The 114,548-nt window shown below is 59.2% G+C and carries 97 protein-coding genes, 4 tRNA genes and 6 pseudogenes (2 of these 107 only partly in view); 54 read left to right on the top strand and 53 right to left on the bottom strand.

Translation table 11 applies throughout. From position 1 onward, the window contains the following. The 4 genes in view from ACA069_RS18700 to ACA069_RS18685 are tightly spaced (at most 3 nt apart) and all read left to right on the top strand, a layout consistent with a single transcriptional unit that may run on beyond the window. On the top strand, positions 1-252 hold the 3' portion of the coding sequence (locus tag ACA069_RS18700) for a PepSY domain-containing protein (RefSeq protein ID WP_187677596.1). The gene continues 57 nt to the left of window position 1, outside the view; only the last 252 of its 309 coding nucleotides appear in the window; the start codon falls outside the window, past its left edge; it ends in the stop codon at positions 250-252. Next, the gene (locus tag ACA069_RS18695; protein WP_187677597.1) at positions 252-563 is read left to right on the top strand and encodes a PepSY domain-containing protein; all 312 of its coding nucleotides are present in this window, start codon (positions 252-254) and stop codon (positions 561-563) included. The genes ACA069_RS18700 and ACA069_RS18695 overlap by 1 nt, the downstream gene beginning before the upstream one ends. A 3-nt stretch (positions 564-566) precedes the next feature. Then, positions 567-1,235, top strand: a complete 669-nt coding sequence (locus ACA069_RS18690; protein ID WP_187677598.1) for a response regulator transcription factor — start codon at positions 567-569, stop codon at positions 1,233-1,235. After that, on the top strand, positions 1,232-2,545 hold the full coding sequence (locus tag ACA069_RS18685) for a sensor histidine kinase (RefSeq protein WP_497614849.1): 1,314 nt from the start codon (positions 1,232-1,234) through the stop codon (positions 2,543-2,545). Before ACA069_RS18690 ends, ACA069_RS18685 begins: the two co-directional genes overlap by 4 nt. A 132-nt stretch (positions 2,546-2,677) precedes the next feature. On the opposite strand, the gene ACA069_RS18680 is transcribed toward ACA069_RS18685, so the two are convergent. Together ACA069_RS18680 and ACA069_RS18675 are read right to left on the bottom strand one after the other, a co-directional pair. After that, the gene (locus ACA069_RS18680) at positions 2,678-3,433 is read right to left on the bottom strand and encodes a methyl-accepting chemotaxis protein (RefSeq protein ID WP_497618266.1); all 756 of its coding nucleotides are present in this window, start codon (positions 3,431-3,433) and stop codon (positions 2,678-2,680) included. Positions 3,434-3,535: 102 nt separating this feature from the next. After that, a pseudogene (locus tag ACA069_RS18675) lies at positions 3,536-3,682 on the bottom strand (HAMP domain-containing protein); the annotation flags it as partial. Between the two features lie 1,576 nt (positions 3,683-5,258). On the opposite strand from ACA069_RS18675, the gene ACA069_RS18670 reads away from it, so the two are divergent. Both ACA069_RS18670 and ctpM read left to right on the top strand, forming a co-directional pair. Further along, positions 5,259-6,575, top strand: a complete 1,317-nt coding sequence (locus tag ACA069_RS18670) for a Na+/H+ antiporter family protein (protein WP_497614847.1) — start codon at positions 5,259-5,261, stop codon at positions 6,573-6,575. Between the two features lie 101 nt (positions 6,576-6,676). After that, positions 6,677-8,359 carry a methyl-accepting chemotaxis protein CtpM gene (ctpM, locus tag ACA069_RS18665; RefSeq protein ID WP_497614845.1) on the top strand — a complete coding sequence of 561 codons (1,683 nt, stop codon included), beginning with the start codon at positions 6,677-6,679 and terminating at the stop codon, positions 8,357-8,359. A gap of 209 nt (positions 8,360-8,568) precedes the next feature. Here ctpM and ACA069_RS18660 read toward each other — a convergent pair whose 3' ends face one another. After that, the gene (locus tag ACA069_RS18660) at positions 8,569-9,504 is read right to left on the bottom strand and encodes a LysR family transcriptional regulator (protein ID WP_497614843.1); all 936 of its coding nucleotides are present in this window, start codon (positions 9,502-9,504) and stop codon (positions 8,569-8,571) included. Positions 9,505-9,616: 112 nt separating this feature from the next. On the opposite strand from ACA069_RS18660, the gene ACA069_RS18655 reads away from it, so the two are divergent. The 3 genes from ACA069_RS18655 (at position 9,617) to ACA069_RS18645 (ending at position 11,646) form a co-directional block, all read left to right on the top strand. Further along, complete coding sequence (locus tag ACA069_RS18655; protein WP_497614841.1) at positions 9,617-10,102, top strand: DMT family transporter; 486 nt, start codon at positions 9,617-9,619, stop codon at positions 10,100-10,102. After that, complete coding sequence (locus ACA069_RS18650) at positions 10,102-10,560, top strand: DMT family transporter (protein ID WP_095191284.1); 459 nt, start codon at positions 10,102-10,104, stop codon at positions 10,558-10,560. Before ACA069_RS18655 ends, ACA069_RS18650 begins: the two co-directional genes overlap by 1 nt. Positions 10,561-11,478: 918 nt before the next feature. Continuing rightward, positions 11,479-11,646 carry a metallothionein gene (locus ACA069_RS18645; protein ID WP_497614839.1) on the top strand — a complete coding sequence of 56 codons (168 nt, stop codon included), beginning with the start codon at positions 11,479-11,481 and terminating at the stop codon, positions 11,644-11,646. A gap of 24 nt (positions 11,647-11,670) precedes the next feature. Here ACA069_RS18645 and ACA069_RS18640 read toward each other — a convergent pair whose 3' ends face one another. Beyond that, a complete protein-coding gene (locus ACA069_RS18640) occupies positions 11,671-11,943 on the bottom strand; it encodes a hypothetical protein (protein ID WP_401268419.1) in 273 nt (90 codons plus the stop codon). Positions 11,944-11,982: 39 nt separating this feature from the next. Beyond that, entirely contained in the window at positions 11,983-12,210 is a 228-nt protein-coding gene (locus ACA069_RS18635) for a DUF6555 family protein (protein WP_008081484.1), read from the bottom strand. Positions 12,211-12,355: 145 nt separating this feature from the next. On the opposite strand from ACA069_RS18635, the pseudogene ACA069_RS18630 reads away from it, so the two are divergent. Then, positions 12,356-12,451, top strand: a pseudogene (locus ACA069_RS18630) (AraC family transcriptional regulator); the annotation flags it as partial. Positions 12,452-12,464: 13 nt separating this feature from the next. After that, a pseudogene (locus ACA069_RS18625) lies at positions 12,465-12,710 on the top strand (quinone oxidoreductase family protein); the annotation flags it as partial. A gap of 80 nt (positions 12,711-12,790) precedes the next feature. On the opposite strand, the gene ACA069_RS18620 reads toward ACA069_RS18625, so the two are convergent. Continuing rightward, complete coding sequence (locus ACA069_RS18620; protein WP_497614836.1) at positions 12,791-13,813, bottom strand: purine-nucleoside phosphorylase; 1,023 nt, start codon at positions 13,811-13,813, stop codon at positions 12,791-12,793. A 15-nt stretch (positions 13,814-13,828) separates the two neighbouring features. Continuing rightward, entirely contained in the window at positions 13,829-14,788 is a 960-nt protein-coding gene (locus ACA069_RS18615; protein ID WP_489881060.1) for a nucleoside-specific channel-forming protein Tsx, read from the bottom strand. A 383-nt stretch (positions 14,789-15,171) separates the two neighbouring features. On the opposite strand from ACA069_RS18615, the gene ACA069_RS18610 reads away from it, so the two are divergent. After that, positions 15,172-25,695, top strand: coding sequence for an autotransporter-associated beta strand repeat-containing protein (locus ACA069_RS18610; RefSeq protein ID WP_497614834.1), 10,524 nt, complete (start codon positions 15,172-15,174; stop codon positions 25,693-25,695). A gap of 138 nt (positions 25,696-25,833) precedes the next feature. On the opposite strand, the gene ACA069_RS18605 is transcribed toward ACA069_RS18610, so the two are convergent. Further along, positions 25,834-26,073, bottom strand: a complete 240-nt coding sequence (locus ACA069_RS18605) for a DUF6124 family protein (RefSeq protein WP_401268411.1) — start codon at positions 26,071-26,073, stop codon at positions 25,834-25,836. A gap of 507 nt (positions 26,074-26,580) precedes the next feature. Here ACA069_RS18605 and selD point away from each other — a divergent pair. Together selD and mnmH are read left to right on the top strand one after the other, a co-directional pair. Then, the gene (gene selD, locus ACA069_RS18600; RefSeq protein WP_497614832.1) at positions 26,581-27,615 is read left to right on the top strand and encodes a selenide, water dikinase SelD; all 1,035 of its coding nucleotides are present in this window, start codon (positions 26,581-26,583) and stop codon (positions 27,613-27,615) included. Beyond that, the gene (gene mnmH / locus ACA069_RS18595) at positions 27,615-28,718 is read left to right on the top strand and encodes a tRNA 2-selenouridine(34) synthase MnmH (RefSeq protein ID WP_401268407.1); all 1,104 of its coding nucleotides are present in this window, start codon (positions 27,615-27,617) and stop codon (positions 28,716-28,718) included. Before selD ends, mnmH begins: the two co-directional genes overlap by 1 nt. A gap of 135 nt (positions 28,719-28,853) precedes the next feature. Here the strand turns inward: mnmH and ACA069_RS18590 are convergent, their stop codons facing one another. Then, entirely contained in the window at positions 28,854-29,528 is a 675-nt protein-coding gene (locus tag ACA069_RS18590) for a histidine phosphatase family protein (RefSeq protein WP_187677614.1), read from the bottom strand. 313 nt (positions 29,529-29,841) lie between these two features. On the opposite strand from ACA069_RS18590, the gene ACA069_RS18585 reads away from it, so the two are divergent. The 3 genes from ACA069_RS18585 to hemB all read left to right on the top strand — a co-directional run bounded on the left by ACA069_RS18585 (position 29,842) and on the right by hemB (position 32,515). Next, positions 29,842-30,540: a glutathione binding-like protein gene (locus tag ACA069_RS18585; protein WP_497614829.1), complete on the top strand. Its 699-nt coding sequence runs from the start codon at positions 29,842-29,844 to the stop codon at positions 30,538-30,540. A 10-nt stretch (positions 30,541-30,550) separates the two neighbouring features. Further along, the gene (locus ACA069_RS18580; RefSeq protein WP_497614827.1) at positions 30,551-31,393 is read left to right on the top strand and encodes a PhzF family phenazine biosynthesis protein; all 843 of its coding nucleotides are present in this window, start codon (positions 30,551-30,553) and stop codon (positions 31,391-31,393) included. A gap of 147 nt (positions 31,394-31,540) precedes the next feature. Continuing rightward, a complete protein-coding gene (gene hemB, locus ACA069_RS18575; RefSeq protein WP_187677617.1) occupies positions 31,541-32,515 on the top strand; it encodes a porphobilinogen synthase in 975 nt (324 codons plus the stop codon). A gap of 34 nt (positions 32,516-32,549) precedes the next feature. Here hemB and ACA069_RS18570 read toward each other — a convergent pair whose 3' ends face one another. Next, positions 32,550-34,079: an FAD-dependent oxidoreductase gene (locus ACA069_RS18570; protein ID WP_497614825.1), complete on the bottom strand. Its 1,530-nt coding sequence runs from the start codon at positions 34,077-34,079 to the stop codon at positions 32,550-32,552. Positions 34,080-34,165: 86 nt separating this feature from the next. Further along, positions 34,166-35,041, bottom strand: coding sequence for a LysR family transcriptional regulator (locus tag ACA069_RS18565; RefSeq protein ID WP_497614823.1), 876 nt, complete (start codon positions 35,039-35,041; stop codon positions 34,166-34,168). Positions 35,042-35,239: 198 nt separating this feature from the next. Between ACA069_RS18565 and ACA069_RS18560 the strand changes: the two genes are divergently transcribed. The 3 genes from ACA069_RS18560 to ACA069_RS18550 all read left to right on the top strand — a co-directional run bounded on the left by ACA069_RS18560 (position 35,240) and on the right by ACA069_RS18550 (position 38,161). Next, entirely contained in the window at positions 35,240-36,157 is a 918-nt protein-coding gene (locus tag ACA069_RS18560; RefSeq protein WP_497614821.1) for an NAD-dependent epimerase/dehydratase family protein, read from the top strand. A gap of 8 nt (positions 36,158-36,165) precedes the next feature. After that, a complete protein-coding gene (locus ACA069_RS18555; protein WP_497614819.1) occupies positions 36,166-37,374 on the top strand; it encodes an MFS transporter in 1,209 nt (402 codons plus the stop codon). Between the two features lie 163 nt (positions 37,375-37,537). Continuing rightward, positions 37,538-38,161 (top strand): NUDIX hydrolase, encoded by a 624-nt coding sequence (locus ACA069_RS18550; protein ID WP_497614817.1) that lies wholly within the window; start codon positions 37,538-37,540, stop codon positions 38,159-38,161. 49 nt (positions 38,162-38,210) lie between these two features. Here the strand turns inward: ACA069_RS18550 and ACA069_RS18545 are convergent, their stop codons facing one another. From ACA069_RS18545 to ACA069_RS18535, 3 genes are all read right to left on the bottom strand, one after another. Further along, a complete protein-coding gene (locus ACA069_RS18545; protein WP_497614815.1) occupies positions 38,211-38,978 on the bottom strand; it encodes an iron-containing alcohol dehydrogenase in 768 nt (255 codons plus the stop codon). A 42-nt stretch (positions 38,979-39,020) separates the two neighbouring features. After that, entirely contained in the window at positions 39,021-40,202 is a 1,182-nt protein-coding gene (locus tag ACA069_RS18540; protein ID WP_497614814.1) for a Gfo/Idh/MocA family protein, read from the bottom strand. Positions 40,203-40,511: 309 nt separating this feature from the next. Then, the gene (locus ACA069_RS18535; protein ID WP_497614812.1) at positions 40,512-42,716 is read right to left on the bottom strand and encodes a TonB-dependent receptor; all 2,205 of its coding nucleotides are present in this window, start codon (positions 42,714-42,716) and stop codon (positions 40,512-40,514) included. Between the two features lie 344 nt (positions 42,717-43,060). Here ACA069_RS18535 and ACA069_RS18530 point away from each other — a divergent pair, with 344 nt between their 5' ends. Next, a complete protein-coding gene (locus ACA069_RS18530; RefSeq protein ID WP_497614810.1) occupies positions 43,061-44,152 on the top strand; it encodes a DUF1615 domain-containing protein in 1,092 nt (363 codons plus the stop codon). A gap of 71 nt (positions 44,153-44,223) precedes the next feature. On the opposite strand, the gene ACA069_RS18525 is transcribed toward ACA069_RS18530, so the two are convergent. The 12 genes from ACA069_RS18525 to ACA069_RS18470 form a co-directional block, all read right to left on the bottom strand. Continuing rightward, positions 44,224-44,742 (bottom strand): hypothetical protein, encoded by a 519-nt coding sequence (locus ACA069_RS18525; protein WP_150694894.1) that lies wholly within the window; start codon positions 44,740-44,742, stop codon positions 44,224-44,226. A 132-nt stretch (positions 44,743-44,874) separates the two neighbouring features. Beyond that, a complete protein-coding gene (locus ACA069_RS18520; protein ID WP_187677622.1) occupies positions 44,875-45,570 on the bottom strand; it encodes an anti-sigma factor in 696 nt (231 codons plus the stop codon). Then, complete coding sequence (locus tag ACA069_RS18515) at positions 45,567-46,103, bottom strand: sigma-70 family RNA polymerase sigma factor (RefSeq protein ID WP_497614808.1); 537 nt, start codon at positions 46,101-46,103, stop codon at positions 45,567-45,569. The genes ACA069_RS18520 and ACA069_RS18515 overlap by 4 nt, the downstream gene beginning before the upstream one ends. 95 nt (positions 46,104-46,198) lie before the next feature. Continuing rightward, entirely contained in the window at positions 46,199-46,720 is a 522-nt protein-coding gene (locus tag ACA069_RS18510; RefSeq protein ID WP_489880335.1) for a DUF3455 domain-containing protein, read from the bottom strand. Between the two features lie 204 nt (positions 46,721-46,924). Next, positions 46,925-48,529: an ABC transporter ATP-binding protein gene (locus ACA069_RS18505; protein WP_497614806.1), complete on the bottom strand. Its 1,605-nt coding sequence runs from the start codon at positions 48,527-48,529 to the stop codon at positions 46,925-46,927. A 14-nt stretch (positions 48,530-48,543) separates the two neighbouring features. Next, positions 48,544-49,566, bottom strand: a complete 1,023-nt coding sequence (locus ACA069_RS18500) for an ABC transporter permease (RefSeq protein WP_187677626.1) — start codon at positions 49,564-49,566, stop codon at positions 48,544-48,546. Beyond that, positions 49,566-50,630, bottom strand: coding sequence for a microcin C ABC transporter permease YejB (locus ACA069_RS18495; protein ID WP_497614804.1), 1,065 nt, complete (start codon positions 50,628-50,630; stop codon positions 49,566-49,568). Before ACA069_RS18495 ends, ACA069_RS18500 begins: the two co-directional genes overlap by 1 nt. Position 50,631: 1 nt before the next feature. Beyond that, the gene (locus ACA069_RS18490) at positions 50,632-52,497 is read right to left on the bottom strand and encodes an extracellular solute-binding protein (RefSeq protein WP_497614802.1); all 1,866 of its coding nucleotides are present in this window, start codon (positions 52,495-52,497) and stop codon (positions 50,632-50,634) included. A gap of 227 nt (positions 52,498-52,724) precedes the next feature. Continuing rightward, positions 52,725-55,436 carry a TonB-dependent receptor gene (locus ACA069_RS18485; protein ID WP_497614801.1) on the bottom strand — a complete coding sequence of 904 codons (2,712 nt, stop codon included), beginning with the start codon at positions 55,434-55,436 and terminating at the stop codon, positions 52,725-52,727. A gap of 207 nt (positions 55,437-55,643) precedes the next feature. Then, entirely contained in the window at positions 55,644-56,045 is a 402-nt protein-coding gene (locus ACA069_RS18480; RefSeq protein ID WP_007918272.1) for an ExbD/TolR family protein, read from the bottom strand. Then, a complete protein-coding gene (locus ACA069_RS18475) occupies positions 56,045-56,752 on the bottom strand; it encodes a MotA/TolQ/ExbB proton channel family protein (RefSeq protein ID WP_401268383.1) in 708 nt (235 codons plus the stop codon). The genes ACA069_RS18480 and ACA069_RS18475 overlap by 1 nt, the downstream gene beginning before the upstream one ends. Before the next feature lie 50 nt (positions 56,753-56,802). Beyond that, a complete protein-coding gene (locus ACA069_RS18470) occupies positions 56,803-57,627 on the bottom strand; it encodes an energy transducer TonB (protein ID WP_497614798.1) in 825 nt (274 codons plus the stop codon). A 1,087-nt stretch (positions 57,628-58,714) separates the two neighbouring features. Between ACA069_RS18470 and ACA069_RS18465 the strand changes: the two genes are divergently transcribed. Continuing rightward, on the top strand, positions 58,715-59,338 hold the full coding sequence (locus ACA069_RS18465) for a glutathione S-transferase N-terminal domain-containing protein (RefSeq protein WP_497614796.1): 624 nt from the start codon (positions 58,715-58,717) through the stop codon (positions 59,336-59,338). Between the two features lie 51 nt (positions 59,339-59,389). On the opposite strand, the gene ACA069_RS18460 is transcribed toward ACA069_RS18465, so the two are convergent. Continuing rightward, entirely contained in the window at positions 59,390-59,830 is a 441-nt protein-coding gene (locus ACA069_RS18460; protein WP_187677632.1) for a CBS domain-containing protein, read from the bottom strand. Positions 59,831-60,204: 374 nt separating this feature from the next. On the opposite strand from ACA069_RS18460, the gene ACA069_RS18455 reads away from it, so the two are divergent. Beyond that, a complete protein-coding gene (locus tag ACA069_RS18455; RefSeq protein WP_497614795.1) occupies positions 60,205-62,565 on the top strand; it encodes a DNA polymerase II in 2,361 nt (786 codons plus the stop codon). Here the strand turns inward: ACA069_RS18455 and ACA069_RS18450 are convergent. The 3 genes from ACA069_RS18450 to ACA069_RS18440 form a co-directional block, all read right to left on the bottom strand. After that, the gene (locus ACA069_RS18450) at positions 62,530-63,000 is read right to left on the bottom strand and encodes a DUF1810 domain-containing protein (RefSeq protein WP_489880327.1); all 471 of its coding nucleotides are present in this window, start codon (positions 62,998-63,000) and stop codon (positions 62,530-62,532) included. The genes ACA069_RS18455 and ACA069_RS18450 overlap by 36 nt on opposite strands. Before the next feature lie 29 nt (positions 63,001-63,029). Continuing rightward, positions 63,030-63,851, bottom strand: coding sequence for an aldo/keto reductase (locus ACA069_RS18445; protein ID WP_489880326.1), 822 nt, complete (start codon positions 63,849-63,851; stop codon positions 63,030-63,032). 159 nt (positions 63,852-64,010) lie between these two features. After that, a complete protein-coding gene (locus ACA069_RS18440) occupies positions 64,011-65,159 on the bottom strand; it encodes an aldose epimerase family protein (RefSeq protein WP_401268370.1) in 1,149 nt (382 codons plus the stop codon). Between the two features lie 234 nt (positions 65,160-65,393). On the opposite strand from ACA069_RS18440, the gene ACA069_RS18435 reads away from it, so the two are divergent. From ACA069_RS18435 to ACA069_RS18425, 3 genes are all read left to right on the top strand, one after another. After that, positions 65,394-66,143 (top strand): hypothetical protein, encoded by a 750-nt coding sequence (locus ACA069_RS18435; protein WP_497614792.1) that lies wholly within the window; start codon positions 65,394-65,396, stop codon positions 66,141-66,143. Between the two features lie 124 nt (positions 66,144-66,267). Further along, the gene (locus ACA069_RS18430; protein ID WP_497614790.1) at positions 66,268-67,482 is read left to right on the top strand and encodes an MFS transporter; all 1,215 of its coding nucleotides are present in this window, start codon (positions 66,268-66,270) and stop codon (positions 67,480-67,482) included. Between the two features lie 228 nt (positions 67,483-67,710). Continuing rightward, on the top strand, positions 67,711-68,496 hold the full coding sequence (locus ACA069_RS18425) for a sulfite exporter TauE/SafE family protein (protein ID WP_034154648.1): 786 nt from the start codon (positions 67,711-67,713) through the stop codon (positions 68,494-68,496). A gap of 45 nt (positions 68,497-68,541) precedes the next feature. Here the strand turns inward: ACA069_RS18425 and ACA069_RS18420 are convergent, their stop codons facing one another. Further along, positions 68,542-69,006 (bottom strand): GNAT family N-acetyltransferase, encoded by a 465-nt coding sequence (locus ACA069_RS18420; protein ID WP_497614788.1) that lies wholly within the window; start codon positions 69,004-69,006, stop codon positions 68,542-68,544. Between the two features lie 207 nt (positions 69,007-69,213). On the opposite strand from ACA069_RS18420, the gene ACA069_RS18415 reads away from it, so the two are divergent. Both ACA069_RS18415 and ACA069_RS18410 read left to right on the top strand, forming a co-directional pair. Continuing rightward, the gene (locus ACA069_RS18415; protein ID WP_497614786.1) at positions 69,214-69,783 is read left to right on the top strand and encodes a DUF4174 domain-containing protein; all 570 of its coding nucleotides are present in this window, start codon (positions 69,214-69,216) and stop codon (positions 69,781-69,783) included. Between the two features lie 446 nt (positions 69,784-70,229). Continuing rightward, on the top strand, positions 70,230-70,559 hold the full coding sequence (locus tag ACA069_RS18410; RefSeq protein ID WP_497614784.1) for a DUF6124 family protein: 330 nt from the start codon (positions 70,230-70,232) through the stop codon (positions 70,557-70,559). Positions 70,560-70,623: 64 nt separating this feature from the next. Here ACA069_RS18410 and ampC read toward each other — a convergent pair whose 3' ends face one another. Continuing rightward, positions 70,624-71,790: a class C beta-lactamase gene (ampC, locus tag ACA069_RS18405; RefSeq protein WP_497614782.1), complete on the bottom strand. Its 1,167-nt coding sequence runs from the start codon at positions 71,788-71,790 to the stop codon at positions 70,624-70,626. A gap of 160 nt (positions 71,791-71,950) precedes the next feature. Between ampC and ACA069_RS18400 the strand changes: the two genes are divergently transcribed. Beyond that, positions 71,951-72,823 carry a LysR family transcriptional regulator gene (locus ACA069_RS18400; protein WP_497614780.1) on the top strand — a complete coding sequence of 291 codons (873 nt, stop codon included), beginning with the start codon at positions 71,951-71,953 and terminating at the stop codon, positions 72,821-72,823. A gap of 128 nt (positions 72,824-72,951) precedes the next feature. On the opposite strand, the gene gudD is transcribed toward ACA069_RS18400, so the two are convergent. Then, positions 72,952-74,295, bottom strand: coding sequence for a glucarate dehydratase (gene gudD / locus ACA069_RS18395; RefSeq protein ID WP_497614778.1), 1,344 nt, complete (start codon positions 74,293-74,295; stop codon positions 72,952-72,954). A 25-nt stretch (positions 74,296-74,320) separates the two neighbouring features. Next, positions 74,321-75,667, bottom strand: coding sequence for an MFS transporter (locus tag ACA069_RS18390; protein ID WP_497614776.1), 1,347 nt, complete (start codon positions 75,665-75,667; stop codon positions 74,321-74,323). Between the two features lie 368 nt (positions 75,668-76,035). Here ACA069_RS18390 and ACA069_RS18385 point away from each other — a divergent pair, with 368 nt between their 5' ends. Continuing rightward, positions 76,036-76,749, top strand: a complete 714-nt coding sequence (locus ACA069_RS18385) for a FadR/GntR family transcriptional regulator (protein WP_497614775.1) — start codon at positions 76,036-76,038, stop codon at positions 76,747-76,749. Positions 76,750-76,884: 135 nt separating this feature from the next. Here the strand turns inward: ACA069_RS18385 and trhP are convergent, their stop codons facing one another. Beyond that, positions 76,885-78,222, bottom strand: a complete 1,338-nt coding sequence (gene trhP / locus ACA069_RS18380) for a prephenate-dependent tRNA uridine(34) hydroxylase TrhP (protein WP_497614773.1) — start codon at positions 78,220-78,222, stop codon at positions 76,885-76,887. Between the two features lie 261 nt (positions 78,223-78,483). On the opposite strand from trhP, the gene ACA069_RS18375 reads away from it, so the two are divergent. Next, a complete protein-coding gene (locus tag ACA069_RS18375) occupies positions 78,484-79,545 on the top strand; it encodes an AI-2E family transporter (RefSeq protein WP_187677650.1) in 1,062 nt (353 codons plus the stop codon). Here ACA069_RS18375 and ACA069_RS18370 read toward each other — a convergent pair. The 3 genes from ACA069_RS18370 to ACA069_RS18360 all read right to left on the bottom strand — a co-directional run bounded on the left by ACA069_RS18370 (position 79,542) and on the right by ACA069_RS18360 (position 80,611). Next, positions 79,542-79,724 (bottom strand): hypothetical protein, encoded by a 183-nt coding sequence (locus ACA069_RS18370; RefSeq protein WP_095190737.1) that lies wholly within the window; start codon positions 79,722-79,724, stop codon positions 79,542-79,544. The two genes, ACA069_RS18375 and ACA069_RS18370, sit on opposite strands and share 4 nt — an antisense overlap. Positions 79,725-79,826: 102 nt before the next feature. Further along, positions 79,827-80,021: a hypothetical protein gene (locus ACA069_RS18365; protein ID WP_497614771.1), complete on the bottom strand. Its 195-nt coding sequence runs from the start codon at positions 80,019-80,021 to the stop codon at positions 79,827-79,829. Positions 80,022-80,251: 230 nt separating this feature from the next. Beyond that, positions 80,252-80,611 carry a hypothetical protein gene (locus ACA069_RS18360; protein WP_187677652.1) on the bottom strand — a complete coding sequence of 120 codons (360 nt, stop codon included), beginning with the start codon at positions 80,609-80,611 and terminating at the stop codon, positions 80,252-80,254. A gap of 245 nt (positions 80,612-80,856) precedes the next feature. On the opposite strand from ACA069_RS18360, the gene ACA069_RS18355 reads away from it, so the two are divergent. Both ACA069_RS18355 and ACA069_RS18350 read left to right on the top strand, forming a co-directional pair. Continuing rightward, positions 80,857-81,675: a shikimate 5-dehydrogenase gene (locus ACA069_RS18355; RefSeq protein ID WP_497614769.1), complete on the top strand. Its 819-nt coding sequence runs from the start codon at positions 80,857-80,859 to the stop codon at positions 81,673-81,675. Positions 81,676-81,786: 111 nt separating this feature from the next. Next, the gene (locus ACA069_RS18350) at positions 81,787-82,305 is read left to right on the top strand and encodes a cupin domain-containing protein (protein WP_401268318.1); all 519 of its coding nucleotides are present in this window, start codon (positions 81,787-81,789) and stop codon (positions 82,303-82,305) included. Between the two features lie 72 nt (positions 82,306-82,377). Here ACA069_RS18350 and ACA069_RS18345 read toward each other — a convergent pair whose 3' ends face one another. Then, a complete protein-coding gene (locus tag ACA069_RS18345; protein ID WP_187677655.1) occupies positions 82,378-83,022 on the bottom strand; it encodes a YceH family protein in 645 nt (214 codons plus the stop codon). A gap of 126 nt (positions 83,023-83,148) precedes the next feature. Here ACA069_RS18345 and ACA069_RS18340 point away from each other — a divergent pair, with 126 nt between their 5' ends. Next, positions 83,149-83,658 (top strand): DUF1993 domain-containing protein, encoded by a 510-nt coding sequence (locus ACA069_RS18340; RefSeq protein WP_497614767.1) that lies wholly within the window; start codon positions 83,149-83,151, stop codon positions 83,656-83,658. A gap of 241 nt (positions 83,659-83,899) precedes the next feature. Here ACA069_RS18340 and sstT read toward each other — a convergent pair whose 3' ends face one another. After that, on the bottom strand, positions 83,900-85,132 hold the full coding sequence (gene sstT / locus ACA069_RS18335; protein ID WP_497614765.1) for a serine/threonine transporter SstT: 1,233 nt from the start codon (positions 85,130-85,132) through the stop codon (positions 83,900-83,902). Between the two features lie 337 nt (positions 85,133-85,469). Between sstT and ACA069_RS18330 the strand changes: the two genes are divergently transcribed. Continuing rightward, a complete protein-coding gene (locus tag ACA069_RS18330) occupies positions 85,470-86,633 on the top strand; it encodes an MFS transporter (protein ID WP_187677658.1) in 1,164 nt (387 codons plus the stop codon). Here ACA069_RS18330 and nhaR read toward each other — a convergent pair. Further along, complete coding sequence (nhaR, locus tag ACA069_RS18325) at positions 86,628-87,527, bottom strand: transcriptional activator NhaR (protein ID WP_401272096.1); 900 nt, start codon at positions 87,525-87,527, stop codon at positions 86,628-86,630. The genes ACA069_RS18330 and nhaR overlap by 6 nt on opposite strands. Positions 87,528-87,660: 133 nt before the next feature. Here nhaR and ACA069_RS18320 point away from each other — a divergent pair, with 133 nt between their 5' ends. Together ACA069_RS18320 and ACA069_RS18315 are read left to right on the top strand one after the other, a co-directional pair. After that, positions 87,661-87,903 carry a hypothetical protein gene (locus ACA069_RS18320; RefSeq protein WP_187677660.1) on the top strand — a complete coding sequence of 81 codons (243 nt, stop codon included), beginning with the start codon at positions 87,661-87,663 and terminating at the stop codon, positions 87,901-87,903. A 29-nt stretch (positions 87,904-87,932) separates the two neighbouring features. After that, positions 87,933-88,682, top strand: coding sequence for a TerC family protein (locus ACA069_RS18315; RefSeq protein ID WP_187677661.1), 750 nt, complete (start codon positions 87,933-87,935; stop codon positions 88,680-88,682). Positions 88,683-88,756: 74 nt separating this feature from the next. Here the strand turns inward: ACA069_RS18315 and ACA069_RS18310 are convergent, their stop codons facing one another. Continuing rightward, positions 88,757-88,948: a hypothetical protein gene (locus ACA069_RS18310; RefSeq protein ID WP_489880310.1), complete on the bottom strand. Its 192-nt coding sequence runs from the start codon at positions 88,946-88,948 to the stop codon at positions 88,757-88,759. A gap of 210 nt (positions 88,949-89,158) precedes the next feature. On the opposite strand from ACA069_RS18310, the gene ACA069_RS18305 reads away from it, so the two are divergent. The 3 genes from ACA069_RS18305 (at position 89,159) to ACA069_RS18295 (ending at position 90,341) form a co-directional block, all read left to right on the top strand. Then, on the top strand, positions 89,159-89,830 hold the full coding sequence (locus tag ACA069_RS18305; protein WP_401272094.1) for a C39 family peptidase: 672 nt from the start codon (positions 89,159-89,161) through the stop codon (positions 89,828-89,830). A gap of 88 nt (positions 89,831-89,918) precedes the next feature. Continuing rightward, on the top strand, positions 89,919-90,125 hold the full coding sequence (locus tag ACA069_RS18300) for a DUF6021 family protein (protein ID WP_305438703.1): 207 nt from the start codon (positions 89,919-89,921) through the stop codon (positions 90,123-90,125). A 12-nt stretch (positions 90,126-90,137) separates the two neighbouring features. After that, positions 90,138-90,341, top strand: a complete 204-nt coding sequence (locus ACA069_RS18295; RefSeq protein WP_305438702.1) for a hypothetical protein — start codon at positions 90,138-90,140, stop codon at positions 90,339-90,341. A 52-nt stretch (positions 90,342-90,393) separates the two neighbouring features. Here ACA069_RS18295 and pbpG read toward each other — a convergent pair whose 3' ends face one another. Continuing rightward, complete coding sequence (pbpG, locus tag ACA069_RS18290; protein WP_187680487.1) at positions 90,394-91,332, bottom strand: D-alanyl-D-alanine endopeptidase; 939 nt, start codon at positions 91,330-91,332, stop codon at positions 90,394-90,396. Between the two features lie 230 nt (positions 91,333-91,562). Continuing rightward, entirely contained in the window at positions 91,563-92,417 is an 855-nt protein-coding gene (folD, locus tag ACA069_RS18285) for a bifunctional methylenetetrahydrofolate dehydrogenase/methenyltetrahydrofolate cyclohydrolase FolD (RefSeq protein ID WP_401272093.1), read from the bottom strand. 275 nt (positions 92,418-92,692) lie between these two features. Between folD and ACA069_RS18280 the strand changes: the two genes are divergently transcribed. The 10 genes from ACA069_RS18280 to ACA069_RS18235 all read left to right on the top strand — a co-directional run bounded on the left by ACA069_RS18280 (position 92,693) and on the right by ACA069_RS18235 (position 102,008). Next, a tRNA-Arg gene (locus ACA069_RS18280) sits at positions 92,693-92,769 on the top strand. 32 nt (positions 92,770-92,801) lie between these two features. Next, a tRNA-His gene (locus tag ACA069_RS18275) sits at positions 92,802-92,877 on the top strand. A 57-nt stretch (positions 92,878-92,934) separates the two neighbouring features. Then, positions 92,935-93,019: transfer RNA gene (locus ACA069_RS18270), tRNA-Leu, on the top strand. A 76-nt stretch (positions 93,020-93,095) separates the two neighbouring features. Next, a tRNA-His gene (locus ACA069_RS18265) sits at positions 93,096-93,171 on the top strand. Positions 93,172-93,494: 323 nt separating this feature from the next. Then, complete coding sequence (gene tig, locus ACA069_RS18260) at positions 93,495-94,805, top strand: trigger factor (RefSeq protein ID WP_187680485.1); 1,311 nt, start codon at positions 93,495-93,497, stop codon at positions 94,803-94,805. Positions 94,806-94,897: 92 nt separating this feature from the next. Then, entirely contained in the window at positions 94,898-95,533 is a 636-nt protein-coding gene (clpP, locus tag ACA069_RS18255) for an ATP-dependent Clp endopeptidase proteolytic subunit ClpP (protein ID WP_007951559.1), read from the top strand. A gap of 112 nt (positions 95,534-95,645) precedes the next feature. Next, positions 95,646-96,929 (top strand): ATP-dependent Clp protease ATP-binding subunit ClpX, encoded by a 1,284-nt coding sequence (clpX, locus tag ACA069_RS18250; RefSeq protein WP_016775335.1) that lies wholly within the window; start codon positions 95,646-95,648, stop codon positions 96,927-96,929. 163 nt (positions 96,930-97,092) lie between these two features. After that, positions 97,093-99,489 carry an endopeptidase La gene (lon, locus tag ACA069_RS18245; protein WP_007917325.1) on the top strand — a complete coding sequence of 799 codons (2,397 nt, stop codon included), beginning with the start codon at positions 97,093-97,095 and terminating at the stop codon, positions 99,487-99,489. A 148-nt stretch (positions 99,490-99,637) separates the two neighbouring features. Continuing rightward, a complete protein-coding gene (locus tag ACA069_RS18240) occupies positions 99,638-99,910 on the top strand; it encodes an HU family DNA-binding protein (protein ID WP_003183171.1) in 273 nt (90 codons plus the stop codon). 226 nt (positions 99,911-100,136) lie between these two features. Continuing rightward, positions 100,137-102,008 carry a SurA N-terminal domain-containing protein gene (locus ACA069_RS18235; protein ID WP_401268517.1) on the top strand — a complete coding sequence of 624 codons (1,872 nt, stop codon included), beginning with the start codon at positions 100,137-100,139 and terminating at the stop codon, positions 102,006-102,008. 166 nt (positions 102,009-102,174) lie between these two features. Here ACA069_RS18235 and ACA069_RS18230 read toward each other — a convergent pair. After that, positions 102,175-102,615: pseudogene (locus ACA069_RS18230) on the bottom strand (MFS transporter); the annotation flags it as partial. 3 nt (positions 102,616-102,618) lie between these two features. Here ACA069_RS18230 and ACA069_RS18225 point away from each other — a divergent pair. Together ACA069_RS18225 and ACA069_RS18220 are read left to right on the top strand one after the other, a co-directional pair. Then, positions 102,619-102,978, top strand: a pseudogene (locus ACA069_RS18225) (LysR substrate-binding domain-containing protein); the annotation flags it as partial. A gap of 92 nt (positions 102,979-103,070) precedes the next feature. Then, on the top strand, positions 103,071-103,913 hold the full coding sequence (locus ACA069_RS18220) for a DUF2242 domain-containing protein (RefSeq protein ID WP_497614759.1): 843 nt from the start codon (positions 103,071-103,073) through the stop codon (positions 103,911-103,913). A gap of 338 nt (positions 103,914-104,251) precedes the next feature. Here the strand turns inward: ACA069_RS18220 and ACA069_RS18215 are convergent, their stop codons facing one another. The 5 genes and pseudogenes from ACA069_RS18215 to ACA069_RS18195 form a co-directional block, all read right to left on the bottom strand. Then, positions 104,252-105,292: an AraC family transcriptional regulator gene (locus tag ACA069_RS18215; protein WP_497614757.1), complete on the bottom strand. Its 1,041-nt coding sequence runs from the start codon at positions 105,290-105,292 to the stop codon at positions 104,252-104,254. Between the two features lie 3 nt (positions 105,293-105,295). After that, positions 105,296-106,423: a carbon-nitrogen hydrolase family protein gene (locus ACA069_RS18210; RefSeq protein ID WP_187680478.1), complete on the bottom strand. Its 1,128-nt coding sequence runs from the start codon at positions 106,421-106,423 to the stop codon at positions 105,296-105,298. A gap of 160 nt (positions 106,424-106,583) precedes the next feature. Next, on the bottom strand, positions 106,584-107,009 hold the full coding sequence (locus ACA069_RS18205; RefSeq protein ID WP_497614755.1) for an HAD family hydrolase: 426 nt from the start codon (positions 107,007-107,009) through the stop codon (positions 106,584-106,586). Positions 107,010-107,453: 444 nt separating this feature from the next. Continuing rightward, a pseudogene (locus ACA069_RS18200) lies at positions 107,454-107,630 on the bottom strand (transporter associated domain-containing protein); the annotation flags it as partial. 17 nt (positions 107,631-107,647) lie between these two features. Continuing rightward, the gene (locus tag ACA069_RS18195) at positions 107,648-108,970 is read right to left on the bottom strand and encodes a lytic murein transglycosylase (RefSeq protein WP_497614753.1); all 1,323 of its coding nucleotides are present in this window, start codon (positions 108,968-108,970) and stop codon (positions 107,648-107,650) included. Between the two features lie 675 nt (positions 108,971-109,645). Between ACA069_RS18195 and ACA069_RS18190 the strand changes: the two genes are divergently transcribed. After that, the gene (locus ACA069_RS18190) at positions 109,646-110,269 is read left to right on the top strand and encodes a response regulator (RefSeq protein ID WP_497614752.1); all 624 of its coding nucleotides are present in this window, start codon (positions 109,646-109,648) and stop codon (positions 110,267-110,269) included. 15 nt (positions 110,270-110,284) lie between these two features. Here ACA069_RS18190 and ACA069_RS18185 read toward each other — a convergent pair whose 3' ends face one another. From ACA069_RS18185 to ACA069_RS18175, 3 genes are all read right to left on the bottom strand, one after another. Next, on the bottom strand, positions 110,285-110,974 hold the full coding sequence (locus ACA069_RS18185; protein ID WP_497614751.1) for a response regulator transcription factor: 690 nt from the start codon (positions 110,972-110,974) through the stop codon (positions 110,285-110,287). A gap of 755 nt (positions 110,975-111,729) precedes the next feature. Further along, positions 111,730-111,957: a helix-turn-helix domain-containing protein gene (locus ACA069_RS18180; RefSeq protein WP_497614749.1), complete on the bottom strand. Its 228-nt coding sequence runs from the start codon at positions 111,955-111,957 to the stop codon at positions 111,730-111,732. Positions 111,958-111,966: 9 nt separating this feature from the next. Continuing rightward, positions 111,967-112,524 (bottom strand): DUF2975 domain-containing protein, encoded by a 558-nt coding sequence (locus tag ACA069_RS18175; protein WP_497614747.1) that lies wholly within the window; start codon positions 112,522-112,524, stop codon positions 111,967-111,969. 425 nt (positions 112,525-112,949) lie between these two features. Between ACA069_RS18175 and ACA069_RS18170 the strand changes: the two genes are divergently transcribed. After that, a protein-coding gene (locus ACA069_RS18170; RefSeq protein WP_497614745.1) for an Ig-like domain-containing protein crosses the window boundary here: on the top strand, positions 112,950-114,548 show its 5' portion. 1,071 nt of this gene lie beyond the right edge of the window; 1,599 of the gene's 2,670 nt are visible here — the first part of the coding sequence; it begins with the start codon at positions 112,950-112,952; the stop codon falls past the right edge of the window.

Genomic DNA, 114,548 nt, shown 5'->3' with positions numbered 1-114,548 from the left:
GCTCACGCTCGCGATCTGGGACCCGATGAAGCCCTGCGTCTGCGCGACGCTGGTACTATCGTCTCCTTCGAGAAGCTCAATGCCACGGCACTGGCCAAACACCCGGGTTCAACGATCACCGAAACCGAGCTGGAAGAAGAGTACGGCAAGTACATCTACCAGGTCGAAATGCGTGATCCGCAGGGGCTGGAGTGGGATCTGGAATTAGACGCGGTCAGCGGGCAGGTTCTCAAGGATCATCAGGATACGTAATGAAGGTGAATGTTCGCGCCACCAGTCGCACTGCGTTGGCGCTTGTGATTTTCTGCTCGGCTGCGATGGCTCGCGACCTCGATCAGGACGAAGCCCTGAAGCTGCGTGAGCGCGGGGTGATTCTGCCGCTGGAGCAAGTGCTGCAGCAGGCCATGGATCGCTATCCCGGGGCGAAACTGCTGGAAGTCGAGCTGGAAGAGAAACACGACGTCTACATTTATGAAGTCGAGTTGCTGACGGCCGAGGGTGTTGCGCGTGAGCTGCACCTGAAAGCCGATACCGGTGAACTCGTGAAAGACAAGGAAGATTGATCGATGCGTTTGCTTCTGGTGGAAGACCACGTACCGCTGGCCGACGAATTGATCGCGGGCCTGCAACGCCAAGGCTATGCGGTGGATTGGCTGGCGGACGGCCGCGATGCGGTGTATCAGGGCAGCAGCGAGCCCTATGACCTGATCATCCTCGACCTCGGCCTGCCCGGTGTACCGGGGCTTGAAGTGCTGGCGCAATGGCGCGCGGGCGGTCTGGCGATTCCGGTGTTGATCCTGACGGCGCGCGATTCCTGGGCCGAACGTATCGAAGGCCTCAAGGCTGGCGCCGACGATTACCTGACCAAACCGTTTCACCCCGAAGAGCTGCACCTGCGCGTTCAGTCGTTGCTGCGTCGCTCCAAGGGCCAGGCCAATCAAAGCACGCTAAAGGCTGCCGGCCTTCATCTGGACGAGGGCCGCCAATGCGTGACCCGCGACGGTGCGGACATTCTGCTGACCGCCGCCGAATTTCGCCTGCTGCGCTATTTCATGCTGCATCCGGAACAGATCCTCTCCAAAAGCCACCTCGCCGAACACCTCTACGACGGTGAGACCGAGCGCGACTCCAACGTCCTCGAAGTCCACGTCAATCACCTGCGCCGTAAACTCGGCAAAAGCGTGATCGAAACCCGTCGCGGCCAGGGTTACCTGTTCGGCGGGCAAGCTTCGTGAGATCAATCCAGCGCCGCTTGAGCCTGGGGTTGATCAGCGTGATGGTGGTCGTCGGCCTGGTGCTGGCGCAAACCAGTCTGTGGTTGTTTGAAATGGGTTTGCAGCGCTACCTCGAAGCCGGGTTGCGTAACGACAGCGAGAGCCTGCTGGTGGCGCTGGTGCGCGGGCCGCAGGGTTTGCAACTGGATGAGCGACACTTGTCGCCGGCCTATCAGCGGCCGTTTTCCGGGCATTATTTCCGCATCGACTTTGCCGAGAGCCATTGGCGCTCGCGCTCGTTGTGGGATCAGGATCTGCCGCTGCTTGAACGCCCTGGCCTGCACAGCAACCTGCAATTGGGGCCGGACGGTCAGCAGTTGCTGGTGCTGCGTTCGGACTATCGGCGGCTGGGGCAATCGATATCGATCAGCGTCGCCCAGGATTACACCCCCGTGCGCGAGAGTTTCCAGCGTATGCGCCAGATCGGCCTTGGCTTGGGATTGGCCGGGTTGTTGCTGATTCTGTTTTTGCAACGGCTGACCGTGCGCCGCGCCCTGAAGCCGCTGGAAAAGGCCCGCGAACAAATCGCCCAGCTGCAACAGGGCCAGCGTTCGCAACTCGACGATCAGGTGCCGGTGGAGCTGGAGCCGCTGGTGGCGCAGATCAACCATTTGCTCGCGCACACCGAAGACAGCCTCAAGCGTTCGCGCAATGCCTTGGGCAATCTGGGCCATGCGCTGAAGACACCGTTGGCGGTGCTGTTGAGTCTGGCATCGAGCGAAAAACTCGATGGCCATCCCGAGCTACGCAATATCCTCAAGGAACAACTGGAACAAGTGCAGCAGCGACTTAACCGCGAGCTCAATCGCGCACGGCTGTCCGGCGATGCGCTGCCGGGTGCGCTGTTTGATTGCGACGCGGAACTGCCGGGGTTGTTGGCGACGTTGAACATGATCCACGGCGAACATCTGGCGTTGAGCTATGTGGCGCCGCCGGGGCTGCAATTGCCGTGGGATCGTGAGGATTTGCTCGAGTTGCTCGGCAACCTGCTGGACAACGCCTGCAAGTGGGCGGATGCCGAAGTGCGCTTGAGTGTGATTGAACGAACCGACGGCTTTGCCCTGAGCGTGGAAGATGACGGGCCGGGGATTCCCGAAGAGCAGCGCGCTCAGGTATTCAGCCGAGGGACACGGCTAGATGAACAGACCCATGGGCATGGTCTGGGATTGGGGATCGTGCGCGATATCGTCGATACGTGGGGTGGGTTGTTGGTGTTGGGCGAGAGCGAGTGGGGCGGGTTGAAGGTGGTGATCGAGTTGCCTAAACGCTGATCACCCAAACACCACCAATCCCTTGTGGGAGCGAGCCTGCTCGCGAATGCGGTGGGTCAGACACATCATCGTTTACTGACACACCGCTTTCGCGAGCAGGCTCGCTCCCACATTGGGTTTTGCAATGGGCCGTCAGACCCGGAACTGATCCATCAAACTCTGCTGCTGATTCGCCAGGCTGTTCAGCGACTGGCTCACCCGCGCCGACTCATTCGCCTGCTCCGACAACGACTCCGTCACATCGCGAATCGTCGCCACGTTGTTGTTGATCTCCTCAGCCACCGCGCTTTGCTCTTCGGCGGCACTGGCGATCTGCAGGTTCATGTCGCTGATCACCGTCACTGCATCACCAATCTGTCGCAATGCGGTCACCGCTTGGCCAACCTGCTCGACGCTGCCCTGGGCCTGACGATGGCTGTTGCCCATCGAACCGACCACATCCTGCGTGCCGCTTTGCAGTTGCTCAATCACCTGACGGGTTTCTTCCACCGACTCCTGCGTGCGGCGGGCGAGGTTGCGGACTTCGTCGGCGACCACGGCGAAACCACGTCCGGCCTCACCGGCACGCGCCGCTTCGATGGCTGCGTTGAGTGCCAACAGGTTGGTCTGCTCGGCGATGGCGCGGATGGTTTCCAGCACGGCGCCGATCTTTTCGCTGTTGGCGGCCAGACCTTCGACCTGAGCCATCGCCGCGCTCATGTCGGCGGCGAGGGTGTCGATGCTGGCGGTGGTGCGGTCGATCACAGTCAGGCCCTGGCGGGTGGCGCGATCGGCATCCTTGGCCGCTTCCGCTGCTTGCGCGGCGCTGCGGGCGACGTCCTGTGCCGTGGCGCTCATTTCGTGGGAGGCGGTCGCAACCTGATCGACCTGACGGTATTGCTGTTCCATGCCGGCGCTGGTCTGAGTGGCGATCGCCGAAGACTGGTCGGCGGTGTTGCGCGCGTCCTGCACCGAGCGTTTCACCTCGGCGATGATCGGCTGCAACTTGTCGAGGAACTTGTTGAACCAACCGGCCAGTTGACCCAGTTCATCCTTCTTGTCATAGGTCAGACGTCGGGTCAGATCACCTTCGCCGCTGGCGATGTCTTCGAGCATGTGCGCGACGCCGAGGATCGGTTTGGTCACGCTGCGCGCCATCAGCCACACCAACAGCAGGCCGACCAGCGCGGCGAGTACACCGAGGCTCAATTCGATCAGCGTGCCCGAGGTGTTGCTCGCATCCAGTTGCTGCTTGAGTGCTTCGGCGCGCTCCACCAGCACTTTTTCCGGCACATCCAGCAACACCGCCCACGACGGCCCGCCGGGAATCGGCTGGAACGGCGACAGTACTTTCAACTGGCCGTTGCTGTGCAGGCTGCTGACGCTGGCGCTCGACGACAGCATACGCAACAGCTCGGCGCCGCTGGTCTTGTCCACGGCATCCAGGCGCTGGCTGAGTTTGCCGGCGTCCGGGCTGTAACCGGCGAGCAGGCCGACCGGGCTGATGATGCTCACGGCGGTCTGACCGTCGTAGAGCTTTTTGCTCGCGCCCTGACTGATCGCTTGCAGGCTGTTGAGGTTGATGTCCACCGACAGCGAGGCGATGACTTTGCCGTTGACCATCAGCGGGAAGACGATGCTGGTCATCAGCACGTTCTGGCCATCGATCACATAAAAGTACGGTTCAATCACGCACGGTTTGAGCGTGGTACGCGGGCAGGTAAACCAGGCGTTGGCCGCCTGACCGCTGGGGCCGGTGCTGGTGTCGGCCATGTCGCTTTCCGGCAGGGCCATCGAGGTGACTTTGCCCGGGGTCGGTTGCGACCAGTACAGGGCGAAGCGGCCCTTGTCGTTGCTGCCCAGTTCGGCCTGGCCGGCGAACAATTCGTCCTTGCCGTCCAGTGCGTTGGCTTCGAACACCAGCGACAGGCCGAGCAAGTCAGGGTTGGCTTGCAGGGCTGACTTGACCTGACGGGTCATGTCTTCGCGCAGGTCGAAGGCATCGAGGAAGCGTTTCTCGGCCTGTTCACGCAGGAACAGCACCTGACGCGAAAAACCGTGGCCGTACTGATAAGCGTCCATGAACTGCTGGCGAATGCCCGCCGCTTGCACCTCGCCCTGAGACTCGATGCGCGCCTGCGCCGATTCAGTGAGCATCTCCATGCTCGAAGCTTTCACCAGTTCGGAACTGTGCTCCATGCGATACAGCGAAAGACCCACCAACAGGGTCACGATACCGGCCAGGCAAAGCCCGGCAAGCAGGGTGATTTTCCATTGGATGGAAAGTTGTCTGAGCGACATGGAAACATCCTTATTCGATAAATATCTGAGACTTTGCACTGTAACGGCCGCGTTTCGGCTTTCTTTATGCTGGAAACACAATAGGGCCGATTGCCGCATGCGGAGGCTGGAAACCCTGTTTGGGGTAAACACAAAACCTGTGGTGAGGGGATTTATCCCCGACCGGCTGCGCAGCAGTCGCAAAACCCGCAAATGCGGTGTGCCTGTAAGAATGCAGGGGGGCGGCTTCGCCACCCATCGGGGATAAATCCCCTCACCACAAAGATTGTGCCTGGCCCTGGATAATGGGCAGTTGTTTTGACACCGCCGCCACTCTGCGGCACAGTGCGCGCCCTTCTAATAAGACCCTCTTTGCAAATCCGCCGGTGCTTCAAGGGCGGACTCATCCTGTCTGGCGGTGAATTGTCCACCGCAGTGTTTTTGAGGTAGTGAAATGAATGCAGTGATTGCTGCGGTCGGCGTCATGCTGATCCTCAGCCTGTCCCGCGTGCACGTGGTGATCGCCTTGATCGTCGGTGCATTGGTCGGCGGCCTTACCGGTGGTCTGGGCATCGACGCCACGCTCAAGGCGTTCAACAGCGGTCTGGGCGGCGGGGCGACGGTGGCGTTGTCCTACGCGTTGCTCGGCGCTTTCGCTGTGGCGATTGCCAAGTCCGGCCTGGCCCACGCGCTGGCCGACAAGGCACTGGCCATGGTCGACCGTCAGCACTCGACCGGTGGTGGCAGCGTCAAATGGCTGCTGATCGGCCTGTTGTGGGTGGTGGCGATTGCCTCGCAGAACATCTTGCCGATCCACATCGCGTTCATTCCGCTGCTGGTGCCGCCGCTTTTATATGTGCTGACCAAGCTGCAACTGGATCGTCGGTTGATCGCTTGCGTCATGACGTTCGGCCTGATCACGCCGTACATGTTCCTGCCGGTGGGTTTTGGCAACATTTTCCTCAATGAAATCCTGTTGGCCAACGTCGCCCGCAGTGGTGTCGACATCAGCGGCGTCAACGTCACTCACGCCATGTGCATTCCGGCGCTGGGCATGGTGTTCGGCCTGGCGATGGCGTTCATCAGCTACCGCAAAAAGCGTGTTTACGACCTGACGAAGATCGAGCAGGTCGAGCAGGTGGTCGTGCAGTACAACCCGATGAGTCTGATGATTGCCGGTGTGGCCATCGCGGCGGCGTTCATCGTTCAACTGCTGCTGGACTCGATGATTATCGGCGCGCTGGCCGGCTTCCTGATCTTCTCGGTATCGGGCATCGTCAAGTGGCGCGAGACCGATGATCTGTTCACCGAAGGCATGAAAATGATGGCAATGATCGGCTTTATCATGATCGCCGCCTCCGGGTTTGCCGAAGTGATGAAGGCCACCGGACAGGTGCAGACACTGGTCGAGTCGTCGGCGTCGTGGATCAATCACAACAAGGGTGTTGGCGCGTTGCTGATGCTGCTGGTGGGGCTGCTGGTGACCATGGGCATCGGTTCGTCGTTCTCCACCGTACCGATTCTGGCTGCGATTTTCGTGCCGTTGTGCGTGCAATTAGGCTTTAGTCCGCTGGCCATCGTCTGCATTGTCGGCACCGCCGGCGCGCTGGGCGACGCCGGTTCGCCCGCCTCGGATTCGACCCTTGGCCCGACCTCCGGCCTGAACATCGACGGCCAGCATCACCACATCTGGGATACCGTGGTGCCGACCTTCCTGCATTACAACTTGCCATTGCTGGCATTCGGCTGGGTGGCCGCGATGGTTCTCTGAACCCACAGGGGATTGGGGGGAATTGCTGACTCAACTTTTGATCTGGCGTGCCGTTAAAGCCTTTAATCACGCCAATAAAATCAAAAGAGTGAGCTTCCCCCATGCGCTTGAGTCTCAAGGCCAAAGTCCTGTCCCTTGCCGTTCTCCCGGTATTGCTCTTTGCGCTGGTCATCAGCCTGACCACGCTGTTCATCCTCCAGGAACAGGCGCACAAAGAGGTCGAACAGACCCGCGAACGCCTGCTCGGCGACGCCAAGGCCACTCTGCAAAGTTACGTCGCCGTGGCCATGACCACGATCAAACCGCTATATGACGCTGCCGCCCCCGGTGATGCCGAGTCGCGCGCGCAGGCGATCAAACTGCTGTCGGGCATTCGCTACGGCAAGGACGGCTACTTCTTCGGCTACGACTCCGAGACCGTGCGCCTGTTCAAGGCCAACGACCCGGAAGGCGTGGGTAAAAGCTTCAAGGACAACCGCGACCCGAACGGGATTTACGTCAACCTCGGTCTGGTGAAAGTGGCGAAGGACGGCACCCACTATCTGCAATACAGCTCGCCGTTGCCGGGCAACGCCAAGGTGCTGGTGCCGAAACTCGGTTACACCGAATACCTGGCGAAATGGGACATGGCGGTCGGTACCTCGGTCAACCTTGACGGCATCGAAGCGCAGGTGGCGCAGGTTGAAGCGCAGGTGCAGGAACGTATGCAGGGCGTGATCTTCAGCATCGTCGGCGTGGCGGTGGTGGTGCTGTTGGTGATCGCGGCGGCGGGGATGCTGCTGGCCAACACTATTCTGCGTCCACTGACTCTGATGAAAGCCAACCTCGACGACATTGCGGCGGGCGAGGGCGATTTGACCCGTCGTTTGAACATCACCAGCCAGGACGAACTCGGTGAACTGGCCGGCTCGTTCAACCGTTTCGTCGACAAGATCCACGGCCTGGTGCGGCAGATCACCGAGATGACCACGCAACTGACCGGGCTGGTGACGCAGGTGTCGGATCAGGCCCAGCGTTCGGATCAAGCCATGGAGCGCCAGCGCCACGAGACTGATCAGGTGGCCACGGCGATCAACGAAATGTCTGCCGCCGCCCAGGAAGTCGCCAAGAGCGCGCAAAACGCTGCGGTCGCGGCCCAACAGACCGACGAAGAAGGGCAGAGCGCCAAACGCGTGGTGGCCGGCAGCATCAAACAGATTCATGCGCTGGTGGATGACATCCGCAGCAGCGGTGTGTCGCTGGACAGTTTGCAGCAGGACGTGAGTTCGATTGTCGGCGTGCTGGGGGTGATTCGTTCGATTGCCGAACAGACCAACCTGCTGGCCTTGAACGCCGCCATTGAAGCCGCGCGGGCCGGTGAGGCCGGGCGCGGATTTGCCGTGGTGGCCGATGAAGTGCGGGCGCTGGCCAGTCGCACGCAGATCAGTACTCAGGAAATTCAGGGGATGATTGATCGCTTGCAGGCGGGCACGCAGTCGGCGGTGGAAGCGATGCGCCGTTCCAGCGAGGCGGGTGATGGCACCTCGCAGCAGGCCAATCAGGCGGGGGCGTCGCTGGATGCGATGGCGGAATTGATCGCGACGATCAACTCGATGAACGCGCAGATTGCCAGTGCGGCGGAAGAGCAGACGGCGGTGGCCGAAGAGATCAACCGCAGCGTGCATCAGATTGCGGTGGCGGTGGACAGCGTGGCGGATGAGACTCAGTTGGGGGCGCAGACTTCGCGCAGTCTGGCGGATCTGGGGCAGCGACTGGGCAAACTGGTTGGGCAGTTCCGTATCTGAGTGTCAGGGAAAGCCCCTCACCCTAACCCTCTCCCGAAGGGAGAGGGGACTGATCGGGGGATATTGAGGATGTACGGCGACTTGAACCTGCTATACCGAATCCATAATCGACTCAATCTTTCAGGTCGATGCATGACGCAAGACACCTCGGTCAGTCCCCTCTCCCTCCGGGAGAGGGCCAGGGTGAGGGGCTCTTGATCTTCAACCTCTCAAGGCCTGTCCCAATAAGGCACTTCACCGAAACATTCGATGAAGAAATCAATCACCGTCCGCACCTTCACCGACAACCGACGACTCCCCGGCCACAGCACCGCAATCTGCTGCGGCTCCAGACTGTTCGATACCTGATATTCCCTCAGCACCGGCACCAGCGTGCCTTCGCGCACCGCTTCGCCAATCAGCCACGACGGAAACATCACCAGCCCCAGACCTTGCTCGGCGGCTTGGGTGAGGGTATCGGCGTGGTTGCCGGTGATCGGGCCCTTGACCGAGTAGGGCGTCCAGTCCTGCCCGTCACGACGGAAAAACCAGCGCTGCTGACCGGTCGCGCCTTTGTAGGCCAGGCATTGATGCTGCGCGAGTTCGTCGGGGTGTTGCGGTGTGCCGTGACGTTTGAGGTAAGCGGGGCTGGCCGCGACTTGAAAGCGATGTGGCGCCAGAATCCGCGCCTGCATGCTCGAATCATGCAACGGGCCGATGCGGAACAGCAGGTCCGCACCTTCCTGCAACGGGTCGACGTAGTGGTCAGTCTGCTGGATATCCAGTTGCAACTTCGGATAACGCGCGCACAACTGGCCCAGCCACGGCGTCAGATGGCGCTGGCCGAACACCACTGGGGCGTTGATTCGTACAAGGCCGGTGGGTTCGCTTTGCTGCTCCTGCAACGCCTGTTCGGCTTCTTCCAGTTGCACCAGCACCAACCGCGCATGATGGCCGAGCATGCGCCCGGCCTCGGTCGGTGTGACCGCGCGGGTGTGGCGGTAGAGCAATTGCTGGTTGAGCGCCTGCTCCATCAACTGAATCTGCCGGGAAATCGACGAGGGCGCCACGCCTTCGCGGCGGGCGACTTCGGAGAAACTGCCGTGGTCTAGCACCGCCACAAATAGCCTGAGTGCCTTGAATCCGAGTTCGTTGAGCCCGTGCATGAATCATCCTGCTGTGCGAGTTACGCAAAAGTGTTGTCCGGATGCTCCCATTTATCGCAAAGCGCCGCCAGTCGATAATCCGCGCCATCGATTATTTGCGTGGGTTTTAGTTATGCAGACGTTGGATGAGGTGAGTGTTGCGCCGCCGGTGGCGAAACCGGGGTTGCGATTGTTGTTACTGCCGCTGGTGATTCTGGCGGGCATGGGGCTGTCGGTAGAGGCCGGGTTGCTCGGGCCGCTGGGGGTGCAGGTCGGACATTTGTGGGCGACCTTGAGCATTTTCGGCGTTGGGGCGGCGATTCTGTTTTTGCTGCTGTTGTTCAGCGGCCCGCAACAAGGACCGGCGCTGAACACATTGCCGCGCTGGCAGTTGATCGGCGGGTTTTTGGGGCCGATGTATGTGGTGGTGCTGACGTTGGCCACGCCGCATATCGGTATCGCCATGACGATGATCGCGATTCTGTCGGGGCAGGTGGGCAAGAGTGTGTTGATTGACCATTTCGGCTGGTTCGGGGCGACGCGCAAGAAGGTCAACGCTGAGCGGTGGCTGGCGTTGGGCTTGATTGTGGCGGCACTTGTCTTGATTGCTCGGGGTTGATGATGAATCTGATTATTTTGTTGGCCGTGGTAGTCGCGGCAGGCGCGGTGTTGAGTGTTCAGGCCGCGATCAATGGGCGTCTGGGTGAAACCGTTGGGGTTTTGCGCAGTAGTTTGCTGACGTTTGCCGTGGGGGCGTTGGTTACGGGGTTGTTGATTCTGTTTTTTGAACCGGCCCATGCCGTGAGTTTGCTTGATGTGCCGAAATGGCAGCTCAGTGGTGCGTTGTTCGGGGTGGTTTACATGATTGTGATGGTCGGCGCTGTGCCACGGATTGGTACGGCGGTGGCGACGGTGGCGGTGATTGTCGGGCAGTTGGGGATGGGGATGTTGATTGATAATTTTGGTTGGTTGGGGAATCCGGCGATCGATCTTTCTTCGAGTCGGATTTTGGCGATGGTTTGTTTGGGGTTGGCTTTGGTGTTTATGTATCGCAGTAGTGTTCGCTCTTCTGACTGAGTACATATCCGTTATTTTTGTGAGGGCGACTTAGGGTTCCGCCCTTACGGCGGGTCACTTTTTCCAGACGCCGAAAAAGTAACCAAAAAGGCTTGCCCTGACGTACGGCCCTCGCTGTGGCTCGGGTTCCTTCGCTCCGGGATTGATCCGGGCGCATCGCCTCCGGTTTGCTTCGCTGCACCTCCTCTCGATGTGTTTGGCTGCGCCAAACGGTCGCTGCGCTCCCACCCCCGGATCAATCCCTCCACTCAGCCTGCCGACGGGCGTTTGAGATCAAGAGCGGTACTCGAGCTTGCGCTCATTGTGTTGAGTGGGGCGGCATGCGCCGCGTGCGGGGTGTACTCGTTTTCTTGTGGGAGCTGGCTTGCCAGCGATCGCGGCCTGATAGCCGACCAGGCTCTGGCGGGTCTACACATTCCCTGTAGGAGTGCCGACGACTCGGGCCGCGATCGGACGATCTTTTGATCTGCTTTGGCTTTGGCTTTGGCTTTTGATCTTGCTCTTGCTCTTGCTCTTCAGCCCATCGGCAGGCCGAGCGAAGGTGTTCATCCGGGGGGTAGGCGCGCAGCGCCGTGCGGCGAAGCCGCACACATCGAGAGGAGGTGCAGCGAAGCAAACCGGAGGCGATGCCCCCGGATGGACACCGTAGCGAGGGAACACTGAGCCTCAGCGAAGTGCCGTACGTCAGGGGGCAGCCTTTTTGGTTACTTTTTCGGCGTCTGGAAAAAGTGACCCGCCGTAAGGGCGGAACCCTAAGCAGCCGTTACCGCAGCAACGGATATGCCCCCCAACCCCCCAACCCCCCAAACAAAATCAAAAGATCGTCCGATCGCGGCCCGAGCCTTCGGCAGCTCCTACACTGATTCCTACGGCTTGCCCTTCAAGCCTCAGACAACCACCACTGAAGGAGTCTGTCCCATGCCTGTAACTTCTGCAAGCAACTGTGACTGTACTAAATGCAACTGCAAGCTCGGCGAGCATCCGATCGCGCGCCACGGCAAGCACTACTGCTGCGAAGGCTGTGCCAACCATCACAAAAACGGTGAGGAGTGCTCAAGCAAGGCCTGTAAATGCGCCCACGGCTGACGACCGCCCATAAAAAAGCGGAGCCTAATCAGGCTCCACTTCCAGTTTCAGACTTTCATCCTCCAGCCGTTCCGTATGCCGGACTGTTCCTTGCAGTCGTCGCCCCTCAACCCTGACTACCACGGTTTTCGCTTGATCAAGATTTTCAGGAAACGGTGCCGGCACTCTCAGAGCAAAGCAATACGGATCATGTTCGACGGCTTCAAGCCCCACCTCACAATCGACACTTTTGGTGATACGTCCGAACAATGTGTCCAGGCCGTAATCCAGATGCGCCGGACTGCTGATGTGGCTCATTGTGCATTCCCCCGAATGATCCCGATCGCTGCGCAAAGCTTAGCTAGTCGGTCGCCAGACAACGTTTTCCACACCGAATTTTTCCGCCATCGGTTTGCTGGTCTTCTGTACTTTTTCGCGGCCGAAACGCGGGATTCGACCCACGCCCGCGTCGCAACTCGCCCAGTGCCACGCCTCGGCGTTGTCCATTTTGTCCGAGCGGATAATGAACGACTTGGGCGTGCCGTGAAGGGTGTATTCGATGACGTAGAGTTTTGCGTTGTTCATAAAGCCCGTATTCCTCCCTGTGGTAATAGAAGGATCGCAGCGCACCGGGAAAATTCACTCGGATTGTCCGACGGTATCTATCAAAGGCGACGCACTGACGCACTGGTTACCATGGCGTCTTCGCCAACCCCAATGAATGCTCGCCATGGCCCTCGCCGCGCCGCCCGATCTCAGTGACACCGATGTGCCCGTTCAGCCGCTGGCGCGCACGTATCCGCGTGGTTTGTATATCGAGCAGCACGCGGAAAATGCCGGTGCCGGCACTGGCCGCGTTCGGTCGCATCGCGATCATTGCCGCGCCGGTGGACGGCCATGTGCAGTTGCCAGCACTGGCGTTGTATCGCAAGGGCGGTTCGGTGGTCGGGATCAATTCGCTGCTGTACGGCGTTGAAGCGTGCGCGGCCATGCTGGAACAGTTCGGCCGGTTCTTCGATGAAGACTTGCTGCCGTTGCCGCAAGGTCTGGTCGAAGCACCGCTGGCCGAGGGACTTGCGCGATAGCGGAGTGTCAGTTGATGCATGGGTGACTGAAACACCGCTATCGCGAGCAGGCTCGCTCCTACAGTTGCTCCGCAAGGATTTCAGGATTGAGGTACGCCGTTTTCCCAGGCAGACCAGTTTTTGAGGATGTCCTGCACCAGCGGATTGCCGGTGCGATAGAGGTTTTCAAGGGCAGGGACAAAGCCGCCCTGATCGGCGTATTTCAGCAAATTATCCACTTCACTACCGCCCGGTTCAGGACGGTCGAAGTCGGAGCCGGCGCGCACTACGGCCAGGCGTTGCACATCGACGAGTCCTTCACGGCTGGCGCGCAGCAGGGCTTCGTAGGTGGAGTTGTCTTCCTGTTGCGTCGTGCAGTACTCGCCCTTGTTGTCGGTCAGCAATTTGGTCCAGACCTCGGCCCGTTCACTCAGGCGTGTGCCGGAAAACCAGGTGTTGCCCGCCAGTGTGTCGCAACGGGTGACGACTGGCGGTTGGTTGGCGGGCGCTGACGGGTACTTCAAACGCCAAGCGGTGGATTCCTTGCTCTCGCTCAGTCCGACCTTGTGGCTCAGGGCGAAGGCCTTGGCCTGCAATGTCGGATTGAGTTCGAAGACTTCGGTCTTGTAATCCAGCGGCGGTTTTTCGTTCGGGCCTTTGGTGTTGATGCCGATGTAGCCGGTCGGCCAGGTCGAGGGCGCATCACGGGAATCCAGCTCCCACTGCGTGCCGAACTCCACCAGATAGTGCGCCCACGCGGCGGTGCCGATGGTCCCGTGTTTGGGGCTGATCCCGGCGATGCCGGCGATCAGGAAGTAGCTTTTGCGCAGGTCGAATTTCGGCGACATGGCCAGTGCCAGCGTCGAGGCGGCCGCGTTGGTCTGGCCCATGCCGGTGGTCAGCAGGCACACCTGCTGCGTGTTGCAGCGGATGCTCGGGTACTCGGCGGACAGGCCCGGCACGCGGATTTCCTGTTTGAGCTCAAGGCGATCGATCCAGTGCTGCGCCTCGGGGGCGAACATGGTGATCAGCACGACTTTGGGCTGGATTGGCGAATCGCTAGCCCATGCGGTGGAAGAGAGCAGGGCGGCAGCGGCCAGTGAAACTCGCATCATTGCTTGCATAAAAATCTCCTGATTTCAGAACTGATAACCGATGCCGGCGTAGTAACCCCAGCCGTTGGAACGCGCGCGGAAGTTACCGTCGCCGAAATTCAGCTCACTGCCGTCTTCCCAGTTACCGCCATTGTGGAAATAACGCCCGACCAGGGTAAAGCGCAAATGGGTGAACGAGTACAGCAAGACGTTGGTCGCCACCGTCGCGTTGGCGGTGCGCGCCGGGTTGTCCTTGTGCATGTCTGAGCCGAAATCGAAGTTGGTGAAGCCGATGTAGGTCAGCGAGGCGCCGTTGCTGAATTTGTCGATGGGCACGATGTACTTGAGCTGCGCGCGGTAGCCGTCCCACGAATACTCGTTGCTGGCGCCGTAGTTTTCCCACTGGTAGCGCCCGTAGAAGTTGGCCGACAGGTTGACCCGCGAATGGGTGTCGATGTCGGTACCGAAGCCGCTGTAGAGGGTGTTGGCGCGGTTCTCTTTGCGGCTGCCGTGGTCGTAGATCCAGTCGAACGCGACGTACCACTCCTTGAACGGGCCGATGGCCAGGCTGCGGCCGGCGAGGTAGTCGATGGAAATGCGCGGTTCGTGTTCCATGAACACCGGCGAGCCGTGGTCCCACACGCCTTTGTCGTGGCTGTTACCGATGTTGAAGATCTTCGGCACGTCGATGTAGCCGTACAGCTCGAAAGGGCCTTTGCGTCCGAAGTACTCGTATTCGAGATAGATGTCATCGGCCGGCTGCGGGCCGAAGCTGATGTCTTTGCTGCCGATCAGGGTCAGGTCCTGGTTGTACCAGTCCGACAGGTACGCACCTTTTTGCGGCGGACTGGCTTCGGGGCTGAGGGTTTCGCCCTGGGCGGATTCTTCGGGGAGCGCCGGTTGCGCCATCGCGCTGTGGCTGAGAACTCCGGTAACGCCGGTCAGTAGCAGGGAAACAGCAAACGTGCGCACAAACGGGGCGCGAAAAACGGAAGCGACGTGCATTCAAAGTCCTTTTTTGCGGATCAAGGCCCGGATTCTGTGGGCCTACTGGATGTGTGGCGAAAATGCCGGGATTGACGGTTCGCAAACGTTTGCATAAGCCATACCAACTCCTCCCGGTTGCCACTGTTGGAGCTGCGTGCCGCAGCTCCAACAAGGGCGATGTTGTGCGTTCAAATCTCCGTGTCTATTGGCCGAAACCCTCGTCCTAGAGCGGCTAGTATTAAAGTATTAACACCATTTAATCCGTGCCCCATGTCTGGGCGTCTACTAGCGTTGTGAGCAATCAACGGTTTTCTGATGACCGTCGCGCTCTTGATTCGCGTGTGGAATAAGCAGGCTTCGCACGCCTTCAAGGAAGAATTGACCACGACAAGGAGTAGCCCGTGGAAGCAAGGTTTGGTGTCGCCCTCGTCTCGCGTTTTTCCCCTCTTTCCCTTGCTGTGCACCTGAGCGTCGCCGGACTGTTGTTGGGTGGCGTGAGCACCCCGGCGCTGGCCACGTGCTCCACGGCCGGCTCGACCGTGACCTGTACCGGCGTGCCGAGCCTGCCGCTGTTTCTCAACAACTTCAACAGCGCCACCAACGGCCTCACGGTCAACGTCAACAGCGGGGCGCAGATGAACGCGACCCTCGGCGGCCACGTGATGGACCTGACCGGGGTCAACATCAGCCTGAACAACTCCGGCACCATCGACCCGGCGTTGCTTGGCCTGGTCTCCGTACTGAGCGGCGGTGCGTTTATCGGTACCGGCGCGACGAGTACAGTCAGCGTGCTCAACAACGCCAGCGGGATCATCCGCGGGACGGGCATGTTGCTCGGGCTGAATCTGACCAGCATCGACGGCCTGGGCATTGCGGTGAACAACGCGGCGGCCGGCACCACCAGCATCACCAACAACGGCACCATCACCTCGACCGGACTCTCGGTCGGCGGCATTACGTTGGCCGATACCCCGGTGGTCGGGGTCTACGGCGGCTCGCAGGTCAACATGACCAACAGCAGCACCGGCGTCATCAACGGCCGGATCGCCTTCGAGACGTCGGCGGCGGGCAACACCTTTACCAACGCCGGCACGATTACCGGCGGCGTTTCGATGGGCGCGAGCAGTACCAACACCTTCACGGCGGTGACCGGCTCCAGCGTCAACGTGGGTGACGGCGTACAGGTCAGTGTGGGGTTGGGTGGGCTGATCGGCATCAACCTGACCTTCGCCCCGACTGGCACGGTCGACGGTGGCGCGGGCGGCACCAACAGCCTGATCCTGCAGAATCCGATTGGCGTCGGCGGCGGCACCACGGGTGTCGGCACTGCGTCCAGCGCCACTTATGTCAACTTCAACAACCTGACCATCAACAGCGGCACCTGGACCTTGCAGGGGCCGTTGGTCAGCGGTGCGACCACGCTTAACGGTGGTATCGCCCAATTCAACAACAACGCCACCTTCGGCAGCGGTGTGTTGACCTCTAACGGCGGGATTCTGCAGGCGAGCAACGCCGGGTTGAACATCAGTAATCTGATTTCCCTCGGTGCCGGTGGTGTGACGGTGCAAGGCACCAACGCCACCACGTTGAGCGGGGTGATCTCCGGCAGCGGTGGCCTGACCAAAACCGGCTCCAGCCAACTTAACCTCAGCGCCGCCAACACCTATCTGGGTAACACCACGCTCAATGGCGGCACGGTGCAGGTCAGCAACAATCAGGCGTTCAGTACCGGCACCCTCAACGTGACTGGCGCGACGACGCTGAGTGCACCGGGCACCATCAGCCTGGCCAACGCCATCAGCCTCGGCGGCACATTGACGGCTGGCGGCACGGGAGCACTGACCCTCGGTGGCTTGATCAGCGGCGGTAGCGGCCTGACCAAAACCGGCACCGGCAGCCTGACCCTCAGCGGTGCCAACACCGGTTATACCGGCACCACCACCCTGAGCGCCGGCAGCTTGCTGGTGACCAATAACGATTCGCTGGGCAGCGGCGCTTTGACCACCGCTGCTGGCACCAGTCTCGACAGCACCGCCAACGTGACCCTGGCCAATAACATCGCGATGACCGGCGCCCTCAACGTGCTCGGCAGCAATGCACTGACCCTGGGCGGCGTGTTGTCCGGCACCGGCGGCATCACCAAATCCGGTACCGCCAGCCTGACCCTGACCGGTAACAACACCAACAGCGGCAATACCGCGCTGAATGCCGGCAGCCTGTTTGTCGGCAGCAACACCGCGCTCGGTACCGGTGCGCTGAACGCGGCGGCCGGCGCTACGCTGGACGCGACCGCTGCCGTGACCCTGGCCAACGCCATCGCGCTGGCGGCGGATCTGACCATCGGCGGCACGCAGGCGCTGGGCCTGAGCGGCGTCATCAGTGGCGCCGGCAACCTGATCAAAAACGGCACCGCAAACCTGACCCTCAGCGGCAATAACACTTTCACCGGCGGCACCGCGCTCAATGCCGGGACGCTGATCGTTGGCTCCAATACCGCGCTGGGCACCGGCGCATTGACCACGGCGGCGGGTACTACCCTCGACGCCAGCACAGCAGTAGCGTTGACCAACGCTGTCAGCCTCGGCGGCAATCTGGACATAGGCGGCAGTGCCAATCTGACCCTTGGTGGTATCGTCAGCGGCAGTGGCGGGCTGACCAAACGCGGGTTCACGAGCCTGATTCTCAACGGCGCCAACACCTTTACCGGCGGCACGACGCTGACGGCCGGTACGCTCACCGTCGGTAATGATGCGTCATTGGGCACTGGCGCCTTGTCGGTCACCGATACGGCAACGCTGGACAGCAACACCGCCGTCAGCCTGAACAACAACGTCAACCTCAACAGCGCCCTGACCCTCGGCGGCAGCAGCGGCCTGACCCTTGCCGGTGTGATCAACGGTGCCGGGCAGTTGCTCAAGAACGGCGCGGCCAACCTGACCCTCAGCGGTGCTAACACCTTCACCGGCGGCACCACGTTGAATGCCGGTAGCTTGACCGTCGGCAACGGCGCGGCACTCGGCACGGGCGCACTGACCGTGGCCGGGGCAGGAACACTCAACAGCAGTTCGGCGGTGACGCTGAACAACGCGATCACCCTCAACGCCAACCTCACCGCCGGCGGCGCCAACGCGCTGACCCTCGGTGGCGTGATCAGTGGCGGCAACGGTTTGATCAAGACCGGCGCGTCGAGCCTGACCCTCAACGGCGCCAATACCTACACCGGCACCACGGCGCTGAACGCCGGCACACTGATCGTCGGTTCCAACACTGCGCTGGGCACGGGCAGCGTCAACGCGTCGAACGGCACCACACTGGATGCCAACACCGCAGCGACACTGGCCAACAACGTCAACCTCGGCGGCACCCTGACCCTGGGCGGCACCAATGCGTTGACCCTCGGCGGTGTGGTCGCCGGTATCGGCGGACTGGTCAAAAATGGCGCCGCCGACCTGACCCTCAACGGCGCTAACACCTATTTCGGCAACACCGCACTGAACACTGGCAAGCTGATTGTCGGCAGCAACACCGCGCTGGGCTCGGGCACATTGAACGCGGCGGCAGGCACGACGCTGGACGCCAACACCGCCGTCAGCCTGAACAATGCAGTGGCCCTGGCCGGTGCCTTGAATGTCGGCGGCACGGCCGATCTGACCCTGACCGGTCTGGTCAGCGGCGCCGGCAGTCTGGTGAAAAACGGCACGGCCAATCTGATCCTCAACGCGGCGAACAACTTCCTCGGCGGCACGACCCTGAACGCCGGCACCCTGACTGTCGGCAACAGTTCGGCGCTGGGCAGTGGTGCCTTGACCGTGGGCGGCGCCGCAACGCTGGACAGCAATTCGCCGCTGGTTTCGCTGAACAACGCAGTCGCCCTCAATGCCGCACTGACCGTCGGCGGCACGCAGAACCTGACCCTCGGCGGCGTCACCAGCGGCACTGGCGAGCTGATCAAGAACGGCGCGGCCAATCTGACTCTCAACGGCAACAACACCTTCAGCGGCGGCACCACCCTCAACGGCGGCACCCTGACCCTTGGCAATGCCAACGGCTTGGGCAGCGGCGCGTTGATCGTCGGTGGCGCGGCGACGCTGGATAACAGCGCTTCCTTCGGCATCGGCAATGCGATCACGTTGAACGCCGGTCTGACCGTCGCGGGCAACAATGACCTGAGCCTCAACGGCATCATCGACGGCGCCGGCAGCCTGACCAAAAACGGTCTGTCTGACCTGACGCTGGCGGGCAACAACACCTTCACCGGCGCACTGAACATCGTGTCCGGCAGCGTCACAACGTTGAACACCAATGCACTGGGCAGCACCTCAGGCGTGAATATCAGCGCTGGCGCCGGCCTGAATCTGGGCAGCGACGCCAGCCTTGGCGCGCTGACCGGCAGCGGCAATGTGCAGCTCACCGGCAGCAACACGCTGACCGTCGGCGGCGGCAACGTCACTAGCACCTTCGACGGCGGCCTCAGCGGCAGCGGCGGCCTGATCAAGGTCGGCACGGGCACGTTGAACCTCACCGGGATCAACGGCATTACCGGCAACACCGCCATCAATGGCGGCACCGTGGATCTCAGCGGTTCGCTGGCCAGTGCGCAGGTCAACGTCAATACCGGCGGCACTCTGAGCGGTACCGGCTCGGCGCTTGGCACGGTGAACATCAACAATGGCGGGCATCTGGCGCTTTCGTCGGGCAACACCTTGTCGGCAAGTGCGCTGACCCTCGCTGCCGGCAGCAACGTCGATGTGGCGCTGGGCACACCCTCGACCGCCTCGCTGATGAACATCGGTGGCAACCTCACCCTCGACGGCAATCTCAACGTCACCGACGCCGGCGGTTTTGGTGTCGGTGTGTATCGCCTGTTCAACTACACCGGTGCGCTGACCAATCTGGGTCTGGACGTTGCCGGTGTGCCGGTCGGTTACGCGCTCGGCGATCTGGTGGTACAGACCGGGGTGGCCAATCAGATCAACATTCAAGTGTCGGCGCCCAACACCAATATTCGTTACTGGGACGGCAGCCAGACCATTGCCAACGGTGTCGTCGATGGCGGCAGCGGCATCTGGAATGCGGTCGGCACCAACTGGACCGACGCCAACGGGCTGGTCAATCAGCCTTGGGCCGGCGACTTCGCGGTGTTCCAGGGTGCGGCGGGTACAGTGACAGTTAACGGCACGCAGTTGGTCACTGGCATGCAGTTCCTCACCGATGGTTACAGCCTGGTCAACGGCACGGCGGGTCAGTTAACCGCCGTCAATGGCACTGGCGGGACCACGGCGGTGCGGGTCGATCCGGGCGTGACCGCCACCATTGGCGTGAACATCGATGGCAGCGGCATTCTCAACAAACTCGACACGGGCACCCTGGTGCTCAACGGCGCCAACACCTACAGCGGCGGCACGCAACTGGACGGTGGCAAAATTATCGTCGGCAGCAACACGGCGTTGGGCAGCGGCACGCTGACTGCCAACGCTGGCACACAACTGGACAGCAACGCAGCAGTGACCCTCGGCAACGCCGCAACGCTCAACGGCAACCTGACCGTGGTCGGCAGCAATGCGCTGACCCTCAACGGCGTGATCGGCGGCACGGGCGGTCTGATCAAAAACGGCGCGGCCAACCTGACCCTCGGCGGCAACAATGCCTTCCTTGGGCCAGTGGCGCTGAACGCGGGCGGACTGATTCTGGCGTCGAACGCGGCGTTGGGTTCGGGCACCTTGAACGCGGCGGGCGGCACCACGCTGGATGCCGCCACCGCAGTTTCGGTAAACAACGCGGTCAACCTGGCCGGCAATCTCGGCATCGGCGGCACGGCGAATCTGACCCTTGCCGGGACTATCAACGGCGCCGGCAGCCTGACCAAAAACGGCGCGGCCAACCTGACCCTGAGCGGCAATAACAACTTCCTCGGCGGCATCAACCTGAGCGCTGGCACCCTGACCGCCGGCAGCAATTCGGCGTTGGGCTTGGGCAACTTGACGGTGGCCGGCGCCTCGGCGCTGGACAGCAACAGTGCGCTGAGCCTGGGCAACAACGTGGTGCTCAACGCCAACCTGAGCAACACCGGCAGCAACAACCTGACCCTCGCGGGAGTCGTCAGCGGCGCTGGCGGGCTGATCAAGAATGGCGCGTCGAACCTGACCCTCAACGGCATCAACACGTTCAGCGGTGGCACCACGCTGAATGCCGGCACAGTGACCCTCGGCACTGGCGCTTCGCTGGGTGCCGGCGCACTGACCGTGGCGGGTGCATCGACCCTCGACACCTCCGGACCGCTGGTGCTCGCCAACAGCTTCAACGTCAATGCCAATTTGAGCCTGGCCGGCAACAACAACCTGACCCTTGGCGGTGTGATCGCCGGGGCGGGCACGCTGACTAAAAACGGTCTGGCCGATGTGACGCTGTCTGGCAACAACACCTTTAGCGGCACCTTCGATGTGTTGTCTGGCAGCCTGACTACCCTCAGTGGCACGGCGCTGGGCAATAACGCCACGGTCAATCTCGGCGGTGGCGCGGCGCTCAACCTCGGCGCTTCCGGCAGTCTCGCCAGCCTCACTGGCAACGGCACCGCGCTGATCGGCACCGGCAACACGCTGAGCCTCGGTGGCAACAACGTCAGCAGCACGTTTGCAGGCATTCTCAGCGGTGACGGCGGCTTGACCAAACTTGGCACCGGCACTCTGACCCTGAGCGGCATCAGCGACCTGACCGGTGACACCAACGTCAACGCCGGCACCTTGCAGGTCAACGGTTCGCTGGCCAGCGGTAATGTGCTGGTCAACAGCGGCGGCACCCTCGGCGGCGGCGGTACATTGACCGGTGCAGTGACGGTGGCCGATGGCGGGCATCTGGCGGGCGTTACCGGCAGCACCTTGTCGGTGGATTCGCTGGTGTTCAACGGCAACTCCAACTTCGACGTCGGCCTCGGTACGCCGGTGTCCGGTGGCGGCAATGCGCTGGTCAACGTCGGCGGCAACCTGACCCTCGACGGCGCTCTCAACGTCAGCGACATCGGCGGCTTCGGCAGCGGCGTCTATCGCCTGATCAACTACACCGGCGGACTGACCGACAACGGCATGCTCATCGGCACCGTGCCGGGCAGCGTCACCCCGGGCGATCTGACCCTGCAAACCGCGCTGGCCAATCAGATCAACCTGCTGGTTACCGCACCGGGCGTCACCGTGCAGTTCTGGGACGGCAACCAACTGGTCGCCAACGGCTCGGTCGAGGGCGGCAGTGGTACCTGGGGCACCGGCACTACCAACTGGACCGACGTCAACGGCACGACCAATCAGGCCTGGACCAACAACTTTGCGGTGTTCCAGGGCGCGGCGGGCACTGTGACCGTCAACGGTGCGCAAACCATCACTGGCATGCAGTTCGTCACCGATGGCTACAGCCTGCAAAACGGCACGGCGGGTTCGCTGAATCTGGTCAATGGTTCACTCGGCAACGCTTCGGTGCGGGTCGACCCGAACGCCACCGCGACCATCGGCGTGGCGCTCAACGGCACCGGCACCCTCGGCAAATACGACACCGGCACGTTGGTGCTCAACGCCGCCAACGGCTACACCGGCGGCACTGCGCTCAACGGCGGCAAGATCGTGGTCGGCAACAACGCAGCCCTCGGCACTGGCGTGTTGACGGCGGCTAACGGCACCGCGCTGGACAGCAACACCAGCGTCAGCCTCGCCAACGATGTGGTGCTCAATGGTGGCTTGAACGTCGCTGGCTCCAACGCCTTGACCCTCGGCGGTGTGGTCAGCGGCAGCGGCAGTCTGATCAAGACTGGCGCCTCGAGCCTGACCCTCAACGGCAGCAACACTTACAGCGGTGGCACTCAGCTCAACGCCGGCACGCTGATCCTCGGCAACAACAGCGCGATCAGCAGCGGCGCACTGAGTGTGCTCGGCAACGGCAGCCTCGACAGCACCTCGGCGCTGCAACTGGCCAACGCCATCAACCTCGGCGCGCAACTGACCCTGACCGGCACCCAGAACACCACGCTGCTGGGCGCTGTGACCGGCACTGGCAGTCTGGTGAAAAACGGCGCAGGTGACCTCGTGCTCAGCGGCGCCAACACCTACAGCGGTGGTACTACGCTGAACGGCGGCATTACTCGCGGCGACACCAGCAGCCTGCAAGGTGCGATCGTCAACAACGCGGCGCTGACCTTCGAGCAGAATGCTGACGGCAGCTACACCGGCAACCTCACCGGCACCGGTACGCTGAACAAAACCGGCAGCGGCCAATTGCTCCTCACCGGCAACAACACCTTCACCGGCAACACCTCGGTGCAGGCCGGCGCATTGACCATCAACGGCGTGCTCAACAGCGCCAACGTCAACGTCGCCAGCGGTGCGAGTATCGGCGGTGGCGGGCAACTCGGCGGGGCCCTGCAACTGGCCGACGGCGCAACCCTGGCCGGTGGCGGCACGGCGACGCCGTTGTCAGTGGGCTCGCTGGCGTTGTCCTCGGGCACCGACCTGGACTTCAGCCTCGGTTCGGCCACCAGCTCTACAACAGTGGTCAACGTCGCTGGCAACCTGACCCTCGACGGCACGCTGAACATCAGCAACGCCGGCGGCTTCGGTACCGGGGTCTATCAACTGTTCAGTTACGGCGGCAGCCTGACCAACAACGGTCTGGTCTATGGCAGCCTGCCGGTCTCGGCGGCCAACTTGACCCTGCAAACCGCCATCGCCAATCAGGTAAACCTGCTGGTGCAAGGCACACCGGGGGAGGTGCAGTTCTGGAACGGCGGCACCACCAATCCTGATGGCAGCATCGGGGGCGGCAGCGGTGTGTGGGGGCCGGACACCAACTGGACCGATCCGACCGGCACCCAGGCATTGGCGTCCAACGGTCAGTTCGCGGTGTTTGGCGGGCAGGGCGGTACGGTCACCGTCCAGGGCAATCAGAACTTCACCGGCCTGCAATTCCTCGCCAACGGTTACAGCCTGATTTCCGGGGCTGGCGGCACGCTGACTCCGGTCAACGGTGCGGATGGCAGTCTCGCACCCGTGCGGGTCAATGCTGGCGGCAGCGCGGAAATCTCCACACCGCTGGTGGGCACTGGCGGTATCGAGAAACTGGATTCCGGCACCTTGGTACTGAGCGGCGCCAACACTTACAGCGGTGGCACCACCGTCAGCGGCGGTACGCTGATCGGCAATACCACCAGCCTGCAAGGCAACATTCTCAACAACGCTTCGCTGGTGTTCGTGCAGAACTTCAACGGTCAATTCAACGGGTCGCTGCGCGGACTTGGTGCGATGCTCAAACGCGGGACCGGTACCTTGCTGTTGACTGGTGATAATCCGTTCAGCGGCACCGTTTCGGTCGATCAAGGCGTGCTGCAGGTGGGTAGTCGTGCCGCGCGCGCCTCGTTGGGCGGGCAAATCACCGTGGCCAGCGGCGCGGCCCTGAGCGGTAACGGCAGCGTCGGTTCAATCGTCAACAACGGTCTGGTGGCTTCAGGTGGCGAGGCGGGGACCCTGAGCGTCGCCGGTAACCTGACCAATGCTCCAACCGGTGTGTTGGCGCTGACCATCAGTTCGCCAACCGCTACACCGCTGGCAGTCGGCGGCACGGCGGCGCTTGGCGGCGGCTTGCAGGTGAATTCGCTCGCACCGTTCACCGGCAACACCGTGTATTCGCTGATCACGGCGGGCGGCGGTGTCACCGGCACCTTCAGCAGTGCCAATTTGCCGCAGTACGCTTTCCTCAACAGCTCGCTGGTCTACGGTGCCGATTCGGTGACCCTGGCGGTCAGCCGCAACGGCAACTCGTTCGCCGACGTGGCGGCCACGGGCAACCAGCGCAACACCGCGTCAGCGTTGTCACGTAACGGTGCGGCGGGGGCTGCGTTGCAGAACGAAATCGTCAACCTCAGCGTGGCCGGTGCACGCAATGCCTTCGACAGTCTGTCCGGCGAAATCCACGCCAGCACCGCCAGCGCAATCCTTGAGGATTCGCGCTACGTGCGGGAGGCCGTCAACGATCGCATGCGCCAGCCTTCGTGCAGCGCGGCGGATGATCCACGCCGCGCCCTGGCGCCAAGCGACAACCAACTGAGCAGCAACGGTTGCCACGGCGAAATGGTCGGCTGGGCGCGCGCACTCGGCGCCTGGGGTGAATCGGATGGCGACAGCAACAGCGCCAGGCTTGATCGCAACCTCAGCGGCTTCATGCTCGGCACCGACAAGCAGCTCGATGACCAGTGGCGCGTGGGCATGGCCGCCGGTTACACCCGCAGCGACCTCGACGCGCATGATCGTCGTTCGGATGCCACGGTCGAGAGCTATCACCTGGCGGCGTACCTCAACTCGCAGTTCGACGCACTGGCCGTGCGCCTCGGCGCGGCTTATAGCTGGCACGACATCGAGACCAAACGCGACGTCAGCGTCGGCACCTACAACGACCGCTTGAAGGCCAACTACGACGCACGCAGCGCCCAGGTGTTCGGCGAAGTCGGTTACACCATCGACGCCGCCGGTATTGCGCTGGAGCCGTTCGCCGGTCTGGCTTACGTCAACTACGACACCGACAAGGCCAAGGAAAAAGGCGGAGCAGGGCGCCTGAAGGCCGATGCCGATCAAGACATCACCTTCTCCACCCTGGGCCTGCGTGCCGGCAAAGTCATCACCCTGGCCAACGGCGGGCAATTCACCCCGCGCGCGGCCGTCGGCTGGCGGCATGCCTTCGGCGACACCAAGCCTGACGCGGATCTGACCTTCATCGACGGCGGCGCCTCGTTCAGCACTCAGGGCGTACCGATTGCCAAGGACAGTGCCATCGTCGAAGCCGGCGTGGACTTCCAGATCAGCCCGACCGGCAAACTCGGGATCGGCTATTCGGGACAACTGTCGAACGACAACAACGATCACGCGATGACCGTCAGCTTCAGCCTTGGCTTCTGATTTAGGGTCGAAGCACTTTTAGCCGCCCGAAAGGGCGGTTTTTTTTGGTTAAAGCAAAAGATCGCAGCCTGCGGCAGCTCCTACACGGAAATTCGCGTTTTCCTGTAGGTGCTGTCGCAGGCTGCGATCTTTTGATCTTTATTGTTGCGGATCGATATTGTCCAAGGCCCGATTGACTGCAAGTTCACCGAGCATGACGATCTGGGCGATGCCCAGCACGGTGTTTCGATTTTGGCCGTTCAGCACGGCGGCAAATTCGGCCAGCATCACGTTGGCAGAGGCCAATGATTCGCAGGCGTTGGCGAGTAGGGATTCGGTGTCGATGTTGGGCGCGACCATGAACATGGTGCTGGGGGGATCCGGAGTAACTTTGACCATTGTGAAATCACCTTTCAAATCGATGGACTGACCCCATCTGCCGCCAAGCAGATTGGGTGGCAGGTTGCACAGGGTTGGCGGACCGAGAAAGGTGAATCGGCATCCCCGAAGGAATCCATGTGCAACCCGCCATAAAGTGAGTCCGGCACTCATAAGCGCCTGAAACTTTCATGACAGAACCTGCAACACCTTTCCGGGCCGCCAAGCCCGACCGCTGTATTTCAGCGACCGAGAAACAATAGGCACAGCCCGCAAGGCACACAAGCCGGGCGATTCTGGCGTTGTTGTAGGCAAAGACGCAACCCGCCGTAGCCCAAACATGTAACCAGTGAAATCGGTGTAGGAACCGTCTAACAGTGGCAGATGATTTTTCATCAGGGCACTTTCTGCGCTTTTGCAGTGAAGTGTTCATTGACTGCTCGCGTAGGCGCCTTGACAGTCACCAGACAAATTGCAAGTTCCGCTCTCTGCTAGAATCCGCCCCATTCCCTGCCAGAGACCCTCCTGATGAGTGAGCCGATTCGTCTGACCCAATACAGCCACGGCGCCGGTTGTGGCTGCAAGATTTCTCCGCAGGTGCTGGAAGTGATTCTGGCCGGCAGCGGCGCGCAGAACCTTGATCCGAAGCTGTGGGTCGGCAATGCCTCGCGCGATGACGCGGCGGTGTATGAGATCGATGCCGAGCGCGGCGTTGTGTCGACCACTGATTTTTTCATGCCGATTGTCGATGACCCGTTCGACTTCGGCCGTATCGCCGCGACCAACGCGATCAGCGACATCTACGCCATGGGCGGCGATCCGTTGATGGCGATTGCGATCCTCGGCTGGCCGGTCAATGTGCTGGCGCCGGAAGTGGCGCGGGAAGTGATTCGTGGTGGGCGTGCGGTGTGCGACGCCGCAGGTATTCCGCTGGCCGGCGGGCATTCGATTGATGCGCCGGAGCCGATCTTCGGCCTGGCCGTGACCGGTCTTGTCGAAAAACGCCACATGAAGCGCAACGACACCGCCACCGCTGGTTGCTTGCTGTACCTGACCAAACCGCTGGGCATCGGCATCCTCACCACTGCCGAGAAGAAGGGCAAGTTGCGCCACAGCGACGTTGGCGTGGCTCGCGACTGGATGTGCACGTTGAACAAACCCGGCAGCCGCTTCGGCAAACTGGCCGGCGTCACCGCGATGACCGACGTCACCGGTTTCGGACTGCTCGGGCATCTGGTGGAAATGGCCGATGGCAGCCAACTGACCGCGCGTATCCGCTATGACCTCGTGCCGCGTCTGGACAGCGTCGAGTATTACCTCGATCAGGGCTGTGTGCCCGGCGGTACGTTGCGCAATTTCGACAGCTACGCAAGCAAGGTTGGGCGCGTGCAGGAGTTGCACAAACGCGTGCTGTGCGACCCGCAAACCAGCGGCGGCCTGCTCATCGCCGTCACGCCTGAAGGCAATGACGAGTTCCTCGCCGTCGCCGCCGAACTGGGCCTGAACCTTGCGCCAATCGGTGAACTGGTTGAGCGACAGACGAACGCAGTCGAGGTGATTTGATGTTCCGCGACTGCACTGATTACCGCGACATCTTCCTCAACGACCGGCCGATGATGGATGCCCGTGCGCCGATTGAATTCGCCCACGGCGCGTTTCCCGGCGTGGTCAACTTGCCGCTGATGAATGACCGTGAACGCGAACTGGTTGGCACTTGTTACAAGGAACACGGGCAGCAAGCCGCGATTGCCTTGGGTGAGCGGTTGGTGTCCAACGAGGTCAGGGAGCAGCGCATTCAAGGCTGGGTCGAGTTCGCCCGGGCCAATCCCGATGGCTACCTGTACTGCTTCCGCGGCGGCCTGCGTTCGCAGATCGTCCAGCAATGGATCAAGGAAGAGGGCGGTATCGATTACCCGCGTGTCGGCGGCGGTTACAAGGCTATGCGTACTTTTCTGCTGGAGACCGTCGATCAGGCGGTGGCCGAGTGTGAATTGGTACTACTGGGCGGCATGACCGGGACCGGCAAAACCGAAGTGCTGGTGCAGTTGAGCAACAGTCTGGATCTGGAAGGCCATGCCAATCACCGGGGGTCGAGTTTCGGCAAACGGGCCATCGGGCAACCGACCAACATCGATTTCGAAAACCGGTTGGCCGTCGATGTGCTGAAGAAGCGTGCGGGCGGGATCAGTCAATTTGTCCTGGAGGACGAAAGTCGAGTGGTCGGCAGTTGCGCCTTGCCATTGCCGCTGTACAAAGGCATGCAAGCGGCACCGCTGGTCTGGCTGGAAGACAGCATCGAAAACCGCGTCGAGCGCATCCTCCAGGATTATGTGATTGACCTGCACGCCGAGTTCGTCGCGGTGCATGGCGAGCAGGGCTTTGCGCTGTATGCCGAGCGGCTGATTTCCAGTCTGCACAACATTCAGCGACGCCTGGGTGGCGAGCGCCATCAGCGAATGTTTTTGCAGATGGAAGAGGCGCTGTCCGAGCAGGCACGCAGCGGGTCAGTCGAGCTGTTCCGGGACTGGATCGAAGTGTTGCTGCGCGAGTATTACGACCCGATGTATGTGTTTCAGCGGGAGAAGAAGGGCGGGCGAATCGAGTTTGCGGGTGAGCGCGGGGCGGTTATCGAGTATTTGCGCGAGCGGGTCAGTTTGAAAGATTGAGGCTGATTTTACCGGCCCCTTCGCGAGCAGGCTAGCTCCCACATTGGGTTTTCGGTGGACACGAATCAGGTGCCTTCGTCAGCCCCTGTGGGAGCGAGCCTGCTCGCGAAAGGGCAGGCACAGACACCGCACAACTCAGGTCGGGCAAGATTCCTTGCCATTGTCCAACCCCTGCTTGTAGCTATGGCTCTGCAGACTGGCCTTGCCGTTGTGCCAGGTCAGGGTCAGCACATACAGCGAGTCAAAGTCGTTGCCCGCCCAGTCATCGGTGATGCTCTGCTTTTCGCCGACCGCGTTGCCTGCCACCTTGTTGATCAGCTCCGGCAGATAGCCGTGTGACCAGGCGGTGTAGATCGTCGAGTTGTGATACTTGTCATCAAGCAGCTCACGCGCCAGATCGCTGGTGTCGTTGGCCGAGAACTCGATGTTCACCGGCAGGCCGAGCTTGATCGCGGCCGGGCTGATGGTCATCAGCGGGCGAATGTAACTGTAGGAATTGTCCAGCTCGCCTTCCTCGACATTGCGCGTCGGATTGGCGGCGAACACGTAGTCAGCCTTGCCGAATTTCTCCGGCAGCAGCGTCGACAGGTCGATGGCACGGTTCAGGCCCTGGCAGTTGAGCTGGCCGAGACCGCCCTCAGGTTTTTCAGCGTGACGCAGAAACACCAGAGTCTGCGTGCCGTCGACCGGCTGCGCACGGCTTTCACTGGATTCCAGCGACAGAAACAGCGCGCTGACCGCCAACAGGGAGGGCAGGGCCACATAAGCGCGATGTTTGAAGCGTTTGGCGAAACTCATAAGGTTCGTCATGAAATTAAGAATTCTTCAGCGTGTTCGGTTAAGGCTGACAAACCTTTACACCGCGGGCTCCCAGCACCGGGTGTTTTCCATGTCGTTTGCGCTTCCCTTGCGAAAGGCATAACTCAGAGTCCTCTGAGGCCGTTTGGTTCGATCGGCAAAAGTGCGCAGCACTCTATCGGCAACCCTCAATGGCTTGTTCGCAGGTTAGCGACAGGATGTTGCGAAATTAAGTAAGCAGGTGGCCGTCCGGGAAAAGAACCCGAGCTAGAGCGGATGATCCTGGATTATGCTCAGGCCTTTCATTTGTGACTGGATGCTTCCCATGACCGATCTGTCCGCGTTCCCGATCACCCAAAAGTGGCCCGCGCAGTACCCAGACTGGATTCAGCTCTACTCTTTGCCGACCCCCAATGGCGTCAAAGTCTCGATCATGCTCGAAGAGATCGGCCTGCCGTACGAGCCGCACCGCGTCGGTTTCGACACTAATGACCAGTTGTCCCCGGCGTTCCTGTCGCTGAATCCGAACAACAAGATCCCGGCCATCCTCGACCCCCACGGCCCTGAAGACCAACCGTTGCCGCTGTTCGAATCCGGCGCGATCCTGATTTATCTGGCTGACAAGAGCGGCCAATTGCTCGCTCAGGAAGGCGCGCTGCGCTACGAAACCATTCAGTGGCTGATGTTCCAGATGGGTGGTATCGGCCCGATGTTCGGCCAGTTGGGTTTCTTCAACAAATTTGCCGGCAAGGACTACGAAGACAAGCGTCCGCGTGATCGCTACGTCGACGAAAGCAAGCGCCTGCTCAAGGTGCTCGACACTCGCCTCGAAGGGCGCGACTGGATCATGGGCGAGCGCTACACCATCGCCGACATCGCCACGTTTCCGTGGGTGCGCAATTTGATTGGCTTCTACGAGGCCGGTGACTTGGTCGGCGTCAGCAATTTCCCGAATGTCACCCGCGTGCTGGAACGCTTCCTGGCGCGACCGGCGGTGGTGCGTGGTTTGACTATTCCTCAATAAAGGTCTGTGTATGCGTTCATTCGATTTCAAGCAAGTCGACGTTTTCAGCCAGATAGCGCTCAAAGGCAATCCGCTGGCGGTGGTATTTGGCGCCGACTCCCTGAACGATGAACGCATGGCTGCGTTTGCCGCATGGACCAATTTGAGCGAAACCACGTTCATTCTTGAACCGCGGGATCCTCGCGCCGATTATCGGGTGCGGATTTTCACCACGTTGAACGAATTGCCGTTTGCCGGTCATCCAACGCTCGGTAGCTGCCATGCCTGGCTCGAGGCGGGGGGCACGCCAAAAGGCGACGAGATCATTCAGGAGTGCGGCGTCGGGTTGGTGCGGATTCGGCGCGAGGGCAAGGAGCTCGCGTTTCTCGCACCGCCACTTATAAGGACGGGACCGGTTGAGTCCGAGATTATGGCGCGAGTGCAGCGAGGTCTTAGCCTTGCCAGCGACGCCATTGTTCGTGCGCAATGGGTGGACAACGGCGCGGGATGGCTGGCCGTGATGCTCCGCGATCGGCAGCAGGTGCTGAACCTGCAACCGGATCATGCGCAAATGCTTGGTCTGGCGGTTGGCGTCATCGCTCCGTGGGATCCTGAGCGCGAGGGTGATGAGGCACAGTTTGAGGTGCGCGCGTTTATTTCCGGGGATGGTATGCCCGAGGATCCGGCCACCGGAAGTCTGAATGCCGGGATGGCTCAATGGTTACTCGGCGAAGGGCTGGCGCCAGATTCCTACACCGTCAGTCAGGGTTTGAGCATGGGCCGAGCGGGGCGGATTCGGGTTAATCGGCTTGGCGACGAAATCTGGGTTGGCGGTGCTGTGGTGACCTGCATTGACGGACAGTTGACTCTCTGAAGGCAAGACGCGCCAGCGTAACCCCGATGATTATTGCACCCCCGGTAATGCACTCTTGATTGATCCAGGTTTGTACCTCAACCCCCGCAAGGCATAAGCTTCGCCCCCTACGACTTTCGTCTCATCTGCAGGTTTCAGGAAGGCCCCATGTCCAGTCAGTTCCCCGAAGCACGTCCCCGCCGTCTGCGCCGCAATGCGAGCCTGCGCAGTCTGTTCCAGGAAACCGAATTCAGCCTGAACGATCTGGTGCTGCCGATTTTCGTCGAGGAAGAAATCGATGACTTCGTGCCGATCAAGAGCATGCCCGGGGTGATGCGCATTCCCGAGCGCAAACTGGCCAGCGAGATCGAGCGCTACGCCCGTGCCGGCGTCAAATCGGTGATGACCTTCGGCGTGTCCCACCATCTGGACAGCAACGGCAGCGACACCTGGCGCGAAAACGGTCTGGTCTCGCGCATGTCGCGCATCGCCAAGGATGCCGTGCCGGAAATGATCGTGATGTCCGACACCTGCTTCTGCGAATACACCGATCACGGCCACTGCGGCGTGATGCACAACCATGAAGTCGACAACGATCAGACCTTGGTCAACCTTGGCAAACAAGCCGTGGCAGCAGCGCGGGCTGGCGCTGATGTGATTGCACCGTCGGCGGCAATGGACGGTCAGGTGCGAGCGATTCGCCAGGCACTCGATGCCGCCGGTTTCACCCAGATTCCGATCATGGCCTACTCGACCAAATTCGCCTCCGCACTTTACGGCCCGTTCCGCGAGGCCGGTGGCAGCGCGCTCAAGGGCGACCGCAAAAGCTACCAGATGAACCCGATGAACCGCCGCGAAGCCCTGCGCGAATCGCTGCTGGACGAACAGGAAGGCGCCGATGCGCTGATGGTCAAACCGGCCGGCGCGTATCTGGACATCATCCGCGACATCCGCGAAGCCTCGAACCTGCCGCTGGCGGCGTATCAGGTCAGCGGCGAGTACGCGATGATCAAGTTCGGCGCACAAGCCGGGGCGATTGATGAAGATCGTGTGGTGCGTGAGAGCCTTGGTGCGATCAAGCGCGCGGGTGCGGATCTGATCTTCACTTACTTTGCGATGGATCTGGCACTGGCCGGGATCTAAACAGCACTGCACTCCTACAGGGTTTTTTGGTGTGTCAGGGGAGGAATGGCCTGATGCCGTGATCGCGGAAGTAGCGTTCTATGACTTTCGGATCGGCGCTGTTATCGGCAATCGCCACATAGGTATCCGGGCGCAACAGATAAAAGCCGTTGCGCCCCAATCCCGCCGTTTCAAACGCCGGGCGCCAGTCGAACACATGCAGCGGCAAATGATGCTCAACGCACCAGGCGATCATCTCGTCGCTGGTGTCGCCGTACACATGCACCTGCCAGCACGGTTGGCGTAGCGGCTCATAATTATCCCCTTCACCGTCATGCGCCCACGGCAAGCGATCGCCGCCGTGGACGTGGCCGGCCGTGCCTTGGCTGAGCGGCATGCCGCGATAGTTGAGAGTGACCTGCGAGACAGTGCGAAAGAGAAATTCGCGACTGGCCTCGAACGAAGCCATTTTCGGGATCAGAAACGGTGCAAGCCGCATGCGCAGCAGATCGGCCATGCGCCCCTCAGCGGTGACGAAGCTGAAGACTTTGTCGGTGGTCGAGACCAGTCGCCGGGCAAACGCGATGCGCTCGGTTTCGTAAGTGTCGAGCAGTCTGGCCTCGGCAGCGCCGCTGAGCACGGCGGCGAGTTTCCACGCCAGATTGATCGCGTCACCGATACCGGTGTTCATGCCCTGGCCGCCCGCCGGGCTGTGCACGTGCGCCGCGTCGCCGAGCAAAAAAGCGCGGCCACTGCGAAAATGCTCAGCCACGCGGTGATGCACGCGATAGGTCGAGAACCAGTTCACGTCTTCGATATGGACTTTCAGGTGCTCGATGGCGCGGCTGCTGACGTCAGAGAATTCCAGGGTTTCGACGCGATCCGCGCGTTCGTCGCGCACGGTGCCGATCAGTCGCGCACGGCCTTCGCCCGCCAGTGGGAACACCGCGAGAAAGTCCGCTTCGTCCAGATCCAGATGCAACTCGCCATTGAGCGCCGGGCCGCTGGCCTGCACATCCGCCACGTAGAAAATCTGCTGATAGGTCCCGCCGGGGAATTCGGTGTCGAGGTTTTTACGCACCACCGACCGCGCGCCATCGCAACCAGCCAGGTAACAGGCCTGGCAGATTTCCTGCTCGCCATCGGGCAGACGCAAATGCGCGGTGAGGCCGTCGCCGGTTTCCGCGAAACTCTCCAGCGTGGTATTGCGTTCGACGCTGACGCCATAATCTTCGAGGCGTTCGATCAATAGGCGTTCATGCTCATCCTGCGGGAAGATTTCGACGAAAGAGTAAGGCGTCAGGCCTTCGCCGATGCGGTTAAGCGGCAATTGCGCGACGGGTTTGCCGTTGACCCAGAAGTTTGCCGCCGCCACGCGATGGCCGTTGCGCACAATGGTGTCGGCCAGATCCAGTTGCCGATACAGCTCCAGGGTTCGCGCCTGCACCGCCAATGCCCGGGAGGTGGTGCCGGGGGCTGAAGTCTTGTCGATGATGCGCACCTGAACGCCCAGTTTTCTCAGCCACAGGGCCAGAACGAGTCCGGTGGGGCCGGCGCCGATGATCAGGACGTCGCTGCGGTTCATGATGGCCACTTTCCGCGCAGGGCAGGGTGCAAAGGATGAGGTTTAAGTGAAGCCCATCGCAGCTGCTGACGCCAGTGCAGTGTTGCTCAGAAATCGACGGTCTTGATGAAATCGATAAAGGCTTTTTGGCGCGAGGTGTACTGGTGCGCATGCGGCCAGAGCGCGTGAATCGGCGTGGCATTGGCCGAGTGCGCCAGCAACATGGGGGTCAGCCGGCCGTCAGCCAGCGGTTTGCGGATCGAGATGTCCGGCAGGCAGGCGATGCCCAGGCCTTTGAGGGCAAAATCGATGCGGGTATTGATGTCGTTGCAGACAATTGAAGTGGGCAAGTACAGCTCGCCGCAATCGTTGAGCGGCCATGGCTCGACCTTGCCGGAGTTGGGCGAGCGATAGTGCAGCAGTTTGTGTTCAGGTAATTGTTCCGGTCGGGTAGGCGTGCCGTGCCGCTCCAGATAAGTCGGGGAGGCGACGATCAAGCGACGAAAGTGGCCCATCGGGTGTGCCCGCAGGTTGTTGTCGGCCACCTCGCCGACGCGGATGGCCGCGTCGAATCCTTCCTGGATGATGTCAACGTTGCGCTCGGCGTAGTCCAGTTCCAGCTCGATCTCGGGGTAGCGCTCGTTGAAATGCGCCAGATGATCGAGAAACACGTCACTGATTGGCGCCAGACTGATCTTCAGGCGACCTCGGGGCAGGTCGGCGGCGCTGCTCAGCTCGGTCTGGATTTCCTCGATTTCATCAAGAATCCGCCGGCTGCGCTCCAACAGTTTTTCACCTTCCGGCGTCAGAGCGATGCTACGGGTACTGCGCTGAAACAGCTGCACACCGAGGCTTTCCTCCAACCGCGAGATGCGTTTGCCGATCGCTGACGCCGAGACACCCAACGCTCTGCCAGCGGCGACAAAGCTGCGTAACTCGGCGACTTGCACAAACACGGAAAACGCGGTAACGGATTCGAGCATGACACTTCCTTGATTGCGGACATCAGTGACCGGACAGACCGGAACGGTAACCTACTTTTTCCGCAATGCCTATGCCATTAACCTTCACAGCGCCTGCAATGTTGATCGGTCTGCGACAGCAAGGCAGCGCATCAGGGACGCGCACCGTTCATGGATGAACATGATTTTTTCTGGTTCAGGACGACAGGAGTCGCCATTTTGAAAGCATTTGTGACGGGCGTTACCGGTTACATCGGTGGGTCGATGGCCATGGCGTTGATCGACCGTGGATATCAAGTGTCTGGCCTGGTGCGTTCGGCACATCAGGCCAAAGAGGTCGGCCGACTGGGGATCATTCCGGTATTGGGGACGCTGTATGACACCGAAATCATCAAGAAGCAGGCACTCGCGGCGGATCTGATCGTCAACGCGGCCAACTCCGACAACGCTTACGTGGTCTCTACGCTGTTGCAGAGTTTGCGCGGCACCAGCAAGACCCTGATTCATTACAGCGGCACCAGCGTCATCGGTGATCGTGCCGAGGGGGCGGGTTCCGACCAACAATGGACAGAGCTATCGCAGCCGCGTCCACGCCTGGAAAAGGTAGGCCGGGTGGCTATTGATAACGCGATCCGCATGGCCGGCCAGCAAGGCCTGCGCACCCTGGTGGTGTGCCCGACGATGGTGTTCGGTGAAGGGCGCGGGCTGCACAAGGATTCGATCCAGATTCCGCTGTTGACGCGTCTGGCGTTCGAACACGGAGTCGGCATCTACGTCGGCACCGGTGAAAACCGCACGGCGTTCGTACACATCGATGATTTGGTGAGCCTGTCGCTGCTGATGCTCGACAAGGCTGAAAGCGGGGCGTACCTGTTCGCTGAAAATGGTGAAGTATCGATGAAGGACCTGGCGCAGGTCATCAGCGAAAAGCTCGGTTTCGGCGGTCGCACGCAATCGGTGTCGATGGAATACATCTTGAGTGAATGCTGCGCTCACGACCCGGAAGAAGCCGAATACGGTCTGGGCTCGAACATTCGGGTCTGCGGCCAGAAAGCACGGGATTTTGGCTGGGAGCCAAAACACTCCGATGTTCTTTCGTGGATTCGTGACAGTCACAGAGTGGGAGTTGCGCAATGAGCGTCGCCATGAATGCAAACCTGCGCAACAAAGATGAGCGCGTGATGAGTTGGCCGCTGTTCGCTCTGGCCATCGCCGCTTTTGCCATCGGCACCGCCGAATTCATCATCATGGGCCTGCTGCCGCAAGTGTCAGCGGACCTCGGGGTTTCGATTCCCTCGGCCGGTTATCTGGTCTCGGGTTACGCCATGGGCGTGGTGGTCGGTGGCCCGCTGTTGGCGATGCTGGTCGGCAAGATGGAAGAAAAACGCGCGCTGCTGATCCTGATGGCGATCTTCACCATCGGCAACGTCGCCTGCATGATCGCGCCGGACTTCACCTCGTTGATTGTGGCCCGGATATTTACCGCGTTCAGTCACGCATCGTTCATCGGCATGGCTGCGGTGCTTGCGTCGCGTATCGCCCCGCCGGGCAAGGAAGGCCGGGCGATGACGCTGATGTTCACGGGCATGACGCTGGCCAACGTGCTGGGTGTGCCGGTGGGTTCGCTGGTGGGTCAGGTCTACGGCTGGCGTACCACGTTTTTGGGTGTGGTCGCGCTCGGTCTGATTTCGTTGTTTATGGTCTGGTACCTGGTGCCTGCGCGTGCGGGTGCCAACAAGCAACAGACGCGCGCCAATCTGGAAGGGATGAAGCGCCCGATCATCTGGTTGGGCCTGATGACCAGCGTGATGGCTTCGGCCAGCATGTTCGCGTTCTTCACCTACATCGTGCCGATCCTGCAAGACGTCACCCATGTCGAGCCCAAGTTCGCCAGTGTCGCGCTGCTGGTCTGCGGTGTCGGCATCACCATCGGCGGGTTGCTTGGTGGTCGCCTGGCGGACTGGAGCCTGACCCGCTCGCTGGTGCTGACCTTGCTGGCATTGATTGCAGCGCTGGTGAGCTTCTTCTGGACCAGCCACTTCGTTTATCCGGCCGTGATCAATATGGCGGTGTGGGGTTGTCTGTCGTTCTCGGTCGGCATGCTCCTGCAAGCGATGATCATCCGCGTGGCGGGGGAGTCGGCCAACTACGCGTCGACCTTGAACGTCGGCGCGTTCAACCTGGGTAACGCGATGGGTGCCTGGATCGGTGGCCGAGTGATTGATGCGGGCATGCCGCTGAATTCGATCACCCTGGTGGCGGCGGGCATTTCCGTGATCACGCTGGTGATGGTGCTGGGTATGTTCCTGAGTCGCGACCGGCGCTTGTTGAGTTATTCGCCAGCCACTGTTTGAGCCTCGAATCACCAGGAATCGCTTGCGATTCCTGGTCCGGGTAAAAGGCTCAAGGACGGTCATTGCCGGCATATTGCTAGTGTCCTCGCATGGCATTAATGTAGCGCCGCTGCGCAGTGCCCGGTGGCACGCTTTCGCATGCAAAACCCAGGGAAACTCATCAATGGACGATGAATCGAAACACAACCCGTCGGCACAGTGGCGGGTAACGGGACAGGCTGTAGAGCATGAGAACCCCTGGTTTTCCGTGATCAGGCACGCCGTCCAGTTACATGATGGCCAGGCCATTGACTACTTTGGCGTTCATCATGAACGTCCGGCCGTGGGCATTCTGGCCCGGCACGAGGGGCGGATCCTGCTGATCCGGCAGTACCGAATGCTCACCGGTCAGTGCGTCTGGGGCTTGCCTTCAGGTGGTGTCGACGCCGGTGAAACCGTACTTCAGGCCGCCCAGCGCGAGTTGCTTGAAGAAACCGGATACGTCGCCCGCAATTGGCAGCCGCTGATTGCCTTTCACCCCACCTATGGTTGCAGCGACCAACGCTTCGAGATCTTCGAGGCGCAGGACGTGCAGCGCGTTAGCGAGCACTTCGACACAAACGAGGTGCTGCAGGTGCATTGGTTTTCGATCGAAGAGATTTTTCAGATGATCGCCGAGGGCAGCATGACGGACGGCTTGTCGCTCGTCCCGATTCTGCTCAGTGTCTGTCAGTCGGCGGCGATCAACGGGCCCGCCACGGCAATCCCGTCGGCTCTCAGTCAAAAGCAAGCAAGGATGCCGCAATGAAGATCAACGAGCTGTCGAAAAAATCAGGTGTCAGCCCACGCATGCTGCGTTACATGATTTCCTTGATCCGTGGGTCATTTGAGGCGAAGGCTTTTGGCGTCAGATTCGACGACATCTCTTCCAGCAGTTCAAACAGATCACGGTCCTTGATCAGCGCCATTTTGATGATTTCTGCTACGCCGTTGGAGATGTGGCGCTGATCCATGGTTTGCAGGAAGTACGGATCGATGAACGCCGAAGACGGAGCGTAGTAAGTACCGAGACGGTTTTTGTAATCGTCGTGATTGACCCCGGTCTTGATACCGATCCCCGCGTCTATCTGGCCCATCAGCGTGGTCGGAATGCGGATGTAAGGAATGCCCCGTCGATACAGGCTTGAAGCGAACCCCACGACGTCCAGCAGCACTCCACCGCCGATGCCGATCACCACTTCATTGCGCCGTAACAGATTGGCCGCGGCCATGGCCTGCGCGACCTCGATAGCGTGATCCATGGTCTTGAAGGCTTCATCGCCGGACATGACCTTCCACACGACCTGAATCTTCCATGCCTCGAAGTAGGCGCGAAATTCCTCGCCATACAACTCGTTGACCCGCACGTCGATGACCACCAGCCGGCGTACGGGTTGCACGCCGTTGGCCCCGCAACCATAAGCGAGGGTTGCGTTGGTGTGCTTGAGCAGGCCGGTGTTCAACGACACGCTGTAGTTGACCTCTTGCCGGGCGTGCATGCGCCAGGTCAGGTCAGAGCATTTGGGCAGCGGACTGGCTATGTGCAGACGACGCTGTGGCGTGGCTTGGTTGTTCAAGTTATCCATAACTTTTTACTCGAATAGGGTCGAAATGAGGGCAGGGTGTGATCAGTCGATAATCGTGCGGTGAACCTTTACCCAGCGTTCTTCTTCGGCCGAAGCCAGAATCGCATCGATGATTTCGCAGCAGCGCAGGCCGTCGACGAAATTCGGTGCCGGCGACTCGCCGGTCTTAAGCGCGTTGATGAAGTGGCGGAAACTGAGAGTGAATGCATCGCCGTAGCCCATGCCCTGCGCCGTGACCCCGACACCCAGATCGCCGCCCAGCGCCGGGAACCAGAACAGCTCGGCACCGGGATGAGCGCGGCCCAGCGGGATCGTCCGATAACCGGAAATGGCCTGGGCATCGGCGCCGTCGAAAAATTGCAGTTCGTTGCTGCGCTCCCAACTGAACCGCACGGCGCCCTTGTCGCCGACCACGACAAAGAACACGTCATTCTTGAAGCCGGGCAGGGCCCAACTGGCCTTGATAGTGCCGGTGGCGCCGTTGTCGAACCGCACCATTGCCGCCGCCAGGTCATCTACTTCAACCTGACCCTGTTGACTGCGGTCGTTGGGCAGTGGGCGTTTTTCGATGAAGCGCTGAGTGGTGGCAACCACGCTGTCCACTTCGCCAACCAGAAACCGCGCGAGGTCGATGATGTGCGCGCCGACATCACCCAGTGCTCCGGCACCGGCCGGGCCCTTTTTGAAGCGCCAGTGCAGGGGAATGGTCGGATCGTTATTGTGATCCTGGAAAAAGTGCCCTTCGAAATGACGAATCTGGCCCAGTGCGCCGCTTTTGATCAGGGCGCGTGCCTGCGCAATCGCTGGCCAGGCGCGGTAGGTGAAGTTGACCATGTGCACCCGACCGGAGGCGTGTGCTGCCCGTGCCATTTCAGCGGCAAAGTGGCTGTTGACCGACAGCGGTTTTTCGCAAATCACGTGTTTGCCGTGAGCGAACGCGTCGAGACAAATTTCATGATGAGAATCGTTGGGAGTGGCCACATCCACCACATCGATCGAAGGATCGCGGGTCACGCTCTTCCAGTCGGTGCCGTGTTCCTGCCATCCCCAGCGCGAGGCTTCGCGTTCTGCGGCGCCGGCATCGGTGTCGACGATCCGTGCCAGATCGAAACGATCGGCGAGGTCTTCGGTGTAACCAGCCAGATTGTTCATCGACAGGCTGTGCAGCTTCGCCATGTAACCGGCGCCAATCATCCCCACACGAAAAGGCTTTGCTGCTTGCATTGTTTCTGGCTCCCATTGGACTTCTTGTCTGGATGCCTGAAAAAAGGACGGACGCTCCTGCGCTGACCCCATTCCTTTGTTCTCAGGCGGGGCCATACCACCCTTGACAGCGGTGTGAAGGTCAAGAGTTTTTTAGGGCTTTAGCAAAAAAAACCATTGATCATGCGATGCGAGCAACTGGCAACGTTACCCATCGGCTGAGGACGCTTGGGCGGGGGGGCGGGTTTCACACGGCTGGAATGTTGCGCACACGAAAAAAAGGCCCCGCAGTCGTTAAACGGCGGGACCTTTTCATGTTGCAGGGCAGCTTTAGAAGTCGATGGTGCCCGACAACTTCGCCACCCGCGGCTCACCCTGAGTCAGATAACCGCCCTGAGCCGATTCCCAGTACTTCTTGTTCGCCAGGTTCTCCACGCCCAGACGCAGGGTTACGTCTTTTTCCGAGACCTTGAAGGCATAACGTGCGCCCGCGTCGAAGCGGTTCCAGGTTGGCAGGCTGAGGTTGTTTGCCGCGTCGGCGTATTGGCCGCCGGTGCGCAGCATCCGCGCATTCAGCGCGACGCCTTGCAGGCCGGGTACATCCCAATCCACGCCGGCGTTGAACTGGAAGGTCGGCACGCCGATGGCACGGTTGCCGTCGTTGGCGCCGTTCAGGGTGTTCTTCAGTTCGGTGTCCATGAGGGTCAGGCCGCTGATCAGGCGCAGACCATTGATTGGCTCGCCGAACACGTTCATTTCCACGCCTTTGTTGATCTGCTCGCCTTCACGCACGTAGGTGCACGTGGTGGCGCTGTCGATTTCACAGTAGCCGTCGCTCGGCTGCTCGATGCGGTACACACCCAGGCTCGCGCCGTAAGTGCCCATGTCGACTTTCACCCCGGCCTCGGTCTGCTTGGAGCGGGCCGGTGCGTAGACTTCGTTGCCATTGGTCACGCGAAAGCCACCGGAGCTGGTCGGCGAAGTCGGGCCCTGGGCCAGGCCTTCGATGTGGTTGGCGTAGAACGAAACGTGCTCCCACGGCTTGAATACGATGCCGTACACCGGCGTGGTGATCGACTCGTCGTAGCTCGAAGAGCGCGGGCCGCTGCCGTAGCTGGCGTAACCGTAACCTTGCACGACCAATTGCTGACGACGCAGGCCGGCGGTGATCAGCAGTCGATCATCGAAGAAACCGAGGGTGTCGGAGATCGCGAGGCTGCGGTTGAAGGTCTTGCCGACGATGCCCGGGTCATTCAGGTCGCCACCGGAAAAGTTGCCGACCGGCGACGGGGTTTGCACCGGGTGATAGATGTTGTTGGCGTACTTGGTCAAGTCAAAATCATAGGCGCTGCGCTGTTCGGCCCAGATGCCGGTCAGGCCGAAATTGAGCTTGTGGCTGACCGGGCCGGTGTTGAATTTACCGTTTAGGCCGGCCATCACACTGGTGTTGTCTTCATCGTGGGGAATGAACGAGCCGGTGGTGAACGATGCACCGTTATTGCCGACCAGCGTGGTCGAGTTATAGCGCCCGACTTCACGGGTGTGCTTGGCGCCGCCAGCGGCGTAGGCGGTCCAGTTGTCGTTCAGGTCGTACTCGGCGCGGAGCATGCCGAAGGTGTCTTCGATGTCGGTGTAGCCCCATTTCGGCGCGTAGTTGGTGTCGGCTGATGGCGCATCCGGAATGTGCGTGGCGGTGCCGAGGTTGACCGAGTTGCGGCCACCGTTGACGCGCTCTTTCTGATAGGCGAAGTCGCCGGAAATTCGCAGCGCATCGCCGCGATAGTCGAGGCCGATGGCGAACAGTTTCGAACGCTGGTTCTCGTGATCAATGCCGGTATCGCCTTCGCGCTGGGACAGGTTGATCCGTGCGCCGAAGCGGTTGTCTTCACCGAAACGCTGGCCGATGTCGAAGTGATGACCGATGCGGCCTTCGCTGTTGATGTCGGTGGTGTAGCGGCGCAGCGGCACGTCGCCGGCGCGCTTTGGCTGCAGGTTGACGCCGCCACCGATGCCCGAGCCGGTCGGTGTCACGCCGTTGATGAAGGCGTTGGGGCCTTTGAACACTTCCACGCGCTCCAGGGCGTCGGTGGAAATGATCTGCCGTGGCAGTACGCCGTACAGGCCGTTATAGGAAATGTCGTCGCCGTTCAGCGGCAGGCCACGGATCATGAAGACTTGCGACTGGTTGGAAAAGCCGGACGCCTGGCGCACCGACGAATCATTGAGCAGCACGTCAGCGACGTTTTCGGCTTGCTGGTCCTGGATCAGTTGTTCGGTGTAGGACGCGGCACTGAAGGGTACGTCCATCATGTCCCGATTACCCAACACGCCCAACTGGCCGCCACGAGCGACCTGACCACCGGAATAAACCGGTGGCAAGGCGTTTGGCGCTGGGGCCTGGGCGTTGATGTTGACGTTGTCCAGCAGCAGTTCTTTGCCGTCTTCTTCAGCGGCATGGGCAGTGACAGTCAGGGAGCACAGCAGGGCGAGAAGCGTCGGGCGGAACGGGACGGCAAGTCGGGCTGAAGCGGGCATGTTTCGTACCTGGAGGCGCACGGCCGGTGAGAAAAGGTTAAGACGGCGCGGAACTCCTTGCGCAAATGCGACTCCAGGTGCAAATGATAGGTTTTCTCAGTAACGTTTTGCAATCAGTTTGTCATCACCCCTTGAAGGCGCTAGGCCGATGGGCATTTTGCCCCCCGCGGTGAGGGGATTTATCCACGATGGGCTGCGCAGCAGTCCCCTTTTCAGTAAAAAAGCAGGGCCGCTTCGCGCCCCATCGGGGATAAATCCCCTCGCCACAGGGTCAGTGTGGGTCTGGCTTGTGGAATACCATTGATCGTATGGTGAACCCGGCTCAACGGACTGGATGGAGCAACATGCACACCCCTCGATTACTGATCACCCTCGCCGCAATGCTCGTACTGGCCGGTTGCGCCAGCCAGCGTGGCCGCGAACCCGCCCCACGCCCACCGGCCGAAGTGAAGGCCGAGATTGTGCGCCTGATGCCGGCCAAAACCGCCGATCGCCAAGGCTGGGCCACCGATATCTACGCCGCGTTCGCCGCGCAGAACATCAGCCCGACCACACAAAACCTGTGCTCGGTATTGGCCGTTGCCGAACAGGAATCCACCTTTCAGGCCGACCCCACCGTGCCCGGTCTGGGCAAAATCGCTCGCGATGAAATCGACCGCCGCGCCGCCAAAGTCCATATCCCCAGCCTGTTGGTCAGCGGCGCCCTGCAAGTGCGTTCGACCAACGGCAAGAGCTACAGCGAACGCCTGAGCAGCGCGCGCAGCGAAAAGGAGTTGAGTGCGATTTTTGATGACTTCATCGGCAGGGTGCCGATGGGTCGCACACTGTTCGGCGGCTTCAATCCTGTGCATACCGGCGGACCGATGCAGGTCAGCATCGAATTTGCCGAACAGCACGCCAAGGATTATCCGTACCCGGTCGACGGCACCATCCGCCGCGAGGTGTTCAGCCGTCGTGGCGGCATGTACTTCGGCATCGCGCATCTGCTCGGTTACCCGGTGAGTTACCGCGAGCCGCTCTATCGTTTCGCCGACTTCAACGCCGGCTGGTACGCCAGCCGCAACGCGGCGTTCCAGAACGCGGTCAGTCGCGCGTCGGGTATCCCGCTGGCGCTGGACGGCGACTTGATTCGCTACGATTCGATCATGCCCGGCGGTACGGAACTGGCGGTACGCACCCTCGGCAAGTCGTTGGGCATGCGCAATCCGACCATTCGCGATCAACTGGAGAAGGGCAAAACCCTGGAATTCGAAGAGACCAAACTCTATCAACGGGTATTCGAGTTGGCGGAGAAGGCCGAAGGCAAGTCATTGCCGCGTGCGGTGCTGCCGGGGATCGTGCTGCAGAGCCCGAAAATCACCCGAAAACTGACCACCGCGTGGTTCGCCAAACGCGTGGATGAACGCTACAAACGCTGCATGGCCAAGGGTGGCTGATTGTTGCAGGCATAAAAAACCCGGCTGAGGGGAGCCGGGTTTTTCTGGGTTGTTGCGATGACGCCATTCATTCAAGCGTTGCGCAGTTCGTTCAGGCGATCAGCACCACCTTCAGCGACGGTGTTGCCTTGCAGACGATCCGAGCCATCGGCGGCGACGGTGTTGCCTTGCAGACGATCCGAGCCATCGGCGGCGACGGTGTTGCCTTGCAGACGATCCGAGCCATCGGCGGCGACGGTGTTGCCTTGCAGACGATCCGAGCCATCGGCAGCGACGGTGTTGCCTTGCAGACGATCCGAGCCATCGGCGGCGACGGTGTTGCCTTGCAGACGATCCGAGCCATCGGCAGCGACGGTGTTGCCTTGCAGACGATCCGAACCATCAGCCGCGACGGTGTTGCCTTGCAGACGATCCGAGCCATCGGCAGCGACGGTGTTGCCTTGCAGGCGATCCGAACCGTCAGCAGCAACGGCGTTCTGGTACAGACGGTCCGAGCCATCGGCGGCGATCATCGTGTGTGCTGGAGTAGCGGCAAAAGCGTTAACTGCGAAAACCGAGAAAGCGATGCTGAGAAGAGTTTGGCGTTTCATGATGGTGTGCTCCGGGGTGTTATTGGTTGGTATGGGGCAGATGTTACGCCGGAGATTTTTTATGAGAACTTCATTGCTGTGATTGTGAACATCGACGCCGCTGATGATTGCCAGAGCCCGCAGCTTAGAGCCTCACAGCACCTTCACAGCGCGCCCGATGGCCTGAATCGGCCCGGTCGGTTTGCCGATCGGCGAGCCGTTGGCGCCTTCCAGCGTCAGCTCGAACAACTGATTGGGTTGCAGTGGCGGCAACTTATCCAATTCAACCTTCAGCGCCTGCCCGGGCTTGACCAGCCCCAGCGACACAGGCCCTTGCCAGCCATCGGCCTTGGTCCAGAATTCCAGCGCCTTGTCTGCCGGCACCTCGACCACGCCTAGCGGTATCAATTGAATCTCATGTGAGTTGCTGGCCTGAATTACCCAGCCCGGGGCCTTGTCCTGCGGCGCGACCAGCACCACCAGATAACTCGGCTTCGGCGTGGTCTGGGTCAGCAGGATTGAACCCAATATCAACGTTGCGGCTAACCCGGCAGCACTCAAACCGCGCCACAGCGGCAGCAGATTCCACCAGGAGGTTTGCGCCGGGCTAGATACTTTTTGCGTAAGTCGTTCGACACTGCGCTCAATTCGCGGCCACAACAGGGGGGATGGCTGTTGCGGCTCGGCGAGGTCGGTGAGGTCCAGCAGGCGTCGTTCCCAGACATCCACCGCAGCACGCAGTTCAGGATCAGTCGGCAGGCGCCGTTGAACGTCGGCGCGATCTTCAGCCGAGAGCGTGCCGAGCACATATTCGCTGGCCAGCTCATCGCGTTCCGATTCAGTGGTCATCCCATGCACTCCCGCAAGGCGTTGAGGCTGCGTTTGATCCACGCTTTGACGGTGCCCAGCGGCGTGTCGAGGCGCGCGGAAATCTGCGCATGGCTGTAGCCGTCGACATACGCATGAATGATGCAGCTCCGGCGTTGAGGATCGAGTTGTTCCAGGCAGCGGTGAATGCGCGCCGAATGCGCCTGGGCATCGAAGCTGTCATCGTCGTGCGTGGGCATTTCATGATCTTCGCTGAACGGTGTTTCCCGAGCCTGATTACGCAGCAGGTTCAACGCCAGGTGCCGGGTCACGGTGAACATCCAGCCACGCGCCGAACCTCGCGCCGGATCAAACCCTGCCGCGCCGTTCCAGATCTTGATGAAGGCCTCATGGACAATGTCCTCCGCCAGTGCCGTGTCGCGCACCAGCCGTTTGGCCACGCCGAGCAGGCGCGGGCCTTCCTGCACATACAAATCGCGCAGGGCCGACCGCTCGCCGCGGGCACAGGCAGCGAGACGGGCTTCGTAATCGAATTCAGTTTCGGGTAAGGACATGCAGTGCAATCTAGCTCATTTTCCGCATTACAACGCAGAACCCTGTGGGAGCGGGCAAGCCAGCTCCCACAGGGGGGCAGGGTGAGCCTGAGAAATCAGTTCGCCGCCCAGAAAATGTAATCCGCCTGATACTTCACCACTTCCTGCTTACCCTTGTTCGCCGCTGTGCATTCACTGCTCGGCGCCACGCCGCCCTTGAGCGCGACACGCTGGATGTAGCTCACGCCGGTCATCGCGCCTTTGCCTTCTGCAGGGTTGGCCTTGACCAGTTGATAGGGCAGGTTGCCCGGGCTCGACGGCGCTACCGCCAGTTGCGTGCCGGTGACTTTCGAACCGTCCTCGGCCTGCCAGGTGGCTGGTGGGCCGAAGTAGTTGCCGACCTTCTTGCCGCTGCGATCATTGAGCACCGCTTTGGGACCGACGAAGGTCCACTCGGTCTGCCCGGCCATATTGGGCTTGTCGCGGCATTCGTAGGTGATCTCGCCGACCCCGGTGGTTTCCAGCGCGATCTTGTGGCCGTCCGGGACTTTGATGGTGTCGGGGTAACTGCTTTGGGCGAACGTTGCCGAGGAGGCTGCGAGCAAACCGGTGAAGCAAATCAGCTGTGTGGCGTTCATCAGTGTTTTCTCCGAAAAGGGTAGATCGCTGGCAGCCAAGGAGGGCTGTTACAGGGACTACCCATGGCGGAGCCGATTGGATGCAGTGCCTGAAAAATATTTTTCAAACACCACAAATTCCCTGTAGGAGCTGCCGCAGGCTGCGATCTTTTGACTTTGATTCTTTAAACAACAAGATCAAAAGATCGCAGCCTGCGGCAGCTCCTACACAAGTTCGGCGATTGGGCGGGAAACCACCAACCCGGAAGCTTTCAGGAGTTCTTGCGTATACGGATGCTGCGGCGCCGCGAAGATCTCGCGCGAAGAACCCTGTTCCACGATCTTGCCATCCTTGATCACCATCAAGTCGTGGGCCAGGGCATGTACCACCGCCAGATCGTGGCTGATGAACAAATACGTCAGCCCATGCTTGATCTGCAATTGCCGCAACAACTCCACCACTTGCTTTTGCACCGTGCGATCCAGTGCCGAGGTCGGTTCATCGAGCAGAATCAGCGCCGGTTCCAGCACCAATGCGCGGGCGATGGAAATGCGCTGACGCTGGCCGCCGGAGAACTCATGGGGATATCGATGGCGACTTTGCGGATCCAGCCCGACTTCTTCGAGCACCCGGATCACCGCTGCCTCATGCTCGGTCTCGGTACCGATGCCGTGGGTCAGCAAACCCTCGGCGATGATCTGCTGCACCGACATCCGTGGGCTGAGGCTGCCGAACGGGTCCTGAAACACCACTTGAATCTGCCGCCGCAACGGCCGCATCAAACGCTGATTAAGCAGACTCAGTTGCTTGTTGCCGAAACGGATATTGCCCTCCGATTCCACCAGCCGCAGGATTGCCTGACCCAGCGTCGACTTGCCCGAACCTGACTCCCCGACAATGCCCAATGTCTTGCCCCGTTGCAGGCTGAAACTCACGCCATCCACCGCTTTGATGTACTCCTGCTGCCGACTGAACAAAGCCTTGGGCAACGGGAACCACACCTTCAGGTCATCGACTTCCAGCAAGTTGTGCTCGTACAAGCTCGGCACCGGCGCGCCGCTGGGTTCTGCCTCGATCAGCAAGCGGCTGTAAGGGTGCTGCGGCGCGCGAAACAGTGCTTCGCAATCGGCCTGCTCGACGATCTCGCCGTGGCGCATCACGCACACCCGCTGGGCGATGCGTCGCACCAGATTGAGGTCATGGCTGATCAGCAGCAACGACATGCCCAGCCGCTGCTGCAACTCGATCAACAGCTCAAGAATCTTCTGCTGCACGGTCACGTCCAGCGCCGTGGTCGGCTCGTCGGCGATCAGCAGCTCCGGCTCGTTGGCCAGTGCCATGGCGATCATCACCCGTTGCCGCTGGCCGCCGGAGAGTTGATGGGGATAGGCTTTCAAACGCTGCAAGGGTTGGCGAATGCCCACCAGTTCCAGCAGCTCCAAGGTACGCGCACGGGCCGCTCGACCCTTGAGCCCCTTGTGAATCTCCAGCACCTCGCTGACCTGTTTTTCCACCGTGTGCAGCGGGTTCAGTGAAGTCATCGGCTCCTGGAAAATCATCGCAATCCGGTTGCCGCGCAAACCACGCATTTGCTGTTCACTGGCGTGCAGCAAGTCGACCCCGTTGTAGCGAATCGAGCCACTGCTGCTGACGGTTTTGCCGGGCAACAAACGCAAGATCGAATGCGCCGTCACCGACTTGCCCGAACCGGATTCACCCACCAGCGCCAGGCACTCGCCGCGGCGGATATCGAGGTTCAGACCGTGCACCACTTCCTGCCCGGCGAAAGCGACACGCAGGTCGCGGATCTCGATCAAATGGTCTTTCATGTCAGCTCCTCGGATCAAGATCGTGGATCAAACGCATCACGGCAGGCTTCACCGATGAAAACCAACAACGACAGAATCAGCGCCAAGGCAAAAAACGCCGTCAGCCCCAGCCACGGCGCTTGCAGATTGCGCTTGGCCTGGCCGATCAACTCGCCCAGCGACGCGGTGCCGGCGGGCATACCGAAACCGAGAAAGTCCAGCGCGGTGAGGGTGGCGATGGCGCCGGTCAGAATGAACGGCAGGTAGGTGAGGGTGGAGGTCATCGCGTTGGGCAGGATGTGCCGGCGCATCAGCTCGCTGTCGGTCAGGCCCAAGGCCCGCGCGGCTTTGACGTATTCCAGATTGCGCCCACGCAAGAACTCGGCACGCACCACGTCGACCAGCGCCAGCCACGAAAACAACGCCATGATCCCCAGCAACCACCAGAAACTCGGCGAGACGAAACCGGACAAAATGATCAGCAGATACAGCACCGGCAACCCCGACCAGATCTCCAGCACCCGTTGCCCGAGCAGATCAACCCAACCGCCGTAATAGCCCTGCAACGCCCCGGCAACGATGCCGATCAACGCACTGATACCGGTGAGGATCAGCGCAAACAGAATCGAAATCCGCGTGCCGAATATCACTCGCGCCAAGACGTCCCGTGCCTGATCGTCGGTGCCCAGCCAATTGCTGGAGGAGGGTGGACTCGGCGCCGGTTCGGCGAGGTCGTAATTGACCGTGTCGTAACTGAACGGGATCGGCGGAAACAGCATCCAGCCGCCCTGATCCTCGATGAGTTTGTGCACGTAGTTGCTGGCGTAATCCGGCTGGAACGGCAGTTCACCGCCGAAATCAGTTTCCAGGTAGTCGCTGAGGATCGGGAAATACAAGGCGTTGTGGTAGCGGATCACCAGCGGCTTGTCATTGGCGATCAACTCGCCGCCGAGGCAAATCAGGCACAGGCCGATAAACAGCCACAGCGACCAGCGCCCGCGCCGGTTGGCTTTGAACTGAGCGACACGGCGCTGACCCAGAGGAGAAAGTGTGAACATCAGGCAGTCCTCGCCGAGAAGTCGATGCGCGGGTCGAGCAGGGTGTAGCAAAGGTCGCCGATCAGCTTGATCAACAGGCCGAACAGGGTGAACAGAAACAGCGCGCCGAACACCACCGGGTAGTCGCGCGACACTGCCGCTTCGTAGCTCGTGCGGCCGAGGCCGTCGAGGTTGAAGATGGTTTCGATCAACAGGGAACCGGCGAAAAACACCTCGATCAGCGCCGACGGCACACCGGCTACCACCAGCAGCATGGCGTTGCGAAACACATGGCCGTAGAGCACGCGGCGCTCAGTCAACCCTTTGGCCCGCGCGGTGATCACGTACTGACGGCTGATCTCGTTGAGGAAGCTGTTTTTGGTCAGGATGGTCAGCGTGGCGAAACCGCCGATCACCAGCGCCGTCACTGGCAGTACCAAATGCCAGAGGTAGTCGCCGACCTTGCCCAAGGTGCTGAGGCTGTCGAAGTTGTCCGAGACCAGGCCCTGCACCGGAAACCAGTTGACGTAACTGCCGCCGGCGAACACCACGATCAGCAGGATTGCAAAGAGAAACGCCGGCATCGCATAACCAACGATGATCGCCGTGCTGCTCCAGACGTCGAAGGCGCTGCCGTTCTTGATGGCCTTGCGAATGCCCAGCGGAATCGAGATCAGGTAAGTGATCAGCGTCGCCCACAGCCCCAGCGACAATGACACCGGCAGCTTCTGCGCGATCAAGTCAGTGACCTTGGCGCCGCGAAAGAAGCTGCTGCCCAGATCCAGCTGCGCATAGTTTTTCAGCATCAGCCACAGGCGTTCATGCAGGGGTTTGTCGAAACCGTAGTGGTGTTTGATTTCCTCGATCAGCGCCGGATCGAGGCCACGGCTGCTGCGCCCGGCGCCGCCAATCGCGGCGACCTCGCCACCGCCGCCCATGCTGTGCCCGCCGAAGCCCTGCAGGCGGGCGATGGCTTGTTCCACCGGGCCACCCGGCGCGGCCTGCACGATAAGGAAATTGACCACCAGAATGCACAGCAGCGTGGGGATGATCAGCAGCAAGCGTCGACTCAGATAACGCAGCATGTCACTGGCCCCCCGCGAGCTGGGCGTTCATCTGTTGCGTGGTCAACGGCTTGGCCGAAACCTCCCACCAGGTTTCCAGACCTTCGTTGTACAGTGGCTGCTGCGCCGGCATGCCGAAACGGTTCTGGTACACCGTCGGCGTGCCTTTGGAGTAATAGTTGGGAATCATGTAGTAACCCCATTGCAGCACCCGATCGAGGGCGCGGGCGTAATGCACCATGGCGTCGCGGGTATTGGCCTGGACAAGGCCGTCGATCAGTTGATCCACGGCCGGGTTGGCCAACACCATCGAATTGGAACTGCCGATTTGCGTGGCACTTTGCGAGGCGTAAAGGCTGTAAAGCTCGCGGCCGGGGGAGACGATCGGATCGCCACTGCGCGGGAAACTGGTGACGATCATGTCGTAGTCCCGGGCGTTGAGCCGGTTGACGTATTGCGCCGAGTCGATGCGGCGCAAATTGAGGGTGATGCCGATCTGCGCGAGGGTGCGTTTGAACGGCAGCAGCATGCGGTCGAACCCGCCCTGACCGTCGAGAAATGTGAACTCCAACGGTTCGCCGGCCGCGTTGACCAGCCGATTGTTTTTCGCCGTCCACCCAGCCTCGGCCAGCAGCTTCAACGCTTGCAGTTGCTTGTCGCGGATGTAGCCGCTGCCATCGGTTTTGGGTGCCTGATAAACCGTGGTGAACACTTCGTCGGGGATCTGCCCGCGCAGCGGTTCGAGGATCTTCAACTCCTCGGCGTCGGGCAGGGCGGTCGCGGCCATTTCACTCTTCGGCCAGAAGCTGTTCTGCCGCACGTAGAAGCCGCGCATCATCTGCTTGTTGGTCCACTCGAAATCCCACAACAGGCTGATCGCCTGACGCACGCGACGATCCTGGAAGATCGGGTTCTGCAGGTTGAACACGAAACCCTGAGCGGCGGTGGGTTTTTCCGGTGCGAGGATCGACTGCTGCAAGCGACCGTCACGCAGTGCCGGGCTGTCGTAACCCACCACATAGCCGGAAGAAGAAAATTCGCGGTTGTAGTCGAATGCGCCGGCCTGCAATAGCTGGCGAGCGACGTCGGTGTCGCCGTAGAAATTGATCGTCAGGTTGTCGAAGTTGTACATGCCGCGGCTGACCGGCAGGTCTTTGCCCCACCAGTCCGGATCACGCTGGAAACTGATGCTGCGCCCGGCATCGACCTTGCTTACGCGATACGGGCCGCTGCCCAGCGGCGGCTCGAAACCGCCACCGTTGGCGAAATCGCGCGTCTTCCACCAGTGTTCTGGCACCACGCGCATCGTCGCCAGATCCAGTGCCAAGGTGCGGTTGAGGTTGTTCTTGAAGGTGAAGCGAATCTGTTGCGGACTCTCGATCAACGCGTCCTGCACGTCGGCGTATTGCTGGCGATAGCTCAGGCTGCCCTTGGTCATCAGCAGGTTGAAGGTGTAGCGCACGTCTTCGGCAGTGATCGGCGTGCCGTCGGCGAAGCGGGCCTTGGGGTTGAGGGTGAAACGCACCCAGAGGCCTTCGGGATCGCGCTCCATCTGCTGGGCGACCAGGCCGTAGACGGTGTAGGGCTCATCCAGCGAACGGAACGCCAGCGGCGAATACACCCAGTCGTTGACCTGCACCACGGAAATGCCTTGATCGGCATAGGGCGCGATGTAGTTGTACTGACCGATCTCCATCGACGCACGGCTGAGCGAACCGCCCTTGGGCGCCTTGGGATCGACGAAATCGAAATGCTGGAAACCCGCCGGGTATTTCGGCGCCTCGCCGTACACCGTCATTGCGTAAGTGCCGACGGCCAGCGCATGGGCGGCATTGCACAGCAGTGCACTGCCAAAAAGCAGCGCAGCCATGTTGCGCATGAAAGTCATGAAATCACTCCACTGAATCCCTAGGAAGGTCACGCACGAAAATGTGGAGGTAAACCTGTGGTGAGGGGATTTATCCCCGACCGGCTGCGAAGCAGTCGCAAAGCCATTGCATGCGGTTGTTCTGGTCATCCGCAGTTGCAGGTTTTGGGGGCGCTTCGCACCCCATCGGGGATGAATCCCCTCACCACAAAAGCTCACTTACACAAGGGGTGTATCCAGCCCTGGGGTTAGAAGTGATAAGTCATCCGCGCAAACAGCGTGCGGCCCAGCGGATCGGTGTAGCGCGGGTCATAGCCGCTCTGGAAGTTGTAGGCCTGGTTGGAGAACGGTGGATTGCGGTCGAACACGTTCTTCATCCCGGCATCGACATCCAGCACCTTGTTGAAGGTGTAACCGGCCGACAGATCCCACACCGAATACGAGGCCACGCGCGCATGGGTATCGCGGTCGTAGTCGTTGTAACCGGTGGTGAAGCGGTTGGTCAGCGCCGCCCGCGCCGCGCCGAAGGTCCAACTGCCGGTCAGGTTGTGCTTCCAGCGAGCGATCACGCCGTCACCCTGAAAGTCGCCGACCTTGTCGGTGAACGGGCCTTTGATGGTGCTCTGGAAGTCGTACTCGTCCACGTAGGTGCCTTGCAGCCCGAGACCGAACTGACCGTACGGCGTGTTCGGGAAGCGATAGTCCAGCGACACGTCGACACCGTTGGTTTCGACGATGCCGAGGTTGGCGTTACCGGTGACGATGTAGTTGAGCGTGCCATCGGCGTTGCGCACGAAGCGATCCGGGTAGCTGCCGGCCTGATCAAAGACGGTGGATTCCGGGAATGGCTGGATCTGGTTGGAGATGTGAATCCACCAGAAATCCAGACCCACCGACAGGTTGCTGATCGGCTGATAAACAAAGCCCAGTGTCACGTTGCGCGCCTTCTCCGGGGCCAGATCCTCGTTGCCGCCAATCTGGTTCAGGAACTGCTGACCGCAATCACGCCCGCCGTTGCCGCCCGGTTGCACCACGCCGCCGGTACACAGCGCCGGGTCGTTGTAGTAACCCTGGGTGAACGTGATGCTGCGCGGTGAATACAGTTCGTAGAGCGACGGCGCACGGAAACCTTCGCTGTACGCACCACGCACCACGAGCTCTTTGAGCGGCTGATAACGGAACGAGTATTTCGGGTTGGTGGTGCTGCCGAAGTCGCTGTATTTGTCGTGGCGCACGGCGGCAGACAATTCGAGACTGTCGAGCACCGGCACGTTGATCTCGGCATACGCGGCTTTCACGCTGCGGTCGCCCTCGACACTGCCGGCCGGGTCGATACCGAGGCTCTGGATGTCACCGGCAAACTGCTCGAAGTCCTGGTGGAATTTCTCTTTGCGGTACTCGCCACCCAGTGCCAGACCGGAAGGGCCGGCACCGAACCAGTCGCCGATTTCGCGGCTGATGCGCCCGTCAAATCCGGCGACCCGGCCGACAGCCGTGGAGTAGGCACCGTGGTAGGCGGCGGCGTCGATGTACTGCTGACCAGCGGCCGACTGCGGGCCGAACGGATTGAGCAAGCCGCTGGCCAGACCATCGATCATCGCCTGATCGCTGACATAACCGCTGGTGACGCTGGAGACGATTTTGTTCTGGTTGTACGAGGCGCCGACGTTGTAATCCCAGCCGCCAACCAGGCCGTCGAAACTCAGCAGGAAGCGCTGGCTGGTGTTCTGGTCTTTCGATTCACGCGGGCCTGCTGCCGTTTCGCGCCAGTTGACGTCGACCGGTTGCGTCGGGTCGAGGGCGAAATCGGTCGGCGCCGGGGTGATGCCGTTGCCGGGGTAGTAGGGCGACGAGGAATCCAGGCTCAGACCGGTGAGCGGAGCAGGGCCGATGGACGTGGCGTTGTTGTTGCGTGACCAGAAGTATTCGAGGTTGACGTTGTGATCGTCGCCCAGTTTGCCGGTGGTCTTGCCGAAGAACGAAGTCTTCTCGGTTTGTGGCACCAGGTCGATGTACTCGCGGGTGCTGAAGCGGCACAGGCCATCACGGGCGATCAGGTTGGGGCCGTTGCAATTGCTGTTGGCCAGCGGGTTGGTGGCGTTGCCGTTCTGGCTGTAGTTGCCAGGGAATGCAGTGCCGGAGGTCTGGTCGAGGCCGCGACCGGGCGCGTAGTCGGTGGCGAAGGAGCGGTCGTTGGCGTCGAGGTTCTGCTGTTTGTTGTAGTTGAACACGCCGAGCACGTTGAAGCGGTCTTCTTCCAGATCGCCGTAACCCCAACTGGCGCTCATGTCCTTGGTCGCACCGCCGCCGCTGTGGGTCGGGGTTTCGCCGCCGAGGGTGAGCTGGCCGTCAGTCAGGGATTTCTTGGTGATGAAGTTGATCACGCCGCCGATGGCGTCGGTGCCGTACAGCGCCGATGCGCCGTCACGCAGCACTTCCACACGTTCGATGGCAGCAAACGGGATCATGTTCAGATCCACCGCGCCGCCGGCCGAGTTGGTACCCGACAAGGCGTTGTTGGCCAGTCGTCGGCCGTTGAGCAACACCAGCGTCTTGTTCGCGCCGATACCGCGCATGTCGGCGAACGATGCGCCACCCGTGGCCGCGCCGACCGAGCCGGCACTGTTGTTGATCGACTGGCTGCCGGTGATGCGTTGCACCAGCTCGGCGGTGGTGGTCACGCCCTGTTTGCGCAGTTCATCGGCCTTGAGAATGGTGATCGGCACCGCCGTCTCCGCATCGACCCGGCGAATCGCCGAACCGGTCACTTCCACCCGTTGCAGTTGCGTGGTCGGCGCAACCACTGCGGCGGCGGCCGGGACGCCAGCATTATCGTCCTCCGCCGCTTGCACGGTCCCGGCGCCCATCCCCATGGCCACCAGATACAGCGGAACAAAACGATGGCGAGAAATCGTGGCCACCAATGGTTTGAGCGTGAAGCGTGGAGTGTTCATCAGCATGGTTGTTTCCGACTTTGTTAGACGTTATCGAATTGGCCTTGTGAGCCCCTCATTGCTCCGCTTTCGGTGATACCGCGTGCGGAAAACCACTTTCTTCAAGCAAGCCGATCCCCTCCGAAGACGCCGTGCGTTTTTTCGGTCGGCTGATTGCGACGGGATGCTTCAGCGGTGCCGGGCGTGTTTCTCAATGCGCGCCCGGCACCGCACTCAGTGGGTGGTCATCACCGAAATTTTGGTAATGCCTGAGCGTTCGATGGACGCCATGGCCTTGGCCACCTGGCCGTAATTGACGGCGGAGTCGGCCTGAAGCTGGACGCGCACTTCGGCGTCCTTGGCCTTGACCTCCTTGAGGCTGGCCTCCAGTGATTCCGGTGCCAGTTCGGTCTTGGCCAGATAGAACTTGCCGTCCTGGTCGACGCTGACCACCACCGGGTCTTTCTTTTCGGCGGGGGCGACGGCGTCGGTTTTCGGCAGGTTCACTTTGATTGCATTGGTCATCAGCGGCGCGGTGACAATGAACACCACCAGCAGCACAAGCATCACGTCCACCAGTGGCGTGACGTTCATTTCGCTGAGTACTTCATCGCTGTCTTGAGTGGAGAAAGACATCAGCTGGCCTCCCGCACGGCGGCCGTGGTTTTGCTGGCAATGGCCTGACGGCTGATGGAAAACGCACTGCGCGAGGCGAGGGCGTCGAAGTCGTGGGCGAAGTCATCCATGTCCGCCGAAGCGAGTTTCAGACGACGCAGGAAGAAGTTGTAAATCAGCACCGCCGGCACCGCGACGGCGATCCCCACGCCGGTGGCGATCAGCGCGTGGCCGATGGGGCCGGCGACCGCTTCAAGGCTGGCCGAGCCGGTTTCGCCGATGCTTTGCAGCGCTTCCATGATTCCCCAGACGGTGCCGAACAGGCCAATGAACGGCGCGGTGCTGCCGATACTGGCGAGGATTGCCTGACCGTTTTCCAGCGAGCGGCGTTCTTTCTGGATCTGCTGGCGCAGGTTGCGTTCCAGGCGATCGGAACGGTTGATGGTGTGCGCAAGTTGTTGCGTGGTGCGCGGCGATTCTTCCACCAGCAGCGCTTCGAAACCGCTGCTGGCGATGCGCGCCAGTGAGCCTGGGTATTGGCTGGCGTGTTCGGCGGCGGTGAGCAGATCCGGCGCGCCCCAAAAGGCTTTGCTGAATTGTTTGTTCTGGGCTTTCTGGCGCAGGTATTGCGCCGACTTGACCAGCAGGATCGCCCAGCTGACTACGGAAAACAGCACCAGGCCCCAAAGCACACCGGGGACAATCATCGAAGACAGTGAATCGTTCATGGCTACACCTCGCTTGCATTAAATCGGTTGTGAGTTCGTGGTTTGTGCCGTTATTGCGGCAATTTGAAATCGATGGTCTGGGTGGCGAAGCCGTCAATCGGCGTGTCACCGCGCTTGGCCGGAATAAACTTCCAGTTCTTCACGGCGGCGACCGCAGCTTCGTCCAGTTGCGCCTTGCCGCTGGACTTGGTCACCGTCACCGAACCTGCGCGACCGTTGGCCAACACCTGAATGCGCAGCACCACGCTGCCTTCCCAGTTGCGCCGCAGCGCCAGCGACGGGTATTCCGGCGGCGGGTTGCCGAGGCTGGCGAGGCCGGAAATCGCTGCCGACTCTTTCACCGGGCCGGGTGCAGCCGCAGGTGCCGGTGGCGCGCTCGGTTTTGCTGGCGCCGCAGGAGCGGCCGGTTGTGCCGGAGCGGGCGGGGCTTTTGGCGGCTCGACCTTTTTCACCGGTTTGGGTTTTTCGACCGGTTTTGGTTTTTCGATTGGCTTGGGCTTCTCCACCGGTTTGGGTGGCGGTTTGACCGCGTCCTCGTCTTCCACCGGTTGCTCGGGTTCGGGCGGCGGTGGAGGCGGTGGCGGCGGCGGTGGTTCCGGAGTGGGCGGTGCGGGTGGCGTCGGGCTGGTCAGCTCGACGGTCATTTCCGGAATCTGCGGCGGCGTGGGCAGTGGCTCGGGTCGGGTCTGCTGAAAAAACCACCACGCACCGCCATGTATCAGCGCCGACACGGCAATCAACAGAACCATTTGCTGTTTGTTCAACCCGCCGGGCTGCGAGGTATTGGCTTTAAAGGCCGGCCTGCCGGATACCGGCGGGAGCGGCGCTTCCCGTAACGGCCCCGGCAGGGTCTTGTGCTTTACCGCATCGTTCATTAAAGCTCCCTCGGTTTGATGAAGGGCAATAAGGTGCCGTCCGAACATGTGCGTCATGTTCGAGTGGGTGGGTGCAACTTTCTTTAAGGTGTGCGCAAGCCGATAGTTAAACTATCAATTAACTAACCGGTGAACAGGGCTTGTGCAGGGTTACTGGCTTAGCGCCATAAGTTTCGTTTGTTCATTAGCCATTCCCTGGTGATTGTTCTGTTCATCGAGACTTCAGCTGTCTCATGCCTGTTACATAGCAACCGCTGTGCCAAATATTGCTGAAATGTAGAGCCAGTATTTCTTCAGTGTTACCCATGTCGCATTTATATAAATTTTTTGGGTGAGCGGATTTTCACGTAGCGCATAAATCTCCATCAGCCCGAATGCAGAGGCTTTTTCAAGGGCGAGTCAGACTTAACGCCATATCACGCTGAAGGGCGAGACAGAGCGGCTGCTCTCATGCCCGCCAGGGCACTTGCTGGTGCAGGGCGGACTGATTTGGTGCGGGTCAATGTTTTAGCGGTTCACAGGCGATGTTCCTTGTTTTTGTTTAAATGAAATCAATGCTTCAAGTTTGGGTTAGTTGCAAATCCAAGAACGGTTTTGGTGCACGGCAAACAGTTAATTAGCTATTGTTCGACAATCCAGCTGTCGTTCATTAATGCACTGCCTGTTGGGTGTTGTATTTAAAAAATAAATAACACGCTACCGTCGGCGCATAACTCAGCGCCGAAAACAGTGCGTTGTCGTTTGATTCAGGTAATAAAGTAAATGCGCAGGGCGCCGGGGCTGTTCTGTTGAACTCGGCGTTGGGCGGATAGACGCAAACGGACAGTGATGCGGCAGAGCGATTGAAGAATCACGCGGTGAACTCCTTGTTGCCAGCTCGGATACACGAACTTTTGGTTCGGTATCGCACCTTACAAGAACGCGGATAGCGTTCGATGATTGCTCTTGGTGCGGGATGGGCACCGCCAGCGCTGTTTTGCGAGGTTTGAATTCGCAAGTGGCGAGTGCATGGGAAAAACGTGCCAAATCGGATACACCAGCTATAAATAGGGCTACACCAGATGCCTGTCGGGATTGAGGAGGGGTTATGTATCAGCTCTACGGACATCGCAACTCAGGCGCCGCCGCTATTGAAGCCGCGCTGGAGCTGTGTCAGATCGCTTATCGCTTCATTGATATTGAAGCCAGTACCGAAGCCGCCGAAGCGTTGGCGCAACTCAATCCACTGAAACAGATCCCGACCCTGCAACTGCCCGATGGCAGTGCGGTCACCGAGAGCGCGGCGATTCTGATTCATTTGGGCCTGACGTTTCCCAAGTCAGGATTGCTGCCGGCCGAGGCAGACGAGCGTGACCAGGCGATTCGCGGCCTCGTGTACATCGTCAGCAATTGCTACGCGGCCATCGGCGTCATTGACTACCCCGAGCGCTGGCTGCTGATGCCCGACGAAGCGTCGCGGCAGAACCTGATCGCCGGCGCCCGTGAGCGTCTGCACTGGAGTTGGGAGGTGTTTGCCGACCAGTTTTCCGCCGAGCTGTACCTGGACGACGAAACGCCGGGGGCGCTGGATGTGCTGGCAGCTGTGGTGACACGTTGGGCGGGGAGCCGCGAGCATCTGCGCCAGACGCGGCCCGGTTTCTATGCGTGGCTACAACGCATTGACCGGCATCCGGTGCTGGCGCCGGTATTCGCCCGGCATTGGCCAGTCTGAGCTTTCCTCTGATCGTTCCCACGCTCTGCATGGGAACGATCGCGGTTAGGTTTATTCCCCGCGAATGTACTGCTCCAACTGCTTGATCAACTCCGCCTGTTCGGCAATCGCTTCCTTGACCAGGTCACCAATCGACAGCAAGCCGATCAATTTGCCGTTCTCCACCACCGGCAAGTGGCGCAGGCGTTTGTCGGACATGATGCCCAGGCAAGTGTCGACAGTCTGGTGGGTATCCACCGTGATCACGTTGGCAACCATGATGTCGCGTACCGGCGTGCCGACTGAAGAGCGGCCATGCAGCACCAGTTTGCGCGCGTAATCGCGTTCACTGATGATGCCGACCACATTGTCGTCTTCCACGACCAGCAAGGCGCCGACGTTTTTCTCGGCCATCTTCATCAGTGCTTCGAGCACCATGTGATCAGGCTTGATCTGGTGCACTTCCTGATTTTTCTGATCTTTGAGCTTGAGCAGTTGGGCGACGGTCTTCATGGCAGTTACTCAGGTGTTGTCGTTGTTATCCAAGCATCGTAGACGCTGGCGTTCAGGGCAAGGTGGCAAAGCGGCAGATAACACGCAAAAAACGTCATTTGCCGCACTTTTTCTCCAGCAGCACGCACTTGTGGTGACTGAACCCATGTGGCGAGGGGATTTAGCGAAACGTCGCACCGCCCCGATGGCCTGCGCAGCAGGCCCGGAATCAGACTGCCGGGTTTGCCTGACACACCGTGTCGGATGGTTTTGGGCCCGCTACGCAGGCCATCGGGGATAAATCCCCTCACCACAAAGTATTCCAAACTGAAAACGCGGGCTATGGAAGGGCAGCGTAGAATGCCTGCCAGATTCAATTTCCCGAGGTCGCAGTGGTGGATTTACAGCAGGGCTTCGTCCTGACCCGGCATTGGCGCGATACGCCGGCCGGCACCGAAGTCGAGTTCTGGCTGGCGACCGACGCCGGGCCGCGCCGTGTGCGCTTGCCGCATCAGCCGTCGGTGGCGTTTATCCCCGCCGAGCAGCGCGCAGCCGCCGAGCGCCTGCTGCATGACGAAAAGAACGTCGAACTGCGCCCCCTGGCCCTGCAGGACTTCGAGCATCGCCCGGTGCTCGGCCTGTATTGCCAGCAACATGGCCAGTTGATGCGTCTGGAAACCGCGCTCAACCGCCACGGCGTCGATGTTTTCGAGGCCGATGTGCGCCCGCCGGAACGCTATCTGATGGAGCGTTTCATCACCGCACCGGTGTTGTTCAGCGGCACCGCCGATGCCGACGGCACATTGCTCAACGCCCACCTCAAACCCGACCCCGAGTATCGGCCAAAGCTGCGACTGGTCTCGCTGGACATCGAAACCACCGAAACCGGCGAGTTGTACTCCATCGCTCTTGAAGGCTGCGGCGAGCGTCAGGTTTACATGCTCGGCGCGCCCAACGGTGACGCCAGCATCGTCGACTTCGACCTTGAATACTGCGACTCACGCACGGTGATCCTGAAGAAGCTCAACGATTGGTTCGCCCGCCATGACCCCGACGCGATCATCGGCTGGAACGTCGTGCAGTTCGATCTGCGCATCCTCCACGAACACGCGCGGCGCCTCGGCGTACCGTTGAAAATCGGCCGTGGCGGTGAAGAGATGCAGTGGCGCGAACACGGCAGCCGCAACCATTACTTCGCCTCGGCGGCGGGGCGCCTGATCATCGACGGCATTGAGTCGCTGCGTTCGGCGACCTGGAGTTTCCCTTCGTTCAGTCTGGAAAACGTCGCGCAGACCTTGCTTGGCGAAGGCAAGTCCATCGACAACCCGTACCAGCGCATGGATGAGATCAACCGCATGTTCGCCGAGGACAAACCGGCGCTTGCCAAGTACAACCTCAAGGACTGCGAACTGGTCACGCGGATTTTCGCCAAGACCGAACTGCTGACGTTTTTGCTGGAGCGCGCCAGCGTTACCGGCCTGCCGGCGGATCGCAGTGGCGGCTCGGTGGCGGCGTTCACGCATCTATATATGCCGTTGATGCACCGTCAGGGTTTCGTGGCGCCGAATCTGGGCACCAATCCGCCGCAGGCCAGCCCCGGCGGCTTTGTCATGGACTCGCGACCGGGGCTGTACGAATCGGTGCTGGTGCTCGATTACAAGAGCCTTTATCCGTCGATCATCCGCACCTTTCTGATTGACCCGGTCGGGCTGATCGAAGGCTTGCAGCATCCGGACGATGCCGACTCCGTGCCGGGCTTTCGTGGCGCCAGATTCTCACGCACCCGGCATTGCCTGCCGTCCATCGTCTCGCGAGTCGCCGAGGGCCGCGAGACCGCCAAGCGCGAACACAATGCGCCGCTGTCCCAGGCGTTGAAGATCATCATGAACGCCTTCTATGGCGTGCTCGGCTCCAGCGGTTGCCGGTTCTTTGATACACGGTTGGCGTCGTCGATCACTCTGCGCGGCCACGAGATCATGCTGCGCACGCGCAAGTTGATTGAAGAGCAGGGCCACGCGGTGATCTACGGCGACACCGACTCGACCTTCGTCTGGCTGCGTCGTCCTCACGGGCAGGAAGAAGCAGCGGCCATCGGTCATGCGCTGGTCAAACACGTCAACGACTGGTGGCGTGAGCATGTGCGTGACGAATACGGGCTGGAAAGCGCCCTCGAATTGCAGTTCGAAATTCACTACAAACGCTTTCTGATGCCGACCATTCGTGGTGCGGAGGAGGGCAGCAAAAAGCGCTACGCCGGTCTGGTGACACGCGCCGACGGTAGCGAAGAAATGGTCTACAAAGGCCTGGAAACCGTGCGCACCGACTGGTCGCTTTTGGCCCGGCAATTTCAGCAGGAACTGTACGAGCGGATCTTCCAGCGCAAGCCCTATCAGGATTATGTGCGTGACTACGTGCGCAAAACCCTGGCGGGTGAATTCGATGATCGACTGATCTATCGCAAACGCCTGCGCCGCACCCTCGACGATTACGAGCGCAATGTTCCGCCCCACGTGCGCGCGGCGCGGCTGGCCGATGATTACAACGCGCAGCACGGACGACCGCGGCAGTACCAGAACGGTGGCTGGATCAGCTACGTGATTACCCTGGCCGGCCCCGAACCGCTGGAAGTGCGGCGATCCACCATCGACTACGACCACTACATCACCCGGCAACTGCAACCGGTGGCGGATGCAATCCTGCCGTTTGTCGACGACGACTTCTCAACCCTGATCGGGGGACAACTGGGCCTGTTTTGAGTCCAGCAGTTGCAACGTCCACTCATCGAGGATGCCGTGGAAGTAGCGCTCAAGTGCCTGGTTGAACAAGCTGTCTTCGGCAGCGAACTGGGCGAACAGCGTCATGGAGGAGTGAAATTTCAGGTCATCGGGATGGCCGAAAATCTCGGCAATCGAACGCTCTCGCACATTCAGCACAAGCTGCGTGCAGGCGCGTAATCGTGCGCCGAGCAAGGGATGGTCCAGATAGGTCTGAGCTTCCTCGGCCGAACCGATGGCGAAGCGCCGGGACATCTCACTGCCGCCCAGGCCTGCGAACTGCGGGAAGACAAACCACATCCAGTGGCTGCGCTTGCGGCCCTCGTCGAGTTCGCGCTGGACCCGTTCGAAAACCGGGTCCTGCGCCTGGATAAAACGTTGCAGATTGAACGGGTCGTACTGATCAGTGCTTCTCATCGCGAAGCCCTCTGCCAGTCGGCGGTGGCTCAGACCATGGCCAACCGCTGCTTGCGCTTTGGCGCGTGAAACGCCTGGTCCAGCGCTGCCAGATCCCCGGCCTCCAGTTGCAACTGCGCCGCTTGTGCATTGAGTTGCACGTGTTCCGGCCGCACAGCTTTGGGAATCGCAATTACGCCATCCTGACGCAGAATCCACGCCAGCGAAACCTGTGCCGGGGTCACGTTGTGACGAGCGGCAATCTGTTTCAACACCGGATCAGCCAGCATCGCGCCGCCCTGACCGATCGGACAGTACGCCATCAGCGGCATACGTTGCTGCTGGCACCACGGCAGCAGGTCGAATTCGACGCCGCGTTCTTCCAGGTTGAAGAGCACCTGATTGGTCGCGCAGGCCGGTGACGCCAGTTCTTCAAGGTCATCAACATCGAAGTTCGACACGCCCCAACGGCCGATCTTGCCGTCCTCGCGCAGACGTTCGAACGCCTCGACGGTTTCTTCCAGCGGATACTGGCCGCGCCAATGCAACAGATAGAGGTCGATGTAATCAGTGTCGAGCCGGCGCAGACTGCGCTCGCAGGCTAGCGGAATACCTTTGCGGCTGGCGTTGTGCGGGTAGACCTTGCTGACTAGAAACACTTGATCACGCAGGCCGGCAATGGCTTCGCCAACCACGGTTTCGGCACCACCCTCGGCGTACATTTCAGCGCTGTCGATCAGGGTCATGCCCAGCTCGATGCCAGTGCGCAGCGCGGTGACTTCACGTTTGTGCGCCGAACGGTCTTCACCCATGCGCCAAGTGCCCTGGCCAATCACCGGAACCTGCACGCCGGCCAATTCGAGGGTACGCATTCAAACCTCCTTTCTGAAACGGTCGATACCTTAGTGGGCAGCAGGATAGTCCAAGGGTTCAAAAAGCAAAAAGATCGCAGCCTGCGGCAGCTCCTACATTGGGCTCGGGTTTCGCCCTGTAGGAGCTGCCGCAGGCTGCGATCTTTTGATCTTCAGCTTTTATTTGGCAGAAAACTTCAGCACCACGCTGTGCGCATAATCCTGCCCCGGATCCAGCCGCGTGCTCGGGAAGTTCGGCTGATTCGGTGAGTCAGGATAGTGCTGCGTCTCCAAGGTAAACGCGCCCCAGTGCGGATACACCTTGCCGCCCTTGCCCTTGACGGTGCCATCGAGGAAGTTGCTGGTGTAGAACTGCACGCCCGGTTCGCTGGTGAACAACTGCAAATGCCGGCCGGACTGTGGATCACTGACCTCGGCGGCGACTTTGCTCACGTCACCCTTGGTATCCAGCGCCCAGTTGAAATCGAAGCCACCCTGTTTAGGCTCGGCGAATTTCAACTGCGGGTGATCAGCCTTGATGTGCGTGCCAATTGCCGTTGGCTTGGTGAAATCCATCGGTGTACCTGCCACCGGCGCCAGTTCGCCGGTCGGGATCAGCTTGCCGGTGACCGGGGTGTAATGGCTGGCGTGCAGGGTCGCGACCTGTTTGAGGATGTCGCCATTGCCGGCACCCGCGAGGTTGAAGTAGCTGTGGTTGGTCAGGTTGAGCACGGTCGGTTTGTCGGTGCTGGCCTTGTAGTCGATGCGCAGTTCGTTGCTGTCGGTCAGGCGATAGGTCACTTCGGTGGTGAGGTTGCCTGGGAAGCCCATTTCACCGTCCGCCGACAGATAGGTCAGGGTCACGCCGACTGAGTCCTTGTCTTTGGTTTCCTGCGCTTTCCAGACCTTTTTATCGAAACCCTGAGTGCCGCCGTGCAAGGCGTTGGACTTGTCGTTCTGTGGCACTTGATAGCGCTTGCCGTCGAGTTCGAAAGCGCCGTCGGCCAGGCGATTACCGAAACGGCCGATGGTCGCGCCGAAGTAGGCGGTGCCTTTCTGGTAGCCCTGCACATCGTCGAAACCGAGCACCACGTCGGCGGCTTTGCCTTGTTTGTCCGGCACCAACAGCGATTGCAGGGTCGCGCCGTAGGTGATGACAGTGGCTTGCATGCCGTGGCTGTTGCGCAGGATGTATTGCTCGACGGGCGTGCCGTCATTGGTTTTGCCGAAGGCTTTGTGTTCGGCGGTCAGGCCCGCCGCATTGGCGGAAAGGGTGGCGATCATCAGGGACAGTCCGAGGCCGGAGAGCAAGTGACGGGATTGAAGCATGGTTGACCTTCCTTTTTGTTGTTGTTTTCAAAACAGGTTAATAGTCATGCTAATTGAGGCGTGAATCAGAATTTATAGCGGATTAAACGTTTATTGCAAAAATAAAGTCGGACTAAATGGTTGCCGAAGGTCGGGAAACCACGCGGACACTGCACTTTTCAGCAATTGGCGGCTCTATCCATGGCCAGGATGCGGTGACTCCCGCCGCACAGGAATGTGCCTGTTCGAGAATTCATGCCGAGAGCTTTTCACCTGATCGCCCGTGTTGTTCATCGCCCGTGCCTGTTGCTAGCCTGTCTGTCGTCGCTGTTTGTCAGCGGCTGCACGCATCAGGACGGCAATGGTTTCATCGCTCAGATTCGTGACGGTCAACCGCAGGAATTCCTGCAGACCAGCGTCGACCGCATGGCCACGCTGGCGATGCGCGACAACCTCAACAGTCTTTATCGGTTGATGGGCAAGTTGTACCTGCGCAACCCCGAAGAGTTGCGCAAATCCGGCTTCCTCAACATCCACGCCGCGGTGAAGCAGGTACGCCAGGCCATCGAGCAGCAGCAACCGTTGCCGGTGCTGGGCGGGCGCAAGGATCTGGCTGCGCTCAGTTATGCGATGAGCCCGGAGTTTCTCGGTGATCGGGTCGGCGCGTTCATCTATGCCATCGGCAGCATGTTGGTCACCGCCCATGGCAATCGCGTCGAGTTCTACATGACTGACGCGATCAACCCGACGTTCGTTCACAACGCCGCGCGCAACATCGAAAAAGCCACGTGGATTCTGTCCCAGCGCCAGAACAAGGAAGGCCAGCCGCTGCTGTTCTCCAATGAGATTTCGGAGGAGGGCAGCAACCTGAGTTTCGCCACGGAGTTCGGCAAAGTGGTGGCGCGCCTTGATCTGCTTACGCAAATGCTCGATGAGCGCTACCGGCGCATTGGCCTGAATTACGCGCAAAGTCTGCTGTTTCTGAATTTTTTGCCGGTGCAATAAATCTGACGTCGCCACCTTGTCCCTGTAGCAGCCTTCGGCAGCTCCTACATGGGATCGGTACGGGATTGATTTTTTTTGTATACAATATATGGCTCATTTCGATCCAAAGGGAGCTGCACCCGTCATGACTGACCCCGCAAGCGCCGATTTCACTCGACTCGACTGCGCCGCTCGCGCGGACAAACTGCCCTATGCCGCGTTGCTGGCCTTTGCCATGACCGGCTTCATCGCTATCCTCACCGAAACCCTGCCAGCCGGACTGCTGCCACAAATTGGCGCCGGGCTTAACGTCAGCGAAGTGCTCGCCGGGCAACTGGTGACGCTGTACGCGCTGGGTTCGATTGTCGCGGCGATTCCGCTGACCGTCGCCACACGCGGCTGGCCTCGGCGGCGCGTGCTGCTGATGACGGTGGGCGGGTTTCTGTTGTTCAACACCATCACCACGTTTTCCAGCCATTACGGCCTGACCCTGGCTTCGCGCTTTCTTGCCGGGATGGCGGCGGGGCTGTCGTGGGGGATCATGGCCGGTTACGCGCGCGGCATCGTGCCGGTGCATCAACAGGGGCGGGCGCTGGCGATTGCCATGCTCGGCACACCGGTGGCGTTGTCGCTGGGCACGCCGGCGGGGACGTGGCTGGGCAATCTGATCGGCTGGCGCGCCTCGTTCGGGATCATGTCGGCGCTGGCCTTGGTGCTGGCGGCGTGGATCGTCATCGCGGTGCCGGATCGTCCGGGGCAGAGCAGCGAAGAACGCCTGCCATTGCTCGAGTCCCTGCGCCTGCCAGGTGTGCGACCGGTGCTGTTCGTGGTGCTGACGTGGATGCTCGGACACAACATTCTTTACACCTACATTTCACCGTTTCTGATGCAGGCCGGGCTGGCCGAGCGCGTTGATCTGGTGCTGTTGGTGTTCGGCCTGTGTTCGCTCGTGGGGATCTGGATCATCGGCATGCTGGTGGATCGCTGGTTGCGTTGGCTGACGCTGATCAGCCTTGCGGTGTTTGCCTTAACAGCGTTGGTATTGGCGCTGATTTCGCCGTCGCCGTGGCTGATTTATGGCTGCATGGCGGTGTGGGGGTTGTCGTTTGGTGGCTCGGCGACTCTGCTGCTGACAGCGGCGGCGGATTCTGCAGGCGACCATGTCGACGTGGTGCAGGCGATGCTCACCACGTCATGGAACGTGGCGATCGCCGGCGGCGGATTATTTGGCGGGTTGCTGCTGGATCGGGCGGGGGCAATGTCGTTTCCGTGGGCGCTGCTGATCCTGTCGCTGATCGCATTGGCCACGGTGTGGATCAATAGCCATCACAGCTTCAAGCCGGGCCGGCGGGTGCATTGATCTTCTATCACTACATCATCCCTGTGGGAGCGAGCCTGCTCGCGAATGCGGTGGGTCAATCGACATATAAGTTGAATGGCACACCGCATTCGCGAGCAGGCTCGCTCCCACAATGGACCTGCGGTGTGATCGAAAGGCATAACGATAGACCGTATCGATATAGGTGGTTATAAGAAAAATCGCTATGCTGCGGGCCAGATTTTTCCTGTCGTTTTTCTGGACGTCTTAATGGAATTGGCAAATTTCGGCCTGGTGATTGCCGGGCTGGTGGTGGGTTTTATTGTCGGCATGACCGGTGTCGGCGGCGGTTCGTTGATGACGCCGATTCTGCTGTGGTTCGGCATCAACCCTGCAACGGCGGTGGGCACCGACCTGTTGTACGCGGCCATTACCAAATCCAGTGGCGTGCTCGTCCATAGAAAGAACAAGAACATCGACTGGGCCATCACCGGTTGGCTGACCCTCGGCAGCGTGCCGGCGGTGGCCATGACCCTGTGGTTTCTCAGCACCCTGCACACCGCGCCGGACGCGATGAACGCCATCATCAAACAGGCGCTGGGTTTCGTCCTGTTCGCTACCGCGCTGGCGATTTTCTTCAAGAAACGACTGTTGGATTTCGCCCACAAACGCGCCGGCGGCAACTACAACCCGAGCGGTTCGCGGCTCAATGTGATGACCGTGATCACCGGTCTGATCCTCGGCACCATGGTCGCCCTGACTTCGATTGGCGCCGGCGCCCTCGGCACCGTCGCGCTGTTCATCCTCTATCCGCTGCTGCCGACTCGCCGTCTGGTCGGCACCGAAATCGCCCACGCCGTGCCGTTGACCCTCGTCGCAGGCCTCGGCCACGCGAGCATGGGCAATATGGATTGGGGCGTTTTGGGCTTTTTGCTGGTCGGTTCGCTGCCGGGCATCTGGCTTGGCAGCCACCTCACCGGGCGCATCTCCGATGAAGTGCTGCGCCCGTGCCTGGCGACGATGCTGGTGTTGATCGGTTACAAATTGGCGTTTTGATCGGCGCACTCACTCGGGTGAGGGAGCAACTCCCTCACCCGAGGCTCAACGTTGAATGACGAACTTCATGATCGTCACTGGCAAATCCTCGTAGACCAGTTCCTCAACCACCTCCCAACCCAATCGCGCATACAACGATTTTGCCGCGTCGGTGTACAGGTATAGCTGCGGCACTCCCAACGCCTTGGCCTCTTCGACAATCCGATTGACCAGTTGCGAAGCAACCCCGCGTCCACGTTCCTCTGCCTTCACATAAACCCCGGCCAGCCAGGGCGTCAGCTCGGGACGTGCCTTCATGTCGCTGTCGATCAGCAGCGCGCCACCGAGTAGCCTGCCGTCTTCAATGGCCACCACCACGCTGGGGATTGCGCCTTTGCCGCAGGCTTTGCGCATGCGTTCGGTGCGGGCCTCAAGCGTATCGCCGGGGCGGAATTCACCCCACTCCTTGAAGTTGAGTTCGGCCAGTTCTTCAACAAATTCGGGGTGATCGCACAGGTATTCGATGTGCATGCATTGAACTCCATTTCGTGGGCAGAACCGCCACCCTAATGCGCTAACAAAAGGTAATCAAATCCGCGTCACGATTGCGCGCAGGCGGTTGCGCAATACCGGTCCTGACCTAAGCTTCTGACAAGGCGACACATATTTGCCAGACACACCCGGAACAATCGCCACGATGCGCAATCAGTAGAGCGTGGATATCAAAAGGAGATGCGCATGCTCATCAGGTCACTGACCCTGACACTCTTGCTGGCGATTGCCGGCCCCTTGTTCGCCGCTGACAACGATTCGCCGATTGCCGCAGACATGGGTCGCGCCCGTCCGCTGATCGTGATCGCGCAAAGCACCGTCGACCCCGTGTGGGTGAGCCTGAAAAAGTCGCTGGAGGACCCGGCCAACAAAAAGGGCGTCGCCGACCGCAACATCAAGGTCTACACCATCCTCAACATGTCCGGCCAACTCGACGGCAAGGACATGGGGCAGCAAGACACCATGGCGCTGATCCGCTCCCTTAAACTTGGCGCCGGGGCTTTGCCTAAAGTGATTCTGGTGGGTAAAGACGGTGAGAAAAAGCTCGAAAGTTCGGGGGATGAGTCAAAGTCGGTGGACCTGAAGACAATCTTCGAGACCATCGACGCCATGCCAATGGCCGAGAAGGAAGCGGCCGCTGCAGCCGCCGCTCAGGCCCCGGCCGCCGCCGAGCCTGAACCGGCCAAAGGTGCAAAAGGGACTAAACCGACCAAGCCTGCGAAACCGACCAAGCCGCCGGAAATGCCGGATGATTGATGGCATGGCGTGAATCAAAAAAATGGGCGACCTCTAGAGGTCGCCCATTTTTTATTGCGTGCTGATCAAAAAGTCGTTGCAGCATATTCCTACAGAAATGTCTGAGGCAAAGGCCTGCGTCTACCGTGGATATTTCCTGCAAGGCGCGGCGGCGTTGGTGAACTGGTGCGCTGTGGGGCAGGGGGATAACCTTCTTTGGCCGCTGAAAAAAACAGTGGTCGGATGTGGAAGTCCGCTGGGTAGAGAATGAAGCAAGCTTTCATGAAGCGCAGGTAGACATTTTTTATGTCAACATTGTCGCGTTTTATGGCGGCTGTGCGCGGGAGCACTTTCGAGTGCGCCGGGGTTTCGTTCTCTCCCAGGTCTTCCACACCTGCGTACAGCTGCCACCTGTCATGTGGAAGTGATTTGGGTGGCTCCATAAAATTCAATAGAGAACTTTTCACATGAAAAAACAAACACCGAATCCCCCCGAATCCTCAACCGATTCAGGATCCTTCGACTCCCGCAACACACGCCTGCGCCACCCGCATCACCCCGATCCCGTCAGCTACGTCTTCACCATCCGCCCCGACATCGATACCCCCACGCTACTGACCCACGCTTGCGAAACACTCGCTTCACTCAATGTCCTGACCACCGACATGGCCTGCAAACTCGACGATTCGCAGCGCAGTCTCGCTCTGTCGATTCAGCAGTTGGCAGTGGTCGGCGAGTTGCTGGTCAACCGCGCGCTGGACAATCTCGATCCGCCGGAAGCCATTTTCCAGGCTTGAAATGGTGATAAAAAAATGGGCGACCTCAGCAGGTCGCCCATTTTTATGCCCGCTATAAATCCGGTCAGTCAGCAACAGCGCTGAGGATCGTATGCGCGATCTTCACTCGCTCCGCAATCGGATAATTTTTGTTGGCCATGATCACGATGCCAATGTCTTTGCTCGGCACGAACGCGACGTAAGTACCAAAGCCTCCGGTGGAGCCGGTCTTGTTGAGCAACACATCGTCGGGTTGCGGTTGCGGCGGAGTCAGCCACTGAACCTTATGCGCCTCCATGGCCATTGGCGTCGAGTTACCGGCCAGCAAGCGGTCGAGGCTGGTCGGGTAGCGATACATTTCCCAGCCCAGGCCTTGGGTCATGTCGCCAACGGTGTAGTAACCGGTGTGGGTCGCGGCGATGGCTTTTTGCAGCGGCGCTTCAAGGCTGGCCGGTTTCAGGTTGGCCTTGACGTAACGCAGCAGATCCGCCGCGCTGGTTTTAATACCGTAGGCTTCGGAATCCAGCGCGCCCGGACTGACCCGAACCGGTTGGTCATTCTTGTTGTAACCCTGAGCGTAGAGCTTGGCTTCGGACGCGGGCACCTTGACGAAGGTGTGCTTGAGGCCGAGTTTCGGCAGCAGGGTTTCGCTCATGGCCTGATCAAATGGCTGGTCCAGACTTTTCGCCGTCAGATAACCGAACAACCCAAGGCTCGGATTGGAATACAGCCGATGGCTGCCCGCCGGATACACCGGTTTCCACTGTTGGTAATAGCTGAGCATCTTGTCCGCCGAATCCGCCTCGGCGGGGAATTGCAGCGGCAAACCGCCGGCGCTGTAAGTACCCAATTGCAACACGCTGATGTTGTCGAAGGCGCTGCCTTTCAACTCGGGCCAAACCTGGCTGGCCTTGGTCGACAAGTCCAGTTTACCCGTGGCCTGAGCGTAACCGGCCAGTGTCGCGGTGAAGGTTTTGCTCACCGAACCGATTTCGAACAAAGTGTTTTCGCTGACTTTTTGCCCGGTGTCTTTGGCGGCGACGCCGTAGTTAAAGTAATGCGGTTTGCCGTTGATGGTGAGGGCAACGGCCAGGCCGGGGATGTTCTGCTGCTGCATCACAGGCGTAACGGCACCTTTGACCAGTGCTTGCAGTTGTTCGTCGGTTTGCGGTGCGGCCATGCAGGTCGCGGCGCCGAAGAACAGGCCGAAAGCGCTACAGGAAATGACTTTGCTCGGGTTGATGAATGACATAGATGAACCACTTTCCATGAGTGTTGAGGGTGTTATCCCGCTAGACTGCGGGCATTTGCAACGTTAGGCGGCTGATCAGCGCCGACAATTTAGGCAGTCTGGCATTCGTCGACAAACGATGAAATCTCGGATGAGCCATTAGAAAAATTTGGGGCAGGGCATGATTCGACCACAATTGCCGCTTAACGCACTGCGCGCCTTCGAAGCGTCGGCGCGTCATTTGAGCTTTACCCGCGCTGCCGTGGAGTTGTGTGTGACCCAGGCTGCCGTCAGTCATCAGGTCAAAAGCCTTGAAGCGCAGCTCAACGTCACCCTGTTCAAACGCCTGCCCCGCGGGCTGATGCTGACCAGTGAAGGCGAAACTTTGCTGCCGGTGTTGAGCACGTCGTTTGATCATATCGCGCAGATTCTGGAACGCCTCGCCGGCGGACAGCATCGCGAGATGTTGACCGTGGGCGCGGTGGGCACCTTTGCCGTGGGTTGGTTATTACCGAGGCTTTTGGACTTTCGGGCGAAACATCCGCTCATAGATTTACGGCTGTCGACCAACAACAATCGTGTGGATGTTGCCGCCGAAGGGCTGGATTACGCGATCCGGTTTGGCGCCGGAGCGTGGCACGGCATTGAGGCGACCCGTCTGCTGGAAGCGCCGCTGTCGGTACTGTGCGTCCCGGAAATCGCCCGGCAATTGCACGCGCCGGGGGATCTGTTGCAGCAGACGTTGCTGCGTTCCTATCGCACGGATGAATGGCCGGAGTGGTTTCAGGCGGCGGGTATGGCGACTCAGGCGGCACCGCCGCAGAGCGTCGTCTTCGACTCGTCGCTGGCGATGATGGAAACGGCATTGCAGGGCGGCGGGGTGGCGTTGGCACCGCCGCTGATGTTCGCGCGGCAACTGGCGGCGGAGGCGATTTGTCAGCCGTTTGCGATCGAGATCACCACGGGGAGTTATTGGTTGACGCGATTGCAGTCGCGGCCGGAGACGGCGGCGATGCTCGCCTTCAAGAACTGGTTGTTACAAGTCTCTGGTTAATACAGAGCCCCCTGTGGGAGCGAGCCTGCTCGCGAAAGCGATGTGTCAGTCGACAGAAGTGTTGGCTGTTATACCGCCTTCGCGAGCAGGCTCGCTCCCACAGGGACTGGTGGTGGTTCCAAAAAACCTTAGCGCACCAGACACGGCCGCTTGTTATCGAACTTCCACCCCGGAATCAGAAACTGCATCGCCACGCTGTCATCCCGTGCGCCCAGGCCCATGCCTTTATAGAGTTCATGAGCCTTGGCCACCTGATCCATGTCCAACTCGACACCCAGCCCCGGTTTCTTCGGCACCTGCACGCAGCCACCGACAATCTGCAGCGGTGCCTTGGTCAGGCGCTGGCCGTCCTGCCAGATCCAGTGGGTGTCGATGGCGGTGATATCGCCCGGTGCGGCAGCGGCGACATGGGTGAACATCGCCAGCGAGATATCGAAGTGGTTGTTGGAATGCGAGCCCCAGGTCAGGCCCCACTCATGACACATCTGCGCCACGCGCACCGAGCCCTGCATGGTCCAGAAGTGCGGGTCGGCCAGCGGGATGTCGACTGATTGCAACTGGATCGCGTGGCCCATCTCGCGCCAATCGGTGGCGATCATGTTGGTGGCGGTTTTCAGTCCGGTGGCGCGGCGGAATTCGGCCATGACTTCGCGACCCGAATAACCGTTTTCCGCACCGCACGGATCTTCGGCGTAGGCGAGCACATGATGCTGATCGCGGCACAAACGGATCGCTTCTTTCAGTGACCACGCCCCGTTCGGATCAAGGGTGATGCGCGCATCAGGAAAGCGCTCGGCCAATGCCGTCACCGCCTCGATTTCCGCATCGCCGCTGAGCACGCCGCCCTTGAGCTTGAAGTCCTTGAAACCGTATTTGGCGTGGGCCGCTTCGGCGAGACGCACCACCGATTCGGCGGTCATGGCCTTCTCGTGACGCACGCGAAACCAGTCGTTTTCGGCGTCTGGTTCGCTGCGATAAGCGAGGTCGGTTTCGCGTTGATCGCCGACGTAGAACAGATAGCCAAGCATCTTCACTTCATCGCGTTGCTGACCTTCGCCAAGCAGCGCCGCGACCGGTACGTCGAGGTGCTGGCCGAGCAGATCAAGCAGGGCGGCTTCCAGGCCGGTGACCGCGTGAATGGTGATGCGCAGGTCGAAGGTTTGCAGGCCCCGGCCGCCGGCATCGCGGTCGGCGAAAGTCTGGCGCACTTGATTGAGGATCTTCTGCCAGGTGCCGATCGGGCTGCCGATGACCAGACTGCGCGCGTCTTCCAGGGTCTGGCGAATGCGTTCGCCGCCGGGCACTTCGCCGACGCCGGTATGGCCGGCGTTGTCCTTGAGGATGACGATATTGCGGGTGAAGAAAGGCCCGTGGGCGCCGCTCAGGTTGAGCAGCATGCCGTCGTGGCCGGCCACCGGGATGACTTGCATGTCGGTGATGATCGGGGCTTTGGCGGTGTCGTGTGCGTTCATTGTTTTTATCCCTGGAAACGGAAAGTCAGGCGTGCTTCGGCGCGGTATCGACCACGGCGGCAACTGTTGCGGGTTTCGCTGTGGTGCGGGCGTAGAACACGATGATCGCGGCGATGATCGAGGTCGCAGCCAGACCATAGAGGCCGCCCTGAATCGAGCCGGTGTGTTCTTCGAGCAGGCCGAAGGTGGTCGGTGCGACGAAGCCGCCGAGGTTGCCGACCGAGTTGATCAATGCGATCACTGCAGCGGCGATCCGCGCGTCCAGATAGGCCTGCGGAATCGGCCAGAACAGCGACGAGGCGGACTTGAACCCCAGCGCCGCAAAGCAGATCGCGACAAAAGCGAAGATCGGCCCGCCGGTGGTGGACATGAACATCCCCGCGGCCGCGATCAACAGCGCCGTGGCGACCCACGCCTGCTGGTGCTTCCACTTGGCCGAGAGCGTGGCGAAGGTATACATGCCGATAATCGACAGCAGCCACGGAATCGAGTTGAACAGCCCGACCTGGAAGTCGCTCATGTCGCCCATTTTCTTGATGATGCTCGGCAGCCAGAAGGTCGCGGCGTAGATCGTCAATTGGATGAAGAAGTAGATCAGGCAGAACAGGATGATCTGGCGATCCTTGAGCAGTTTGCCTATCGATGGCCGGATCGGTGTGGCGGCTTCGCGAGCCTTCTGTTCATCGTCGATGGCGTTGACCAACGCGTCCTGTTCGGCGCGGGTCAGCCATTTCGCGTCGTGGGGTTTGGCGTCGAGCCAGAACCAGACGAACACGCACAGGCACACCGAAAACATCCCTTCAATGAAGTACATCCATTGCCAGCCGTGCATGCCCAGGCCGTTGATTTGCAGGAGCAGGCCGGACAGCGGGCCGGAGATCAACGAGGCGATGGCCGAACCGCTGAGGAAGATCGCAATCGCCTTGCCGCGTTCGACACCGGGCAACCAACGGGTGAAGTAGTAAATCACGCCGGGAAAGAACCCGGCCTCGGCCACCCCGAGCAGAAAGCGCAGGATGTAGAAGTGGGTTTCGTTCTGAATGAACGCCATGCCGGCGGCGACCAGCCCCCAGGTGAACATGATGCGGGTCAGCCAGATTCGTGCGCCGATTTTTTGCAGCAGCATGTTGGAGGGGACTTCGAATAGCGCGTAGCCGATGAAGAACAGACCGGCGCCGAAGCCGTAAGCGGCGGCACCAATACCCAAGTCGTGTTCCATGTGGGTACGGACGAAACCGATGTTCACCCGGTCAATGTAATTGACGATGAACATGATCACGAAGAGCGGCAGAACGTGGCGTTTCACTTTCGAGATGGCCGATGCGAGCGTTGGATCAACGCCCTCGTTCATCCCGGAGATGGAGGTTTTCACTAGGTTTTCTCCCACTGATTATTTTTATGCGGGGTAGGTCTTGGGTGATGCGTTGTTGATAGACATCATACAACCTGATTTTTTTGTCCTACAAGTGGGCAGTGCCTATTAAATTTATCTTGTGAGTGATTTTTTTATGCTTTTTTTGATTTTATTCCTGTTTTTATTGGGTTTAGCAGGTTTTCTTAGGCTTGGGTATTTTTAGCGGAGGGGGTGGTCGGTTACAGGGAAGCGCTGAGTAAACGTGAAATATTTTCGGATTATTGAGTGTTGTCATACAAGTAGTGTTGGCGATTCGGATCTAAAATCAATCTCGTCACCCCTTTGCCCGGTGCTACGATCCGCAAGTCCCGAACACGGAATAACCCATGCAAGATGACCTCGATGCCCCAGCCCGCAAACGCGCGCACAACCTGGCCCACGATCTGGTGGAAAAACTCACCCAGAGCATCCTGCTCGGCCAGATGTCGCCCGGCGACAAGCTGCCTTCGGAGAACTCGATCGTTCAGGAGCACGGTGTCAGCCGCACGGTGGTGCGCGAGGCAATTTCCAAGTTGCAGGCTTCGGGGCTGGTAGAGACGCGGCACGGCATCGGCACGTTTGTGATCGAGCGTGCGCCGGAGCAGGGACTGCGGCTGAACGTCGATACGGCGCTTGGAGTGCGCAGCATTCTCGAATTGCGCATGGGCCTGGAGACGCAAGCGGCCGCGCTGGCCGCGCAACGGCGTACCGAGCAGCAATTGCTGCAGATGCGTCAGGCACTGGATGACTATCAACGTCTGCTGGCCAATAACGACAGTTGCGTCGAGGCGGATCGACGCTTTCATCTGTTGATTGCCGAGGCCACCGGTAATGTCTGCTTCAGCGAAATCATGCAGCATTTAGGCAGCGCGATGATTCCCCGCACCCGCGTCAACGCCGCCGAGCGGGGCGCGGCGGATTTGAGCAAGCTCGGGCAACTGGCCAATCTGGAGCACGAGGCGATTCTGAATGCCATCAGGCGTCAGGATGCGGATGCAGCGCGCGCGGCGATGTGGCTGCACTTGACCAACAGCCGCGACCGGTTCAGTGCGCAGGGCTGATCGCCGTTGGTTGCGCGAAGAATTTACCGGGTCCCACCGCCCCTGTAGGAGCTGCCGCAGGCTGCGATCTTTTGATCTTGTTTTCAAGAATCAAAGTCAAAAGATCGCAGCCTGCGGCAGCTCCTACAGGGGCCTTCAAGCGCCCGCCACATCCCGCATCAACAACCCAAAGCGCAAATCCACCGCATCCGGAATCGGCACATACACCGTATGCCCATCCCCCGGCGCTACCTCAATCGCCTCACCCTTGAGGTTCTGCAATTCATCCAGATCAAATTGAAAATTGCCCTTGGGCGTCATCAACTCGAGATGATCACCCAGCGCAAAACGATTCTTCACCTTGACCTCGGCCAGTCGATCACGCCGCTCACCCGTCAACTCGCCGACAAACTGCTGGCGCTCCGACACTGAGCTGCCGTTCAGATAATTCTGGTACTCGTCATGCACATGGCGACGTAGGAAACCCTCGGTGTAACCGCGTTGGGCCAGCGATTCCAGATCGGTCATCAGGCTGCGATCGAAGACACGTCCCGCCACCGCATCATCAATCGCCCGGCGATACACCTGAGTGGTGCGTGCGCAGTAGAAGTGCGATTTGGTCCGGCCCTCGATCTTCAATGAATGCACGCCCATGCGCGTCAGGCGCTCGACATGCTGCACCGCGCGCAGATCCTTGGCGTTCATGATGTAGGTGCCGTGCTCGTCCTCAAAAGCGGGCATCAATTCGTCGGGACGGTTGGCTTCCTGGAGCAGGAACACCTGATCGGTCGGGGCGCCGATACCCAGCGTCGGTTCGGGCTGGAACGTCTGGACGATTTCGCCGTTCTGATTTTCCGTAGCCTGCTGCGCCGAGTATTTCCAGCGGCAGGCATTGGTGCAGGTGCCCTGATTGGCGTCGCGCTTGTTCATGTAGCCCGAGAGCAGACAGCGCCCGGAGTAGGCCATGCACAGCGCCCCGTGAACGAATACTTCCAGCTCCATGGTTGGCACGTGCTCGCGGATTTCGCCGATCTCCTCCAGCGACAGTTCGCGCGACAGGATGATCCGACTCAGGCCCTGCTGTTGCCAGAACTCGACGCTCGCCCAATTCACCGTGTTGGCCTGTACCGAGAGGTGGATCGGCATCTGCGGGAAATGCCGGCGCACCAGCATGATCAACCCCGGGTCGGACATGATCAGCGCGTCCGGGGCCATTTCGATGACCGGCGCCAGGTCCTTGAGAAAAGTCTTCAACTTGGCATTGTGCGGCGCGATGTTGACTACCACGTAAAAGCGCTTGCCCTGCGCCTGTGCCTCGCGAATGCCGAGCGCCAGGTTGGCGTGGTCGAACTCGTTGTTGCGCACTCGCAGGCTGTAGCGCGGCTGACCGGCGTAGACCGCATCGGCACCGTAGGCAAAGGCGTAACGCATGTTTTTCAAAGTGCCGGCGGGGGCGAGCAGTTCGGGGGCGGCGAGGGTGGCGGTGAGGGTCATGGCGGCATCTGTCGCAAAAGCGCAGCAGGGTAGTGCGGTTGCCGGCAGGGTTTATTGATCTGGGTCTACGTTCGAGTGGTGCGATGTGGGTCTGTGCAGAAACAGGCGACGTCCTGACCGCCGCGCAATCGTGTAATTGCCCGTTCGCTGCGTGGCTCGCGCCGATCCGCAACTATGCTCCATGAATAAAGATGGCACTCGTGCACGCTACGGCTGACTAAGCACCGGGCGTGTTTGACGCCCGACTGACATGGATCGGACATGAACGTAAAAAGTCTTCAATTCAAATCCCTGACGGTGCTGCTGGTGCTGGTCACGGTGGCCTTTATCTGGATTCTGTTGCCGTTCTACGGCGCGGTGTTCTGGGCGGTGATTCTCGGCATTCTGTTTGCGCCGATGCAGCGTCGCTTGCAGGCGAAGTTCGGCTGGCAGCGCAACCTCACGTCTTTGTTTACGTTAAGCATCTGTCTGGTGATCGCGATTCTGCCCGTGATCATCATCAGCTTGTTGCTGGTGCAGGAGGGGATGACGGTTTACAAGAATATCGAGAGCGGCGAGTTGGATATCGCGGCGTATCTGGCGCAATTCAAACACAGCCTGCCGCAATACTTTCAGCATCTGCTCGACCGGTTCGGCATGGGCGAACTCAATGCGCTGCGCGAAAAAATCGTCAAGTCAGCCATGCAGGGAAGCCAGGTGCTGGCGAGTCAGGCGTTCAGTTTTGGCCAGGGCACGTTCGAGTTTGTGGTGAGTTTTTTCATCATGCTTTATCTGTTGTTTTTCTTACTGCGTGACGGCCCCGAACTGGCGCGCAAGGTGCGCACCGCCTTACCGCTGGAGGAAAATCACAAGCGCCGTTTGCAATTGAAATTCAACCGGGTGGTGCGCGCGACGGTCAAGGGTAATGTGCTGGTGGCAATCACACAGGGCGCGCTGGGCGGGGCGATTTTCTGGTTTCTCGACATCCCCAGCGCGTTGCTGTGGGCGGTGTTGATGGCGTTTCTGTCGCTGTTGCCGGCGGTGGGGGCGGGGATTGTCTGGGCGCCGGTGGCGCTTTACTTCCTGCTCAGCGGGATGATCTGGCAGGGCGTGGTGCTGGGGTTGTTCGGGGTGTTCGTGATTGGCTTGGTGGACAACGTGCTCAGGCCGATCCTTGTGGGCAAGGACACCCGGATGCCCGACTACATGATTTTGATCTCGACCTTGGGCGGTCTGGCTGTGTTCGGCCTGAACGGATTCGTGATCGGGCCGTTGATCGCGGCGCTGTTCATGTCCAGCTGGGCGCTGTTCGTCGAGACCAAGCCCAAGGTGCAACTGCCTTAGGCGTGAAACGGAGCGCTGATGAACTGTTGTGACAAGGCCTGCGCCGCCGGCAATGAGGTGAGCGGGCCGCTGATTGCTTCGCCGTCGCGCACCACATACCAACAGGCGAGCAGTCCCAGCTCTCTGAGTGGTGCGGGAACGGCGCTGCCGATTACCGACATGATTTGAACCTGAGCCATGACAAATACCTCCATCAAACGATGGGGCTACCTTAGGGATTTGCCGTTCTCAGGGACAATCAACGCTTTTGATAGTGGTCATTGATAACAGTGAGGGCTGCTTCAATCGACCACTTGATCAAGCATGTGCATGACTTCACGCTCATTGAGCAGGCCCTTGTGCACAAGGTTTTCCGCCAATAGCGAAAGAAACTTGGCGCAGCGGTGCCCTTCAAGGTGCTTGAGTTCGGTCAGCGCGCTGTACACCTTATTTGAGGTGCACAGGCCGACGATGCGGTGCGGGTTTTGTGTTGGCATAGAGTCGTCCTTGTTGTTATCAACCTGTTGTTTGCGGACGGATTCAGATTGCAGTTCCGTCATGACAAAAAGATGACCGTTTAATGTTTGGCTCCCAACGGTCAAATCCATCATGCCGACTTTAGCTGTTGAAACTGTCCTCACAGCGACCTTGGCGAGATTTTTTCAGACGCCTGCCGACCGACGGTCATAAAAAAGCCCCGCTATAAAAGCGGGGCTCTGTGTTTCTGTTACCAGCGTGGGCCGCCGTAGTAGCCATGAGGGCGACCGTAATAACCACGGGGAGGGCCGTAGTAAACCGGGGCCGGTTGCACGTAAACCGGTTGCTGCACATAAACCGGCGCCGGCTGGTAGTAAACCGGTGGTGGCGGCTGTTGCACGTAAACCGGTTGCGGTTGAACGTAAACCGGCTGTTGCTGCACGTACACCGGTCGGTCCTGGTTGATCAGCGCCGAGCCGATGATGGCCGAGCCGACGATCGCGCCAAACACCGCAGGGCCTTGCCAGCCATGGCCACCACCGGCTTCTGCCTGGCCTGTGACAGCGAGTGCGCCAATCAGTAAGGCCATAATGGGGAGTTTACGAATCATGATAGTTCCTCGGTTCTTCGACCCGGCGTCCGGGCCTGCACCAGGCCCAAAGTTGTCGCGGGGATACTTCTAAGACAGCAACATTTTGAAAAACAGCACGGCCGCTGAGTAAATTTTGTGTAAGGTCTGTACCGCCATCTTTACCGGCCCGCCAAGGCCCGGTGCAGACGAGCGATATCATCGAACAGAACCCGATGGGCTGGCTAATCCCGTCCATCCGAAAGTGCGTTTGAAGGAGAAGTTTCATGCAGATGAACCCGAACAAAGACACCCAGCTGTGCATGTCCCTGTCGGCGCGCCCAGGGAATTTCGGTCTGCGTTTTCATAACCATTTGTATGAGCAACTGGGCCTGAATTTCTATTACAAGGCCTTCAGCAGCCAGGATCTGACCGGCGCGGTCGGCGGAATCCGGGCGTTGGGCATTCGTGGTTGCGGCGTGTCGATGCCGTTCAAGGAAGCCTGCATTGCGCTGGTCGATGAGCTGGATGCGTCGGCGGCGGCGATCCAATCGATCAACACCATTGTGAATACCAAGGGCCACCTCAAGGCTTACAACACCGATTACATCGCCATCGCACAACTGCTGGAAACCCACGCGGTGCCCAAGGATTCGACCTTTGCCCTGCGCGGCAGTGGCGGCATGGCCAAAGCGGTGGCCAGTGCCTTGCGTGATGGCGGTTATAAAAACGGTTTGATCGTCGCGCGCAATGAGCGCGCCGGACGTGCGCTGGCGGATTCGCTGGGGTATCGCTGGCAGGCTGAGCTGGGCGATGAGCGCCCGCAGATGCTGATCAACGTGACGCCGGTGGGCATGGACGGCGGCCCGGAAGCGGGGCAACTGGCATTTGAGCCTGAGGTGATACAAGCGTCTGAGACCGTGTTTGATGTGGTGGCGATTCCTTCGGAAACACCTCTGATTGTGCGTGGACGAGCAGAAGGCAAGCGGGTGATTACCGGGCTGGAAGTGATCGCGATTCAAGCGCTGGAGCAGTTTGTGTTGTACACCGGCGTGCGGCCGACCGAAGAGCAGTTTCAGTCGGCGGTGGCGTTTGCCCGGAGCTGAATTGTTGCGCTGACTGGTCGGGCCTCATCGCTGGCACGATTATCCGGTTGCCTATACTGCTCGACCAGCAAGCACAGACTTGTCCATCCACAAAAAAAACCGAGGTTCAGCATGCATCCGCCCATCCTCAATCTGCATCAGGTCGAACTCGAATCCCTGCCCGAAGCCTTGGCCCCCGAAGGCGAAACTGCCGGACGTTATCAGCAGCGCATGGCCCGGATCGGCCAGCAACTCGGCGCGCAGAAACTCGGTTATCGACTGTATGCACTGCCGCCGGGCATGCGCGGCAGTCCCTTTCACAGTCATCGGGTCAATGAGGAGATGTTTTACGTAGTGGCCGGGGAAGGCGAGGTGCGTCTGGGCGCCGAGCGTTTTCCGATCCGCGCCGGCGATGTCATCGCCTGCCCAGCGGGCGGTCCGGAAATGGCGCATCAGATCATCAACACCAGCGTGGCTGAACTGCGTTATCTGGCGGTCAGCACTCAGCAGCAGCCGGACATTTGTGAATACCCGGATTCGAACAAATATGCGGTGATGGACAACTTCAAGGTTGATGCCCAGGGCAATGCTTCAGGCTTTGTCGCGGTGGCTCGGCAGGCGGACGGGGTTGATTATTGGGATGGTGAGTGACGCGGCGAGTTTGCAGACAGGCGCATAACCTGTGGGAGCGAGCAAGCTCACTCCAACAGGGGGCGGTGGTGATTATTCGAGTCGGGCCAGGCGCTCTTCCAGCGCTGCAATCCGCGCCTCAAGCTCTTCGATGCGCTCGACGGAAACACCGCCGCTCGCGCGTTCGCCCGGATTCTGCCGCGCCGCCATAATCGCCTCGATGTCCGCCGGATCGCCCAGCGCATGGGTGTAGCGATCTTCGCGCTGCCCGGCCTGACGCGGAATCAATACAGCCAATCCGCGCGCAATGAGACGCTCCAACTGATGCACCACTTGCTCGGCATCTTCAAATTCATGCATGCGTCCGCTGCGGGTCAGCAATTCATTGACGGTCTGCGGACCGCGCAGAAACATCAGCCCGGTCAGAATCACCTGTGCCGGCACCAGTTCCAGCGCCTTGTCGACCTTGTGCTCCCAGCGGTCGGCGCGACTTCCCATTACAAGCTTGGCAAAACCGCGTCCTTCCAGAGCACGCAGGCTCTGGCCGACCTGGCCTGGGGTCAGGTTCATCACCGGTTCGCGGCTGGTTTTCTGATTGCAAGCCGTGACCAGTGCGTTGAGGGTCAGCGGATAGGTTTCCGGGCTGGTGGCCTGTTTCTCGATCAACGAGCCCAGGATGCGGATTTCCGTGGCATTGAGCCGTGGCTCGTCGAAGGTGGATTCTTGTTCAGTGGTCATCGCGCGTTCCCTCAGCAGTCGAAGGCGCCTAGCCTAATCCTTGCCAAACAAAAGGCAAGCCGTGTGGTCATCAAGCATGGCTATAATCGCCCCCACGTTCCACCCAGCCACTACCACGAGACTGCCATGACTATTTCCCTGTACGCCGCATCCGTCCCGGTTTTTCAACAAATGCTCAACGCCCTGAGCGATGTGCTGAAAAAGGCTGAAGCCCACGCCACCGAGAAAAACATCGACCCGAACGCCTTCCTGCAAGCGCGTCTGTACCCGGACATGTTCCCGCTGGTGCGTCAGGTGCAGATCGCCGTCGATTTCGCCAAAGGTGTTTCCTCGCGTCTGGCGGAAGTCGAAGTGCCGAAGTACGACGACATTGAAACCACCTTCGCCGAGCTGCAAGCGCTGATCGCCAAGGTTCTGGCCTACATCGGCGAGATCAAGCCTGAGCAGATCAATGGCAAGGAAGGCATCGAAATCGTCACCCGTCCGGGCACACCAAAAGAGAAGCGCTTCAGCGGTCAGGCTTACCTGCTGACTTACGGTTTGCCGCAGTTCTTCTTCCACGTCACCACCACTTATGCGCTGTTGCGCCATAACGGTGTTGAAGTGGGCAAGCGCGATTACATGGGCGCGTTCTAAAACACCAGAAGCCCCTCACCCTAACCCTCTCCCAGGGGAGAGGGGACTGATCGCATTGTTTGTTCGAGATACGCCGACCTGATCTATCGAGTCGAACTCAGGTTTTGAACAGCACACAAATCAGCTCCCTTTCCCCCTCGCCCCCTTGGGGGGAGAGGGTTGGGGTGAGGGGGGAAAGATCTCAGGCACAAAAAAGCCCGCCCAGGTTCACAACTCGGCGGGCTTTTCATTGCGGCGATGATTACGCGGTACGTTGAGCTTTCTCTTCCTCACCCAAACAAGCCGCTGCGGTAAACAGCACATCAGTAGACGAGTTCAGTGCAGTCTCTGCCGAATCCTGCAGTACACCAATGATGAAACCGACCGCCACCACCTGCATGGCGATCTCGCTTGGAATGCCGAAGAGGCTGCACGCCAGCGGAATCAGCAACAACGAACCGCCGGCCACACCCGAAGCACCGCAGGCGCAGATCGCCGCCACGACGCTGAGCAGGATGGCGGTCGGAATGTCCACGGCAATGCCCAAGGTATGTACGGCCGCGAGGGTCAGCACGGTGATGGTGATCGCCGCGCCCGCCATGTTGATGGTCGCACCCAGCGGGATCGACACCGAATACGTGTCTTCATGCAGGCCCAGACGTTTGCTCAACTCCAGATTGACCGGAATGTTCGCCGCCGAACTGCGGGTGAAGAACGCGGTGATACCGCTTTCACGCAGGCACTTGAGAGTCAGCGGGTACGGGTTGCGACGCAACTTCCAGAACACGATCAACGGGTTCATCACCAGTGCTACGAAGAGCATGCAGCCCAAAAGCACAGCGAGCAGGTGTGCGTAACCGATCAGCGCGCCGAAACCTGAGGTGGCGAGAGTCGAAGCCACCAGACCGAAAATACCCAGCGGCGCAAAACGGATCACCACCCGCACGATCACGGTGACGCCGTTGGACAGATCGCCGAGCACTTCGCGCGTCGTATCACCGGCATGGCGAATCGCGACGCCCATGCCGATCGCCCACGCCAGAATGCCGATGAAGTTGGCGTTCATCAGCGCACTCACCGGGTTGTCGACCACGCTCAACAGCAGGCTTTGCAGCACTTCGGCGATACCGCCCGGTGCGCTCACCGCAATGTTGTCGGTGGACAGCACCAGGTGCGACGGAAACGTCATGCTGGCAACCACCGCGACCACCGCCGCAGCGAACGTGCCCAGCAGATACAGAAGCAGAATCGGCCGAATGTGGGTTTCCTGGCCGTGCTTGTGGTTGGCAATCGAGGCCATCACCAGCACAAATACCAGGATCGGCGCCACGGCTTTCAGCGCCGAAACGAACACCTTGCCGATAAAGGCGCTGGCTTTCGCCGCGTCCGGGGCGAACATCGCCAGGGCGATGCCGGCGATCAAGCCGATCAGGATCTGCGTGACCAGGCTCAGGTTCTTGAGGCGGTGCAATAGCGAAGGGGAAGAAGCGGTCATAACGGCATCTCTGATTTTTTATAGGGTGCAAGGCTGCGTGAACGCGGTGACAAAATCGGGGGCAGGCCACCGTCACGAGCCGAAAGGGCTGACGCTGTATCAACGCCAATAAACTTGGTGTTGAACAGGCTGTACGTTTTTCAGGGCGCGGACTTTATCACAGCGTAGGCTTTGTCCTTCAGGCCTGTGACGATCTGCCACTCGATTGATCGGCAAGTCGGCAGCTTTGTGCAAGTCAGGCTGGAAACACTCTGTTAAGATTCTCCATCCTCATTTTCAAGTTCTGCCAGCGGGCCCTCCGGTCATCGCTGGTGTCGTCGTTTTGTTGGAGTTCCCCATGCTGTTGCCCATCCTTCTGTTGTCTGCCGCCGGATTCACGGTACTGACCACGGAATTCGTCATCGTCGGCCTGCTGCCGGCGATTGCCCGCGACCTTGCGGTCACCATCCCGCAGGCCGGGCTGCTGGTCACGCTGTTCGCCTTTACTGTGGCGATGTTCGGCCCATTCCTGACCGCGTATTTCGCCCGCTTCGAGCGCCGCAAGCTGTTCATCAGCATTTTGATCATGTTCGGCCTGGCCAATACCGTTGCCGCACTGGCGCCGAACATCTGGGTGATGGCGATTGCCCGTTTGATCCCGGCGCTGGGTCTTCCAGTGTTCTGGGCACTGGCCAGCGAGACGGCCGTGGACATCGTCGGCCCGGACTTCGCCGGCCGTGCCATCGCCAAGATCGGCTTCGGTATCGTCTGCGCCACGGTGTTCGGCATTCCTGTCGGCACGCTGATTTCCGATGCATTGGGCTGGCGCAGCGCGTTCGGCATCCTCGCGGTGATCGCGTTTGCCAAGGCGCTGTTGCTGTTTGTTTATTTGCCAAAAACCAATCTGCACCAGCATCAGGTCAGCTTCCGCTCGCAGTTCAAGATCCTGCGCAGCCCGTTGATGATCGGCCACATCGTGCTGTCGATCCTGGTGTTCAGCGGCATGTTTACCGTTTACACCTATCTGGCGGACATCCTTGAGCGCCTGGCGGGTTTCAACGGCACGGTGGTTGGCTGGTGCCTGATGGGCTTTGGCGCGGTCGGTCTGATCGGCAACTCGTTGGGCGGCCGTGCGGTGGATCGGCATCCGCTGGGGGCGTCGGTATTGTTCTGTGCGTTCATGATTGCCGGCATGGTGTCGCTGGTGCCGAACATTCATTCGCCGCTGGGGCTGACGGTGGCGATGGGCATCTGGGGCGTGACCCAGGCGGCGTTGTTCCTGGTCAGCCACGTGCGCCTGATGAAAGCCGCGCCAGAAGCGCCGGCCTTCGCCGCCTCGTTGAATATTGCCGGGGCCAATCTGGGGATTGGCCTGGGCGCCATGGTCGGTGGTCGGGTGATCGACAGCGCGGGTCTGGGCTTTCTCGGATTCGCCGCTGCAGGGTTTATTCTGCTGTCGGTATTCCTCGCCATGGTGTTGATGACGCTCAAGCCGCGCGAAATGTGCACAGACGCCTCATAAGGTAGTAAACAACTCGCGTCGGGCACCTTCGGTAATCGCAACGATGCCGGGGTGCTTGACCTTGCGCTCCACCGAAATGGCGTAGAACGACTCGGTCACCGCGTCCGTCTGGCCAATCAACTGAACGCCGTACTGGCGCTTCACCTCATCGGCAATCACGCTCGGGCCGATAAAAATCCCGCTGCCGGATTGGCCGAATGCCTGCATCAAGGCACTGTCATCGAACTCGCCGACGATCTGCGGCTGGATCTGCTGCTCGGCGAACCAGCGCTGCAAACGACTGCGCACCACGGTTTCCGCCCCGGGAATCAACAGCGGTGCACCGTGCAGGCTGCGCGGAAAGTCCTGCCCGTAGCGCGCCGCCAGTTCGGCGGTGGCGAAAAAACTGATCCCGCATTCGCCGAGTTTCTGACTGTAGCCCTTGATGTCGAGGTGCGATGGCATCGGGCTGTCGGAGATCACCAGATCCAGCCGCTGGATGGCCAGGTCTGCCAGCAATCGTTCGAGTTTGTCTTCGCGGCAGGTGATGCGCAGTGGCTCGTTCAACTCCATTGTCGGTGCGATCAGGCGATAGACGATGGATTTCGGCACCACATCGGCGACGCCGACGCGGAACAGGATCTGCTGTTCATTGGGCTGGGCGCGCAGCATCAGTTCCAGTTCGCCGCCGAGCTGAAACATCTGTTCGGCGTAGGGCAGGGCCTGACGCCCGGCTTCGGTGAGTTCCAGTTGCCGGCCAACCCGTTTGAACAACTCGATGCCGTAAGTCTGTTCGAGCAGGGAAATCTGCCCGCTGATGGTCTGCGGGGTCAGGTTCAGTTGTTCGCAGGCGCGCACGATGCTGCCGGTTTTGGCTACAACCCAGAAGTAGTGCAGCTGTCGGTAATTGAGCATGGTGTTCTTCAGTTCGTAAAAACCGAAGTATAGCCGCTAAAAATACGAATTTTCCTGAAGTGTTTGCCTCCCTAGAATGCCCAGCCATCGACGGCCGGTCTGCGACCCTGTCTGTTCATTCGAAGGAAACCTCATGAAATACACATTCCCTGTCCTGATGTTTACGTCTTTACTGGTTCTGGCCGGTTGCGATCAGGCCGAGAAAAGCGCCCAGCAGTTGATGGGCAAGGCGGCTGAAAGCGCCAAGCAAGCTATCGACGATACCCATAAAGCCGCCGAACAGGCGCTCAGTGATGCCACTGGCGGGTTGATCGAGAAAAAAGAATCAACGGAAAAAGATGCGGAACAATCCGAATCGTCCTCCAAAACCATCTAAACCGTATTACACAGAGTTAGGACTGAACCATGGAATATCTGTTGGAACTCGCCGCCAGCCCCACCGCTTGGGTTGCTTTGGCCACACTGGTGGTGATGGAAATCGTGCTCGGCATCGATAACCTGATCTTTATCTCGATCCTGACCAACAAACTGCCTGAGCAGCATCGGCAGAAAGCTCGTCGCATCGGTATTGGCATGGCGTTGATTCTGCGCCTGGCGCTGTTGAGCACCATCGCCTTCATCGTGCAGTTGACTGAGCCAGTCATCGAAATCCTCGGCCAGGCCTTCTCCTGGAAGGACATGATCCTGATCGCCGGTGGTCTGTTCCTGGTCTGGAAAGCGACGACCGAGATTCACCACAGCATGGACCCGTCGCCGGAAGACCCGAAATCGGCCACCTCGACAGTGACCTTGGGCTTTGCCGCCGCCATTGGCCAGATCCTGCTGCTCGACATGGTGTTCTCGATCGACAGCATCATTACTGCGGTCGGTATGACCGAACACTTGCCGATCATGATCATCGCGGTGGTGGTGTCGGTACTGGTGATGTTGCTTGCGGCTGATCCGCTGGCCAAGTTCATCAACGACAATCCGACTGTCGTGATGCTGGCCCTGGGCTTCCTGATCATGATCGGCATGACGCTGATCGCCGAAGGCTTCGGTGCCCACGTACCGAAAGGTTATGTGTATGCAGCGATGGCGTTCTCGGCGGGGATTGAAGTGCTGAACATGTTGTCGCGCCGGGCCCGGCAGAAGAAGTTGGCTGTGCAAGCGTAAACGCTGACAAGCCAAAAGGCCGCCTGAACTCCCGGAGTTCAGGCGGCCTTTTTGTTGGTGGCTTTTAGAGGCGGTCAGTGCGCAGTTACGTGACGTACACGATGCTTCACGGCTTTTTCAGCGGGTGCGGACTGAACAGGGTGGTGATGACGCCGCGCAATCCGCAACACGCCCCACAACATGGCGGCGGCAACAGCCAGCCAACCGGCAATCAACATTACGATAGTCATGGTCAGGCTCATCAGTGCCTCCTCTTCGCCCTGCATCGGGCACACGCTTTTTCAATTCGTTCTGTTTCAGTGACAGTCTAGTCAACCAGGTGTTTCAGGCTATTGACCAAAGGTCGGTGGTGACCAATCAGTTCGCTCTATGCAATCGATGTCTCTACGGTTTAAGGCTATACCGCAGCCTTGCACCACCCTATGATCGTGAACCTTGCCGGAACACGATGACCGGCGTCTGAACAGAGAGTGACAATGGTGCAGGTATTTTCTCGAATTCGTGCAGCGCTGTTGTCGGTTGGCTGCGCGGCCCTTTTGGTCGGGTGTGCAGGCAATGTTGCGCCCGAGGTCAAGCGATTGCCGGAGCGGGTCGAGCTGAGCGGCACGTTCTATCGCGGCGAAGCCAATCAGTCCGGGCCGCAAGTGTTGGCCAGCCTGCTGTCGCAGCAGGGCATCGTGATTACCCCGGGTTTGCTGGAAAAACCGCTGCACCTGCCCGGCGGCGAGGACAAGTTGCAGCAAAATATCCAGAACCTGGCTCGGGAATACGGCATGGTCGTGTATCCGTTGGACAAGAGCTTGCCAGCGTTGCTGACTCAGGTCGCGGCGGGTTATCCAGTGATGGTGCGCTTCAGCGAGGGCTCGGCGTTCTGGGCTGAACCGCGCTACGCGATTCTCTCCGGCTACGATCGTAATAAACAGAACGTGCTGTTGCGTGCGGGCATGAACCGTCGCGAATTGATGAGTTTCAGTGCTTTTGAATCGGCATTCGAAAAGTCCGGCGGCTGGGCCATATTGATCCAGAAGCCTTCGCAGATTCCGGCATCGGTTGATCGTCAGCGCTGGCTCAAGGCTGCCGATGAGCTATCCCGGGCGGGTCAGGAGCCGGAAGCGGCGCAGGCGCGCAAGGCGCTGGCTGCGCACTGAGTTCCGTTCGTCATCTGCCGGGCACGACTGCACCCGGCAGGCCTCTCACGGTTATAGCCCGTAATTCGCGGGCAAATCAGGAGGCGACATGACAGATTCTCCATCCCCTCAAGGCCCGCATTCTTCCGAGCATTCCTCAGGTGATGATCTGGGATTTGATCCGGATTCGCCGGATGTCGCCGATCCGCAAGTCGACCCGATCGGTCCCGCCAAGGCGCCGAAAGATGTGAAGCCAGGCGAGGACGACCAAAAACCGGCCAAACCCTATGATCCGTTAGCCGATCTGAAACCTTGATGCGAGGTGCGTATGAGTACCGATTCAAGCTTCGATGACCAAAAGCCGGACAGCGTGCCGACTACGCCTGAAGAGGGCGTGGATCCGGTGCTGGATCCGGACAGTCCATTGCGCGATCCAATGGCCCGGCCGTTGGTGGCGCCAGGGCTTGCGCCAGATCCGAGTAAGGGCGATGGCATTCCCGACGATGACCAAATGCCATTGCCTAATGATTGATTCGCAGAAAGCAAAAAGCCCCGATCACTCGGGGCTTTTTTTGTGCTGCTATTTACTTTGAGGCTTCAACTACGCCGCTCTGGCGCGACTTCAGGTTTTTCTCGGCCTTGTACTGTTGAGCCACCGCTGGAACGGCGGCGCTCTTGCCGGTCTCGACCCAACTGCGGATACGGCTGGCATCGGCAAAGTGCGTGTATTTACCGAATGCATCAAGAATCACCAGGGCAACCTGACGGTTGCCCATGCTCGTTACCAGCACCAGGCAATGCCCGGCCTGATTGGTGAAGCCGGTCTTGGTGATCTTGATGTCCCAATTGTCCTTGTTCACCAGATGGTCGGTGTTACGGAAACCCAAGGTGTAGTTGGGTTTGCGAAACGCCACGGTTTTTTCCTTGGTAGTGCTCAGTTGGGTGAGCAGCGGTTGTTTGTGCGCGGCTACCAGCAACTTGCTCAAGTCGCGGGCGGTAGACACGTTGCGCGGTGACAGGCCGGTGGGCTCGACAAAATGAGTGCTGGTCATGCCCAGCGCTTTCGCCTTGGCATTCATTGCCGCGATAAACGCTGCGTAGCCACCCGGATAGTGATGCGCGAGGCTGGCGGCCGCGCGGTTTTCCGAGGACATCAGTGCGATCAGCAGCATCTCGCGACGCGGCAGTTCACTCTTCAGTTTGACTCGGGAGAACACGCCCTTCATTTCCGGCGTTTGACTGATATCGACATCGATCCATTCGTCCATGTTCTGTCGCGCTTCAACCACGACCAGGCCAGTCATCAGTTTGCTGACGGAAGCGATCGGCACGATCACGTCAGGGTTACTGGAGTAGATGACTTTATTGGTCTGCATATCCATTAGCAGGGCGCTGCCGGAGGCGATCTTCAGTTGCGAAGCGTCACGAGGGGCAGCGGTGGTTTCCGCAGCGTTGATCGTTGGCGTGATGAATGTGCCTGTAAATGCAAAAAACAGGCTCAGTATCGAAAGACGAATTTTCACGCGGGCGAACTCATAAAGGTTGGATATTCCGTTAGTTTGTAACGGGTTATTTCTTCAAAGCGTCGCATTCTAGAAGTATGGCTGAAGATCTGTCGATGGTTGTTTGAACGAGCTGAAAATCTCGTGAAAAGGCCTGTAAAAAGAGGGGTTTCCGGCGAACGGTAAGTGTTTTTTCTCAGGCATGAAAAACCCCGCGCAAGGCGGGGTTCTTGTACTGCCGTAAATACCGATCAGACGTGCAGGGTTTCTGCTGCGTAAAGGGTGTTTTCCAGCAGGCAGGCACGGGTCATCGGGCCGACGCCGCCCGGTACCGGAGTGATCCAGCCGGCGCGGGGCAGGGCGGTTTCGTACACGACGTCACCGACCAGTTTGCCGTCTTCCTGACGGTTGATGCCGACGTCGATCACGATCGCGCCTTCCTTGATCCACTCGCCCTTGACCAGTCCCGGCTTGCCGGCGGCCACGACCACCAGGTCGGCACGACCGACATGGCCAGCCAGATCCTTGGTGAAGCGGTGGGTCACAGTCACGGTGCAGCCGGCCAGCAACAGCTCCATCGCCATTGGGCGACCGACGATGTTGGAAGCGCCGACGACCACTGCATCCATGCCATAAAGATCAGCGCCCGTGCTTTCCAGCAAGGTCATGATGCCTTTTGGGGTGCACGGACGCAGCAGTGGAATCCGCTGGGCCAGACGGCCGACGTTATAAGGATGGAAACCGTCAACGTCTTTGTCCGGGCGGATGCGTTCCAGCAGCTTGGAGGCGTCCAGGTGCTCGGGCAATGGCAGTTGAAGCAGGATACCGTCGATTGCCGGATCGTCATTGAGACGATCGATCAGATCGGTCAGCGCCTGCTGAGTGGTTTCAGAGGGCAGGTCGTAGGCTTGAGAGAGGAAGCCGACCTCTTCACAGTCTTTACGCTTGTGCGAGACATAAACCTGAGAGGCAGGATCGCTGCCGACCAGGATCACCGCGAGGCCGGGAGTGCGCAGGCCTTGCTGGCGACGCTCGGCAACTCGTTGGGCGATCTGCTGGCGCAGGCTGGCGGCGATCGATTTGCCGTCGATTAGTTGTGCAGTCATTGCGCGTGATTAACCATCGAGAGGGGAAAAAATGAGAACGCATTCTCGCATGTCGTGCGGTGAGGGCAAAGGCGCTTGGTCAGCAAATTCCCCTAACTCCTTTAATTAAATGAATTTTTTTCAAAAAGGATTTGACGACCTTGGGAGCGCTCTATACTATTCGTCGCACTTGTCGGGCACAGCCTAGCACTGGTTAAGAAGGTGAAGCGGAATCAAGGTTCTGCGACGCTGGAAAGCACTTAGTTTGTAGTCCTTTAAGAGTACAGATTAATAAGGCGCCCGTAGCTCAGCTGGATAGAGCATCCGCCTTCTAAGCGGATGGTCGCAGGTTCGAGTCCTGCCGGGTGCGCCATTAGGCAGCTTTGGCACAAGTAGCGCGATATGGTGGGCGTAGCTCAGTTGGTAGAGCACGGGATTGTGACTCCCGTTGTCGTGGGTTCGATCCCCATCGTCCACCCCATATTTCGAAAGGCGCCAGATTTAACGGTCTGGCGCCTTTGCTTTAAAAGCTTCATCCGCGGATGTGGTGGAATTGGTAGACACACTGGATTTAGGTTCCAGCGCCGCGAGGCGTAAGAGTTCGAGTCTCTTCATCCGCACCAATTAAAGCTTCATTCATGTCTTCGGGCTGGTGAGGTTCAACAAAGAAGTTGTTTGGCTTTTTTGTTACGCAATATGGTGGGCGTAGCTCAGTTGGTAGAGCACGGGATTGTGACTCCCGTTGTCGTGGGTTCGATCCCCATCGTCCACCCCATATTTCGAAAGGCGCCAGATTTAACAGTCTGGCGCCTTTTTTGTTTTACGGATTCGAATTTTCGGCGACCGCCGGCTCGGGTCGCAGGAAAGGTGATGCAGCGGCGCTTCTATATATAGAAGAGGTCGGCGCAGAGCCTTGGCGAGATTAGCTGTATTTGCGAACAGGGCGGGTTATAACCGTTTGTCCCCGCCTTCAAATTGCCTGCTGTTTTTTTACCCGTTTTCAGTAGGGTGACTTCTTGAGTTTGACCCACTAGAATGCATGCCCTTGATTCTGGGGTCGGAAACGGCCGGCTAACGTCTGTGCAACGAGGAATATCCATGCAAGTTTCTGTTGAAAATACTACTGCTCTCGAGCGCCGCATGAGCGTCACCGTGCCGGCAGAGCGCATCGAGACTCAGGTCAACAAGCGTCTGCAGCAGACTGCCCAAAAGGCCAAGATTGCTGGCTTCCGTCCAGGCAAAGTGCCAATGAGCGAAATCAAGCGCCGTTTCGGTGCTGATGCTCGTCAGGAAGCTGTTGGTGATGTCATCCAGTCCTCCTTCTACGAAGCTGTGGTTGAGCAGAAGCTGAACCCGGCGGGTTCGCCTTCGATCGAGCCTAAGTCGCTGGAAGCTGGCAAGGATCTGGAATACGTTGCCGTATTCGAAGTGTTCCCTGAGTTCACCGTTGCCGGCTTCGACGGCATCACCGTTGAGCGCCTGAGCGCTGAAGTGGCTGACGCTGACCTGGACAAAATGCTGGACATCCTGCGCAAGCAGAACACCCGTTTCGAAGTGGCCGATCGCGCTGCCCAGAACGAAGACCAGTTGAACATCGATTTCGTTGGCAAGGTTGACGGCGAAGTATTCGCTGGCGGTTCCGCCAAGGGTACTCAGCTGGTTCTGGGTTCCGGCCGCATGATCCCAGGCTTCGAAGAAGGCCTGGTTGGCGCTAAAGCTGGCGAAGAGCGCGTTCTGAACCTGACCTTCCCTGAGGACTATCAGAACCTGGACCTGGCTGGCAAAACCGCCGAGTTCACCGTGACTGTAAACACCGTTTCCGAGCCAAAACTGCCGGAGCTGAACGAAGAGTTCTTCGCTCAATTCGGCATCAAGGAAAGCGGCATCGACGGTTTCCGCACCGAAGTTCGCAAGAACATGGAGCGTGAACTGCGTCAGGCGATCAAATCCAAGGTCAAGAATCAGGTAATGGACGGTCTGCTGGCCACCAACCCGATCGAAGTGCCTAAGGCTCTGCTGTCCAACGAAGTTGACCGTCTGCGCGTGCAGGCTGTTCAGCAGTTCGGTGGCAACATCAAGCCTGACCAACTGCCGGCCGAGCTGTTCGAAGAGCAAGCCAAGCGCCGCGTAGTGCTGGGTCTGATCGTGGCTGAAGTGGTCAAGCAGTTCGACCTCAAGCCGGACGAAGCCCGCGTTCGTGAAATGATTCAGGAAATGGCTTCCGCTTACCAAGAGCCTGAGCAGGTTGTGTCCTGGTACTACAAGAACGACCAGCAACTGAACGAAGTTCGTTCGGTTGTGCTGGAAGAACAAGTTGTGGATACTGTTCTGCAGAAAGCTAGCGTGACCGACAAATCGGTCTCTTACGAAGAAGCGGTCAAGCCGGTAGAAGCTCCACAAGCCGACTGATTGTTTTTGCGTTAAGAAGTGCTCACATAAGCCAGCTCTCGAGCTGGCTTATGCGTATTCAAGACATAACTATTTGGGAGTGACTGCAGAGCATGTTCCGTAATTCGTATATTCAGCAGAACTCTGATATCCAGGCCGCAGGCGGCCTGGTTCCGATGGTTGTCGAGCAATCTGCTCGTGGCGAACGCGCCTATGACATCTACTCGCGCCTGCTCAAGGAGCGAGTGATCTTTCTGGTTGGTCCGGTAGAGGACTACATGGCCAACCTGATCTGCGCGCAACTGCTGTTCCTTGAAGCGGAAAACCCGGACAAGGACATCCATCTCTATATCAACTCCCCGGGCGGTTCGGTGACAGCGGGCATGTCGATCTACGACACCATGCAGTTCATCAAACCCAACGTATCGACCACCTGCATCGGCCAGGCCTGCAGCATGGGCGCTTTCCTGCTGACCGCAGGTGCTCCAGGCAAGCGTTTCTGCCTGCCGAACTCGCGTGTGATGATTCACCAGCCACTGGGCGGGTTCCAGGGCCAGGCGTCGGATATCGAAATCCATGCCAAGGAAATCCTCTTCATTCGCGAGCGCCTGAACACGCTGATGGCCAAGCACAGCGGTCGCACTCTGGAAGAAATCGAGCGCGATACCAACCGCGATAACTTCATGAGTGCAGAAGCTGCGAAGGAATATGGCTTGATCGACGAAGTCATCAACCAGCGCCCAGCTTAAAATAAGCAGCTCAAAATAGGCTTGGTCGGCGCGTCTGATCAGCGGCGGGCTTGAAAAAGCCCGCAATAGCCTTCATCTTGTGTTGCAAGCCTATCGGATTTGGATCGAACGAATGACTGACACCCGCAACGGCGAGGACAACGGCAAGCTGCTCTATTGCTCCTTCTGTGGCAAAAGCCAGCATGAAGTGCGCAAATTGATTGCCGGCCCCTCGGTCTTTATCTGCGACGAGTGCGTCGACCTGTGCAATGACATCATCCGCGAGGAGGTGCAGGAAGCCCAGGCCGAAAGCAGCGCGCATAAATTGCCTTCGCCTAAAGAAATCAGCGGCATCCTTGACCAATACGTAATTGGTCAGGAGCGTGCGAAAAAGGTTTTGGCCGTAGCGGTGTACAACCACTACAAGCGCCTTAACCAGCGTGACAAAAAGGCTGACGACGTCGAACTCGGCAAGAGCAACATCCTGCTGATCGGCCCGACAGGCTCCGGTAAAACCCTGCTGGCCGAAACACTGGCCCGCCTGCTGAACGTTCCGTTCACCATCGCCGACGCAACCACCCTCACCGAGGCCGGTTACGTGGGTGAAGATGTCGAGAACATCATTCAGAAACTGCTGCAGAAGTGCGATTACGACGTAGAGAAAGCCCAGATGGGTATTGTCTACATCGACGAAATCGACAAGATTTCCCGCAAGTCCGACAACCCGTCGATCACCCGCGATGTATCCGGTGAAGGCGTGCAGCAGGCCTTGCTCAAGTTGATCGAAGGCACGGTCGCTTCCGTACCGCCGCAAGGTGGCCGTAAGCATCCGCAGCAGGAATTCCTGCAGGTCGACACCCGTAACATCCTGTTCATCTGCGGTGGTGCGTTCTCGGGTCTCGAGAAGGTCATCCAGAACCGTTCCACCAAGGGTGGCATCGGTTTCAACGCAGAAGTACGTAGCAAGGAAGAGGGCAAGAAAGTCGGTGAATCCCTGCGTGAAGTCGAGCCTGACGATCTGGTCAAGTTCGGTCTGATCCCGGAGTTCGTCGGTCGTCTGCCGGTCCTCGCGACGCTGGACGAGCTGGATGAGGCTGCGCTGATGCAGATTCTCACCGAGCCGAAAAATGCTCTGACCAAACAGTATGCGAAGCTGTTCGAGATGGAAGGCGTGGATCTGGAATTCCGTTCCGACGCGCTGAAATCGGTCGCTAAACGTGCCCTGGAACGTAAAACCGGTGCCCGTGGTCTGCGCTCGATTCTCGAAGGTGTACTGCTCGACACGATGTATGAAATCCCCTCGCAGTCCGAGGTGAGCAAAGTCGTGATCGATGAAAGTGTGATCGAAGGCAAGTCCAAGCCACTGTATATCTACGAGAACAGTGAGCCGACAGCCAAGGCAGCGCCGGACGCTTAAGCGTCCACTCTGCCGGAATAAAGAAGGGGCCTTCGGGCCTCTTTTTTTTTATGTCGTTTTTTACATCTGCTTTGCGCTTGTTTTTTTTCAAGGCAGCCCCCATCTTGGTTTCAAGCTTAATTCCATCTGATTACGGCCATATGGCCGCCGTAGAGGCGAAATCATGAAGACAACCATCGAATTGCCTCTCCTGCCATTGCGTGATGTCGTGGTTTATCCGCACATGGTTATCCCGCTGTTCGTGGGGCGCGAGAAATCCATCGAAGCCCTCGAGGCAGCGATGACGGGCGACAAGCAGATCCTGCTGTTGGCCCAGAGAAACCCGGCTGATGATGATCCCGGTGAAGACGCTCTCTATCGCGTAGGTACCATCGCCACTGTTCTACAGCTGCTCAAGCTGCCTGACGGCACCGTCAAGGTGCTGGTCGAGGGTGAGCAGCGCGGTACCGTTGAGCGCTTCAGCGAAGTCGACGGCCACTGCCGCGCCGAAGTGTCGCTGATCGAAGAAGTCGACGCTGCCGAGCGCGAATCCGAAGTGTTCGTGCGCACGCTGCTGTCGCAATTCGAACAATATGTGCAGTTGGGCAAGAAAGTCCCGGCTGAAGTCCTGTCGTCGCTCAACAGCATCGATGAGCCGGGTCGCCTGGTCGATACCATGGCCGCACACATGGCGCTAAAGATCGAGCAGAAGCAGGAAATCCTCGAAATCATCGATTTGTCGGCCCGGGTCGAGCACGTTTTGGCGTTGCTCGACGCCGAAATCGATCTGCTGCAAGTCGAAAAGCGCATTCGTGGTCGCGTCAAAAAGCAGATGGAACGCAGTCAGCGCGAGTACTACCTGAACGAGCAGATGAAGGCCATTCAGAAAGAGCTCGGCGACAGCGACGAAGGCCACAATGAAATCGAAGATCTGAAAAAGCGTATCGACGCTGCCGGTCTGCCGAAAGATGCGCTGGCCAAGGCCACTGCCGAGTTGAACAAGCTCAAGCAAATGTCGCCGATGTCCGCCGAGGCCACCGTGGTGCGCTCGTACATCGACTGGCTGGTGCAGGTGCCGTGGAAGGCCCAGAGCAAGGTGCGTCTGGATCTGGCGCGCGCAGAAGACATTCTCGATGCCGATCACTACGGTCTCGAAGAGGTCAAGGAGCGCATCCTTGAATACCTCGCCGTGCAAAAACGCGTGAAGAAAATCCGTGGCCCGGTGTTGTGCCTGGTCGGTCCTCCAGGTGTAGGTAAAACCTCGCTGGCGGAGTCGATTGCCCACGCCACCAACCGCAAATTCGTGCGCATGGCCCTTGGTGGTGTGCGTGATGAAGCGGAAATTCGCGGTCACCGCCGGACTTACATCGGTTCGATGCCGGGAAGATTGATTCAAAAGATGACAAAAGTGGGGGTACGCAACCCGCTGTTCCTGCTCGATGAAATCGACAAAATGGGCAGCGATATGCGTGGCGATCCGGCGTCGGCATTGCTGGAAGTGCTCGATCCCGAGCAGAACCACAACTTCAACGATCACTATCTGGAAGTCGATTACGACCTGTCGGATGTGATGTTCCTGTGCACTTCGAACTCGATGAATATCCCGCCGGCGCTGCTCGACCGGATGGAAGTGATCCGTCTGCCGGGCTACACCGAAGACGAGAAGATCAACATCGCGGTCAAATACCTGTCGCCAAAACAGATCGCAGCCAATGGTCTGAAGAAAGGCGAGCTGGAATTCGACGCGGAAGCGATCCGCGACATCATTCGTTATTACACCCGTGAAGCTGGCGTGCGTGGCCTTGAGCGTCAGATTGCCAAGGTCTGCCGCAAGGCGGTGAAAGAGCACGCGCTGGAAAAACGTTTCTCGGTGAAAGTGACAGCTGATTTGCTGGAGCACTTCCTCGGCGTGCGGAAGTTTCGCTACGGCCTGGCTGAGCAACAGGATCAGATCGGTCAGGTCACCGGCCTTGCCTGGACTCAGGTTGGCGGCGAATTGCTGACCATTGAAGCGGCAGTTGTTCCGGGTAAAGGTCAGTTGATCAAGACGGGTTCGCTGGGCGACGTCATGGTCGAATCGATTACTGCTGCTCTGACCGTGGTGCGCAGCCGCGCGAAGAGTTTGGGCATTCCTCTGGACTTCCACGAGAAGCGCGACACGCACATCCACATGCCGGAAGGGGCTACCCCGAAAGACGGTCCTAGCGCCGGTGTAGGCATGTGCACGGCGTTGGTGTCGGCTTTGACCGGGATCCCGGTGCGCGCCGATGTCGCCATGACTGGCGAAATCACCCTGCGTGGTCAGGTGCTGGCCATTGGTGGTCTGAAGGAAAAACTGTTGGCGGCACACCGCGGCGGAATCAAGATTGTGATTATTCCGGAAGAGAACGTGCGCGATCTGAAGGAGATTCCTGACAATATCAAGCAGGATCTGCAGATTAAACCGGTTAAATGGATTGACGAGGTCCTGCAAATTGCGCTGCAATACGCGCCGGAGCCCTTGCCGGATGTGGCTCCGGAGATAGTTGCCAAGGACGAAAAACGTGAGTCTGACTCTAAGGAAAGAATTAGCACGCATTAATACGTTTTTGACTGGGTGGCTTCCTTGACAGCTTTTTAGAGCCCTTGTTATAAAGCGGCTCTTAAGTGTCTGTAGGCCATTCAGCACTCGTTTTTGCTTTCACCAAAAAACTTAGAATCATCTCAAAATAGATATAAGGGGACTTAGAGTGAACAAGTCGGAACTGATTGATGCTATCGCTGCATCCGCTGATATCCCGAAAGCTGCTGCTGGCCGTGCGCTGGACGCTGTAATCGAATCCGTCACTGGCGCTCTCAAGGCTGGCGACTCCGTTGTTCTGGTTGGTTTCGGTACTTTCTCCGTGACTGATCGTCCGGCTCGTACCGGTCGTAACCCTCAGACCGGCAAGACTCTGGAAATCCCGGCTGCCAAAAAGCCAGGTTTCAAAGCCGGTAAAGCACTGAAAGAAGCGGTTAACTAAGTTTCAGTTTTTACCCATCCGGGTCGGGGTAATGCCTGACTTGGCAGCGGAGCGGTAGAGCAGGTGGCTTGAATAGACATCTGTAACGCCGGGATCGAGGGTTCGAGCCCTGTCCGCTCCGCCAGTTACGAGAAGGCGCATCCTCGGATGCGCCTTTCTTCTATCCGGATTCTACCCACGCTCCACGGTTGCCTAATTTTGAAGTTCAACCGTTTCTGGGGGACGCATGCTGCAGAATATCAGGGACAATTCACAAGGCTGGATTGCCAAGACCATTATCGGGATCATCGTTGTATTGATGGCGTTCACGGGTATCGAAGCCATTTTCCAGGCTACGACCAACAGCCAGAATGCGGCCACGGTCAACGGTGAAGACATCAGTCAGAACGAGCTCAGCCAGGCCGTTGATATGCAACGACGTCAGCTGATGCAACAGCTGGGCAAGGATTTCGACGCTTCGTTGCTCGATGAAAAAATGCTCCGCGAATCTGCCCTCAAGGGTCTGATCGATCGCAAGTTGTTGCTGCAAGGTGCCGAACAAGCGAAATTCGCTTTCTCCGAAGGTGCACTGGATCAAGTGATCCTGCAGACGCCTGAATTCCAGGTTGATGGCAAGTTCAGCTCCGAGCGTTTCGACCAGGTGATCCGTCAACTGGGTTACAGCCGTATGCAATTCCGCCAGATGCTGGCTCAGGAAATGCTGATCGGCCAAGTCCGTGCCGGTGTGGCGGGCAGCGGTTTCGTCACCGACGCCGAAGTGCTGGCATTCGCCCGTCTGGAAAAACAGACCCGCGATTTCGCGACCCTTAACGTCAAGGCTGATCCGGCCGCGGTCAAGCTGACCGACGATGAGGTCAAGGCTTACTACGACGAGCACGCCAAGGAATTCATGACCCCGGATCAAGTGGTCATCGATTACATCGAGCTGAAGAAGGCTTCGTTCTTTGATCAGGTAGCCGTCAAGGACGAAGACCTGCAAGCGGCGTATCAGAAAGAGATCGCCAACCTGTCGGAACAGCGTCGCGCGGCGCACATTCTGATCGAAGTGAACGACAAGACCACCGAGGCTCAGGCCAAGGCGAAGATCGAAGAAGTCCAGGCGCGTCTGGCCAAGGGCGAGAAATTCGAAGCGCTGGCCAAAGAGTTCTCGCAGGATCCGGGTTCGGCCAACACTGGCGGTGACCTTGGTTATGCGGGTCCTGGCGTCTACGATCCGGCCTTCGAAAAAGCCCTGTACTCGTTGGCTAAAGATCAGGTTTCCGAGCCGGTTCGCACCGATTTCGGTTACCACTTGATCAAACTGCTGGGTGTTGAAGCACCTGAAGTACCGACCCTGGCCAGCCTGAAAGACAAGCTGACCCGCGAGCTGAAAGCCGCGCAGGTCGAGCAGCGTTTCGTCGAGGCGACCAAGCAACTGGAAGACTCTGCGTTCGAGGCGTCCGACCTGGCACAGCCAGCGGCGGATCTGAAACTGACAGTGCACACTTCCAAGCCGTTTGGCCGTGAAGGTGGCGAAGGTGTTGCGGCCAACCGTGCCGTGGTTACTGCTGCGTTCAGCACTGAAGTGATCGATGAGGGCGCCAACAGCACCGCCATCGAACTGGATCCGGAAACGGTGATCGTCCTGCGCGCCAAGGAACACTTGAAGCCTGCGCAATTGCCTCTGGAAAGTGTGAGTGCGGCTATCCGCACCCAACTGACCAAAGAGCACGCGAGCGCTGCTGCCAAGACCAAGGCCGATAAGCTGATCGCTGATCTGCGCGATGGCAAGGCTCCATTGGACAAGGCGGTTGACGGTCAGAACTGGAAAACCACCGAAGCGGCCACCCGTGGTCAGGAAGGTGTTGATCCTGCGGTACTGCAAGCGTTGTTCCGCATGCCGAAGCCGGCAGCCAAGGACAAGCCAACGTTCAGCAGCGTTACTTTGCCCGATGGCAGTCTGATGATCGTGCGTCTGAACGGCGTCAACGAAGCGGCTGCGCCGACTGATGAAGAGAAGGCGCAGTACCGTCGCTTCCTCGCGTCGCGTGAAGGTCAGCAGGACTTCGCGGCGTATCGCAAGCAGTTGGAAGCTCAGGCAGAGATCAAGCGTTTTTGATGTTTGATTGAGTTGCGAAACAAGAGCCCCGGCCGATCAGCCGGGGCTTTTTTGTGGGAGCTTACTTGCCAGCGATGGCGGCCTGTCTACCGACCAATCTCTATTAGAAGCACTTGATCCACAGCGGGAAGGCGCCAGTCGTTACAGCGTCGCTCATCAATGGGTATTATCCCGCGCGCGGAAATCCATGTGCTCTCGCATTGATGGCCGCATACAAGGTCGAAACCAGCAACGCCGCGACGATCCACGGAAAGTGCTCAACGCCCACGCTGCCCAACATCAGACCTCCTGCCAACCCACCCCCTGCAATGCCGACATTCCACAAAGTAACCAACATCGACTGCGCGGTATCGGCGGCGTTTTTTGCAGTTTTCGCCGAGGCTGTTTGCAGCAACGATGGCATGGCACCAAATGCCAATCCCCACACGGCGGTGGCGAGGTAGACCACGCTCGGCAATTCGCGCCATAGGCCGAGTGCAATGGCCGAGAGCATGAACAGCAGTGCGCTGATCAGCACCAGTTCGCGCAGCCAGCGATCAATCAGGCTGCCGACGATCCACAGGCTCAGCACCGAGGCCACGCCGTATACCAGCAGTACTTGATCGATACGGATCTAGCGGCTCACGCGTGTCTGCGCCACACCTTCCATGCCACCGGCAAAATGGAGCCGTGGCCCCTGCGTCGAGAGGTGTCTGCGGCTGAGCCAATATTGCCGGTGCGACTGGTCAGCACATCCATCGAGGCCGTTAACCACGCGGCGTTGGCCGGGATGGGAATCGCTTGCCGGCCGGACTTCATGACCCATGAGGCAGTCGCCGCAGGGCACCTGCAAAGGGTGCTGGATCGGTATCTGGAACACACCGGGCAGTTCTGGATTCTGTGGCCGTCGAGCCGCCACGCGACTGCGAAATTGCGGGTGTTCATTGATCATTTATCGACGCGACTTTTTCCCGCAATCGAGAGTCGTTAGAGTTGTAACCGTTTTAAGACACTAATCCATACGCCGCGGGGCCGCGATCTGTTGCACAATACGCCCCGGACTGTTTTCTCTCAGGATGTTCAATGTTGATTTTCACTCCCCTGCGTGTTGTCGGGTTGGCGCTGTTGTTGACTGCTGTTGCCGGCTGTTCGAAAGACAAGCCGATGTATGAGCATGAGAACTTCGATGACTCCGGTACGTTTTCGCGCAATTATCCAGTGACCGACTCGGTCAGCTGTGAAGCGGCCCGTCGTGCTTTGCTCAGCCAGGGTTACATCATCACCAGCAGCGATCCGAAACTGGTCAGCGGCCACAAGAGCTTCCAGCAAACCGGCGATACCCACATGGAGATCAGCTTCAACGTGGTCTGTGCAGATGACGGCACTGCCGGGCACCATGCCACGATGTTCGCCAACGCCCTGCAGGATCGTTACGCTCTGAAGAAGACCAACAACTCGGCCAGTCTGGGTGTCGGTGTGCTGGGTTCGGTGTCGATGCCGATCGGTTCCTCGGACGATTCGATGGTCAAGGTCGCCAGCGAGACGGTGACGGCGCAAAAGTTCTATGAGCGCTTCTTTACGCTGGTCGAGCAGTTCCTGCCGGCAGAAACGAAGAAAGCGGCGCATATCGAAGAGAAGCCGAAGACCGATCTCGGCGTGCCTGAGCCGAAAGCGGCTCCAGCGCCTTTGGTTCCAGCGGCGGAGCCCGCTCCGGCACCCGCACCAGCGGTGACCGCACCTGCACCTGTTGAGACCGCACCGGTCAGTTCAGAGCCGGTTGCGCCGCCAGCGGATTCCACGCCGATCACACCGGCGCCGAGTGCAGACCCTGCGCCGGCCACAGAAACCATCACGCCACCGGCCAATCCGACGGACATTCCGCCGCCGTCCGAGCCGATTCCGGCGATGCCAGCCTCCGGCCAGTAAACCGCTGCTCCCTGTAGGAGCTGCCGAAGGCTGCGATCTTTTGATCTTGATCTTAAAAAAATCAAAAGATCGCAGCCTTCGGCAGCTCCTACAGGTGAAATGTCGTTACATTCCCCTGACAAAATCCCCGCGATAAATTCCTGACCGCCTGCTACGTTTTATTCATGAAGGCCGTGTTTCATTTTTCCTTCACACGGGCACGTTATGCTCGGGACATTATCGAAGAGAGCAGTAGGGGGATTACACAATGGATGACTATCAAGAAGAACTGCTCGAATTCCAGGCTTATGAACTCGACTCGCCTGAGCCGGCAGAAGACGCCACCGAGCTATAAGACGTCAGGCGGTTTTGCGATGGCTGCGACGGAATTCGCCGGGTGTCTGACCGCTCCAGCGTTTGAATGCGCGCTGGAATGCTTCGGCTGAGGCAAAGCCCAGCAGGTAGGCGATTTCGCCGAACGCCAGTTCGGTGTCGCGAATGTAGGTCATCGCCAGATCACGCCGAGTGTCATTGAGGATCGCGCGAAACTGCGTGCCTTCCTCGGCCAGTTTGCGCCGCAAGGTCCACGTCGGCAGCTTCAGGCGCGCCGCCACTTCTTCCAGGTCGGGTTCCCGGCCGCCATTAAGCAACGGTCCAAGCAATTGCGTGATGCGTTCGCGCAGGCTGCGGGTGCGGGTCAGTTGTTCCAGTTCCCGCTCACACAACCCGATCAAATGCTTCCATGTGCTTGGGCAATGCTCCGGGTTGCGCTGGGCGAGGCTATTCAGACTCAAGCGCACCTGGTTGCGCTCGGCCCCGAACTGGATCGGGCCATCTCCCAATGCGTTGTAGGCTTCACGATACTCAGGCTCTTCGAATTCGATTTCGATGCGTTCGGCACGCAGCGGTTCGCGGTTGACGCTGGATAATTGCTGCAGCCATCCAGCGATGATCGAATCCACCACAAAGCGGTTATAGGCGTTGTACGGGCTGATCGAATAGAAGCGCAGCCAGGCGCCATTGGCGTCTTCGTGAAAGCTCGACTGGCCGCGATAGTTGGAGCCGTACAGCGGCTCGAAGCGAATCAAACAACGTGCCGCTTCACGCACAGTCGGTGCCTGCGATGCGGTGACGCCGGCCAATCCGGCCTGGCTCAAACGACTGAGCTGACCCATGCGCAGGCCCAGTGCCGGGTCCTCCGTGAGTTGAATCGCACTGTGCCCCAAACGCATATAACGCGGAATCGACAACCGCGCCCCGGCCTCGGCCAAACGCGCAGCATCCAGACCGTACTGCTCCAGTAACGGCTGGGGATCGGCGCCATGGCTGCGCACGGCATCGGCAAGGCTATGGACGAAACCCACCGATAGATCCCCGAGGCGCATCGGCAGCGGCTTCATCACTTACAACCAGATATTCAGCAAGCGTGCGCCACGGGCGTCGCCGTCGGCGAACTGCTGGCCGTTGCTGCTGAGAAAGCTCTGCCCGGAACTGGATTTGTCCCAGAACTGGCCGCGCAGGAACACGCTCATACCGGCAATTGCGCGGCTGCTGGGTGGTTGCGCAGTCAAGGTCAGGCGATGCCAGGCCTGGCCTTCGCTGACTTCACCGGGTTTGAGGCTGACTGAGCTCGGTGTACTCGAACCCTTGTAGCCACGCCACGGCTTATCCCACGCGCCATGTCCGAACACTTGCGCCGGTACCGCGATCAATTGCGCGCCTTGCTCGTCGAGTTTGCGGTAGTTGTCCGGATACCAGCTGTCGCTGCCGATCAGCACGCCAAGACGTCCTGCCGGGGTGTCGACGACGTTGATTGTCTGTTCACTGGCCTGAATGACCTCACGTTGATCGAAGATCGGGTGCATTTGCCGCTGCGGCTGGCCGAGCGGCGCACCGTCGCGACCGAAGACCACGCTGCTGTTGTAGAGCGCACCGCTGCCGGGTTTGAGCTGGCCGTCGCGGATGCTCGGCTCGGGCAACACGATGGAGCCGGCCACCAGCGTCACATGGAATTCCTTGGCCAGACCGCCGAACAGCGCCTGGTAATCCTTGGCCATGGCGCGCGATTTCATGCGCAGGTGGGCGTCGTTCAGCCGATCGCTACCTTTGGCGCCAAGCCAGGCGCGAGCGAACAATAATGGATTGCTGGCGGCCATCCAGTTCATCGCCTCGGCGAGGGTCGGGGCCTGGTACAGCTCGTCTTTTTCGCCGCTGATCATAAGCCAGGTGCCGACATGTTCCGGCAACACCACCACGGTCTTGTCATTCAACAAGCCCTGATCCTGGGCTTGCTGCAAATACGCGGCGAGTTTGCGGTGCAGGCGCTCTGAGCTTTGATAGTCGGTGGGAAACAGTTCGGGCTGGATGCCAAGCAGATTGCCACGGTCGCCGGGCGTACCCTCATCGACCGCGAGTTTGATGCGCAGGTCCGACAGATAATGCCCGGCGGGCCGATCCGCCGCCCACATGGCGTAGGTGGTCAGGGCGGCCACGATGGCCATGGAGAAAAACAGGTACAGAAGTTTACGCATGAAAACCAACAACAACCGGGTACAGGGTGTCATCGATTTTCACCGACTTTGAGATCGTAGGTAAACTAAATCAACCATTTGCACACATATTTTCTTTTGGGTAGAGATTTTTTTTCAAACCTAATGGTTTTTTGTGGCGTCTTGGACTTCGTATGTGAGATCAATGGGGTTTGACTCGTGTAACGGCCCCAACCTCAAAGCTGTACGAGTAATCCTCCAGTGTCGGATAGAGGCGTTCGATGGCAGCTGCGTAGGGTTTCGCGACGTTTGAACAGACCGCCACCCTGATATTCGCTTGCTGCAGTAGTTGAACCGCATGAAGTCCATCTGGATAGGCTTGGATTTCGGCGAGCTCACGATTGAGGCCTTCCTCCAGGCCCGCCATCACCGACGGATCGACGCTGATCCCGAAAAAATCCGCGGCTTGATGCAGGTCCATAGGTGAGGACAGGATGATTTCGCCATCGCTTGGATGGGGGCGGCGACCCTGCTCAATCCCGATTTTTAGGGTTTTTCGGTAAGGGCTGCTGCCTTTGTGAATCTTTATGAGGGTGCCAGAGGCGTCGAATATAACTGCAATGGGCATAGAAGCTCTGGTTCTCAAAAGGATATCCGCAGCAGTGATTTATCATTTTGGCGGATGATGGCACTTCGTACGAAAGGAAGCTTTTCCGTGAGAGTGCAGATCAAGCCTATTCCAGTACTTCAAAACCAAGGCTAGCAAGTCACCATCTTCTGATTGGAACACGTTCATGGGGATCGGTACGATGCTGCTCCCCTTGATGGTTTCTGTAATAGTTACTTGACTAATCACCGATAATCTTGGTGGAACCTTAATCTATCACTTGACGTAGTAATGAATACGGTAAAGACAATCGTGTTTGCTCCAATGTTTTTACAAGCTTAAAGCATCATCGGAACGCGTAATTTCGGGCGAGGCCTGGCACCATCTGCCTGCTACGGGGCTTAATGCGGCTCATCTCGACAAAGTTTTGCGGAAAGGTTGCATTGCCGGCCTTGCTTTCTATCCTCAATCTTTACGTAACAGCACCCTCGTCACTTTCCGCTCTTCAACCTCGACAACGGTCATGCTCCACTCCTGCCAATTGTGCTTGTCTCCAATGATTCACAAGCGACCCGGCAGGTGCGTGACCAACCCTGCGAGCGTTTGTTAGTCATTGGTCGCCGTTGCTTGATAGCCATCGCGGGCAGCCCGCGATGCTTTTAACGTTTACGCAAACCTTCTAGCAACTTGGGTGTCGGGTAGCCATCCGCTGGCCAGCCGAACGACTGCTGAGCCGCACGGATCGCCTTACGGGTGTTGGTGCCGATGATGCCGTCAGCGTTGCCCGCTTCGAAGTTGTGGTTGCTCAACAGAGTTTGCAACTCCATTCGCTCTGAACGATTCAGCGGCAGGTCATCCTTGGGCCATTCGTTGGTGATTAAGCCTGCGCCTGTAAAACGCTCCGACAGCAAGTTCGCAGCTAATGCGTAGGACGACGAATTGTTGTACTTGACGGCCGCCCGGAAGTTGTCGAGGACCAGAAACCCCGGGCCGCGATAACCGGCCGGTAGCAGTAGGGCGGCAGACAGGTGTTCGGCACCTGGCGGCATGCTCGCGTTATTGGGTAGTTTCACGCCCAGTTGAATCCATTCGGCGACACTTTTGCGAATCTCGCCGTCGGCCAGCGAGTAATTGAATGTGTTCGGCAGCTCGATTTCGAAGCCCCACGGTTGACCTTTTTGCCAGCCCGAAATTTGCAAGTAGTGGGCGATTGAAGCCAGCGCATCGACAGGACTGTCCCAGATGTCTCGGCGACCGTCGCCATCGAAGTCTACTGCGAGATTGTTATAGGTGGTCGGGATGAATTGAGTCTGGCCCATGGCACCGGCCCAGGAACCGAGCATCTTCTCGGGCGTGATGTCACCCTGTTGCAGGATTTGTAGCGCCGCCAACAACTGCGCGTGGGCAAAGCCCTGGCGTCGACCTTCATAGGCCAATGTTGCCAGCGAGCGGATCACCGACTTGTTGCCCTGGAAGCTGCCGAAATTGCTTTCCATCCCCCAGAACGCCACTAGCGCCCGGCGGTCGACGCCATAACGTTGTTCGATGGTGCTCAGGGCGTCGGCGTATTGGTTGAGCAGCAGCTTACCCTTGCGAACGCGCAGTGCAGAGAGTGCGCCGTCGAGGTATTCCCACACCGGCCGGGAGAACTCCGGCTGGCTGCGGTCGGCGCGAACCACGCTCATGTCCGGTGTCACACCGGCAAAAGCACGGTCGAACAGGCTAGGATTAACGCCAGCGGCAAGTGCCTCCTTTCGGAAATCTGCCTGCCACTCCTCGAAGGTCTGCGTAGACTGGATGTCGATGTTGTCATCTGTTGACGTCACAGGCGCAACGATGGACGGGAGGGATGTGACAGGGACCGTCTGAAGCGGTTGGGCGTCGGCGACGGTTGGTTTTCCCGCGGAGACTACAAGCAAAATGAGGCTTGAGGCAGCAATCAGTTGGCACAAGTGCCAATGACGGGAAATACAAAAGGGCATGCTCAGGTCCAGAAAGTATGAATAGGGTGCCGACAATAACATATATGTGGCGTCTGTTTTAAGTAGGCGGAAAGTTATTAAGCTGAATCAATGGGGTTTTCGCTTGGATGTTGAAAAACAATAGCTGTAGTTATTTTTTGTATCAATGATCTGTATGAATTAATTAATCATTGTGATGCTTTTTTGAGACATGTCTTATAGCGCGGTGAGGCGGAGGGGTGATACTTTATTACATCTTTTTTTTCGAAAAAAATTTTAAGATGGTTTTCCCTGTGTATCGGCTATAACGATGAGGGCTTTGATCGTCTATCAGTATTGTGAGCAGCGGCGCTCAAGAAGTCGCTGGCCGAGTCAGGCATTTTTTCGCGCCACTGCCAGCGGCTTCTAAGGTTAATCGCATTGACGCATTCTTTATCGGCCTGTTTGAGCGCTTTGCCACGCTGATCGTAAACTCGAATATCTTTCCAGGCGTAATATTTATTGGTCTGATTGTCGACTTGAACAGGGGGGCGAGAGTTAGAGGGGCGAGCATTTTGATCAACTAGTTCGGCGAGCCTAAATCCCTAAGTTCTGGTCATGCTTGTTTCACTTATTGGTTTTCGATCCAGCTGTCGGGGTGGCTTTTTTTATTTACGTCACCAGCTTTAATATTCACTACAACGAGAGTGGCGTCGCGTGAATAATCGAATAATTATCGTTGAAGATCATCCAGCAGTCCGTATGGCGTTGCGCTTGCTTCTGTCGAGCGAGGGCTATGACGTGGTAGCAGAAACAGGAGACGGCGGCGAAGTGTTGGCCTTGGTCGAGCTGCATAATCCTTCGCTCATGATTCTGGATCTCGGTATTCCCACTGTCGACGGTCTGACGATTATTGGCCAATTGGCTGAGATGCAATCGCCGATAAAAATAGTCGTATTCACCGGGCTACCTTTGGAGGGGCTAGTCGTCCGCAGCAGACAAATGGGCGCCCATGGTTTTGTCCAAAAGAGCAGTGAGTTATCTGAATTGGTGTATGCCGTAAGAGCGGTACGGGCCGATGATGAGTATTTTTCGTCTGCACGCGGCTTGTCGCAAAACCACGAGATTGCGCAAGAGCAAGTATTGATAGAGCACTTATCGGTCCGCGAAAGTAACGTGATGAGGTGTCTGTTGCAGGGAAAGAAAAATAGCGAAATCGCCGAAATCATGAATTTGAACCGAAGGACGGTCAGTACATATAAAATGCGTATGTTCCGCAAGCTTCAGATCGCGGGAATGGCAGATTTGTACGCAATGGCAAAGCGCAACGGCATGCTTTGAACGGGGTATCGCCGTTCAAAGCTCCTTCAGGTGTTGATGCAGCTTGAATAATTCGATATCAGTACGGATGCCCAGTTTTCTGAAGGCGGACTGCTTTTGGCCGCTGATAGTTTTCCGGCTTCGGGAAAACTTCTCTGCCACTTGAGTGACTGACAAGCCCTCAAGGCAGCAGCGCAGGACCTCGCGCTCCTTGGGGGAAAGTCCGGGGTTGTCGACGAGGGTTTCATCCCAATTGTCGAGCTGTTTTTCTGCGCCGATGGGCTGTAGAGGTTGTTTGTCAAGCTCTGCCGTGGTGGTCGGAGCCATGTAAGTACGATCCATGGCCGCCATCCGCACGGCCTTCAGCAAATCCTCGGCCGGCTGTGTTTTTCCAACAAATCCATTGACCCCTGCGCGAATGCACATATTCACCGTGGCAGGCCTTTCAGTGGCCGAAAAAATCACGATCTTCACACTTGGGTGGCGCGAGCGTATCGATTGAATCAGGCGCAGCCCGTCAACCTCGCCGTCGGCCAGTTGATAATCGAGTATGAGCAAGTCCGGGGAGTGGAGGCGCAATCCTTCCAACAGGTCGCGGCTCGTGGTGTAAACGCCGGTTACTTTGAAGTCGGGTTCCATTGACAGGCGAATTTTCAACGCCTCACGAATCAACGCATGGTCATCCAATAGTGCAATTCGCAATGGTGAAATTACCGACCATCTCATCTTTTGGCCTCCTGGGCACGATGGGTAGGAATCGACTTACGTCGTTCGCAAGGCGTGAATCTTAATAGGGTTTAGCGTCGCCCTCAAAGAAATCAATAGCCTTCAGTGCCTCAGCTTAAGCGTTCTGTATTTTTCGTATCGTCCAGCAATGAGGTTTTCGTTCAATTTTGAGACAAGTCTCGTTTTTGCCTTGTTGTGCCTTAACCGGGCTGTGTCGGCGGCGACCGATAGCGTTTCCATGTTTTTGGTTGTGGTTGAACAGCCAACTCCCTGTTGGTAGTAGATCGCGGGGCGCAAGATGGGTGTCTACAATATTTATCCGCAGGCAACTTCATCCCGGCGACAGAAGACATCCTATTTTTGCAGTTAGGTGAGAGCAAATACGGCCGGCCTGTTCTGGATCGTAATCTGTCATACAAGACTTCGATCGAGAAAGGTCTGCGTTGTGGCCTGACCTGCTTCGACTCGACCATGCAAAGTAACCTGTCGGTGGGCATGCCTCTGGATCTGCTGGTGTGCAGAAAGGACGGCTTTGCCGAGGCAAAGAGCTACCGCATTACCAGCAGCGACTCGTACTTCGTTCGTCTCCGTGCGCAATGGGCCGCCGGACAGCATGACATGCTTGTCGAGCTACCTGATCCACCTGATGTTTACATGAGCACTTGCGCGGGATAGAGCTTTCTTTTACTGGATTTCAAAACAAAAACACCCGATGCACTGCATCGGGTGTCGGGGTTGCGTTTATTTATTTCCGGTTAGTCTTCAATGGCGGTCTCAGTCGTTGCGACATGTGTCAGCAGATCGCCTGGCTGACAATTCAGATAGCTGCAAATCGCATCCAGAGTCGCCAGTCGAAACCCCTTCACTTTGCCTTGTTTAAGCAGGGATAGATTCTGTTCCGTGATGCCGATGGCAATTGCCAGATCCTTGGATTTGACCTTGCGTTGAGCCAGCATCACATCGAGTTTTATTTCAATGGTCATGGCTTGGCCCTAGATGAATTGCTTGTTTTCTTGAGCCAAGGCGCTTCCTCTTTGATGAATGCGGGCAACGACCATCAGCGAGGCAGCGAGGAAGAGACTGAGCAGATCCGATGCATTAAAGGCGATCGTGAGAAACCCTTGGCCCGGAGGTTGAAGCAAGGTCATCCAGACGCTCATTGCCGGAGTCAGCACGAAACTCACAAGTACCCACAGGATCACAGCGAACCCTACCTTGCCGAGCAGAGTGGCTGATCTCTCCGCGAAATATTGCCCTTCACCGTACAGCTCAAACAAGCGGCACAAGGAGATCAAGCCATTAGCCAGAATCAGCAAAGGAATACTGGACAGGAATAAACCACCTGCAATTTGCCACCAAGGCATGTTCCCGACATCGACATTCAGGTTTGCATTTAGGCCTGTCGCCGTCAGGTTGAAGCCCATGTCGTACTGCCGCGCAAACTCCGGAAAAATCCAGAAGGCGGTGTTCAGTACGAGCATGCCGACTATCAAAAATTTAGTGAGCTTTGCCATCAAGCGACTGCGGCGGGCTAATTCATCATTGGTCATCGAAAAAGCATCCTGTTCGGTTCAGTTTTTGTTCCCTTTACTCCGATCTATCGTGCTCGTTCGCGGTGAAGACTGATAGAGGTGAGGGGAATGTTATGACTGTTTTGCAGTCATAAATTACTGTATTGCGATAATTTATCAATGTCAACGTGTTTGCCCGCTTCCAATCCACGCTGACTGCAAGCTTCTTCTGTTTACCTGCCGCGCGCATCTGTCTGGCTTGTTTTGAGACACGTCTCATATCGGCTGAGCCTCGCGCCAAAGATCATTGCCATCACTGACTTATGTATTAAGCAGCAATGTGAAATTTGATCAATCAAGCCAACCAATCACCTCGGATTCTTCAGGAGAGGCGGTTCGAAGACTTGGCTAATTTGGCCCGAGAGGTATCAAAGTTGAGCACAAACGCAGTCAACGTAGCCGTCGTGGATGGCAAGACTATTAGCGAAGCGACAGAGCTTCGAGTCGCGAAATCGGGTGAGCCCGTCCGGATCAAGGCGGTCACCAATGGCAAATACGTACTCGCCGAAGGTGATAAGGGGGTTGCGCCTGAAAACATTACCGTCAAACGGGTCGGCAAGGATCTGCATGTCGCGCTGGAAGGCACCAACCCGGATCAGCCACAGCTGATCATCGAAGGGTTCTACGATACTCAGGGCCAGTTGGTCGGCATGGCAGAAGACGGCTCTTTCCACGAATACGTTGCCTCGAACGCCTTGCAAGACCACAGCGCGGCGTTCCTCATCGAGGACGTAGCCGCACCGCAAGTGCTCGCAACGGAATCGATGGCCAGCATGAGTGGCGGCTTGGTTTCCGCCGGCGGTATGAGTTGGGTCGGCGGTATGGGATGGGTTGGCGCTGGCCTGATGGGATTGGCAGGCATAGGCTTGTTGGGGGCCGCTTACGCGATGACCAACAACGATGACGAGAAAGACGATTCGCCTCCGTTGAGCACGCCAAACGTCAGCGATATCACAGACGATGTCGGCAACAAGACAGGCCCGATCAAAAACGGTGACTCCACCGACGACACCACGCCCACTTTCAACGGCACGGGCAACCCGGGAAATATCATCATTATTCGCGACGGCGACAAGATCATTGGCGAAGCGGTTGTCGGTGCGGATGGTACTTGGTCGTTCACGCCATCAACGCCGATGGGTGCCGGGGCGCACAGCATTACCTTTACCGAGAAAAATCCGCTGGGCATTGAAAGCACGCCTTCGAACAGCGTTGACTTCACGATTGACCTGGCGGCACCGGGCAAGGTCGCGATCAACGAAGTGCTGGATGACGTTGCTGGCTCGCAAGGTCCGTTGGCGCAAAACAGCGTGACCAATGACAGCACGCCGACGCTCAGCGGCCAGGCGGAACCTGGTTCCACAGTCGATATTTACGCCAACGGGGTAAAAATTGGCGAAGCCCCGGTCGATGCCAACGGCAATTGGGTGTTTACCCCGTCGCCAGCACTTGCCGACGGTACTTACGAGTTCTCGGTGGTTGCCGTGGATGCCGCGGGAAACAGTGGGCTGGCGTCCGATCCCTTCGTGCTGACCATTGATGCGTCCGCGCCGGGCAAACCGGGTGAGGGTGGCCTGGGTGGCATCGATAGCGTCATCGATGACGTTAATCTGGTTACCGGTCCGATCGCCAACGGTGGTTTGACCAACGACAGCACCCCGACCTTGAGCGGTGGCAATCAACAGCCGGGCGACATTGTGAACATCTTGAACAATGGCGTTGTTATTGGCACCGCGACTGTCAAGAGTGACGGCACCTGGTCGTATACCCCCGGTCAACCGCTTGCTGATGACACGTATAACTTCAGCATGTCAGTGACCGACGCTGCCGGAAACACCAGCCCGCCTTCCGATCCCTACGCCATCATCGTGGACTCCCTTGCCCCGGGCAAGCCGGGCGCGGGTGGTCTGGGTGGCATCGATAGCGTCATCGATGACGTTAATCTGGGGACCGGTCCGATCGCCAATGGCGGCATTACCAACGACAACACCCCGACCTTTAGC

The organism is Pseudomonas sp. LBUM1652, assembly GCF_059716105.1.
The sequence above is the reverse complement of the archived record's forward strand: the minus strand, read 5'-3'. Positions and strand labels throughout refer to the sequence as shown.

Excerpts from the sequence above, each read along its gene's own strand:
- ACA069_RS18635 (WP_008081484.1), bottom strand. The coding sequence starts at position 12,210 with ATGAACAACGCAAAACTCTACGTCATCGAATACACCCTTCACGGCACG.
- ACA069_RS18525 (WP_150694894.1), bottom strand. The coding sequence starts at position 44,742 with ATGAAACGCCAAACTCTTCTCAGCATCGCTTTCTCGGTTTTCGCAGTT.
- ACA069_RS18500 (WP_187677626.1), bottom strand. The coding sequence starts at position 49,566 with ATGTTCACACTTTCTCCTCTGGGTCAGCGCCGTGTCGCTCAGTTCAAA.
- ACA069_RS18585 (WP_497614829.1), top strand. The coding sequence starts at position 29,842 with ATGACCGATCTGTCCGCGTTCCCGATCACCCAAAAGTGGCCCGCGCAG.
- ACA069_RS18680 (WP_497618266.1), bottom strand. The coding sequence starts at position 3,433 with ATGGAACAGCAATACCGTCAGGTCGATCAGGTTGCGACCGCCTCCCAC.
- ACA069_RS18690 (WP_187677598.1), top strand. The coding sequence starts at position 567 with ATGCGTTTGCTTCTGGTGGAAGACCACGTACCGCTGGCCGACGAATTG.
- ACA069_RS18590 (WP_187677614.1), bottom strand. The coding sequence starts at position 29,528 with ATGACGAACCTTATGAGTTTCGCCAAACGCTTCAAACATCGCGCTTAT.
- ACA069_RS18195 (WP_497614753.1), bottom strand. The coding sequence starts at position 108,970 with ATGCCCTTTTGTATTTCCCGTCATTGGCACTTGTGCCAACTGATTGCT.
- clpX (WP_016775335.1), top strand. The coding sequence starts at position 95,646 with ATGACTGACACCCGCAACGGCGAGGACAACGGCAAGCTGCTCTATTGC.
- ACA069_RS18360 (WP_187677652.1), bottom strand. The coding sequence starts at position 80,611 with ATGATTCGTAAACTCCCCATTATGGCCTTACTGATTGGCGCACTCGCT.
- ACA069_RS18300 (WP_305438703.1), top strand. The coding sequence starts at position 89,919 with ATGACAGATTCTCCATCCCCTCAAGGCCCGCATTCTTCCGAGCATTCC.
- ACA069_RS18565 (WP_497614823.1), bottom strand. The coding sequence starts at position 35,041 with ATGCTCGAATCCGTTACCGCGTTTTCCGTGTTTGTGCAAGTCGCCGAG.
- ACA069_RS18550 (WP_497614817.1), top strand. The coding sequence starts at position 37,538 with ATGGACGATGAATCGAAACACAACCCGTCGGCACAGTGGCGGGTAACG.
- ACA069_RS18540 (WP_497614814.1), bottom strand. The coding sequence starts at position 40,202 with ATGCAAGCAGCAAAGCCTTTTCGTGTGGGGATGATTGGCGCCGGTTAC.
- ACA069_RS18545 (WP_497614815.1), bottom strand. The coding sequence starts at position 38,978 with ATGGATAACTTGAACAACCAAGCCACGCCACAGCGTCGTCTGCACATA.
- ACA069_RS18515 (WP_497614808.1), bottom strand. The coding sequence starts at position 46,103 with ATGTCCTTACCCGAAACTGAATTCGATTACGAAGCCCGTCTCGCTGCC.
- lon (WP_007917325.1), top strand. The coding sequence starts at position 97,093 with ATGAAGACAACCATCGAATTGCCTCTCCTGCCATTGCGTGATGTCGTG.
- ACA069_RS18305 (WP_401272094.1), top strand. The coding sequence starts at position 89,159 with ATGGTGCAGGTATTTTCTCGAATTCGTGCAGCGCTGTTGTCGGTTGGC.
- ACA069_RS18490 (WP_497614802.1), bottom strand. The coding sequence starts at position 52,497 with ATGACTTTCATGCGCAACATGGCTGCGCTGCTTTTTGGCAGTGCACTG.
- ampC (WP_497614782.1), bottom strand. The coding sequence starts at position 71,790 with ATGTCATTCATCAACCCGAGCAAAGTCATTTCCTGTAGCGCTTTCGGC.
- mnmH (WP_401268407.1), top strand. The coding sequence starts at position 27,615 with ATGTTCCGCGACTGCACTGATTACCGCGACATCTTCCTCAACGACCGG.
- ACA069_RS18655 (WP_497614841.1), top strand. The coding sequence starts at position 9,617 with ATGCAGACGTTGGATGAGGTGAGTGTTGCGCCGCCGGTGGCGAAACCG.
- gudD (WP_497614778.1), bottom strand. The coding sequence starts at position 74,295 with ATGAACGCACACGACACCGCCAAAGCCCCGATCATCACCGACATGCAA.
- clpP (WP_007951559.1), top strand. The coding sequence starts at position 94,898 with ATGTTCCGTAATTCGTATATTCAGCAGAACTCTGATATCCAGGCCGCA.
- ACA069_RS18410 (WP_497614784.1), top strand. The coding sequence starts at position 70,230 with ATGAAAAAACAAACACCGAATCCCCCCGAATCCTCAACCGATTCAGGA.
- ACA069_RS18345 (WP_187677655.1), bottom strand. The coding sequence starts at position 83,022 with ATGACCACTGAACAAGAATCCACCTTCGACGAGCCACGGCTCAATGCC.
- ACA069_RS18350 (WP_401268318.1), top strand. The coding sequence starts at position 81,787 with ATGCATCCGCCCATCCTCAATCTGCATCAGGTCGAACTCGAATCCCTG.
- ACA069_RS18470 (WP_497614798.1), bottom strand. The coding sequence starts at position 57,627 with ATGAACGATGCGGTAAAGCACAAGACCCTGCCGGGGCCGTTACGGGAA.
- ACA069_RS18425 (WP_034154648.1), top strand. The coding sequence starts at position 67,711 with ATGGAATTGGCAAATTTCGGCCTGGTGATTGCCGGGCTGGTGGTGGGT.
- ACA069_RS18660 (WP_497614843.1), bottom strand. The coding sequence starts at position 9,504 with ATGCACGGGCTCAACGAACTCGGATTCAAGGCACTCAGGCTATTTGTG.
- ACA069_RS18605 (WP_401268411.1), bottom strand. The coding sequence starts at position 26,073 with ATGGTCAAAGTTACTCCGGATCCCCCCAGCACCATGTTCATGGTCGCG.
- ACA069_RS18315 (WP_187677661.1), top strand. The coding sequence starts at position 87,933 with ATGGAATATCTGTTGGAACTCGCCGCCAGCCCCACCGCTTGGGTTGCT.
- ACA069_RS18185 (WP_497614751.1), bottom strand. The coding sequence starts at position 110,974 with ATGAGATGGTCGGTAATTTCACCATTGCGAATTGCACTATTGGATGAC.
- ACA069_RS18435 (WP_497614792.1), top strand. The coding sequence starts at position 65,394 with ATGCCGAGAGCTTTTCACCTGATCGCCCGTGTTGTTCATCGCCCGTGC.
- ACA069_RS18340 (WP_497614767.1), top strand. The coding sequence starts at position 83,149 with ATGACTATTTCCCTGTACGCCGCATCCGTCCCGGTTTTTCAACAAATG.
- ACA069_RS18385 (WP_497614775.1), top strand. The coding sequence starts at position 76,036 with ATGCAAGATGACCTCGATGCCCCAGCCCGCAAACGCGCGCACAACCTG.
- folD (WP_401272093.1), bottom strand. The coding sequence starts at position 92,417 with ATGACTGCACAACTAATCGACGGCAAATCGATCGCCGCCAGCCTGCGC.
- ACA069_RS18320 (WP_187677660.1), top strand. The coding sequence starts at position 87,661 with ATGAAATACACATTCCCTGTCCTGATGTTTACGTCTTTACTGGTTCTG.
- ACA069_RS18440 (WP_401268370.1), bottom strand. The coding sequence starts at position 65,159 with ATGCTTCAATCCCGTCACTTGCTCTCCGGCCTCGGACTGTCCCTGATG.
- ACA069_RS18450 (WP_489880327.1), bottom strand. The coding sequence starts at position 63,000 with ATGAGAAGCACTGATCAGTACGACCCGTTCAATCTGCAACGTTTTATC.
- ACA069_RS18555 (WP_497614819.1), top strand. The coding sequence starts at position 36,166 with ATGAATGCAAACCTGCGCAACAAAGATGAGCGCGTGATGAGTTGGCCG.
- ACA069_RS18645 (WP_497614839.1), top strand. The coding sequence starts at position 11,479 with ATGCCTGTAACTTCTGCAAGCAACTGTGACTGTACTAAATGCAACTGC.
- tig (WP_187680485.1), top strand. The coding sequence starts at position 93,495 with ATGCAAGTTTCTGTTGAAAATACTACTGCTCTCGAGCGCCGCATGAGC.
- ACA069_RS18615 (WP_489881060.1), bottom strand. The coding sequence starts at position 14,788 with ATGCACGTCGCTTCCGTTTTTCGCGCCCCGTTTGTGCGCACGTTTGCT.
- ACA069_RS18400 (WP_497614780.1), top strand. The coding sequence starts at position 71,951 with ATGATTCGACCACAATTGCCGCTTAACGCACTGCGCGCCTTCGAAGCG.
- sstT (WP_497614765.1), bottom strand. The coding sequence starts at position 85,132 with ATGACCGCTTCTTCCCCTTCGCTATTGCACCGCCTCAAGAACCTGAGC.
- ACA069_RS18580 (WP_497614827.1), top strand. The coding sequence starts at position 30,551 with ATGCGTTCATTCGATTTCAAGCAAGTCGACGTTTTCAGCCAGATAGCG.
- ACA069_RS18220 (WP_497614759.1), top strand. The coding sequence starts at position 103,071 with ATGTTGATTTTCACTCCCCTGCGTGTTGTCGGGTTGGCGCTGTTGTTG.
- ACA069_RS18570 (WP_497614825.1), bottom strand. The coding sequence starts at position 34,079 with ATGAACCGCAGCGACGTCCTGATCATCGGCGCCGGCCCCACCGGACTC.
- ACA069_RS18505 (WP_497614806.1), bottom strand. The coding sequence starts at position 48,529 with ATGAAAGACCATTTGATCGAGATCCGCGACCTGCGTGTCGCTTTCGCC.
- ACA069_RS18235 (WP_401268517.1), top strand. The coding sequence starts at position 100,137 with ATGCTGCAGAATATCAGGGACAATTCACAAGGCTGGATTGCCAAGACC.
- ACA069_RS18375 (WP_187677650.1), top strand. The coding sequence starts at position 78,484 with ATGAACGTAAAAAGTCTTCAATTCAAATCCCTGACGGTGCTGCTGGTG.
- ACA069_RS18465 (WP_497614796.1), top strand. The coding sequence starts at position 58,715 with ATGTATCAGCTCTACGGACATCGCAACTCAGGCGCCGCCGCTATTGAA.
- nhaR (WP_401272096.1), bottom strand. The coding sequence starts at position 87,527 with ATGCTCAATTACCGACAGCTGCACTACTTCTGGGTTGTAGCCAAAACC.
- ACA069_RS18695 (WP_187677597.1), top strand. The coding sequence starts at position 252 with ATGAAGGTGAATGTTCGCGCCACCAGTCGCACTGCGTTGGCGCTTGTG.
- ACA069_RS18370 (WP_095190737.1), bottom strand. The coding sequence starts at position 79,724 with ATGGCTCAGGTTCAAATCATGTCGGTAATCGGCAGCGCCGTTCCCGCA.
- ACA069_RS18310 (WP_489880310.1), bottom strand. The coding sequence starts at position 88,948 with ATGCAGGGCGAAGAGGAGGCACTGATGAGCCTGACCATGACTATCGTA.
- ACA069_RS18510 (WP_489880335.1), bottom strand. The coding sequence starts at position 46,720 with ATGAACGCCACACAGCTGATTTGCTTCACCGGTTTGCTCGCAGCCTCC.
- ACA069_RS18480 (WP_007918272.1), bottom strand. The coding sequence starts at position 56,045 with ATGTCTTTCTCCACTCAAGACAGCGATGAAGTACTCAGCGAAATGAAC.
- ACA069_RS18215 (WP_497614757.1), bottom strand. The coding sequence starts at position 105,292 with ATGAAGCCGCTGCCGATGCGCCTCGGGGATCTATCGGTGGGTTTCGTC.
- ACA069_RS18365 (WP_497614771.1), bottom strand. The coding sequence starts at position 80,021 with ATGCCAACACAAAACCCGCACCGCATCGTCGGCCTGTGCACCTCAAAT.
- ACA069_RS18495 (WP_497614804.1), bottom strand. The coding sequence starts at position 50,630 with ATGCTGCGTTATCTGAGTCGACGCTTGCTGCTGATCATCCCCACGCTG.
- ACA069_RS18175 (WP_497614747.1), bottom strand. The coding sequence starts at position 112,524 with ATGACCAATGATGAATTAGCCCGCCGCAGTCGCTTGATGGCAAAGCTC.
- ACA069_RS18445 (WP_489880326.1), bottom strand. The coding sequence starts at position 63,851 with ATGCGTACCCTCGAATTGGCCGGCGTGCAGGTTCCGGTGATTGGCCAG.
- ACA069_RS18355 (WP_497614769.1), top strand. The coding sequence starts at position 80,857 with ATGCAGATGAACCCGAACAAAGACACCCAGCTGTGCATGTCCCTGTCG.
- ACA069_RS18670 (WP_497614847.1), top strand. The coding sequence starts at position 5,259 with ATGAATGCAGTGATTGCTGCGGTCGGCGTCATGCTGATCCTCAGCCTG.
- ACA069_RS18520 (WP_187677622.1), bottom strand. The coding sequence starts at position 45,570 with ATGACCACTGAATCGGAACGCGATGAGCTGGCCAGCGAATATGTGCTC.
- ACA069_RS18640 (WP_401268419.1), bottom strand. The coding sequence starts at position 11,943 with ATGAGCCACATCAGCAGTCCGGCGCATCTGGATTACGGCCTGGACACA.
- ACA069_RS18415 (WP_497614786.1), top strand. The coding sequence starts at position 69,214 with ATGCTCATCAGGTCACTGACCCTGACACTCTTGCTGGCGATTGCCGGC.
- selD (WP_497614832.1), top strand. The coding sequence starts at position 26,581 with ATGAGTGAGCCGATTCGTCTGACCCAATACAGCCACGGCGCCGGTTGT.
- ACA069_RS18205 (WP_497614755.1), bottom strand. The coding sequence starts at position 107,009 with ATGCCCATTGCAGTTATATTCGACGCCTCTGGCACCCTCATAAAGATT.
- ACA069_RS18460 (WP_187677632.1), bottom strand. The coding sequence starts at position 59,830 with ATGAAGACCGTCGCCCAACTGCTCAAGCTCAAAGATCAGAAAAATCAG.
- ACA069_RS18620 (WP_497614836.1), bottom strand. The coding sequence starts at position 13,813 with ATGCAAGCAATGATGCGAGTTTCACTGGCCGCTGCCGCCCTGCTCTCT.
- ACA069_RS18420 (WP_497614788.1), bottom strand. The coding sequence starts at position 69,006 with ATGCACATCGAATACCTGTGCGATCACCCCGAATTTGTTGAAGAACTG.
- ACA069_RS18330 (WP_187677658.1), top strand. The coding sequence starts at position 85,470 with ATGCTGTTGCCCATCCTTCTGTTGTCTGCCGCCGGATTCACGGTACTG.
- ACA069_RS18180 (WP_497614749.1), bottom strand. The coding sequence starts at position 111,957 with ATGACCATTGAAATAAAACTCGATGTGATGCTGGCTCAACGCAAGGTC.
- ACA069_RS18430 (WP_497614790.1), top strand. The coding sequence starts at position 66,268 with ATGACTGACCCCGCAAGCGCCGATTTCACTCGACTCGACTGCGCCGCT.
- ACA069_RS18530 (WP_497614810.1), top strand. The coding sequence starts at position 43,061 with ATGCACACCCCTCGATTACTGATCACCCTCGCCGCAATGCTCGTACTG.
- ACA069_RS18210 (WP_187680478.1), bottom strand. The coding sequence starts at position 106,423 with ATGCGTAAACTTCTGTACCTGTTTTTCTCCATGGCCATCGTGGCCGCC.
- ACA069_RS18650 (WP_095191284.1), top strand. The coding sequence starts at position 10,102 with ATGATGAATCTGATTATTTTGTTGGCCGTGGTAGTCGCGGCAGGCGCG.
- ctpM (WP_497614845.1), top strand. The coding sequence starts at position 6,677 with ATGCGCTTGAGTCTCAAGGCCAAAGTCCTGTCCCTTGCCGTTCTCCCG.
- ACA069_RS18295 (WP_305438702.1), top strand. The coding sequence starts at position 90,138 with ATGAGTACCGATTCAAGCTTCGATGACCAAAAGCCGGACAGCGTGCCG.
- ACA069_RS18485 (WP_497614801.1), bottom strand. The coding sequence starts at position 55,436 with ATGCTGATGAACACTCCACGCTTCACGCTCAAACCATTGGTGGCCACG.
- ACA069_RS18475 (WP_401268383.1), bottom strand. The coding sequence starts at position 56,752 with ATGAACGATTCACTGTCTTCGATGATTGTCCCCGGTGTGCTTTGGGGC.
- trhP (WP_497614773.1), bottom strand. The coding sequence starts at position 78,222 with ATGACCCTCACCGCCACCCTCGCCGCCCCCGAACTGCTCGCCCCCGCC.
- ACA069_RS18535 (WP_497614812.1), bottom strand. The coding sequence starts at position 42,716 with ATGCCCGCTTCAGCCCGACTTGCCGTCCCGTTCCGCCCGACGCTTCTC.
- hemB (WP_187677617.1), top strand. The coding sequence starts at position 31,541 with ATGTCCAGTCAGTTCCCCGAAGCACGTCCCCGCCGTCTGCGCCGCAAT.